At 55.3% G+C, this 96826-nt stretch carries 86 protein-coding genes, 1 pseudogene and 1 riboswitch (1 of these 88 only partly in view); of the genes and pseudogenes, 59 read left to right on the top strand and 28 right to left on the bottom strand.

Translation table 11 applies throughout. The annotated features are described in order from the left end of the window. The first annotated feature begins 205 nt into the window (after positions 1-205). Together CDO73_RS01420 and CDO73_RS01415 are read left to right on the top strand one after the other, a co-directional pair. On the top strand, positions 206-1210 hold the full coding sequence (locus CDO73_RS01420) for a Gfo/Idh/MocA family protein (RefSeq protein ID WP_088486693.1): 1005 nt from the start codon (positions 206-208) through the stop codon (positions 1208-1210). 149 nt (positions 1211-1359) lie between these two features. Continuing rightward, positions 1360-2469, top strand: a complete 1110-nt coding sequence (locus CDO73_RS01415; RefSeq protein WP_088486692.1) for a WG repeat-containing protein — start codon at positions 1360-1362, stop codon at positions 2467-2469. A gap of 105 nt (positions 2470-2574) precedes the next feature. Here the strand turns inward: CDO73_RS01415 and CDO73_RS01410 are convergent, their stop codons facing one another. Then, positions 2575-3432: a 3'-5' exonuclease gene (locus CDO73_RS01410; RefSeq protein ID WP_088486691.1), complete on the bottom strand. Its 858-nt coding sequence runs from the start codon at positions 3430-3432 to the stop codon at positions 2575-2577. A gap of 285 nt (positions 3433-3717) precedes the next feature. Here CDO73_RS01410 and CDO73_RS01405 point away from each other — a divergent pair, with 285 nt between their 5' ends. The 17 genes from CDO73_RS01405 (at position 3718) to CDO73_RS01335 (ending at position 21815) form a co-directional block, all read left to right on the top strand. Further along, positions 3718-5805, top strand: coding sequence for a methyl-accepting chemotaxis protein (locus CDO73_RS01405; protein WP_088486690.1), 2088 nt, complete (start codon positions 3718-3720; stop codon positions 5803-5805). Between the two features lie 94 nt (positions 5806-5899). Next, complete coding sequence (locus CDO73_RS01400) at positions 5900-6295, top strand: hypothetical protein (protein ID WP_088486689.1); 396 nt, start codon at positions 5900-5902, stop codon at positions 6293-6295. A gap of 261 nt (positions 6296-6556) precedes the next feature. Beyond that, positions 6557-7522: a hypothetical protein gene (locus tag CDO73_RS01395; protein WP_088486688.1), complete on the top strand. Its 966-nt coding sequence runs from the start codon at positions 6557-6559 to the stop codon at positions 7520-7522. 4 nt (positions 7523-7526) lie between these two features. After that, positions 7527-8849, top strand: a complete 1323-nt coding sequence (locus CDO73_RS01390) for a radical SAM/SPASM domain-containing protein (protein WP_088486687.1) — start codon at positions 7527-7529, stop codon at positions 8847-8849. Then, positions 8839-9924, top strand: a complete 1086-nt coding sequence (locus tag CDO73_RS01385) for a site-2 protease family protein (protein WP_088486686.1) — start codon at positions 8839-8841, stop codon at positions 9922-9924. The genes CDO73_RS01390 and CDO73_RS01385 overlap by 11 nt, the downstream gene beginning before the upstream one ends. Before the next feature lie 81 nt (positions 9925-10005). Continuing rightward, positions 10006-10128, top strand: a complete 123-nt coding sequence (locus tag CDO73_RS27055) for a hypothetical protein (RefSeq protein WP_256972506.1) — start codon at positions 10006-10008, stop codon at positions 10126-10128. 52 nt (positions 10129-10180) lie between these two features. After that, the gene (locus CDO73_RS27050) at positions 10181-10303 is read left to right on the top strand and encodes a hypothetical protein (RefSeq protein ID WP_256972505.1); all 123 of its coding nucleotides are present in this window, start codon (positions 10181-10183) and stop codon (positions 10301-10303) included. Positions 10304-10400: 97 nt separating this feature from the next. Further along, a complete protein-coding gene (locus CDO73_RS01380) occupies positions 10401-12311 on the top strand; it encodes an ABC transporter permease (RefSeq protein WP_088486685.1) in 1911 nt (636 codons plus the stop codon). Between the two features lie 59 nt (positions 12312-12370). Then, positions 12371-13099, top strand: coding sequence for an ABC transporter ATP-binding protein (locus CDO73_RS01375; protein ID WP_088486684.1), 729 nt, complete (start codon positions 12371-12373; stop codon positions 13097-13099). After that, a complete protein-coding gene (locus tag CDO73_RS01370) occupies positions 13092-13376 on the top strand; it encodes a phosphopantetheine-binding protein (RefSeq protein ID WP_088486683.1) in 285 nt (94 codons plus the stop codon). Before CDO73_RS01375 ends, CDO73_RS01370 begins: the two co-directional genes overlap by 8 nt. A 1-nt stretch (position 13377) precedes the next feature. Then, positions 13378-14619 carry a beta-ketoacyl-[acyl-carrier-protein] synthase family protein gene (locus CDO73_RS01365; RefSeq protein ID WP_088486682.1) on the top strand — a complete coding sequence of 414 codons (1242 nt, stop codon included), beginning with the start codon at positions 13378-13380 and terminating at the stop codon, positions 14617-14619. Further along, a complete protein-coding gene (locus CDO73_RS01360; RefSeq protein ID WP_088486681.1) occupies positions 14616-15095 on the top strand; it encodes an acyl-CoA thioesterase in 480 nt (159 codons plus the stop codon). The genes CDO73_RS01365 and CDO73_RS01360 overlap by 4 nt, the downstream gene beginning before the upstream one ends. Further along, positions 15083-16372 carry a beta-ketoacyl synthase N-terminal-like domain-containing protein gene (locus CDO73_RS01355; protein ID WP_088486680.1) on the top strand — a complete coding sequence of 430 codons (1290 nt, stop codon included), beginning with the start codon at positions 15083-15085 and terminating at the stop codon, positions 16370-16372. The genes CDO73_RS01360 and CDO73_RS01355 overlap by 13 nt, the downstream gene beginning before the upstream one ends. A gap of 21 nt (positions 16373-16393) precedes the next feature. Continuing rightward, entirely contained in the window at positions 16394-17125 is a 732-nt protein-coding gene (locus CDO73_RS01350; protein ID WP_088486679.1) for an SDR family oxidoreductase, read from the top strand. Continuing rightward, on the top strand, positions 17122-20523 hold the full coding sequence (locus CDO73_RS01345; RefSeq protein WP_088486678.1) for an amino acid adenylation domain-containing protein: 3402 nt from the start codon (positions 17122-17124) through the stop codon (positions 20521-20523). The genes CDO73_RS01350 and CDO73_RS01345 overlap by 4 nt, the downstream gene beginning before the upstream one ends. Beyond that, positions 20516-21118, top strand: coding sequence for a 3-hydroxyacyl-ACP dehydratase FabZ family protein (locus CDO73_RS01340; protein WP_088486677.1), 603 nt, complete (start codon positions 20516-20518; stop codon positions 21116-21118). Before CDO73_RS01345 ends, CDO73_RS01340 begins: the two co-directional genes overlap by 8 nt. A 49-nt stretch (positions 21119-21167) precedes the next feature. Then, positions 21168-21815 (top strand): 4'-phosphopantetheinyl transferase family protein, encoded by a 648-nt coding sequence (locus CDO73_RS01335; protein WP_088486676.1) that lies wholly within the window; start codon positions 21168-21170, stop codon positions 21813-21815. On the opposite strand, the gene CDO73_RS01330 is transcribed toward CDO73_RS01335, so the two are convergent. Then, positions 21744-22745: a helix-turn-helix transcriptional regulator gene (locus CDO73_RS01330; protein ID WP_088486675.1), complete on the bottom strand. Its 1002-nt coding sequence runs from the start codon at positions 22743-22745 to the stop codon at positions 21744-21746. The two genes, CDO73_RS01335 and CDO73_RS01330, sit on opposite strands and share 72 nt — an antisense overlap. 194 nt (positions 22746-22939) lie before the next feature. Between CDO73_RS01330 and CDO73_RS01325 the strand changes: the two genes are divergently transcribed. Continuing rightward, on the top strand, positions 22940-24934 hold the full coding sequence (locus CDO73_RS01325; RefSeq protein ID WP_088486674.1) for a glycoside hydrolase family 31 protein: 1995 nt from the start codon (positions 22940-22942) through the stop codon (positions 24932-24934). Between the two features lie 153 nt (positions 24935-25087). Then, positions 25088-25444, top strand: coding sequence for a hypothetical protein (locus tag CDO73_RS01320; protein WP_088486673.1), 357 nt, complete (start codon positions 25088-25090; stop codon positions 25442-25444). A gap of 89 nt (positions 25445-25533) precedes the next feature. Here the strand turns inward: CDO73_RS01320 and CDO73_RS01315 are convergent, their stop codons facing one another. Beyond that, on the bottom strand, positions 25534-26553 hold the full coding sequence (locus CDO73_RS01315; protein ID WP_179218446.1) for a 3-oxoacyl-ACP synthase III family protein: 1020 nt from the start codon (positions 26551-26553) through the stop codon (positions 25534-25536). Between the two features lie 257 nt (positions 26554-26810). Here CDO73_RS01315 and CDO73_RS01310 point away from each other — a divergent pair, with 257 nt between their 5' ends. After that, on the top strand, positions 26811-27785 hold the full coding sequence (locus CDO73_RS01310) for an aldo/keto reductase family protein (RefSeq protein ID WP_088486671.1): 975 nt from the start codon (positions 26811-26813) through the stop codon (positions 27783-27785). 140 nt (positions 27786-27925) lie between these two features. Here CDO73_RS01310 and CDO73_RS01305 read toward each other — a convergent pair whose 3' ends face one another. Further along, positions 27926-28201 carry a hypothetical protein gene (locus tag CDO73_RS01305; protein ID WP_088486670.1) on the bottom strand — a complete coding sequence of 92 codons (276 nt, stop codon included), beginning with the start codon at positions 28199-28201 and terminating at the stop codon, positions 27926-27928. Positions 28202-28431: 230 nt separating this feature from the next. Between CDO73_RS01305 and CDO73_RS01300 the strand changes: the two genes are divergently transcribed. Continuing rightward, a complete protein-coding gene (locus CDO73_RS01300; RefSeq protein WP_088486669.1) occupies positions 28432-29595 on the top strand; it encodes a phosphodiester glycosidase family protein in 1164 nt (387 codons plus the stop codon). Between the two features lie 102 nt (positions 29596-29697). Here CDO73_RS01300 and CDO73_RS01295 read toward each other — a convergent pair whose 3' ends face one another. From CDO73_RS01295 to CDO73_RS01280, 4 genes are all read right to left on the bottom strand, one after another. Beyond that, the gene (locus tag CDO73_RS01295) at positions 29698-30420 is read right to left on the bottom strand and encodes a hypothetical protein (RefSeq protein ID WP_088486668.1); all 723 of its coding nucleotides are present in this window, start codon (positions 30418-30420) and stop codon (positions 29698-29700) included. Between the two features lie 224 nt (positions 30421-30644). Then, positions 30645-31010, bottom strand: a complete 366-nt coding sequence (locus CDO73_RS01290; protein ID WP_179218444.1) for a DUF4181 domain-containing protein — start codon at positions 31008-31010, stop codon at positions 30645-30647. Positions 31011-31054: 44 nt separating this feature from the next. Next, positions 31055-31420, bottom strand: coding sequence for a DUF4181 domain-containing protein (locus CDO73_RS01285; protein WP_179218442.1), 366 nt, complete (start codon positions 31418-31420; stop codon positions 31055-31057). A 107-nt stretch (positions 31421-31527) separates the two neighbouring features. Further along, complete coding sequence (locus CDO73_RS01280) at positions 31528-31809, bottom strand: hypothetical protein (protein ID WP_088486665.1); 282 nt, start codon at positions 31807-31809, stop codon at positions 31528-31530. Positions 31810-32250: 441 nt separating this feature from the next. Here CDO73_RS01280 and CDO73_RS01275 point away from each other — a divergent pair, with 441 nt between their 5' ends. The 7 genes from CDO73_RS01275 (at position 32251) to CDO73_RS01245 (ending at position 41361) form a co-directional block, all read left to right on the top strand. Next, the gene (locus tag CDO73_RS01275) at positions 32251-34176 is read left to right on the top strand and encodes a 3'-5' exonuclease (RefSeq protein WP_088486664.1); all 1926 of its coding nucleotides are present in this window, start codon (positions 32251-32253) and stop codon (positions 34174-34176) included. A 96-nt stretch (positions 34177-34272) separates the two neighbouring features. Continuing rightward, positions 34273-34779, top strand: a complete 507-nt coding sequence (locus tag CDO73_RS01270; protein ID WP_143536046.1) for a hypothetical protein — start codon at positions 34273-34275, stop codon at positions 34777-34779. 106 nt (positions 34780-34885) lie between these two features. Then, complete coding sequence (locus tag CDO73_RS01265) at positions 34886-35941, top strand: DNA cytosine methyltransferase (protein ID WP_088486662.1); 1056 nt, start codon at positions 34886-34888, stop codon at positions 35939-35941. Then, complete coding sequence (locus CDO73_RS01260) at positions 35938-37917, top strand: hypothetical protein (RefSeq protein ID WP_088486661.1); 1980 nt, start codon at positions 35938-35940, stop codon at positions 37915-37917. The genes CDO73_RS01265 and CDO73_RS01260 overlap by 4 nt, the downstream gene beginning before the upstream one ends. After that, positions 37907-38773 (top strand): hypothetical protein, encoded by an 867-nt coding sequence (locus CDO73_RS01255; protein WP_088486660.1) that lies wholly within the window; start codon positions 37907-37909, stop codon positions 38771-38773. Before CDO73_RS01260 ends, CDO73_RS01255 begins: the two co-directional genes overlap by 11 nt. Before the next feature lie 2 nt (positions 38774-38775). Beyond that, the gene (locus CDO73_RS01250; RefSeq protein ID WP_088486659.1) at positions 38776-39519 is read left to right on the top strand and encodes a DUF6339 family protein; all 744 of its coding nucleotides are present in this window, start codon (positions 38776-38778) and stop codon (positions 39517-39519) included. A 165-nt stretch (positions 39520-39684) separates the two neighbouring features. After that, complete coding sequence (locus CDO73_RS01245) at positions 39685-41361, top strand: DNA cytosine methyltransferase (protein ID WP_088486658.1); 1677 nt, start codon at positions 39685-39687, stop codon at positions 41359-41361. Positions 41362-41378: 17 nt separating this feature from the next. Here CDO73_RS01245 and CDO73_RS01240 read toward each other — a convergent pair whose 3' ends face one another. Then, complete coding sequence (locus CDO73_RS01240; protein ID WP_088486657.1) at positions 41379-42050, bottom strand: HhH-GPD family protein; 672 nt, start codon at positions 42048-42050, stop codon at positions 41379-41381. Between the two features lie 318 nt (positions 42051-42368). Between CDO73_RS01240 and CDO73_RS01235 the strand changes: the two genes are divergently transcribed. The 8 genes from CDO73_RS01235 (at position 42369) to CDO73_RS01200 (ending at position 55205) form a co-directional block, all read left to right on the top strand. Continuing rightward, a complete protein-coding gene (locus tag CDO73_RS01235; protein ID WP_179218439.1) occupies positions 42369-45407 on the top strand; it encodes a UvrD-helicase domain-containing protein in 3039 nt (1012 codons plus the stop codon). 13 nt (positions 45408-45420) lie between these two features. After that, positions 45421-48033: a PD-(D/E)XK nuclease family protein gene (locus tag CDO73_RS01230; RefSeq protein WP_088486655.1), complete on the top strand. Its 2613-nt coding sequence runs from the start codon at positions 45421-45423 to the stop codon at positions 48031-48033. Further along, entirely contained in the window at positions 48033-48224 is a 192-nt protein-coding gene (locus tag CDO73_RS01225; RefSeq protein ID WP_088486654.1) for a hypothetical protein, read from the top strand. The genes CDO73_RS01230 and CDO73_RS01225 overlap by 1 nt, the downstream gene beginning before the upstream one ends. Next, a complete protein-coding gene (locus CDO73_RS01220; RefSeq protein ID WP_088486653.1) occupies positions 48225-49625 on the top strand; it encodes a 3'-5' exonuclease in 1401 nt (466 codons plus the stop codon). Between the two features lie 31 nt (positions 49626-49656). Then, the gene (locus tag CDO73_RS01215) at positions 49657-49983 is read left to right on the top strand and encodes a nucleoside triphosphate pyrophosphohydrolase (RefSeq protein ID WP_088486652.1); all 327 of its coding nucleotides are present in this window, start codon (positions 49657-49659) and stop codon (positions 49981-49983) included. Continuing rightward, the gene (locus CDO73_RS01210) at positions 49967-52408 is read left to right on the top strand and encodes a DEAD/DEAH box helicase family protein (protein WP_088486651.1); all 2442 of its coding nucleotides are present in this window, start codon (positions 49967-49969) and stop codon (positions 52406-52408) included. The genes CDO73_RS01215 and CDO73_RS01210 overlap by 17 nt, the downstream gene beginning before the upstream one ends. 751 nt (positions 52409-53159) lie before the next feature. After that, positions 53160-54272 carry a DNA cytosine methyltransferase gene (locus CDO73_RS01205; RefSeq protein ID WP_088486650.1) on the top strand — a complete coding sequence of 371 codons (1113 nt, stop codon included), beginning with the start codon at positions 53160-53162 and terminating at the stop codon, positions 54270-54272. After that, positions 54273-55205 (top strand): DUF4928 family protein, encoded by a 933-nt coding sequence (locus CDO73_RS01200; RefSeq protein WP_088486649.1) that lies wholly within the window; start codon positions 54273-54275, stop codon positions 55203-55205. It begins immediately after the preceding gene. An 89-nt stretch (positions 55206-55294) separates the two neighbouring features. On the opposite strand, the gene CDO73_RS01195 is transcribed toward CDO73_RS01200, so the two are convergent. Continuing rightward, on the bottom strand, positions 55295-55693 hold the full coding sequence (locus tag CDO73_RS01195; RefSeq protein ID WP_088486648.1) for a (deoxy)nucleoside triphosphate pyrophosphohydrolase: 399 nt from the start codon (positions 55691-55693) through the stop codon (positions 55295-55297). 65 nt (positions 55694-55758) lie between these two features. Continuing rightward, positions 55759-56037, bottom strand: coding sequence for a hypothetical protein (locus CDO73_RS01190; RefSeq protein WP_088486647.1), 279 nt, complete (start codon positions 56035-56037; stop codon positions 55759-55761). 333 nt (positions 56038-56370) lie between these two features. On the opposite strand from CDO73_RS01190, the gene CDO73_RS01185 reads away from it, so the two are divergent. From CDO73_RS01185 to CDO73_RS01170, 4 genes and pseudogenes are all read left to right on the top strand, one after another. Next, positions 56371-57525, top strand: a complete 1155-nt coding sequence (locus CDO73_RS01185; RefSeq protein ID WP_143536045.1) for a hypothetical protein — start codon at positions 56371-56373, stop codon at positions 57523-57525. Positions 57526-57537: 12 nt separating this feature from the next. Then, the gene (locus CDO73_RS01180; protein WP_088486645.1) at positions 57538-57975 is read left to right on the top strand and encodes a hypothetical protein; all 438 of its coding nucleotides are present in this window, start codon (positions 57538-57540) and stop codon (positions 57973-57975) included. A 179-nt stretch (positions 57976-58154) separates the two neighbouring features. Further along, positions 58155-59303 carry an NAD(P)/FAD-dependent oxidoreductase gene (locus CDO73_RS01175; RefSeq protein ID WP_088486644.1) on the top strand — a complete coding sequence of 383 codons (1149 nt, stop codon included), beginning with the start codon at positions 58155-58157 and terminating at the stop codon, positions 59301-59303. Positions 59304-59352: 49 nt separating this feature from the next. Further along, positions 59353-59646, top strand: a pseudogene (locus CDO73_RS01170) (Rpn family recombination-promoting nuclease/putative transposase); the annotation flags it as partial. A 56-nt stretch (positions 59647-59702) separates the two neighbouring features. Here CDO73_RS01170 and CDO73_RS01165 read toward each other — a convergent pair. From CDO73_RS01165 to CDO73_RS01145, 5 genes are all read right to left on the bottom strand, one after another. Then, positions 59703-60029, bottom strand: a complete 327-nt coding sequence (locus CDO73_RS01165; RefSeq protein ID WP_088486643.1) for a hypothetical protein — start codon at positions 60027-60029, stop codon at positions 59703-59705. Between the two features lie 45 nt (positions 60030-60074). Continuing rightward, positions 60075-60377 (bottom strand): hypothetical protein, encoded by a 303-nt coding sequence (locus CDO73_RS01160; protein ID WP_143536044.1) that lies wholly within the window; start codon positions 60375-60377, stop codon positions 60075-60077. Continuing rightward, on the bottom strand, positions 60370-61029 hold the full coding sequence (locus CDO73_RS01155; protein ID WP_088486641.1) for a hypothetical protein: 660 nt from the start codon (positions 61027-61029) through the stop codon (positions 60370-60372). Before CDO73_RS01155 ends, CDO73_RS01160 begins: the two co-directional genes overlap by 8 nt. A gap of 209 nt (positions 61030-61238) precedes the next feature. After that, complete coding sequence (locus tag CDO73_RS01150; RefSeq protein ID WP_143536043.1) at positions 61239-61715, bottom strand: MarR family winged helix-turn-helix transcriptional regulator; 477 nt, start codon at positions 61713-61715, stop codon at positions 61239-61241. 157 nt (positions 61716-61872) lie between these two features. Next, positions 61873-62808 (bottom strand): NADP-dependent oxidoreductase, encoded by a 936-nt coding sequence (locus CDO73_RS01145; protein WP_088486640.1) that lies wholly within the window; start codon positions 62806-62808, stop codon positions 61873-61875. A gap of 310 nt (positions 62809-63118) precedes the next feature. On the opposite strand from CDO73_RS01145, the gene CDO73_RS01140 reads away from it, so the two are divergent. Then, a complete protein-coding gene (locus CDO73_RS01140) occupies positions 63119-64174 on the top strand; it encodes a LacI family DNA-binding transcriptional regulator (RefSeq protein ID WP_256972503.1) in 1056 nt (351 codons plus the stop codon). A gap of 250 nt (positions 64175-64424) precedes the next feature. Here CDO73_RS01140 and CDO73_RS01135 read toward each other — a convergent pair whose 3' ends face one another. Further along, entirely contained in the window at positions 64425-65384 is a 960-nt protein-coding gene (locus CDO73_RS01135) for a sugar kinase (protein WP_088486639.1), read from the bottom strand. A gap of 184 nt (positions 65385-65568) precedes the next feature. On the opposite strand from CDO73_RS01135, the gene CDO73_RS01130 reads away from it, so the two are divergent. Beyond that, positions 65569-66210, top strand: a complete 642-nt coding sequence (locus CDO73_RS01130; RefSeq protein WP_088486638.1) for a bifunctional 2-keto-4-hydroxyglutarate aldolase/2-keto-3-deoxy-6-phosphogluconate aldolase — start codon at positions 65569-65571, stop codon at positions 66208-66210. 500 nt (positions 66211-66710) lie between these two features. Here CDO73_RS01130 and CDO73_RS01125 read toward each other — a convergent pair whose 3' ends face one another. From CDO73_RS01125 to CDO73_RS01115, 3 genes are read right to left on the bottom strand one after another with little or no spacing between them, the layout of a single operon-like run. Next, a complete protein-coding gene (locus CDO73_RS01125; protein ID WP_088486637.1) occupies positions 66711-68825 on the bottom strand; it encodes an McrB family protein in 2115 nt (704 codons plus the stop codon). A 1-nt stretch (position 68826) separates the two neighbouring features. Beyond that, a complete protein-coding gene (locus CDO73_RS01120) occupies positions 68827-69027 on the bottom strand; it encodes a hypothetical protein (RefSeq protein WP_088486636.1) in 201 nt (66 codons plus the stop codon). Beyond that, a complete protein-coding gene (locus tag CDO73_RS01115) occupies positions 69024-69548 on the bottom strand; it encodes a hypothetical protein (RefSeq protein ID WP_088486635.1) in 525 nt (174 codons plus the stop codon). Before CDO73_RS01115 ends, CDO73_RS01120 begins: the two co-directional genes overlap by 4 nt. 246 nt (positions 69549-69794) lie before the next feature. Here CDO73_RS01115 and CDO73_RS01110 point away from each other — a divergent pair, with 246 nt between their 5' ends. The 4 genes from CDO73_RS01110 to CDO73_RS01095 all read left to right on the top strand — a co-directional run bounded on the left by CDO73_RS01110 (position 69795) and on the right by CDO73_RS01095 (position 74413). Continuing rightward, positions 69795-70262, top strand: coding sequence for a GNAT family N-acetyltransferase (locus tag CDO73_RS01110; protein ID WP_088486634.1), 468 nt, complete (start codon positions 69795-69797; stop codon positions 70260-70262). Between the two features lie 226 nt (positions 70263-70488). Further along, entirely contained in the window at positions 70489-71832 is a 1344-nt protein-coding gene (locus tag CDO73_RS01105) for a cryptochrome/photolyase family protein (protein ID WP_088486633.1), read from the top strand. A gap of 20 nt (positions 71833-71852) precedes the next feature. Next, entirely contained in the window at positions 71853-73742 is a 1890-nt protein-coding gene (locus CDO73_RS01100) for a DUF2357 domain-containing protein (protein WP_088486632.1), read from the top strand. Between the two features lie 41 nt (positions 73743-73783). Further along, on the top strand, positions 73784-74413 hold the full coding sequence (locus CDO73_RS01095; RefSeq protein WP_179218437.1) for a DUF1269 domain-containing protein: 630 nt from the start codon (positions 73784-73786) through the stop codon (positions 74411-74413). 336 nt (positions 74414-74749) lie between these two features. Here CDO73_RS01095 and CDO73_RS01090 read toward each other — a convergent pair whose 3' ends face one another. Further along, complete coding sequence (locus CDO73_RS01090) at positions 74750-75055, bottom strand: hypothetical protein (RefSeq protein ID WP_088486630.1); 306 nt, start codon at positions 75053-75055, stop codon at positions 74750-74752. Positions 75056-75459: 404 nt separating this feature from the next. Here CDO73_RS01090 and CDO73_RS01085 point away from each other — a divergent pair, with 404 nt between their 5' ends. After that, positions 75460-75678 carry a hypothetical protein gene (locus tag CDO73_RS01085; RefSeq protein ID WP_143536042.1) on the top strand — a complete coding sequence of 73 codons (219 nt, stop codon included), beginning with the start codon at positions 75460-75462 and terminating at the stop codon, positions 75676-75678. 69 nt (positions 75679-75747) lie between these two features. Further along, a riboswitch (TPP riboswitch) is annotated at positions 75748-75852 on the top strand. 205 nt (positions 75853-76057) lie between these two features. After that, positions 76058-76723: a thiaminase II gene (gene tenA, locus CDO73_RS01080; protein WP_088486628.1), complete on the top strand. Its 666-nt coding sequence runs from the start codon at positions 76058-76060 to the stop codon at positions 76721-76723. Positions 76724-76924: 201 nt separating this feature from the next. Here the strand turns inward: tenA and CDO73_RS26620 are convergent, their stop codons facing one another. From CDO73_RS26620 to CDO73_RS01070, 3 genes are all read right to left on the bottom strand, one after another. Continuing rightward, complete coding sequence (locus tag CDO73_RS26620; RefSeq protein ID WP_179218435.1) at positions 76925-77071, bottom strand: hypothetical protein; 147 nt, start codon at positions 77069-77071, stop codon at positions 76925-76927. A gap of 240 nt (positions 77072-77311) precedes the next feature. Continuing rightward, a complete protein-coding gene (locus tag CDO73_RS01075) occupies positions 77312-78424 on the bottom strand; it encodes an ROK family protein (RefSeq protein ID WP_143536041.1) in 1113 nt (370 codons plus the stop codon). A gap of 83 nt (positions 78425-78507) precedes the next feature. Next, entirely contained in the window at positions 78508-79245 is a 738-nt protein-coding gene (locus CDO73_RS01070) for an N-acetylmannosamine-6-phosphate 2-epimerase (protein WP_088486626.1), read from the bottom strand. A 230-nt stretch (positions 79246-79475) separates the two neighbouring features. Between CDO73_RS01070 and CDO73_RS01065 the strand changes: the two genes are divergently transcribed. From CDO73_RS01065 to CDO73_RS01045, 5 genes are all read left to right on the top strand, one after another. Next, entirely contained in the window at positions 79476-80825 is a 1350-nt protein-coding gene (locus CDO73_RS01065; RefSeq protein WP_088486625.1) for an FAD-dependent oxidoreductase, read from the top strand. Between the two features lie 101 nt (positions 80826-80926). Further along, on the top strand, positions 80927-82222 hold the full coding sequence (locus tag CDO73_RS01060; RefSeq protein ID WP_088486624.1) for a citrate transporter: 1296 nt from the start codon (positions 80927-80929) through the stop codon (positions 82220-82222). Positions 82223-82237: 15 nt separating this feature from the next. Next, on the top strand, positions 82238-84382 hold the full coding sequence (locus CDO73_RS01055; protein ID WP_088486623.1) for a hydantoinase/oxoprolinase family protein: 2145 nt from the start codon (positions 82238-82240) through the stop codon (positions 84380-84382). Between the two features lie 37 nt (positions 84383-84419). Beyond that, positions 84420-85193 (top strand): hypothetical protein, encoded by a 774-nt coding sequence (locus CDO73_RS01050; protein ID WP_088486622.1) that lies wholly within the window; start codon positions 84420-84422, stop codon positions 85191-85193. 95 nt (positions 85194-85288) lie between these two features. Further along, positions 85289-86146: a MurR/RpiR family transcriptional regulator gene (locus CDO73_RS01045; protein WP_088486712.1), complete on the top strand. Its 858-nt coding sequence runs from the start codon at positions 85289-85291 to the stop codon at positions 86144-86146. Between the two features lie 76 nt (positions 86147-86222). Here CDO73_RS01045 and CDO73_RS01040 read toward each other — a convergent pair whose 3' ends face one another. After that, complete coding sequence (locus tag CDO73_RS01040) at positions 86223-87158, bottom strand: prenyltransferase (RefSeq protein WP_256972502.1); 936 nt, start codon at positions 87156-87158, stop codon at positions 86223-86225. 161 nt (positions 87159-87319) lie between these two features. On the opposite strand from CDO73_RS01040, the gene CDO73_RS01035 reads away from it, so the two are divergent. After that, positions 87320-88051 (top strand): metallophosphoesterase, encoded by a 732-nt coding sequence (locus CDO73_RS01035; RefSeq protein ID WP_088486710.1) that lies wholly within the window; start codon positions 87320-87322, stop codon positions 88049-88051. A gap of 151 nt (positions 88052-88202) precedes the next feature. On the opposite strand, the gene CDO73_RS01030 is transcribed toward CDO73_RS01035, so the two are convergent. The 3 genes from CDO73_RS01030 to CDO73_RS01020 all read right to left on the bottom strand — a co-directional run bounded on the left by CDO73_RS01030 (position 88203) and on the right by CDO73_RS01020 (position 90154). Continuing rightward, positions 88203-88973 (bottom strand): hypothetical protein, encoded by a 771-nt coding sequence (locus CDO73_RS01030; protein WP_088486621.1) that lies wholly within the window; start codon positions 88971-88973, stop codon positions 88203-88205. 188 nt (positions 88974-89161) lie between these two features. Beyond that, complete coding sequence (locus tag CDO73_RS01025) at positions 89162-89446, bottom strand: YkgJ family cysteine cluster protein (RefSeq protein ID WP_088486620.1); 285 nt, start codon at positions 89444-89446, stop codon at positions 89162-89164. After that, positions 89447-90154: a peptidylprolyl isomerase gene (locus CDO73_RS01020; protein ID WP_088486619.1), complete on the bottom strand. Its 708-nt coding sequence runs from the start codon at positions 90152-90154 to the stop codon at positions 89447-89449. 157 nt (positions 90155-90311) lie between these two features. Between CDO73_RS01020 and CDO73_RS01015 the strand changes: the two genes are divergently transcribed. The 3 genes from CDO73_RS01015 to CDO73_RS01005 form a co-directional block, all read left to right on the top strand. After that, positions 90312-90995 carry a TIGR00266 family protein gene (locus CDO73_RS01015; protein ID WP_088486618.1) on the top strand — a complete coding sequence of 228 codons (684 nt, stop codon included), beginning with the start codon at positions 90312-90314 and terminating at the stop codon, positions 90993-90995. Positions 90996-91213: 218 nt separating this feature from the next. Further along, positions 91214-93505 (top strand): YcdB/YcdC domain-containing protein, encoded by a 2292-nt coding sequence (locus CDO73_RS01010; RefSeq protein WP_179218430.1) that lies wholly within the window; start codon positions 91214-91216, stop codon positions 93503-93505. A gap of 544 nt (positions 93506-94049) precedes the next feature. After that, positions 94050-96826, top strand: the 5' portion of a protein-coding gene (locus CDO73_RS01005; RefSeq protein WP_088486616.1) for a S8 family serine peptidase. Its footprint extends 766 nt past the window's final position; the window shows 2777 of its 3543 coding nt (coding positions 1-2777); its start codon is at positions 94050-94052; its stop codon lies beyond the right edge, outside the window.

Genomic DNA, 96826 nt, shown 5'->3' with positions numbered 1-96826 from the left:
TCGCCGACCTTCTGGCGACGTCGCCGGACGAGCTTGCTACCTTTTCCCGATCCGATCTGGTAAAGTGTACAAGGAAAGGCTTTACATAACGGCGGAGCTTGCCCGGATCGCTTGGAGAAGCAAGGCGGCCAACGCAATCAGCCGTCATCCGCCATGTAAGCCGAAAACGATTTCTATCCCACGATTCGATCAAGGAGGATATACGATGAGCGAGGCAGCAAACGGCAAGATCAAATGGGGCATTCTCGGTACGGGTTGGATCGCCGAACAGTTCGCGTCCGATCTCAAGCACGCGTCGAACGGCGAATTGTACGCGATCGGTTCGCGTACATTGGAGAGCGCGAGCACATTCGCGGAAAAATTCGGCGCGCCGGTATCGCACGGCAGTTACGAAGAATTGGCCGCCGATCCGAACGTGGACGCGATCTATGTCGCGACCCCGCATCCTTTTCATAAAGAGAACGTGCTCACGGCGCTCGCCGGAGGCAAAGCGGTGCTCTGCGAGAAGCCGTTCACGGTCAGCGCGCACGAGCTCGAGACGTTGATCGAAGCGGCGCGCGACAAAAAGCTGTTCTTGATGGAAGCGATGTGGTCGCGCTTCTTGTCGCCGATCGTGCAGGTGCGTAAATGGCTCGAAGAAGAGAAGATCGGCGAAGTCCGCGTCGTCAAAGCCGAATTCGGCTTCGATGCCGGCTGGAATCCGGAAGGCCGCCTGCTGAACCCGGAATTGGGCGGAGGCGCGCTACTGGACGCGGGCATCTATCCGGTGTCGTTCGCTTCGATGGTGTTCGGCCCGAATCCGGAAAATATCTGGACGACCGCGCATATCGGCGAGACCGGCGTGGACGAACATTTTACGATCATGCTCGATTACGGCGACGGCAAGACGGCTTCGCTGCACGGCGGCGTGCGGCTCGAACTGCCTAACGACGCGTTTATCCACGGGACCAAAGGCTATATCCATATCCCGCAGTTCCTGTTCGCCAAGGAAGCGACGCTGCACGTCTCCGGCGAAGAACCGGTGCGGGTAACCGACGATCGCGAAGATCGCGGCATCAAAGGTTATGCTTACGAAGCCGAAGAAGTCGGCCGCGCGCTGGCGGAAGGCCGCCGCGAGAGCAGCGTCATCACGCTGGCCGAATCGATGGGCATCATGCGCCTGATGGACAACGTGCGCGGGCAGTGGGGCTTGAAATATCCGTTCGAATAATCTCGACGTCCGTACCGAATCAATCTTGCGGGCGCAGGAATTCGTTTCAACCGGGCATTCCTTCGGGAAACCCGGTTTTTCTGCTTCTTTTCCGGGTAAATAACTTCAGACAACAACTTCCATGTACATAACGGAGAGGGGAACTCGTTTTGAAAAAATGGACATCCGTCGCGCTGGCTTTGGCTTTGACGGTTACGATCGCGCCGGCGGCGCCGACGGCGCATGCGGCAGACAGCGCGGCAAGCATCGTCAGCGGAACGGCGAAATCGGTCAATTACGACGCGTTAGGCACGCTCAGCGAAGGCTTGGCTTCGTTCTGGAACGCCGGCAGCAAGCTGTACGGCTATACGGACACGAACGGCAAGACCGTCATCAAAGCTCAATATAATGAAGCGAAACCGTTCAGCCAAGGATTGGCGGCGGTACGCAAAGGCAATCTGTGGGGATTCGTCGACAAGACGGGCAAAGTCGTGATCAAGCCTCAATACGAGCGCGTCGTCGAAGGATTCAGCGAAGGCTTCGCGGCGGTCCGCAAGACCGGAGGCAAATGGACGTATATCGATAAGACGGGCAAAACGGCGTTTACCGCGCCTTACGACGAAGTACACGAGTTCAATAACGGCATGGCCGTCGTCTGGAAGAAAAAAGGCGCGGCGTATGTCGGAGGGTTTATCGACGCCAAAGGCAAAGAGGTCGTCAAGCCGCAGTACCCGATGGTCAACGTGTTCAGCGAAGGTCTCGCGCCGGTCATGCAAAGCGGCAAATGGGGCTTTATCGATAAAAAAGGCAAGATCGTCGTGAAACCGCAGTTCGAGGGGGCCGCGCCGTTCAGCGAAGGTCTGGCGATGGTACTTCAGAAAGGCAAATACGGATACATCAACAAGACCGGCAAGATGGTCGTCAAAGCGCAGTATACCGGCGGACAAGCCTTCAGCGAAGGCCGCGCGGCCGTCAAGATCGGCGGAACCGCAAACGATCGGGACGGCAAATGGGGCTATATCGGCGTGACCGGCCAGTTGGTGATTCCGGCGCAGTTCAGCGACGAAGGCGCGGAGATCGGGTCGTTCAAGGAAGGCACGGCTTTCGTGCAGCGGCAGGACGCCGGCAAAGTGTTGATCGACCGCTTCGGCAAAGTGCTGGTCGACCTCAAAAGCATCGACGTGACCGTCGGCGAATTCGACAGCGGCGCGGCGATCGTGCATACGTGGACGGAAGCGGACAATTATTATTTCATGAAGAACCCGCTGAAAAGCAAATAAAAGCAGACGGATGCGATCCGGGAAGCTGTTCGACAGTTCAAAAAAAGAAGCCGGCTCCGCTCGAAGTATCGAGCAGGAGACCGGCTTCTTTTTCGCTGCTTTCCTTTACGGCTGCGGGGATGCATCCGGCTTGGCCGTCTTGTCTTCGTCTCCGTGATTCGCCTCGGCCGAAGCTTCGTTCGCCGCGCCTTCCTCCGCCTTCGCGGGCATCGGGAATTCCGGCAGCGCGTCGAAATACGCGCGAAGCTCCGTTTCTTTGCGCGGGTCCGCGAAATCGATCTTGCCGCCGCCCAGATAATGCTTGACCGCCAATTCCCAAGTCGGGACGATCCGGCGGGAAGCGAGCGACTTGGCCGCGGAACGGACCAGACGACGTTCTTTGGAATTGGAGAAGGTGTCTTTGTATTCTTTGGCCAGCGTCAGGTCCAGCTTGTCGTAGACGGCGCGGAAGATATCGGCGGTCATCAAGGCGTCGTCGAGCGCGCGGTGCGCGGAACCCGACGCTTCGATTCCCAGCAGTTCGAGGGCGCCTTCGACGCTCACGTCGTTCTTGAGTCCCTGCGTCAGCAGGAAGCCTTTGAGCAGATCGAGCGAAGGCGTCTGCGTCCAGTACGTCTCTTCCAACTTATGCATGCGAACGTCCTGCACGATCCGCTTGATGTCTTCGCCGCCCCAGACCACGAAGGTGATCGGTCCCGGCGCGGCTTCGAGCCAACTGCGGAAATCGGCGATGACTTTGGGGAAGCGGGCCGCGGTGTCGATCGACTCCTGCGGAATGCCCGTTTTTTTCTTGATGAACGAATTGAGTTTGGCAAAATAGACGGGCTTGATGAACGCGGAAAACGTATCGGTATCGCGCAGCGATTCGTCCAACCGTACCGCTCCGATCTCGATGACTTCCATCGGGTGCGGGCTGGCGAACTTGCGGCCGTTAAATTCGATGTCCAGAACAATATAATTCAAAAGGTCTGCCTCCATGCTTATTCAGAAATGAAATACAAGCTTATCTACAGTTTAGCAAAAAAACGCCGATAAAGCGCGAAGGATTACGAATCGAACAGGAATCGAACGAACGAATCGGCCCGACCCGATACGCCGGCCGATAAGAAATGGGATTTGCAGCAGTCGAATGGAAAAAATCAGGAATTTGATACGAAAGTATGTAATTATTTTGTCGAAAAAAACCGATAAACGGCTCATAGGGATCTTGCGAGAGGGAAGACCCGTGATGAGAGGAGAAAGTCGAATATGAAGAAAAAAACGGATCATCAGACAGAAAAACAAAAATCCGTTACGAGCGGTTCCCGAAAAGGGGTGTCGCTGAGAATCAAACTTCCGCTCCTGATCAGTGCGTTAATCGTGGTGGTGCTGCTGGCGAGCAGCAGCGTAACCTATTTATACGGCTCGAAGTTGTTGACGCAAAAAAGCAGAGACGAAGTGAACGCCAATGCGGACCGGCTCAGCGAAGCTCTCTCGACGACGGTGGATCTGGAAGGACAGCTCGGTTACGCGATGGCGGTCTCTCCGACGCTGCGCGATCTGTTGATGCTGCGCGAGAGCGGTTCCATGACCGACGACCAGTTCTTCTCGCCGAGCAACGAGCTTCAGCAGAAGGCCAATCAAGTATTCCGCGAAACCAAAGAAGGCACGAACGGCATCGAATCCATGATGGTCACGGACAGCAAAGGGACGGTAGTCGCCGGCAATAATCCGGATTCCCTCAAGGGAGACCGTTCGGACCGCGAATATTTCCAACAAGTCATGAAGACCGGACAACCTGCCGTCAGCGACGCGATCGTCTCGAAAACGACCGGCAACCTGATCGTCGTATTCGCGCAGCCGGTCAAAGACAACAACGGCAAAGTGCTGGGCGTTCAAGTCAATACGATCGCGGCCGACTTCTTCGTCAGCAAACTGAAAGACGTCCATATCAACGCCGAAGGCTTCATCACCGTGACGAGCCGCGGCGGAACGGTGATCTACAGTTCCCGAGACGAATCGGCAATCGGCAAGCCTTACGAAGCCGCGGGCTTCGAGAAGCTGCTGGCAGCCGAAGTCAAAGGCGAGATTTTGCAGGGCAACGTGGAAAGCGACAATTCGTACATCCGTTACGCCAAGATCCCGGTCGCGGATTGGGTGATCATGGTGCAGGATTCGTACAGCGACATCAACCGTCCGCTCGGCGAGTTGATGCAAGCGATGGTGATCTCGTTGATCGCCGCTATTCTGCTGGCGGTTCTGGTAGGACTCCTCATCTCCCGCGGCATCACTTCCCCGATCGCCCGTCTGAGCGCTTTGTTCAAGCGTCTGGCCGAAGGCGATCTGACGGTACAAGCGGACGGCAAGTACCGGAGCGAATTCGCGGATCTGGCGGACAGCTTCAATACGATGGCCGACAGCAACAAGCAGTTGATCGGCCATATGAACCATTCGATCGAAGTGCTGAACGCCAACACGGGCGATCTGGAAAATACGTCGCAGATTACGGCGCGTTCGATCGGCGAGACTTCCGTGACGTCGATGGAAATCGCCAAGGCGATGGAGTCGCAGTCGCAAGATACGGAACGGATCGTCGGACGTTTCTACGGCATCGGAGAACGGATCGAATCGCTCGGCCGGAAGACCGACGTGATTCGCGGCAGCGCCGATTCGATCGGACGCGTATTCGAGAGCAGCAGCAGCGTCGTGAACAGCTTGATCGATATCAATGCCCGCAACGAAGCGGAGATTCAGAATATCTCGGGCACGACCGATCGTCTGGCCGAGAGCTCGCAGCGGATCGGCCAGATCACCGGCGCGATCAACCAGATCTCCACGCAGACGAACCTGCTGGCCCTGAACGCTTCGATCGAAGCGGCCAGAGCCGGCGAGCACGGACGCGGATTCGCGGTCGTAGCCGACGAGATTCGCAAACTGGCGCAGCAATCTTCCGATCAAGCGAACGAAATCGGCGATATTATTCGACAAACGCTGGAGCAGGTCGACAAAAGCAACGAGAGCGTCGGCGCGATTCGCTCCATCTCGTCGAGCCAGAACGAATACGTCGACCGGACCCGCGAAGCGTTCGAGGAGATTCTGTCCAGCGTAACGGCGATCACCGATCAGATCCGCGACATGGCTTCGGAATTCAAAGCGATGGAACGCGACAAGAACGAAGTGCTCGAAGCCGCGCAGAGCCTGTCCGCTTCGGGCGAACAAGTCTCCGCGTCGATCGAGGAAGTCACGGCCACCGTGCAGGAGCAGTCCGGCATGGTGCAGCATCTGGCCGAGATGGTGCAGAGTATCGAACGCTTGACCGGGCAGCTCGGCGAAGCCGCCGCCCGATTCAAGGTCTGAACGGACGCCCGAGCGGGAAAACGCGGGCTCCGTAACGAAATGTGCGCCCGTCCGGTCGGCCAAGCCTCGGGGCGGGCGATAAGGAGGAATCCGCATGCCTATCATGCCGATCGACAACGTCAGAAACGCTTCGCGCGTCTTGCCGGTTCAAGCGGTACAGCCCGTACAGCGTTCGCAGGCCGTCGGTCCGCGATTTCAGCTTCCGCTCGATAACGGGCGTCCCCGTCCGGACAATCGCCGCAAGCTGAGCGCCGGACGCAGCGTGGTCGTTCGCGAAGACGGCTTCGTCCGGCGCTACGGCGTGCTGCCCGACGGAACGCGCATCTTGATCTCCGAGGAAGCGGAGCACGAATCGCACCCGTTCCCGCTGCCGCATCACGAAGCGCCGCGCATCATCGAAGCGGACAGCGAGATCAAGCACGATCCGGAAGGCAGCTTGAAAGCCAGCGGCCGGAAATTGAAATCTTTGCTGAACGAAGGCCGATCTTAAGCGAGCTTTCACGCTTGATTGCAAATCGACACCGAATCGTCACCGGAAAACAGAGCGTTCTGAACGGATAGTAAATCCGTCAGAACGCTCTTTTTGCTATAAAAGCGAATTTTCGATGAACAATAACGACCGGATCGCTTAAATTTGGAAGGTTTCCGGGACTTTGGAACCATTGTATGGGATGGGAATAAATGAGATATTAACCGCGAAGAAGCAGTCGAGTTTAAGTTTTCTAACTTCGGGCGGAAAGGGCGTGATCGCGTGAATAGCTGCGACCTGCTCCTGTTGCGGGAGAAGGTGCAAGGGATCGGGGAAGACGACGCGGCGCTGTGCGCGGGACTCAATAACCAAATGTTCACCGGCCTCTATGCGGGCAAGCCGTTATACATGCTGCAAGGAAGAAAGGTCTTGTTCATCGACGAACTGCTGGAAGGTCTGGAAGCGGACTTCGACAAGCTTGATCCGGAAGACCTGTTGGACCTGCCGCCCGACCGCCGGGACCGGGTACTGATCGTGCTGCCTTACGTCGATTTCGACAAGATCGCCGGCTTGAAGGCGAATACGGTCCATTTTATGAGCGTGTATACGACTTATGCTCTGGAAGACATCGACCGGGGAGAGCTGGTGCTTCGAGGGCTGCACGAGAACGAATATATCCGTAAGCGCTTAAAAGTGAGTGACTTTTTTCACTTATCTTCTCTGAAAATCAAGCCGTTGATGGTGAATTACCGTATCCTGCATATCCGCTCGGAACGCGTAAGCGAAGACGCGATCCGCGCTTGCATCCGCCGCCGGATCGGCGAGCTGCGCGCGGACGAGCAGTATTTCGTCGAAGGCGAAGGCTGGGTCAAAGGCCGTTCGTTCTACGGCGAAGTCTCGCGCAAGCTGACGGAAGAATGGAACGAGAGCTTCAACCGCGTCGCCAAATTCGTGTTTTTCCAGAGCATGCTGAACGGCAGCTCGTTTTTCTACCGCCGCGAGTTCGCCGCCGCTCTGACCGGGCGAGGGGAATCGCCGGAAGCGGCCGAAGGCCTTTACCGCGCGGGCAATCTGTGGCGGAAGCTGGGCCGTTATCTCCAGCGGCTGATGATGGAGAACAAACCGCTCGACGAGAGCGTCGCGCGCGAGCTGATGATCGAGATCGAACGGACGGAAACGGCGGCGATCGCCGCGTTGGAACAGGAAACGGGCGGCTTGGCGCCGCTGCATTCGAGCGGAAGGACGTGACAAGATGCTGTTCGAAGTCAAAGAAGGAATCTGGTTCGACAATCTGAGTGCTGCGATTCACAAAGGCACGCCGGGAGCGCGCTCGTTGACGGGCGTTTCTTCGTCGGAAGAGATGGCGCAGCGGCGGGGACCGGGCTGGCGGCCGACGCTGATCTACTTGTCGGCGACCGATTGCAACCTGCGCTGCAAATATTGCTACGCCGACTGCGGCACGTACGGCATGAAATCGTCGAACAAAGTATTTTCGTTCGAAGACTACGTGGAGAGCTATGAACGGATGCGCGATATTTTCGGCGGCGTTTCGACGCTATCGTTCTTCGGCGGCGAACCGCTGCTCGGCTTCGCGGAGATCCGCCGGTTCGTGGAATACCTCCACGAACGTTATCCGCGCGAAGAACTGCCGGAACTGTCGATCAATACCAATTCGACCATCGCCGGCGGCGCGGTACTCGATTTCTTGCGGAAATACGATTTTATTATCGGAACCAGCATCGACGGGCCGCGCGACGTTCACGACGAGAACCGGATCGACGCGGCGGGCGGAGGCACGTACGATCGGGTGCTGCGCAACATCGACCGTTTTACCGACCGGGACATCCACGTGTTCGTGCAGTATACGTTCAACAAGTCGCATCTGGACCGGTACGAGCCGGGAAAAGGGATGGCCGCGCAGTGGTATCGCGAACTGGAGAGCCTGCCGATCGAGAATTACGACATGATCCCGGTCAGTTCGGAAGATCCGCGTTTCAAGCTGGATATGCACGACGAAGAATCGCTGGCGCGTTATCTGGCGTTCTGCGAAGAATCGGCCGACTACTATCTGGACCGGATGCGAGACGGCGATATATCCAAGCTGCCGCGCATGTTCGTGGGCCTGATGCTGCGGATCATGACGCGCACCTTGCACAAAGACTGTTCGGCCGGGTATTCGCTGTCGATCACGCCCGACCGCCAAGTGTTCCCGTGCCACGCGTTCGCTTCGGACGAGCGCTTCGCGGTAAGCCTGGACGAGCTTCGCGGCGAAGCAGACCTGCTGGCGAACCCGTGGTTCCGCAGCGTGCGCGAAGCCGACCGGCTCAAAGTGGAGAAATGCGAGAAATGCATCGCCCGGCGCGTCTGCGGCGTCTGGTGCAAAGCGCTGACGTTCGGGGAAAAAGGCAGTTTCGACGACGTGCTGGAAGAACGCTGCGTGCTGATGGACGTCTACACGCGCCGAATCGTCCGCTTTCTGGTCGAAGAATACCCGGCTCATCGCGAAGCGATCCGCGACAAGCTGCTGGCGTATAACCGCGTGCAGATGCAGATGAGGACCGCTTATGAAAGTTAGGCAGGACGTCGGCTACTGCCTCAACCGCACGCTGCTCGGCCGCAAGCTGATCGTCGGCGTGAAGGAAGAAAACAGCTTCGTCAGCTTCGGACGCGAGCATGCGGGCGGCGTAATGGCGTTTATCGACCGTTACCGGGAACGCGAGATCGAACCGGCGTCGCTGAACGCGTCGGAACAGAGCATTTGCGCCAATCTGGACAAACTGGGGTATCTGGATACCTCGGAAGCCCGGAGCCGGGAAACGTTCAACGAATTCGCGAAGATCGGGCGGGTATTTTTCCGGATCTCGCCGTCCCGCCAGACCCGGGGAATCGGGCGCGGGGCGGTCGGCACCGCGGCTTTCCTGCTGCTGCTGCTCGCCGCCGCGTTGTTCGCTTACGTACAGCGCGGCTATCTGCCGACGCAGATCGATTACGTTCATATGCGATTATGGGAAATCCTGTTCACCGTGTTGGTCTTTCCGCCCGCGATCCTGCTGCTGCACGAACTCGGGCATTGCTTGGCGGCTTGGTACGAAGGCGTACGCATCTCCAGCATCAGTCTGGGCTGGTTCTTCATCTATCCGATCGCGCTGGTGCAATACCGGGGGCTCAATCTGGAGTCGCAATCCCGCAAAGTGATCGTCATGGCCGGAGGCATCGCGATGAATCTGCTGCTGGCGACGCTCGGTCTCGCTCTGAAAGCTTACGGGCCGGCTGCTTGGCACGGAGCGGTCGTCGATATCTGGATCTCGGCGAACGTCAGCGCGATCTTGACCAATCTGGGTCTGTTTGGCATGACGGACGGCTACTTTATCTTCACCAGCCTGCTGGGCGTCATGAATATCCGGCTCAAAGGCTACCGGTACATCAACGCCAAACTGGGCCGAAAAACGGACAAGCTCGACGCCAGTTACCGGGTCAGCGGCCTGCTGCTGCTCGCCTTGTTCCTCAACGGCGTCGTCAACGCCTATATCCAGTTCCATTACCTGAGCGGCTTGTTCGATATCGCCGGCTGGATCGCCATGCTTGTTCTAACGCTGCTGCTGGTCTTCATGACGTTCAAGTTCGTCCGACGGATCCGGCTCGCGTTCTAACCTTGATAAAAGACGTCCGTTTCGGTCGTTTTTTATACATACTTAACGCTTGGCATGCCTGAGCGAAGGGAGGACACGTCTATGCGTAACGAATTCGAAAACAAAGAAGCGATGGAAGAAATGAGCTTCGAGGAAGAAATGTTCGAAGAGATCGAAGAAATCGTCACGGCCGGCTGGATGGGCTGCGCGAGCTGCTGCAACTAAGCCGCGTTTCGGCGGCGTTCCGCCGCGCAAACGGCTGAAAGGAGGAGAACGCTTGCGGGAAGAAAACGGCAAACACGAATCGCCGGAAGAACTTCGTTTCGAAGAGGAAATGTTCGAGGAGATCGAAGAGATCGTGACGGCGGGCTGGATGGGCTGCGCGAACTGCTGTAGTTAAAACGTTCGCCCATAGGCGGAGAAGAATGGAGCGCGGAGCCTCGGCAAAGAGGCGCCCGCCCATTCTTTTTCAGCATTAGGCAAAGGAAAGATGGCGTATGAATGCATTGATTTCCGGGCTGCGCCGAAGCAGCCGCAAGCAAAACCTGCTTTCCGTTCTGGCGTCCGCTTTGAATCTGACGGTCATCGGCGTATTCCTGATGCTCGTCGTCGAATTGATTCGGATCCGCGAACAAGCGCGGCTCGTTTCGCGCGACGAAGAACTGATGACTTATTTCACGACTTTGATCGCCGTATCCGTGCTGATCGTCTTGTTCTCGCTCTGGATCATTCGGATCGTGCATCTGAGTTTGTTCCAATCGCGCCGCAGCTTCAACATTCAGCTTCGTCTGGCGGGCATCTCGTCCGCGCGGCTCAGCCGCATCTATATGAACGAAGCCTGGCGTTCGCAGCTCGTATCGGTTCCGGTCGCTTTGCTCGCGGCCGAAGGGATCTATCATTTTATCGGCATCCGCAACGAAATCCCGAGCGTCTGGATAAGCCTCCCCGTGCTGCTGGCGGCCGCTGCGCTCCATCTGCTGACTCTGGCGTTCTGTTTGAATATGGTATTCCGCAAGATCGCGAGATTCGATCCGGTCGAAGAACTGCGCAGTCCCTACAAGTCGGAAAGCGCGCGCCGGCTCGGCAAAAGCGACTTCGTCAAAGGCGCGATCGGCCTGCTCGTCGCGGCCGCGGGCCTGCTGCTTCCCGCGGACGGCAACCCGCTGATCGGATTTCTGCCGCTCGTCGGATTTTTCCTGATGTTCGATCTGGTGCTGGTCGGCATCCAGCACGGCCTAAAATCGCTCGCCCGCCGTTTCCGCTGGCGCGCGCTCGGGCTGGGCCAAAGCCAGATGTTGGGTTATTACCGCCGCATCGACCCGATCTTCACCACGCTGATCGTCGGCGTGATGCTCAGCATGGGTCTCAGCGGCATGTTCGAGACGGCGCGGGTCATCTCGCGCGACACGATCGAACAGAATGTTTATTTTCAGGCGATGATCGTCAACGAGGAGGTACGGGAACCGAGAACGGAGCAGGACTACCGGGATCTCGTCGCCGGACTCGACCCGGACGCGCAAGCGGCGTACGGCATCAATCTGGAAGCGCAGGACCAAGACGGCGTCACCGATACGATCTTCGGCATCGACAGCGATTATTTGCGGTACGGCGAGAAAACGGTGCTGACGGACGGCCGCGACTTTTCGGCGAATTTGGACGATCCCGATTTCGCCGGCATCTACCTGCCGTCGTATTTCGTCTCGGAAGCGGACGTCGGCAGCGATTATCCGCTGGTGCTCAACGGCAACACGATCCGACTGACGATCGCGGGCCGCTTCGAAGCGAACGGCAGCCGGGGACGGTACGGATTCGTGTCCAAAGCGCATCTGCAGAAGATCATGGGTCAAGAAGGCGCGGCGAATTCCGTATACCTGGCGAAAGCCGACGAAGCCGTAATCGCCGGACTGACCTCCGACCCCAACGTCGTCAGCCAGACGGTGCTGCGCAAGTCGGATCTGGCTTCCGGCAGTTACAAGAACGCGATCAAAGGCACGGAGATTTTCGAGTTGGCGGCGCGCGCCGTCATCTTGGTATCGCTGCTGATGCTGGTACATTTCCTGTTCGCCTCGGCGGACCGCAATCGTTTCGATATCGGCCGGCTGCGGGCGGTCGGCGTGCCGAAGTCCCGTCTGGCCGCTTCCTATCTCATCCAGACGGGCGGCATCGTCACGCAGTCGTTCCTGATCGGCACGCTGCTCGCTTACGCGTTTATCCGCGCGGGCCTGCCGATGGTGCTCGACCATATCGACGTTCCGGTATCGGCGCAGATTCCGCTCGGCTCGATACTGATCGCTTACCTGTTCGTGCTGGTCGTCGGCCTGCTGTCTTCGTACTTCTCGATCCGTCCGGCTTTCGGGAACGATTATACCGAAAATCTGACCGTCGGCCCGATGCAGCATTCCGCTTGAGCGGCGTTTCGATACGGGCCAATTCCCCCATTTCGACAATGGAGTCTGGAGTGTAAACCATGAATCCTACCTATCCATCAGGCGGCATCGCCGCCGAAGGACTGATCTATACCGTGGAAGAAGGCGGCCGGAAACGCAATATTCTGGACGGCATAAGCTGCGATATTCCGGAAGGCGCGCTGACGACGATCGGCGGACCTTCCGGTTCGGGCAAAACGACCTTCATGTACGCGCTGGCCGGTCTGCTGCAGCTGTCCGGCGGCAGCGTCCGCTACGGGACGAACGTCTCGATCTACGACATGAAGCCCAAGCAGCGCGACGCGTTCCGGCTCGAACGGATCGGCTTCATCTATCAGCATTTGAATTTGTTCGGGTTTCTGAACGTGGAGGAGAACATCACCTTGAATTACGCGCTGCGCGGCAAGCCGGTCACGCCGGAAGTCGACGCGCGGATCGACGCTTATCTGGAAGTCATGAAGCTCGGTCCGATCCGCAAAAAGGAAATCGGCGCGCTGTCCGGCGGCGAAAAGCAGCGGGTGTCGATCATCCGCGCGTTTATCTCGGACGCTCCGTATATTTTCGCGGACGAACCGACGGGCAATCTGGACCGCGAGAACAGCGTGCTGTTCATGGACTGTCTCAAAGACATGATCGGCACCAACCGTTCGACCGTCGTCCTCGTGACGCACGAGAGCGAGATCAAAGCTTACGGAGACCGGCAGATCACGATCGTGGACGGTCGGATCGCCGAACAAACCATGGGAATCGGGAGGCGTCAAAATGGCTAACGAACAACGATGCGAAGAAGTGCGGGATATGCTGCTGGAAGAACTGGGACTCGACGACGTGGAGCCTGGCGGGGTCGATTACGACAGCCCGCTGTTCGCGGGGCAGGACGCGGAAGGCTCGGGTCTCGGTCTGGACTCGGTCGACGCGCTGGAAGTGGTCGTCGCGCTCAAGACGCGTTACGGCTTGACGCTCAAAGACGAAGACAAACCCGCGCTGCGCAGCATCGCGACGCTGGCCGCGTATATCGATGCCCGGCTGAGCGAAACGGTATCTTGAGATGGACGGACGGCGAAGAGTCGTCGTGACGGGGATCGCCATGATCACCGCCGCGGGGATGGACAAAGAAACGTTTATGAAGCATGCGGCCGAAGGACGGAGCGGGCTGCGCGGCACGCTGCTGTTCCCGACGGACAAGCTGCGCACCGATTATTTCGGCGAGACGCCCAAACGTTACGCCTACGAGATTCAAGCGGAAAGCGACGAATCCCGCACGGAACAGATCTTCGGCGATCTGGCGGAAGAACTGCTTCGCGACGCCGGCCTCGATGCCGCCCGATTGGCCGATCTGGACGAACGGGCGATCTTCTCGTTCGCGACGTCGGTGGGCACGAACGATTACATGACCGCCCACGTCAAACAAGTGCTGCCGGATTCCGTTTCGCGCGGCAATCTGCACAAACTGCCGCCGAAACTGGGCATCCGAGGAGCGACGTTCGTCAATACGTCCGCTTGTTCCGCCGGAACGACCGCGATCGGTACCGCTTTCTCGATGATCCGCGCAGGGCTGGCCGATCTGGCCGCGGCCGGCGGCGTCGATCCGCTGACGGAGTTCTCGACCTACGGCTTCCATTCGCTGCAAAACTTGAGCGCGCTGCCCTGCCGGCCGTTCGACCGTCGAAGAGACGGCATCACGCTCGGCGAAGGCGGCGCGCTGTTCATGCTCGAAGAACGGGAAGCCGCGCTGAGCCGGGGAGCCCGGATCTACGCCGAGGTGCTCGGTTACGGACTCGGCAACGACGCGTATCATCCGACCAGTCCCGATCCGACCGGCCAAGGCGCGTATAGGGTCATGCGGCAGGCCGTGCGTCAGGGCGGCATCGAAAGCGCCGAAGTCGATTACGTGAACGCGCACGGCACGGGAACGGTCATCAACGACGATATGGAAGCGAAAGCGATCGCGCTGCTGCGGCCGGACTGCCGCGTATCTTCGACCAAATCGCTGACCGGCCACTGCTTGGCCGCGGCCGGCGCGGTCGAAGCCGCCGCCACGGCGCTTGCGTTGAAGCACGGCAGCGTGCCTCCGACCGCCGGTCTGGACGAGCCGGATTTCGAAGACGCGCCGCTTCGGTTCGTGCGCGGCCGGGCGGAACCGGTCCGTCTGCGCTACGCGTTGTCGAATTCGTTCGCGTTCGGCGGCAACGCGGCGAGCCTGCTGCTCGGCGCGCATGTCGATAGAGACGAGGCATCGCCCGAACAACCGCGGTCGGGATTCGCCCGGCCGGAAAGCGCGCCGCGATGAGAGCGGAGAACGCGAACGGACGCGAATACGAAGGTCTTCGTTACGCGTGCGAGATCCGGCCGCGATTCGAGGACGCGGACGCGTACGGCGTGATCCATCACAGCAAATACCTGCTGTACGTCGAAGAAGCCAAGTTCGCGTTCATGCGCGATCCCGCCATGTTCGGCATGAACGCGGCGGGCGGAGCGTTCAAGTTCCCGGTGACGGAGATCGGGCTGCGCTACGCCCGGGCGGTGCGTTACGAACCGGGGATCGCGCTGAACGTGCGGCTGCGCTTCTCGATCCCGGACGGCGTGCGCGTCCGGTTCGATTACGAGATCTTCCACCCCGGCGGCCGGGTCTGCTGCCGGGGGTATGCCGTCCATGCGGCGACGGACGCGAACGATTCGCTGCTGTTGGCGCTGCCGGAAGCATTGACGAAGCGGTACGAAGAGATCAAGGCGGACAAGGAGGATCACCGCGTATGCGAATCGTAAAAACAGGTTGGATTACGCCGGCGGGCAACGACGAAGAAACGATATGGAACGCGCTTCGGATGACTCGTCCGAATCTTGCAGGCCCGCAGGCTTGTCAGGAGCCGGACGATCGGCAGGGAACTTGGGAGCCGGAGGGAAGCGGAAGCGGCAGCGGCAGAGGGCGCAAAAACGCGCTCGAAGGGCTGCCCAAAAAAGGGCGGCGGGCCAGCCGCTTCTCGCATCTGGGGCTGTGCGCGGCCCGATCGGCGATCCGTCCCGAATGGATCGGGGATCGGAAGGCGGAACGGATCGGCGCGGTATTCACGACCGCTTACGGGCCGCTGGAGACGAATATGGAGTTCGCGCGCCAGATGATCGGCGACGAGCCGGATCTGTGCAGCCCGAGCTTGTTCGCGAACACGGTACATAACGCGTGCCTCGGCACGATCTCGATGGATCTGGGCATCAAAGGTCCGAGCACGATGCTGCTCGGTTCCAATCATCTGCTGCTGACCCGGCTGCTGCTGGCCGAAGGCAAAGCCGATCTGATCTTGGCGGGCGCGATCGAGGAATACAACGAAGAGTTGGAACGATCGCTGCATATTCAAGGCATGGAAGCCCGGCGCGTCGACGAAGCGGCGGTCGTATTGGCTTTGGCAGCGGACGATGCCGCGCTGCCGGGACTGACGGCGGAAGACGCCGATATCCGGATCGGCGAGACGTTCTCGTTCGGACTGGGCATCGGCGCTTACGGTCTTCTTCCGTCAGGGCTGGCGGAAGAAACCGGACTGGTCGGACGAATCGAACGTTTTCTGCGCAAATACCGGCCGGACGCCGTATTGGGCCATGCGTCTTGGACGACGCTCGGGCAAGCGGAACGACGCGCGATCGAAACGTCCCGCGCTTGCGAAGACCATCCGGCGAAGGAGACTTCTTCGCCAATGCCGATCGCGGCGGGTTCTTATGCGGCGGAAGATCGCGTGCCGCAGCAGGTCTCGGCCGGCATGCGGACCGATCCTTCGGCAGAGCAATCCGGCGGCGCGCGGACGTCCGTCGATTCCGCGCTGTCCGAACCGGCGAATATGTCAGACGGTTTCTACGAAGTGTTCGGCCACTGTCTGGGCAGCGATCTGACGCTGAAAGCCGCGGCGGCCAAGCTGTGTCTGGAACGCGGGCAGATTCCGGCCGCGCTCGGCGGCAGCGCGAAAGCGCCGGAGCGGATCGCGGTGCTGTCGGCCGAAGCGACCGGCAATTATTCGATAGCGATCGTGGAGAAAAGGCCGGGAAAAGGCCGTTAAATCAGGGAACGGGGGCTGGGCATGGAACGAAATCGGGTAGTCGTGATCGGAGGGACCGGAGGCATCGGGCAGGCGATCGTTACGGAATTCGCGGCGAAAGGATGGGACGTCGCGTTCAGCTACCGCACTTCGGTCGCCGCGGCGGAAAAGCTGGCGCGTTCGCTTCGAAGCGGCGAATCGGAAGTGCTGACGCATCATATGGACGTGTCGGACCGCGAATCGATCCGGACTTTTGCGGAATTCGTATCCTCGTCTTGGGGCAAAGTGCAGGGCGTGGTCTACTGCGCGGGAATCGTGCGGGATCAGGTGATGCTGCTGATGGACGACGGCGATTTCGAAGACGTGCTGCGGACCAACCTGCACGGCTGCTTCTACTGCATGAAAGATCTGCTGCCCGCGATGGATACTCGCCGAGGAACCGGCGTCGTCATCGTCGGTTCCACCGGCGGCATTCGCCCGGACGGCGGCCAAACGAATTATGCGGCTTCCAAAGCCGGGCTGCTCGGCTTGACCGAGTCGATGGCGCGCGAATACGCGCGCAAAAAGATCCGGGTCAACGCGGTAGCGCCCGGATTTATCGAGACCGAGATGGTCGACTTGGACAACCGCAAGATTCGGGCGTCGATCGAACAGATTCCGATGAAACGGCTCGGCCGTCCCGAAGAAGTGGCCAAAGCCGTCTTGTTCCTCTGCGGGGAAGAAGCTTCCTACATTACGGCGCAGACGCTGATCGTGGACGGAGGCCGGTTATGACGGGGCCGGCCGAAACGAAGCGGGCGATCCGCGGGCCCGAACGCGAAGCCGCGGAATGGACGATTCCCGGCCGTTTCGAAGCGGCGGCGGCGCGGCACGCGGCACGCATCGCCGTCGTCGACGAAAGCGGAAGCTGGACTTATGATCAGCTTCGGCAAGCTTCGGCGCGGGCCGCGGCCAATATTCGCCGCCTCGTGCCGGGCACGGGCGGGGAACGGATCGCTTTGCTGACCGGACGGACCAAAGAATGCGTGGCGGCGATGCTCGGCGCGCTCGAAGCCGGTCATGCTTATCTGTGCATCGATCCGCTGTACCCGGCGGAGCGGATCGCTTACATGTTGAGCGACGCGCAGGTCGGCCTGCTGGTGCATGACGGGACGTATGCGCTGCCGCTGCCGGGCGAATGCCGAGCCGCCCATATCGAAGAATTGACGGCGAACCTGCCGCCGATTCGCGGCGCGAAAGATTCGGTCGGCGAACCCGGCCCGCCGTTTGCGGTCGAGCGGAGCGCCGGCGACGAATCCGACGCCGAAGCCGGAAGCGCAAGCGGCGCGGCCGAGCAACCGGACGCTTCGGTCGCGCAAAAGGCGACGGGCGAGCGGTCGGCGCGGCCGAACGATGCGGCCTATGCCATCTATACGTCGGGATCGACCGGCAAGCCGAAAGGATTGGAAGTCAGCCATTACAATCTGCTGCGTCTGCACGACGAGTGGGCGGAAGAAGCTTTCGGCCTGCCGGATCGGCAAGCGGCCGACACGGCCGTCGTCGCGCCGTTCGTGTTCGATATGAGCGCGGCCATGATCTTCTTCAGCCTGCTGCGCGGCGAACGGCTGCATCTGGTATCGGACGCGAGCAAGCGCAGCGGGCGGGAACTGGTCGAATATCTGAACCGGCACGCGATCGATCTGGTCGACGCGACGCCGAATTATCTGCGGCTGATCGACGAACATCTGGCGCTTCATCCGGAGCAGGAACTATGTGTCCGACGGATCTTCTGCATCGGCGACGTGCTGAGCGATTCGCTGGCGCGTCGTTTGATCCGGCGGGCGAATGCCGAAGATTTTCGGCTGTACAACACGTACGGGCCGGCGGAATGCACGGTGCTCGTGACTTCGGCTTGGCTGGACAAAGCCGGCGCGGCGTCCGGCGAGGCTCTGACGATCGGGCGCGCGGTAGGCTTCGCCGCGCTGGAAGCGGCGCGCGAAGACGGAAGCCGCTGCGCGGACGGCGAAGCCGGAGAACTGCTGATCCGAGGCGACTGCGTCGGATTGGGGTATATCGGATCGCCGCAAGGCGGGGCGGACGGACCGTTTTTCGTATCGGAATCGGGCGTCCGGGGCTACCGCACCGGCGATCTGGTCCGGCGGCTCGAAGACGGCCGTTACGTCTTCGTCGGCCGCAAAGACCGGCAGCGCAAGATCAACGGCTACCGCGTCGAGCTGGAAGAGATCGAACGGGCGGCGGAGCGGCTGGACGGCGTCCGCGAAGCGCGGGCGGTGGTCAGCCGCGACGGCACGTCGTTCGCGGGCATCGGGCTCTGCTACATCGGCGAGCGCGACTACGCGCCGCAGGACATGATCGGCAAGCTTCGCGCCGCGCTGCCGCATTATATGGTGCCGCAGCGGGTATGCCGCTGCGCGGAGCTGCCCGTGACGTTCAACGGCAAAGTGGATTACGCCGCGCTGCTGGACCTGCTGCGCTGCGCGCGGGAGATGCCGGCCGAGATCGGCGCTTACGCCGAAGCGGCGATCGGCCGGCTGCTCGGAACGGACCGCTTCGATCGCAAGCGGTCGCTGTTCGAACTCGGCGGCAGCTCGATCACGCTGCTGGCGCTGGCCGGCGAACTGCACGGCGCTTTCGGGCTTGGCGCCGGCTTGGCGCGGCTCTACGAAGCCGGCAGCGTCGAGCATCTGATCGCGGCGCTGCGGCAGGATCACGCCGCGGCGGAAGCTTCTCTCGGCGCTTCGCCGGCCGAAGAAGGACCGCAGGGCCTTGAGCTCCCGGTTACGGAGCCGCAGAAGAAACTGCTGGCGCAGGAGCAGCGCCTGCTGCGCGGCGGCGCGGACGAGCGCGAACGGCAGCGCTTCTCGCTGCTGCTGCGCCTTACGCTGCTGCGCCCCGTCGATCGGCCGCGCTTGGAACGCGCCGTCAACGAAGCGCTGGCGAGCCGCGATGTTTTCCGTCTGCGCCTGCTGCGCCGGCAGGGACGGAACCTGATGCGCGCGGAGCCGGAATATCGGCCGATCGCGCTCGGCGACAAGCCGTCCGGCACGCGCCTCGAAGACGCGCTGGCCGTGTGGCCGGCCGGCGTTCCCGTCCGTCCGGGCGAAGAACTTCCGCCGTTCGAGCCGTTGATCGAGCTGCTGCTCGAAGAGCCGGCGCAGAGCGATGCCGAAGCTCCGCCCGCTTCGGCTTACGGCTTCGCGCCGGAACTGCTGCCCGGCGCGCCCGAAGCAACCCGCGGATCGCGCGCGGCCGCGCCCGCCGGGCATCTCTACCTCCACGTCAAACACGCGATCTTGGATTATCTGTCGCTGCAATTTCTGCTGCAAGACATCTTGACCGTATACGAAGGGAGCGGGCCGCTGCCCGAGCGCGGCAGCTTTGCCGCTTCGGCGATGCGATCCGGCGGGGAGGAACATGAAGCGTATTGGCGGGAACGTCTGCGGAACCGCCCGCCGCTGACCCGCTTGATCCCGGATCAAGACGGCGAGCGCGGTTTCGCCGCCATAGCGCTGAGCGCGAATCCGGAGACCGTCCGGCTGCTGCGAAGCCGTGCCGCGAAGCTGTCGGTCTCGCCGTTCGTCTGGCTGCTGACGTTGTTCCTGCGCACGGTCTCGCAGTACAGCGGCCGCTCCGATCTGCGGATCGGCTGTTATTTCCCCGGCCGGGCCATCGGCGAAGAAGAACGCGCGCTCGGCATGTTCACCCGCGTGCTGCCGTTGATGCTGCATGCGGACGAACATGAATCTGCGGATCGGCTGGCGCGGCGCGCGGCCGACGAAGTCTCCGGTATTCTGCGGCATCAGGCGATCATGCCGGGGCGATTGTACAGGCTGCTGCCGCTCGAACAAGCGGCGGAAGGCGAATTGTTCGAGGTCTGTTTCAATTACCAGAACGGCTGGCCGGCGATGCCGGGTCAAGGCGATTGGTTCGGCGCCGTCGAGACGCTCAACCGCGACCCGGATATTACCGAACGGGATTTCTATTTCGGAGTGATCGAAGAAAACGAAGGGATGCGTTGGGAGATCAAGTTCAACCGGGGACTGTATTCGGAGCCGCTGGTTCGGGAATTCGCCGCTTCTTTGGAACGGCGGATCGTCGAAGAAGCGTGCGGCCCGAGTTTCGCCGAAACGATCGCCGCCGCATCCCGGGGAAGGGGAATCGCACATGACTGACCTTACAGAGACGCCGTCGACGCCGCCTGCCGCTCACGCGCCGTTTGCCGATCGGGCACAAGCTTTCGAACGCGCCGAACCGGCAGGCGAATCTTCCGAACCGTCTCGACTATCCGAACCGTCTCAACCATCCGCATCCGAACCGCCGGAATCCGCAGCGAGCTTCGACGTTTCGCGCATCCGGATCGACCAAGTGCTGCCGCATCGACCGCCGTTTCTGTTTCTCGACGGAATTCTGGAACTGCGGCCGGGCGAATACGCGCTCGGTTTCAAAACGATAGCGCCGGGCGACGTACAGCCGTCCGCGCGCGGCGAAGCCGGCACGTTCCCGAGCACGCTGTTGATCGAAGCGCTGGCGCAGCTCGCCGGCGTGATGTACGCCTATCGGCCGGACGAAGACACGCGCGGCCGGATCGGGTATCTGGCCGGCTTGAAGAAGCTGCGCGTCTATCGCGCGCCGAGCGTCGGCGAGCGGATCGTGCTGCGCGCCGAATGCCGCTTCCGCTGGCAGAATATCGTCGAAGCGCAGGTGTCCGCTTACAGCGGGGAAGAGCGGCTGCTCGAAGGCGTCTTGATCGTCACGTCCCGCGAATAACGCGAGAACTACGTTCCGCGTCTGTCCGCGACAGAAAGGAGAAGACGTTATGCAGGAACGAAGGATGCCGCGCGCCGCAGCGGCCGTGCGGCCGCTGCCCGAAGCACCGGACGGATCGGATGCGGCGACGTTGATCGTATCCGCTGAAACCGGACGCGCCGCCGAGGATTACGAAGCCATCAAGCGGGAGACCGTCGCCGCATGCTTGAATCTGGCGGGCGGCGCGGTACCACCGTTCGAATTCGCCCGTACGCCTTCGGGCAAGCCTTACGTGCGTTGGACCGAAAATGCTTTTGCTGCCGATCTTCCCGGCGCTCCGCATATCTCGATCAGCCATTCGGGCTCCCGCTGGGTGATGGCCGCGTCCGCGAACCCGGTCGGGATCGACGTCGAACAGAAGCGCGGCGGCCGCATGTACCAAGAAGGTCACGCGTCTTTTTTTCACCCGGAGGAACAGTCGTATCTGAGCCGCCGGCCTTGGGAATTGTCCCGGGTCTGGTCGGCCAAAGAAAGTTACCTCAAGCTGCTGGGCGTCGGCATATTCGGCGATACGGCGTTTTTTTCTGTGATCGAAAAGGAAGCGTTGGCGCCGAACGTCGGCGGCTATCCGCTCCGCAGCCTGCCTTTATTCGAAGAATGTCATCTCCTGCTCTGCGGCGGCGGCCCGCTGATTGACTTGAAGCGGATCGAAACTTGATTCCGCGTACCGGCTCGGCGACGTGCCTTTGAGTTTCTTGAACACGCGGGCGAAATAGCCGGCGTCTTCGTACCCTACCAACCGGGCGATCTCCTGCACGGAACGCCCGCCTCCGCGCAGCAGGCCTTCGGCTTCGTGCACGCGCAGCGTGTTGATGTATGCGCTGAGCGTTTTGCCGGTCGTGCGTTTGAACACATGGCAGAAATACGTCGGCGTCACGCAGCAGATCGCGGCGGCTTCCGCGATGCCGATCGGCTGACGGAAATGCTCGCTCAGATGCAGCAGCAGCGGATAGACCGCGCTTTGCGCGCGCCGTCCGTTTTTTGCCGCGTCTTCGTTCGGAGTTCCGCTCTGCCTGCACGCCAGCCCCAGCACGCCGAGCAGCCCCGATTTGACCAATAATTCGAATCCGGCTTCGCCGCCCCGGTATTCCGCCACGATCTCCAGCAGCCGTTTGCGAATCTCGCCGGCTTCTCGCGCTTCGTAGAACGACGCCAATCCGAGCCGGCCTTCCAGCAGCGGCCGCACGTAACGCGTCTCCGTATGGTCGAGCGCGTGGTTGCGCAGCAGCGCTTCGCCGAATACCAACGCGTAGAGCTCGCTGCCGTTTTCGAGCGGGAACGCGGAATGCAGTTCGGCCGTGTTGACGAACGCGCAGCCGCCTTCGCCCAATTCCCGGAATCCGGTCCCGATCTGCATGCTGAACCGGCCGCGCAGAACCACGATCCATTCCAGATGTTCATGCCAATGCGGCGGAATGCAGAGCATGTCGGGGTCCGTATCGCGAATATGAAAAACGTTCAGAGGGAACGTCAGATCCGGGATCACCGTATGCTCGCGCCGCCAAGAAGAAAGCTCGGGCGCGGCATCTTCTCGGTATGCCGGAGTATGGTCCGATTCGCCGCCCGGCGGCCGGCTGTTTTTTCTCATCGCAAGGTCCTTTCCGATAAACGTAATCTGGTCCTAGTATTGCGTATTCCACGCTCTGCCTTTATTCCCTGCTTGCGCTCTATAATAAAAGCAATATCGAAGAGAGCGCTTGCAGCCCGAGAAGCATCAAACGCAACCTTATCCCGATCTCGGGCAGCCGGGTAGATCTCGCGAATCAAGGAGGAATACGCATTATGTTGTACGCGAAGGACCAAGCTTTGATCTGGGAATACGACCACGAAGTGCTGCGCATCGAACCGTGGGGCGCGAACGCGTTTCGGGTGCGGGCGTCCAAAGACAAGCTGCACGACGACGATTGGGCGCTGCTTCCGGCCGATTCGTCTGCCGAAGAAGCGGCGGTCGCGGTCGCGGAAGACGGACGGAGCGCGTATATCGTCAACGGCAAGATTCGCGCGGACGTGGAACGAAGCGGGCGGATCACGTTTACCAACGACAAAGGCGAGGTGCTGCTCCGGGAAACGGAGAAGACCTACCAGCTCAAATCGGGCGGCCGCGATATCGTGCCGATTCCGGGCAGCCGCGATTATGCGGTCACGCTGCGTTTTCATGCCAAAGACGGCGAGAAGCTGTACGGAATGGGACAGTATCAGCAGTCGCTGCTCGATCTCAAAGGCTGCCGCCTCGAACTGAATCACCGCAACAGCCAGACCAGCGTACCGTTCGTGCTCTCGAACGCGGGCTACGGCATGCTGTGGCATAATCCCGCGATCGGGCAGGCCAGCTTCAATACGAACGTGACGGAATGGGCTGCCGCCTCGACCAAGCAGCTCGATTATTGGATCACGGCAGGCGATACGCCGGCGGAGATCGAAGAGTCGTACGCTCGCGCCACCGGCACGGTCCCGATGATGCCGGAGTTCGGGATGGGCTTCTGGCAGTGCAAGCTGCGCTACCGCGATCAAGAAGAACTGCTGCATGTGGCGCGCGAACATATTCGCCGGGGACTGCCGATCTCGGTGATCGTCATCGACTTTTTCCATTGGACGAATCAAGGCGACTGGAAGTTCGACGAGCGGTATTGGCCGGACCCGGAAGGCATGGTGCGGGAACTGCAAGAAATGGGCATCGAACTCATGGTATCCGTATGGCCGACCGTGCAGACGGAGAGCGAGAACTACGGCGAGATGGTCGAAAAAGGCTATCTGGTCCGCACCGATCGCGGCGTCCGCACGCAGTTCCAGTTTCTCGGGCAGAACGAGATCTTCGACGCGACCCATCCGGACGCGCGCCGTTATCTGTGGGAGAAGATCAAACGCAATTATTACGACAAAGGCATCCGGCTGTTCTGGCTGGACGAAGCCGAGCCGGAATTCGCCGTCTACGATCACGATATCTACCGCTACGACGCGGGACCTTCGCTGCAAGTCGGCAACTGGTATCCGAGCCAATACAGCCGCGCCTTCTATGAAGGGATGACGGGCGAAGGGCAGGAGAACGTAATCAATCTGGTGCGTTCGGCATGGGCCGGCAGCCAGCGTTACGGCGCGCTCGCTTGGTCCGGCGATATCGCGTCGAGCTTTGAAGTGTTGGGCCATCAGGTGCGCGCGGGACTGAATATGGCGATCGCCGGCATCCCGTGGTGGACGACGGATATCGGCGGTTTCCACGGCGGCAACCCGGACGATCCGGCGTTCCGCGAATGTATCGTGCGCTGGTTCCAATACAGCACTTTCTCTCCGGTGATGCGTCTCCACGGCGACCGCAGTCCGTATCAAGAGCCGCATACGGGTCTTCCGGGCGGCGGATTATGGGGCAGCGGCGCGGACAACGAAGTGTGGAGTTACGGGGAAGAAGCGTACGAGATTTTCGCGGATCATATGCGTCTGCGCGAGCGTCTGCGTCCTTATATCCGGGAACAGATGGCGGCCGCGCATGCAAAAGGCACCCCGCCGATGCGCCCGCTGTTCTACGATTTCCCGGGCGACGAAGCGTCGTGGGACGTGGACGATCAGTTCCTATTCGGGCCGGATCTGTTGATCGCGCCGATTCTCGAAGCAGGCGCGCGCGGGCGAAGCGTGTATCTTCCGGCCGGCGCGACATGGACGGACGCTTACAGCGGCGAGACGTACGGCGGCGGACAAACGATTCTGGCGGACGCTCCGCTGGAACGGATTCCCGTGTATCTGAAGAACGGGGCGAAACTGCCGATTCGGGCCGATCAGGCATAGCGTCCGAATCGCGAAGCAGGCGTCGAACCGCTAGATTCCGGCAGAAAACAAGGACGTCATGCCCTTTCTTCTCCCCCCGTTCATTGTTATACTAAAAAAGTTGAATATAACATGAATAAGAACGTTAATCGGGATGAGAGAGGGAGAGAGATCATGACGGAAAAATACAATGTCGAAGTCGATCGTGCCAAGAAACTGTTCATCGCGACCGTAGGCGGATTCTTCCAAATGAGCGACGCGGAAGGCTTTGCCCTGAAGTTCATGCAGGAAGGCAGCACGATCCAAGCGAGCGAATACACGCTGGTCGTGGACGCGTCCGGACTGGCTACCGTGAAGCAGGACCTGCTGGATATGCTCGAGCAAGCTTTCCAGATGTATATGACGCTCGGCTTCAAGAAGATCTACATGGTCGAATCGAAGTCGGCGATTACCAGTATTCAGATTCGCAAGATCGCGGAGAAGACCCACTTCAGCGGAGAACTCGTGAAGAGTCTGGACGACGTGAAGTAATCGAAACACCGCCATCCCCAAACGCTATCGAAAAAAGCTGCCCCGTTCGCGCATTCGCGTTCGAGGCAGCTTTTTTGCGAGCATGGAGATCAGAAGCGGTACAAGCACGCGCCCATGACGTAGCCTAATCCGACCGAGCAGATTACCAGCTTGTCGCCCGGCTTGATGCGTCCGGTCTGGAACGCTTCGTTCAGCGCGAAGATCGGCCCGGTGACGCCGGTATAGCCGTATTTGTCGCCGACGTAGATCTGTTTGCCCGGATCGACGCCGAGCAGGTTCAGCGTCTTCAGGTTCTCGGCCAGCGAGAGCTGCGAGAAGATAAAGTGGTCCACGTCGCCCGGCTCAAGGCCGTGTTTGGCCAGCAGTCCGGTGATCAGCCCTTGCCATTTGGCGGAGAAGAAGCTGACGTCGACTTCTTTGTGCCAGACCCGTTTCTCCGATTCGGGAATCGAAGCGTCGAGCATGCGCGAATGGCCGACGTTCGGATACATCGCGGTGTCCGTGATGATCGATTCCGTGTAAAAGTCCGCGTCCACGAAGCCCGTCTGTTCGTCGTCCGCTTCGGTCAGCTCCAGAATGATCGCGCCGCCGCCGTCCGCGAACGCGGAGAACATGATCGGTTCTTTGTCGCTGGCCGCTTTGCTGACGGAGACGCCGCCCGCGATCAGCGCGTATTTGATATTTTTGGCTTTCATCATGATCGACGCCTGATCCAGCGCCGAGATCGCGCCGATGCAGTTGGCGTTCATGTCGTACACCAGATGCGCGTTCGGCGTCTTCAGCCGCTCGTGCAGCAGCACGGCATTGGTCGGATACGTGTATTCCGGCGTGTCGGAGATGAACATGATCATCTGAAGATCCGACGGCTGGAGGCCCGAACGCTCCAGCGCCTGTTCGGCCGCGTATTGCGCCATCGTCAGCGAGTTCTCGTCGGGGTTGTTGCGGCTGAGGTAACGCGTTTCTTTGCCCAGATGTTCCAGCAGACGGGTGATATCGTTGTTGTCCCTTTTCATGAAGTAGTCGATAAAGTACGCATTGTCGAACCGTTCCTGCGGGTGATACATGCCCGTGCTTACGATCTTGACCGTCAATTGCGGCGTTTGCAGCATCGTCATCTTCTCCTTTATCCTTCTGTCTGTGGGCGGACCTGCGGCAGGCCTCCCGATTGCGCAAGCTCCGAATCGGCCGAGCCGCAAATCCAGCATTTCGATCAAGCAAGACACTATATTATCGGTTAAAAGATAGCGGAAATGAAGGAAAACGATCACGAGTCCGTTTATTTTGTGCAGAAAGCGATTGCATCTTTCGACTCAAATCGTTAGTATTTAATCGAATGATTAATGTATATGCGAAGGAGTGGCAATCGATGAAATACCGGAATCTGGGACATACGGGTCTTAAGGTCAGCGAGATCGGATTGGGAAGCTGGCTCACTTACGGAACGGCAGCCGAGCAGCAGGCGGCGGACGCCTGCATCGAAGCGGCGTTCGAGCAGGGGATCAACTTCTTCGATACGGCCAACGCGTACAACCGCGGCGAAGGGGAGAAAGCGATGGGGGCGGCGCTGCGCAAATACGAGCGTTCGAGCTACGTGCTGAGCACGAAAGTCTTCTTCCCGATGGGCGACGGCCCGAACGATCGCGGATTGTCGCGCAAGCATATCATGGAACAATGCGAAGCCAGCTTGAAGCGGCTCGGCACGGACTATATCGATGTCTATTTCTGCCATCGCTACGACGACGACACGCCGGTCGAAGAAACGCTGCGCGCGCTCGACGACCTGACGGCGCAGGGCAAGATCCTGTACGCCGGCGTCAGCGAATGGACCGCCGCACAGATCGCGAGCGCGGCCGCCGTAGCCGACCGCCGCAATCTGCGCCCGCTGGCTTCGAACCAGCCGATCTACAACCTGTTCGAACGGTATATCGAACAGGAAGTGCTGCCCGTCTCCGAAGCCGCCGGGCTGGGCCAAGTGGTCTTCTCCCCGCTGGCGCAGGGCATCCTGACCGGCAAATACAAACCGGGCCAGCAGCCCGCCGCAGGCACTCGCGGCGCCGACAGCTCCGTCAATCAGGTCATCGGCAGCTATCTGCGGGACGATGTCCTCACGGTGACGCAGGAGCTGAACGCGCTCGCCGAAGCGCAGGGGCTGAAGCTGTCCCAGCTCGCGCTGGCGTGGGTGCTCCGCCGGCAGGGCGTCAGCGCCGCGATCATCGGCGCGAGCCGTCCGGAACAGGTGCGCGAGAACGCCGCCGCTTCCGGCGTGTCCTTGAGCGACGAGACGCTGGCGAAGATCGACGCGATCATGGAGCCGGTGAAAGACTTCGCGCCGGCGCGGTAAATGGGCCGAAAGCGGCAAGCTGCGGCCGGGCACGGCCGGAACGACCGAGAGCGCACGGCCGAACAGCCGACGGCAAGATGCCGTCGGCTGTTTTCGTTCGCGCTTCCGCAAGAACCTTGCTTCTTTTCGCGCAGAGCGGCTTACTCCACCCATAAAGCGATAAAGATAAACGCGACATAAGAAGCGCCTACCGCGGCCGCCGCTCCCAACGGAACGGCCCACAGCAGAGGCGTGCGCAGCGGTTTCGTCGTTTCGACCAAGCGTTGTCTCCAAGGCAGAAGCTGCCGTCGATCGCGTTCCAGCATCCGGCGGACTTTGTCCGCGTCGGCCGTCTGCATGTCCGCCCAGAGCCGATCGTATTCGGCCCGGATCTCTTCCCGTTGCGGACTGTCCTGAACTTTATTGGATCTCTCCATGTTCGTCGATCTCCTTTCGTCGTGCAGGTCGTTTGATCGCGTTTCCGGTATTACTGGATGAACGAACGGACAGCAGGGGAAGTTTCTATCCGAAATCCTGCCGACAAAAAATCCGGGGAGGTTTTTTATGAAAAAGGGTTCATTCCTTCACGGCAAAAACAGATATATATAAAAGTGAAGAAACGAGCGAGCCGACACGAATCGCCGCATGAAAAGGAGACAGAATCGAAATGAAAAAAGGCTTGAAACTGCTGCTTGCCGCCGCGCTGCTCGCGGGAGCGGCGACTTCCGGCATCGCGCCGGGCACGACGGGGAAAGCGGCCGCCGCCGCTTCGGTCAAAACGTTCGGCTATTCCAACCCCGCAGCCGGACGCACGTACGTGCCGATCCGCGTGCTGAGCGATTTTTCGGGAGCGAAAGTGAACTGGAACGCCTCCTCCAAACGCATCGATCTGGTCAAAGGCGACAAAAAGATCATCCTGCACGCGGGCGTCAAAAAAGCGTATATCGACGGCAAAGCGGTCAAGCTCGACGCGGCGCCTTTTACCGATCGGAATGTGACGTACGTGCCGCTGGGACTGGCCGCCGAACAGCTCGGACTGAATCTCAAATGGGACCGTTCCACGTCTTCCATGCACATCGAGAGCGGCGGCAAAAAGATGGACCTGCCGGTCATCAAGCGAGGCTCTCTGAACAGCAAGCCGGTCCGTTACAAGCAGCAGGTGTTCTATATGGGGAACACGGCGCTGAGAGCGAACGTGATCACCGTACAGCTGATGCATCCGCGCGTGAAGCTGGACGCCGCGTTCGCCAATCACAAAGCCGGTTCCGTGCAGGAACTTCGCGGCATCGCGGCGCAGAACGGCGCTTACGCGGCGATCAACGCGACTTATTTCGACGCTTATACGTCGGCGACTTACAAAGCGCCTTACGGCTATCTGGTCAGCAACGGCCTGATGCGGTTCGTCAACGGCGGCACCGACCGGACGGTATTCGCTTACGACGATAACCAGTTGGCGCGGCTGATTCCGGGCCTCAAATTCGGCGCGGCTTACGAAGCCGGTCAGGTCGAAGGCGCGGTCCAAGCCGGTCCGCTGCTGCTGAAGAACGGCCAGCTCGCGATCAACGCCCGAGCGGAAGGCTTCCGCGATCCGCACGTCATCTCGGGCCGGGCGACGCGCAGCGCGATCGGCATTACCGCCAACCACGAGCTGATCATGCTCACCGTGCGCGGAGCGACCCTGACGCAGCTCGCGGGCATCATGAAGCGTGCCGGAGCGTATCAAGCGATGAACCTCGACGGCGGCGCTTCGAGCGGCCTGTACATCAACGGCCATTACGTGACCAAGCCCGGCCGCAAAGTCAGCAACGCGCTGCTGGTCAAGCTGAAGTAAACCGAGTCGAGCCTTTCGATAAAAGGAAACGTCAAAGCCCGCCCGCCGAAGATTTCGGCCGAGCGGGCTTTTAAGTATGCATTCATGCGTGATCGGCAGCCGTTACGTCAGCCGCTGCCCGATCGCCGTCAACAATCGGGCGGCCGAACGTTCCGAGCGATCCGCGCCGTAGACCGCCCGATGTTCGTCGCTTACCAGCGAGCGAATATCGAGGCACAGCAAATAAAGCAGATTCAGCGCTTCGAGCTGATACGCGTTCGGCACGAATCGCTGTTCCTTCCCGTTCGCCGCGCCGCTTGACGAAGCGGAAGCAGCGAGCCGGTTCCGCCCGTCCGCCGTCACGGACAACGCTTCGCCCGCGGGCAGCGCTTCGTAAGCCGCGATGCCGCGGAAGATCAGCAGCTGTTCGGGCACGGGCAGTTCGGCGCGTTCTTTGGCGCCGAGCAGCCGATAGAGCCGGCCGTAAGCTTCGGCCATGCGATGCTGCTCGCGTTCGATGTCGAGCGGAAACGACGCCGGATAACTTTCGCCCGTGACCGTCTCCGCGCTCTGCTCGATCAGCGAGACGATCGAATCGGCGGCAGCGGCCAGCCCGTCGGTCGTCTCGCCGCCGAGATACCGCCGCATGTCCCGCTGCTGCCGCATGGTTTTCATCGCGACGAGCAGCGTCGACGTGATCAGGAACGCCGCGGTTCCGGCGATCAGAACAATCTCGCCGACGTTCGGCCGGTTCTCGGACCGTTCGTCGGCGATTCGGCGTGTCCGCGTGCGCGGCAGAGACGACGTGATCGGACCCTGCGCTTGGATCGATTTCGGTAGGTTCATCGGAACTCTTCCTCCTTTGCCCCTTATCAGATTCGTAACTTCGGGGAGCCCGTTACGGTTGGTTTTTCTTTTTGCAAGATAGCCCTTAATGTCTTATCACCCGAAAAACGCTCAGGCAATCGGGTTGGAACTAAGCTCGGGCCCGACCGCATTCGCCGCATAGCAAAAGAAGGCGCTCCGCAGCGGGATCGGAGGCCTTCTTGGACGAGAAACAGGAAAAGCGGTCAAGCGATCGGCATCCAGAGATACACGCCGACGGCGACGACCGCGATCGCGGTGGTCAGCAGCGTAGCGAGATGCCGACGGGACTCGCGCATGTATTTCCATTCGAGAAACGCGTAATAACCGCCTGCCGCCAGCAGCACGCCGAGCAGAATCGGCCGGAGCGCCTGCATATCGAGATCGGCGTAACGCAGACCGAAGATCGTGCCGACCGTTACCACCGTGCCGAGCGCCGTCAGCAGGTAACCTTTTGCCGTATGATGCAGTCTGCGCGGATCTTGGCGATTCACGAACAGCCTGCCGAATAGCAGCCGAGCCAGCACGATCACCGCAATAAGCGACACGGCCGCGATACCTTCAGGGGTCATGTTCATTTCTCCTCTCTATTCATCCTTTATTCGGGCGGAAAACCTCAATACAAGAACGCCGACGCCGGCAGCATCGCGAATACGCCGATCGTGATCAGCGCCATGCATGCGACGAGCAGCGTCACGATATGCCGCCTCGTTTCGCGAATATACCGCCATTCTAAAAACGCATACACCCCGCTATATACCACCAGATAGCCGAGCAGCAGCCATAGAACCGTGCGGACGTCCGTTTCCGATATTCTCAAGTAGTAAACCAAGATCAAAAACCCAATATGGATAATCACCGAAGCCCAATACACCAGCGGTTTGTCGTGCAGCCGACGTTTGTCGTGCGGATTCACGATCAGGCGCGTTAGGCCGAAATGAGCAACCACGATCAGAACCATCAAGACCAAGATCAATGACACAGCCATCTCTCCTTCCGGGTTGGATGATCCGAAGCGTATACCCTATAAACGTTTCGAAACCCGGAAGCGTTACGGAAAAAAGGAAGAAAACTCGGATCACCAGCCGTTCAGCCGACCAGATACAGTCCGAGCGCGATCGCGGCGTGAATAGCGGCCATAATCCCGGATACGACATGTTCTCGGGTGCCGCGCACATATTTGTAATCGACCAGCGAATGCCCCAGATAGACCAGCGCCACGATACCCAGAGCGGCCGGCAGCGCGGTTCGTTCCGGCAGCAGATAGAGACAGAGCAGCAGCGGGACGAGCAGCACGGTGCTGAGTCCGGCCTGCGTCCAGACATAGCGCCGTTTGAGCTTTTTGTCCAGAAACTCCGCTTTGCCTTCCACGATAAAGACCCGGAGCAGCGATTGGAGCAGGATCAGCAGACTGACGAAAATAACGAATACGTTGGTACGGTCCAGAAGACTTCACGCTCCTTATACGGGATGGACGACGATTGCCGTCTACCGGATAGACGAATGAGAAGAGGCGGAAGTTACGTTTCTATGCACTTCGGCAGAATTCGAGATGAATTGAAATTAGCGAGATATTTTTCATTTTGGGAAAAGTTTGAGAAATTTCGGTAATATCATTCCCAATCCGGCCCAGAGAAAGTACAATGAGGGTAGCAAGCAACATCCAATGACCTAAGACACGGTTACCGAACGTCCTCTATTCTTCGCAAGATTATGCGCCGATCGTCCCGATTAGGGCGACGCGCCATCCCGACAGATTCCGGAAGCACCGGACCTTCCCACGGATCTGCCCTCATCAGGGAGTGACTACATATGGCTTATATGATCCCGGAGACCATCCCCAAGAAAGCTACCGCAGGCGAACGCCTGTTATTCCATACGCTCAGAGAGCATCTTCCCGACGATTATATCGTTTATTACGAGCCCCGGATCGCCGGCCGCCGCCCCGACTATGTGGTGATCGGACCGGATCTCGGGCTGCTGGTGCTGGAAGTGAAAGACTATACCGAAAGCACGCTGTACGAGTTGACCCCGGACAAATGGCGGATCATGAATACGGCCGGCGTGCTGGACACGGTAGACAACCCGCTGAGCCAAGCGTGCGATTACGCCTTCAAGATCGCGAACAAACTCAAGAAAGACAAGAGCCTTGTCCAGATCGGCGGCTCTTATCACGGCAAACTGAAGTTTCGCTACGGCTTCGGCGTCGTATTCACCCGGATGCGCGAGACGCATATCGTCAAACACCAACTGCATCGCGTGATCGATCCGCAGTTTCTGCTGACTCGGGACGATATCGATACGGAAGCCGACGGCTTCGACGGCACGGTGCTGCTGGAACGGATGCTGAATATGTTCAATGTTCCTTTTCACCGCAATCAACTGCTGAGCGAAGACGATGTCAAAGCGATCCGCTACCATCTGTTCCCCGAAGTGCGGATCAGCGCGGAGTTCAAACAGCCGGCCCATTACGACGATCAACTGCTGCTCTCGCTGCATAATCTTCAGGCGATGGATCTGCATCAGGAATCGCTCGCGCGCCAGATCGGCGACAAGAACCGCTTGATCCGCGGAGTCGCAGGCAGCGGCAAGACCTTGATCCTGTCCGCTCGCGCAAGACTGCTGGCCAAAGAACATCCCGAGTGGAAGATCCTCGTGCTCTGCTACGGCATCCCGCTCTCCCGCGTGCTCAAGTCCATGATCGAGAAGATGATGGAAGAGCCCGAGGACCTGTTCGATTTCGCGAATATGAGCGGAAGCCAAGAAGACGATTCTGTCGGGAAAAAGCACCACATCGAAACGGCGACGTTCCATGAATGGCTGTGGAACGCGCTGAAGATCCGGGACGACGGGATCGACAAGCTGCTGCCTAAGATCGACCGCGGCGAGACCATCCTGCCCAAATACGACGCGATCTTAATTGACGAAGGCCAAGATTTCGGACCGGAATGGCTGGAACTGCTCAGCAAAGTCTTGAATCCTGAGACCCAATCGCTGCTGCTTGTCGAGGACAAAGCGCAGAACATTTTCCGACGCAAAACGAGCTTGTCGTCCAGCACCGGACTCGATTTCCGTGGGCGCTCCAAGATCCTGAGCATCAACTACCGGAATACGTCGCAGATCGTGAACTTCGCTTGGGACTTCTACCGGACCCATTCGGCATTGAAGGACCGGGTCAAAGAAGGAACCAGCATCGAGGGTGTCGAGATCATCCCGCCCCAGAGCACCAAACGCAAAGGCCCCGAGCCGATCATCAAACAGTGCGGAAGCTTCAACGAAGAAGCCGCTTGGGTCGCCGCCGCGATTCGGAAGCTGCATGCGGAGAAGAAAGTGCCTTATTCCGATATCGCGATCCTGTACCGGGTGCGGAACAACTATTCGTATTCGTACGTGGACCGGCTGCGGAAAGAGTTGGAGCGTCTGGAGATCCCGCACGACTGGATCGCCGAGAACACCGCGTCCAAACGGGCTTACGATCGGAACGCCGAGACCGTAAAGCTCTCGACGATCGACAGCTCGAAAGGACTGGACTTCAAAGCGGTGTTTATCGTGAACGTGGAAAGCATGCCGTTTAAGCTGGAGGAGAACGTGGAACGGGAAGTTTCGCTGTTTTATATCGGGATGACTCGGGCGATGGATTGGTTGTTCCTTAGCTACAGTAAGGCGGAGGGGTTTGCTGGGTGGTTGGATGGGCTGAAAGAAAAGACGATTTTTATGAAGAAACTGCAGGAAAAATAAAATAATATTTTAGCTGTATCTGTGTGATTTTAGACTGCTTTCAGATAATCAAAGATGAGATATAAAATACTTAAATTCTAAGTTTAGGAGAAATGAATGATGTTAAGAAAAGCTGATTTTTTCTATGGAGCTTTACTATCTGACTTGACTAGTAAAAAGATAACACCAGTAATTCTTTCTTCAACTGACGTAAGAAGGATCTATTTGTTAGACAGCGATAAAGGAACTTTCAAAGTTTTTACCAAGTATGTTTCGAGTCCTACCAATAAAAATCAAGAAAATAAGAGGCTTTGGCAGTTTAACTTTAGCTCTGAAGAAATTAAGGAAATTCATAAACTAAAGGAATTTAATGAAAGCGTTAAGTTTGTTTTGATTTGTGCTCATAGTCAGCAATGGAACAAAAGTGAAATTGCTATACTGGACCTTGATCAAGTGATTAAATGTTTACATCTTGACTATGTAAGAGAAAATCACCATATTATGATCCGTTCTGAAAAAAGTGGACGTGGATTATGTGTATATGGAACAGGAGTTTCATCTGATAAGGCAATAAAAATTGAAAGAGATTACTCAAAACACTTTATTCAGAATTCTTTGTCTTAGGAATTACATTCTCTCAAGATCTCCTCTATTATTAGAGATAGTGGAATCTATGCGATAAAAATCTAGCATGGATTTTATGAATTTATAGATCTTGGAGTGGGCATTTTTGAATGTAAACGAGAACAAAACATACACCGTAGCCAGCCTTTTTGCAGGTATAGGGGGCTTCTGCCGAGCTTTTAAAAATGAAGGATTCAATGTAGTCTGGGCTAATGAAATGGACAGCTATGCAGCGAAAACGTACCGCCATAATTACCCGGAAACTAGGCTGATTGAGAAGTCTGTAGAAGATCTTTCGGTAAAAGCGGATGAGCTGGAACCGGTAGATATTCTGACAGCAGGCTTTCCGTGTCAGTCCTTTTCGCTTGCCGGAAATAAATTAGGCTTCGAAGATCCGCGAGGGCAGCTGTTTTTCGAAATCATTCGACTGCTTAAAGAATTCGGAGATAAGAAACCTAAAATTCTTGTTTTAGAGAATGTCAAAAATCTTATCTATCACGACAATAAAAATACAATCAATATCATCGAAGAGGAAATCAAGAGAGCGGGATATTGGTTCAGAGTGCCATTGGATCATAAAGGGAACCTTATCACTCAACGCAGTAATGCAGTGGTTTTGAATACAAAGGATCATACGGAAGTTCCGCAAAATAGAGAGCGATTGTACATGGTAGCTTTCTCTCAAGAGCATTTTCGTATGAACACTTTTAAATTTCCAGAAGCGGTTGAGTCGTTAGACGATGTAAAGCAATATTTGGATACGGAAAACAAAGCTGATGAAGAATATTACTTTGACGAAGAAAGCAAATACGGGAAAATGTTCGCTGACAAAATGGCCGAAGGAAGCGAAGAGTCGGTTTACCTGCTTAGACGCGCTTATGTACGAGAAAATAAGAACTCTACGGCATTTACCCTAACTGCCAATATGGGCGAGGGCGGTCATAACGTTCCTGTGATCAAAGACAATTGGGGAATACGTAAGCTGACACCGGTAGAATGTGCTCGGCTGCAGGGATTTAGAGACAGCTTTTTTTCTTTCCCTAAAGATATGCCGAAAGGCAAGCAGTATAAGCAGGTTGGGAATGCAGTGACTGTAGATCTTGTGCAGAAGCTTGCAGCGGAATGCAGAAGAAATTTAACTGAACAAGGAGCGCGAAAATGATTGGTTGGAATTTCCCTTCTAATAATTATGGACAAATTACTGGATTGAACGATGCGGGGATCGAGACCTTTAGAGGCAACCCATGGGATTCTCTTGCTCGAGAAATCAATCAGAATTCCTGCGATGCAAGAATACCTGACAGCATAGAGCCGGTTAGAGTCGAGTTTGAAGTAATGAATATTCCGTCTTCCGATTTTCCTGCCAAAGAAGCATACATAAAGATGCTGCAGGAAAGTTTGAAGTACTGGTCCGACAATGCTAAGACGGTAGCCTTCTTCAAAAATGCTGTTGATGTCATGAATGCGGAAGAGATTAAATTCCTGAAAATTAGCGACTACAATACAACAGGCCTGACAGGCGCTAATCAAGGTCGGCAGGGCGGATGGCATAACCTGATTAAGTCTGTAGGTTCCTCGAATAAAGATTCTAAAGCAGGCGGTTCGTTCGGTATCGGTAAACATGCACCGTTCGCATGCTCGGATCTGAGAACGGTATTTTACAGCACCATGGATACGGACGGAGTAGAAGCTTTCCAAGGCGTTGCTAAACTGGTAACTCACTCTAATGATCAGGGAGAACCTACTCAAGGGACCGGATATTATGGAGAAGCTATCCGCAATGAACCGATCTTGCAGCGCGATCGTATTAGTGAGATGTTCCGCCGAAATGAAGTAGGCACAGACGTATTTATTGCCGGTTTCCATGCAGAAGGGGACTGGGAAACTAAAGTTATTCGTTCCGTTCTTGAGAGTTTCTTGGTCGCTATATTGGATCAGAAGCTTATTGTAAAAGTCGGCAGCATCGAGATTAATGCAGAAACTCTGCCATCTATCTTAGAAAATTATACGAAGAACGAAGCCGAATGTTTATCCTACCCGTACTACGAAGCTTATACCTTGTCTAATGCATCGAAGTTTGTTCTTGAAAACTTTGAGGGCATGGGAGAAGTGCGTATGCATGTGCTGCCAGGCAAAGACGCTCCTAAGCGCGTAGCAATGGTTAGAAGTACAGGCATGAAAATTTACGACAAAGGCAGCTTTAGAACGCCTTTTAAATTTGCGGGAGTACTGATTGCCGAGGGCGACGAGATCAATAAGTTCCTGCGTCAGATTGAACCGCCTACGCATACAGCTTGGGAGGCGGACCGTCATGATGATCCGAAGTACGCAAAAGCCGTAATTAAAAAACTCTATGCTTGGATGAACGATAAAATTAGATCGATCACGCCTAGCGATTCTTCAGAAGAATTGGATGTAGAAGGATTGAGCGACTACCTTCCGGATCAGTTCGACGATTTCCAGCAGCCTATACCTTCCCTGTCAGAATCGGAGGGAGAAAAGGCAGCGCCTAAAGAAATTCAGATGCAGACAAATGATCGTAAGAGTAAGCCGAACACCCAACATATCATGAATGAAGGAGACTTTCCTTCGTACGAGCAGGATATGGAAGAAGAAGAGGAAGAGTATACATCACCTGGGCTTGAAGTCGAAGGGAAGCATACTGACGAAAATCCGGACTCTGAAGGAGATAAGGAGTCGGACGGAAGCGAAGAAGATGGAGATTCTTCATCTAATGACAATGAACCAGACAAAGGCGAAGAGGGTCCTGCTGATATAGAAGACAAAGCAGGTTCGCTTCAACCGGAGACAGAAAAGAAGCTAGAACCGAAAGCCGCTAAGAATCTTCGTATTACGCAATCCAGAATTTTCTGTATCGATCCAGCAGCCGGAAAATACAGAGTAACCATGCAGTCCAATGAGGATGGTTACGGGTATGTAGGTATCAATATTCTTGGCGAAGTCGGAGGCGAAAAAGCAAAAGTGCGCGCTGCCGAGCAGTTGGGAGAACCTATCGACATTGAAAACGAAATAAAGCTGGGTCCTGTACTTTTCGATAAAAAGGACCGGACAGTATTGACTATTACATTGAAAGATCCGCTTCGCTGCGCGTTGGAGGTAGCCGTCTATGCAAATTAGTTCTAGGCAGTATCCGCATCCTGTTCTTTCTTATTATTCAGATGATTTTCCGAATAGTGACTTTCAAGCGTCGCTCAAGAATTCCAAAACGCCAAACACATATCTGTTCGATGCAGAATGTGTCACCAGCAGCGATGGCATCCATCACTTGATCGAAGAAAGAAAGGCTAAATACGCTTTTCACTTTGAATGTCAGACCACTCGTTACCGCAGGATATTTTCGTCTTTCGACAGCAGCTTCAAGTTCCAACTGCCGGCGCAGGATGTGGAAGGAAGAGTGCAGATCTGCGCTTTCATTCTGGCAGTAGAAGATATAGAAGGATATGCCCTGAATGAATTTCATCCCGACTATGACGGATTCGGTTTCCAAATCAGAAAGGGAGATATTCTTGCTCTCGACATGGAACGTTCATTCTATGCCGAAAAAGAGATCGACCCTCTTCGAAGAATTCCGTCGATCTTCTCTATTCAACCTAACCGAAGCGAAGAAGCTCAAGCGATTGAAGTTGATTCTTCGGGAAACAAGATTATCATTAAGCTTGCTCCGGACAATTTTGAATACTACAAAACGATCTCGTTAAATTCCAGCCTGCAGCCGCTTCTATCTTCACTCATTGTTATTCCGGCGCTTGTTTCCATTTTAGAAATGTTAAAGCATGAACAGAACAATGAAGTAGACTATGAAGAATGCAGATGGTATCAAGTGATCTTAATGAGATTAAAAGATTTCGGGATTGAAATAGGCAGCCAAAGTTTTGAACAGGAATCGACAATTTCGATCGCTCAAAAACTGATTGGAGATCCGCTTACTCAATCGTTTGCCGCGCTTATGAACCTAGAAGATGAAGGTGAATAACTTTGAATTTAAATTACATCAGCGAAGATTCCTTGGATGATATTAAGTCGAATATCAAAAATAATATCTTAAAGTATACAGAAGATGAGCCTTGGTTGGCTGAATACTTCGGTACAGAAGGCTGGCACTTTCCTTCAAAAATTCGTATTGAAGAGATTGACCTTCATATGCCTGCCAGCAGCACGGTTCACTACGATCTGGAAAATACAAAGAAAGTATACGCCGCATTGAAAGATATGACACTAGCTCAGGCATGCGACGAAAGAATGTGGGTTTATCTATCGCATCAGACCTTTTGGAATTATATGCGCAAAAGATGGTCGGTAGAAACCTACCTGAAGAAAGACAAGCCAGAGGAAGCAATTAAAGAGCGTTATTTCTTTATGTCCAATAAAGGTCGGGCTTTAGTGCGTCATGGGATAGCGCGCCTTTGGTGGTACGGCCACGTATCATACGACGAGACTCGAACAGATCCTTTTGAATTAACTGCAGTACTCTTGTCGAAATTGGATATCGCGCAGAGTCTTCTGGAACGAGTGTTTTCAGGAAACCGAGATATTACAAGAGCCGTACTGGCTATTCTCTATCAGAAAGAGAAAGTAGAGCAAATTCCCGTTACTCGAAACGTATTCCGCAGTTTAATGATGTATATTAATCAGCTTGGCGGTGTAACGATTCTGGACGCACTGGATCGAGCGGAATTAGAAAAACTGATCGGTGCGAAGCTCAATGCTCTTCTTGCGTAGCTCCAATGCAAAAGAGTCTGCCTAATAGCAGACTCTTTTTTATCTGGCTTTCAAAAGAATTACCCTGTAAAATGGATTTCTCAAGCTTTTTATTGTGCCCGGCAGCAAAACATGTTAAGCTGCTTATATAAAGAACGTGTGTTCCCATAGAAGGAGGCGCTCGTAGTGGAGAGCGGTAAGTTAACAGCAGTTGATCTTTTTTCTGGAGCTGGCGGTCTTAGCTTAGGTTTTTTGCAGACAGGACAAGTAGAAATAGCGGCCGCAGTTGAAAATAACCCATCAGCTCAGCAGACTTATTTGGCTAATCATCCTGGAGTCAAAATGTATGGAGATATCCGAAGCGTTGATTACAATGAAATTTTAGAAGAATGCAGAGCAATAGGTCAAGGCAAAGTGAATATCGTGTTTGGAGGACCGCCATGCCAGGGGTTTTCTAATGCTAACCGACAGAAAGCAGCGTTAATCTCTGCGAATAATCAGCTTGTTAAAGAGTATGTAAAAGCGATCGAGCAGCTGAAGCCTGACGCGTTTGTGATGGAGAATGTTAAAGAGTTGAAGTCCAATAAGCATAAATTTTTTCTAACCGAGAAAGACAAAACTGAAGTAGAAACTCTTCAAATTATACCGACTAATGAGAAGGTTTCTTTAGGAGAAGCCAAAGCTCTGAATGAGGAACTAATTGTTTTCTTAAATGATCGTTTTAGAGCGGCTATGTCTGACTATGAAGTTCACGATCGTGTGCTGTTCTCCAAACTTAGTCACTTGAATCGCAAGAAGAAACAAGCAGCGTCATATCTACCCAAAACTCGTGCGGCTATTAAAGGATACCTTGCTAAATGGAATCAGCTGCACCATTACTATTGGAATCCAGCTTATCAAGAAAAGTGGAAGCTGCTGGGTAACCTGCTGGAAGATGAGACAAGTTCACTTGAAGAACTGTACCTCTGTTTAGATGAAGTCATTTCGATTCAACAGGTTATTATGCGCGTTGGGGAGATCGAAACCAATCAGCTCGAAGCAGGAGACTTTTATCCAGAAAACAATGAAGTTTTAGTTGAGCTGAAAACTTATATTGTGCTGGATTATCTGAAAGCAAAATTCAAAAGTTTAGGATATAAGTTGAACGAGCAAAATCTTATTTTGAATTCAGCAAATTTCGGAGCTCCTCAACAAAGAGAACGCCTCTTCCTTATGGGGATTCGCCAAGAATTAGCAGCAGAAGAAGTTAAGCTGCCAGAACCCATTATAGAAAATCCGGCTAACTTCTACACCGTCAAAGACGCGATCGAAGACTTAGAACATGTAACACCTCTAGTCTTAATGGAAGAAGATAAGCCTCTGCTCAAAACGAAGGTAGAACAGCCCAGTCGTCTTCTGACGTATCTTCAAGCTGGTACTCCTGATGTAAGTAATCATATTATGACGGATACTAGAGAAACCGCGATGCAAAGATTCATGATGCTTCAGCCTGGTCAAAATTTTCACCATCTAGATGAATCTTTCAAAAACACGTATTCAAACCCTAATCGTACTCAAAACACCGTATATTTGAGACTCAAGTATAATGCGCCTTCTGGGACTGTGTTGAATGCTCGTAAATCAATGTGGATTCATCCTATTCAGAACCGGGCGATCAGCATCAGAGAAGCCGCGAGGCTTCAAACATTTCCAGATGATTTTATATTCCGTGGAGCCAAAGACGCTCAATATCAGCAGGTAGGAAATGCGGTACCTCCGCTCCTGGGGAGAGCTGTAGCAGATCGACTCTTGATGTACTTAGATAGAGTTCCAACGCAGTCTTTAGAAAGCATCATCAAACCGCTTGAATTAGCTGATTTATAATGAAAAACCTCCGCTCTTTATGAGTCGGAGGTTTTTTTATTGTAATACGAGCAGTGTTTTTGAAGAGGACATTCAGGGCACTTAGGCTTGATCATTATGCATACTAGGCCAGCAAAGTCCAACACTGCCCAATTGGCAGTTCGATAATCAAAATCAAAAGCATATAAATTTTTGATTTGCTCAGCTAAGACTTTATCTGTTCTAGGTCGCGGTTTATCAGAAGACAAATCGAAATACCTTATGAAGAGCCTGATGACGTTCGTATCAATAGGAACGGTATTTTGATGATAACCATAGCACAAAACTGCATTTGCAATATAATCCCCGACACCTGAGAGTACCATCAAATCCTTGAATCGATCTGGTATTTTTCCGTTGTAGTCAAAATATACCTGGTTAGCAGTTGATTTAATCCGCTTAGCGCGGTAAATTAGACCAATAGGGCTAATTATGTCAATTAACCTTGATTCTGAAGCCTCACCTAACTCTTTTACATTCGGGAAGTGATTTAGCAGCGAAGTATAGACTTCCTCCACCTTTCGAACGTGTGTCTGCTGTAGGAGAAATTCTGCTATGAGTATATGATAAGGGTCTTTCGTATGGCGCCATGGATAATCTCTATGATTTTTATCAAACCATACATTTAAAGTATCCCAGAAGAACGCAGTTTTTACACTGAGAACATCCATATTTTTACCTCGGTTTAAATGTATTTTGTTTTATAATGAAAGATTAAACTAATGTCGATAAGTATAAGCAGAAGTTCAGTTAAAACATAATTTGAATAGAAAAAGCGTTATAGTGTAGAGAATCATGAAATGAGTCAATTTAGAAATCTGGATTCCTGATTTTTTCCTTCAAATGAAATATTAAAAAGATAATATCTAAATTAAGTTAATTGAACGCTGATTAGATTTTATAGTTGAAAGGACGCATAAACAACTACTCTATATAAGGTATCACTTTGACAATTTTATCATTAATAAATGTGTATGAGGGGTTTTAATATGTTTATACCTACTTTAAATACAACAATGCCAGGATTAGAGGCTGAACTTCTTGTTTGGAATTCTATAACCAATGCTTTTGAAGAGAAAAGAACATTAGCAATTCACCATTTTCCTATGTTTTTTTCTCAAAGATCCGGACGACGAGAAATTGACATGCTAATCATAAACGATAGTTTAGGCGTTTGTGTAATAGAAGTGAAAAGTTTGAATATAAATCAAATAAAAGAAATAAGAGCTCATGAATGGATTTACTCTAACTTTTACGAAGATAAAGGATTTCCTTATAAACAAGCAGAAAATCAACTTTATATGATTTGTGAGTATTTAAGTAAAGATCCGCTATTATATGGTCGTCTAAATAAGAGCGCGGTAGTAGCTCTGCCCTACATTAGCGAATCAGATTGGAAAAGTAGGGGTTTCGATAAAAGACTTGATGTTTCTAGGCCTATTTTTAAAGAAGACTTGCAAGATAAAAATCGATTAATTAAGAAATTAGAAAGTTATTCATTGAAAAAGGCAACAAAGAAGTTAAGTGATAATGAGTTAAGCAGAATTTCACGTCTATTAAATATAGAGTTGTCTTCTGAAAATAAACCTAAACTAGCGTCAAGTGCTGCTTTTTCTTATTTATATGTTATTCAAAGCAATGAAAATTTTCGTGTTCAAGAAAACAAAATTATTAATCAATTGCAGGCTGGTAGTAAGGTATATATTTTGACTTTTAATCCTTTGAAAATATCTAAAGATGTAAACTACGATCAATATATAAAAAAATTTCAATTAAATATTTACGAAGCAGCCGCAGATAAAGAAGAATTTTTAGAAGTTCATTGTTTTAAAAATGGTGAAAGCATAACAGAAGATTTCTTAGATATTCTTTCTGAAAAATTCCCGAAGTTCAACAAGGGGCAATTTAAAGCAATACATCTTCCCGTAGATACGAATCAAATAATTACAGCAGGAGCTGGGACAGGAAAGACGCATGTAATGATCGATAGAATAATATTTCTTTTGATGAGCGGACACGTCTCATTAAAACAGATAATAATGATTACTTTTACAAATGCTTCGACTAATGAAATGAAAAAGAGACTCGAAGAAAAGTTTCTTGATTTATTTAAACTAACCAATAAAAATGAATTTTTGAACTTTGCAGAAGAAGTTAGAGATGTTCAAATCAGCACAATTCATTCTTTTAGTTATTCTATTTTAAAAACATTAGCTCACGAAATGGGTTATGGTCGTGATATTCGCTTGAAAAGTTATGTTTATGAGAAAAAAAAGATTATAAGAAAGCTTTTAGATGAATTTTATAAAGGAGAAGCAGCAGAGTTTTTTTTAAAAACGGAAATTAGAGATTATGAATTTATTGATCTCGTTTTTGATATGTGGGAGGAGATGGATAGAAAGGGGTTAAATGCAGAGGAAATAACCAAAATTGATTGGGGTAGTGCTTTAAATAAAGAGTCTCAGCATTTACAAGAATGCTTGCATTACATTTTCGAACATTGCGAAGTGCATTTAGATAAATTAAAGCTTACTGACAATGCTGTTACAATGGGAGATTTGCTTAGAAAACTAAAGAAATTTTCTTCAAATGAAATCATTATGAAGCAATTATTAGAAAATAAATTCATGTTTGTTGATGAATTTCAAGATAGTGATAATGTTCAAATTGAGTTGTTGTCGAGCTTGCATCGATTTCTTAATTACAAGTTATTTGTAGTAGGAGACGTAAAGCAGGCTATATACAGATTTCGTGGAGCTGATTATAGGTCTTTTCAAGAGTTGGAAGAGTCAACTAAAGATACTCAATATGTACAAACTGAATTGCAACTTAATTATCGAACTTCAAAATCTCTTTTACAACATATGCACTTTGTTTTTGAAAAATGGAATCAGAAGGGCTGGCTAACTTATAGGAAATCGGATCAATTATTAAGTAATAAACCAACTGATTTTTCACAAACAAATTGGAACATTTCTTTCGATTATAAAGAGGACCTTACGAAAGCTTTACAAACCTTGCCTAAAAAAGAAGATAAAATTGCTCTTATTGTGAGAACAAATAAACAAGCTAAAAGACTAAAAGAGCACTGTCGCGCTCATAATATTCTAACAACAGAAAATTTGGACGGGACTTTTTTTACTAGCTTAGCTGTGCTGCATTTTAAGGCTCTGATAGAAGGATTATTATATGTAAATGAACCTAAGTTCTTAATAGGAGCACTCGAAACACCTTATTTCGGTTTTTCAATTCCATATCAAACTCTTATACCTTTTAATGGGCAAAAAAATCAAATAAATAAATTTATTCACACAAATACACATAATCAATTGAAAGAATATGCTCGTTGCTTAAGAACTTTAACTCCTATGACAGTGATACAAAACATTATCTTCAATAATCAATTGTTTTTGCGGCTGCCAAAGTATTTTGAAGAAAAATTGAAGGAAAGTAAGAGAGACGATACGACAACAATTTTGAAAGAAGTAGACGTAGAAACTATGCGCTATACAAAAAATTTACAACATCTAATGCTTTTAATAGAAAAGCAGTTTTCATCACAAACTGTTACGCTCCGATCTGTTCATAGTTGGTTGCAACTTCAAGTTAGTACGAACCGTTCTGAAAATGAACCTTTAATAGATCAACAAGTTGCACAAGTTGAAATTACTACTGTGCATCGTTCGAAAGGCCTTGAATACCATACAGTGTTTCTACCTATTACAGACAGTTCTTTTGATGCAGTAGAACAAAAATATGTATTAGAAGAGTCGTCGGAGGAAACAAGAATAAGATCTGCAAGAAAGTTTGGTTGGAAAATTAATGATAAGGGAATTCCAAATAGTTTCGGTAACGATTATTTTCTTGAGTTGAAAAAATATGAAGATAGAGAGCAGTTAAAAGAAGAAGCTAGGTTGTTATATGTAGCATTGACGAGAGCAAAGGAAAGAGTATTTATTACATTACCTAAGACAATAAAAAAAAATACTTGGGCTTATATTCTAAGAGATGGCGGAATTAACAAATGAGAGGAGAAAAAAGATGATTAGCGAAGTATACACTTATTCAGAGCCTAAGGATTGGAGAAATCATGTTCTATATCCGTCATTTACAGAAGCAATTCATATTTGTGCAACAAACAATCAGAAAAATGGAATAAGAGAATGTTATGAAGAATTAAAGCACGTCTACTCATTTCGTCAATTTATGAAAGCATTATATGTAGATTGGTACAAATCCGAAACTACCTTTCAGCAGTACTTACGACTATCAAAAATCATTTCTGAACTTGAGCATGTGAAGCTTAATTTAAAACATGCTTTTCATTCAAATACCATAAGCCTTCTTGAAAGTATCCGTTTTTTTGTAGAATCAGATGTTTCAATTAGCAGTTTAGAACAGGTATCAAAAGATAAAGCTATTACTGAAAAGGAAGAGTTATTCCTGAGGATTTGGCAAACATTTATTAACGGAGATACAGCGACTCAGCAACATCACAAAGCTCTTCAAAAAAAAATTCCTATAAACAAAATACAGACAGCTATTAGTAACTTATATGGTTCTGATGTGAGTTTAAAGAAGGAGCTGCATATTATATTACATGGGTTTTATTTTGTGACACCAGAGCAGCAAGTTTTTTTGTCTATTTTAAGAAGGTCGAACGTAAAAATCACCTTTTTCCATTATTATGATGGTCGCTATTCAGACACTTTTGACTTTATTAAAGCATTTGTTAATGAGCGATTCGGGTGGCCTTCTCCAGAAAATTGGGTATACGAATTTACAGAAAAGAGTTCTACTACTAAAAATGCACATAACTTTCTAGCAGCATATGATAGTTTTGCTCAGACAGAAGGCTTTGAGAAAATGGATATTAAATCATATAATTCGTTTTTTGATTTTTTACAAGATGTTGTTTTACCGGCATATCCAATTAACAGAGAAATGAAAAAAAATACTGATAAGACTCATGAAATTACATTAATATCGCCGAACGCAGACCAACTGAATGAGCTGCTTATTTCTTATTACCCTGAATTAAACAAAAAAAAGAGGAATTTTTTATCCTATCCAGTAGGTCGTTTCTTAGTGAATATAAACCAATTAAGCAATGGGAAATTGACTGAAGAAATAGTTTTAGAATTATTTTCTTCTGGATGGTTGGCAGATGAAAGTATGAAAGAGAATGCACAAGAATACACCTACGATTTGCGTCAAATACTCTCCTTCATGCAAGATTGCGAGACGATCGATAGTTGGATTCTTCGTTTAGATCAACTTATTGAGTATGGAAAGGTTTTGGAAAAAACTTTTCCAGTAGATGTAGAGAACCGTGTTATACGTAGTATGCGTAGTCCTTTCTCTAGAATTAGTCATTTTTCTATTCCTCTACACCGTGTCAAACAAATAAGAGTTTTTATTCAACATATTAAAGAAATAGCTGAAAAGTTATTTGCGAAATCAAGCTCAGGTACTATTAGCCTTCATTTCGAACAACTTAGAATTATCCTAGAGAGCAAAAAAAAGAATATTGAATTGATTGCTGAAGATGATGAGAGAAAGATAATTGAAGAATTAGAAGGAAAATTAAAACAAATTAATGATGATTCTGAGTTTTTATATGATGATCTACAAACTGCTCTGCACTTTTACTTAAGTGGCAAGTTAAATGAGGAGGATGAAAGTTACATCAGTGGCTTTATCGAAGTTGATGGAGAAATGTTTAAAACAAGCGAGCGAGATATTTATTTGACAGGTCTGGATGAGAATTCACTTCCATTAGGGGCGAAAGATGTTCCTTGGCCTTTACAGTTAGAAACTTTCGAAAAATTGTGTGAGTATAATCTTCCTTTACAACTTCAAGCCATACGGAATCGTTCAAATAAATTAATTTCACGTTACTTATTTTTTATAACATTGAACTTACCTTCTCAAACGTTGAACTTGTCTTGGATCAAAAATTTTCTGGAATTAACTGAGTTACAACCAGCGTTATACGTTAAACAAATGGGCCTAAATATAGTTGAATATAGCCCTTTTTCTAAGAAAGATAATCAAACCTATTTACCGTTTAAGTTTGAAATGAAGAATAGTTCAGCAGAAGAAATGGAATCCATTTACGATGACCTAACTTTTAAAGACTACTTAGTCGAGTATGAACTTTGTCCTAAGCGTTTTTACTATGGGTACGTAGTAGATGAATATTCAACTTTTTCAGAGGACTTTATGCATCAATTTTTATTTTCATTTATTGTTCAAGTAGCAAGAAATGCTTCTAAAGAAAGCTTCTCTACTGTTTTGAAAGAAGTAAGTCCTCTATTCCCTCAATGGAACGATTTTAAAAAGTACATCTCTGTAAAAAAAACTTTTGAATATAGGGCTACTAATTTAGAACCTTTAAGAAAAGTAAATGAGAATTATTATTATTCAAATACAAGAAAAAAGTTTCAATTTCCTGGATTGAAGAATCAAGATAGAGAAAATTTAATTAATAACGCTAATAATTCTTTTCGTGAAATCATTGAAGAAATAAAAACATCGGATTCACCTTCTATGGTTTCTAAGAGTGGATATAATTGTCGTTTTTGTCCACATGTAAATTACTGTATTGACGCTGTCTATGCTATTGATCTTGCTAAAGGAAGTGAACCGTAATGAACCTTAAGTTTTGGAACAAGATAAGTGCTGCTTGGTATTCCGTAAGGGAGGAAGTACAGCCTAAAGTAGATTTGAATTTAGTTAAAAGTGCAATGTTTCAAGATGTTCAGGAAGCTTCTAAGCATAAAGATCATATTGATAAGTCATTAGAACTTACAAATGATAATGACTTTTGGGGAGGATTATAAGTGGCAAAAAAAATCGTTTACTCTAATGAACAAAAAGAAATAATCAAGTATGAAGGGAGTCAATTGTTGATTCGTGGAATAGCAGGAAGTGGAAAGACATTAATGCTATTGGAGAAGGCTTGTGATGTTGCAACTAAGAATCCAAATGATTCAATTGCAATATTCACTTATGGAAAACCACTTTCTATCTTCTTAGAGAGCCAAATTAGAGAAAAAAAACTGGATAACATAATCATAAACACTTTTCATTCTTGGGCACTGAGAAACTATTATCTAACATTTGAAAAAAGGCCGCAGATTGAGCAAAAGCGAAGACATAAATTAGAAGAAGCTATTAAATTGATTGCTGAAAATAATAAAGGGCATCGATTTGTTGATAACAAGCACTTGATTGAGTTCATAGAAACGGAAATTGGATGGATAAAAGGATGTGATTTATGTGAGTTTAAAGATTACGATAAAGCTCCCAGAAAAGGGCGCGGAGGCAAAGTAAGGCTTTCTGCAATTGATAAAAAAGTTATGTTTCAGATTTTCGAAAAGTATCAAGAACTATTAGGCTCTAAACTCGATTATCATGATGTTGGACTTTTAATGTCACGCAATCTTGATAAAATTAAAGAGAAATCAAAGTTTGATCATATTTTTATCGATGAAGCTCAAGATTTAACTAAAGTTAATATTACTACTCTTTGTCATATTGCTCGTAAATCTTGTATAGTTGGAGCGGATAAAGGACAAAAAATTTTCACTACTTCATTTACTTGGGAAAGCGTTGGCTTGAATATTAAAGGTGGCCGTACTAAAGTACTGCGACAATCCTATCGTTCAACAAAACAAATTATGGAACTTGCATACAGCATTCAGGAAAAAGATGAGATTTCTAAAGATGAAGAATTTACTCGTCCTGCCTTGCCATCAAAAAATGGAGCAAAACCTAAAATCTTTTTTACTAAAAATGTAGAAGCTCACGATAAGGTATTAATCGAAACTGTTAAGTTGATTACTCAGTTTGACCCTAAAGCCACAATTGGAGTTTTATCGCGTTATAATAAAAAGCAAAGAAGGATCGAACGACTATTTAAAGATTTTGAAATAGGATACAAAGTTATTAATTCCTCAAACGAATCTGATAATACAAACATACATTCCGAACCAGGAATTAAGCTTACTACGTTGCATACTGCTAAAGGACTAGAATTCAAGTATGTTATTATTGCAAACGCTATTGATCCTGCAAGTGGGGAGCGTTTAGGAGATGACTTTGATTGGGATATAGAGCGGCGTTTGATTTATGTAGGTATGTCACGCGCAATGGAAGTGTTGACTGTACTTACTTACGGTGATCGTCACTTTTTAGTCGATGAATTAAATAAGAGTTGTTATGATCCAGTTGTAGTATAGTACTTTAAATGAATATCGAGAGGACTTTAGGATGCTTACCCACAACAAACTAATCCGCGACTTCATCCCTAATATCATCACATCCACCGGCAAATCCTCCAATACCCGCATCTTGGATGAAGCCGAATACGCAACCGAGCTCCGCACCAAACTCCGCGAGGAAGCCGACGAATACTTCGCCGCTTCCTCCGACGTGGACGCGCTGGAAGAACTCGCCGATATGCTCGAAGTGATCCGCGCGCTCGCGGTCACGCACGGCGCAGATCCCGAGAGACTGGAGCAGATCCGCGCCGACAAAGCCGCCAAGCGCGGCGGTTTCGACCAGCGGATTTACCTGATTGATGTCCACGAATCTTAACGTCAAGCTCATCACGCGCAATCTGGCGGATGAGCTGATTGCGGGGATGCAGAACGCGTCGGGGATCTACATCATGACGTCTTTTCTTATGCAGTCCGGCGTCAATCTGCTGGCTCCGCAACTGAAAAAGGCGCTGGATCGAGGGGCCGAGGTGAAGATGCTGGCGGGGGATTATCTGTACATCACTCAGCCGGAGGGACTGCGTAAGCTGCTGGCGATCGACCCTCGTTTGGAAGCGCGGTTGTGGCGGAGCATGGGGACGTCTTTTCATCCCAAAGCGTATCTGTTCGACTATGAAAACGGGGAAGGGCTGCTGATCGTCGGCTCTTCCAATTTTTCGTTTTCGGCACTGAAGACGGGGTATGAATGGAATCTGGCGATGAACGCGCAGGCGGAGCCGTATACATTCCAGAACGCGATGGATCAGTTCATGGAGAATCTGTATCATGAAGCGACGCTGCCGCTGACTGAGGATTCGATCGCGCTGTATGAGGAAGAATACCTGCTCAACCATCGCAAGAATCCGGAATTGCAGCGTCAGGTGATCGAGATGGAGCAGGCGGAGGTCGAAGTCGGGGAACCGGAAGTCGAAGCGGCTGCGGAAGAAGAGAAGAGCGACGCTGTTATCCAGCCGAGGCCGGCTCAAGAAATGGCTCTCGACGCGTTGGAAGCGACGATCGAGGAAGAGTATGACCGCGCGATGGTCGTCATGGCGACGGGACTCGGGAAGACGTATCTGGCTGCTTTTTTGGCAAGAAAGTATCAAAGAGTGCTGTTCGTCGCGCATCGCGAAGAGATTCTGCATCAGGCGGCGCGGTCGTTCCGGCATGTTCTTCCCGATCGCACTCACGGTCTCTATAACGGACAGATCAAAGACGCCGATGCGGACTGCGTGTTTGCTTCGATCTATACGCTGGGGATGAAAAAGCACCGCGAGCGCTTTGCACCGGATGCTTTCGACCTGATCGTTATCGACGAATTTCACCATGCGGCGGCGAGATCGTATCAGTCGGTGATCGAGTATTTCAGGCCGCAGTTTATGCTCGGAATCACAGCAACGCCGGATCGGATGGACGGCCAGGACGTGTATGCGCTGTGCGGCGGGAACGTGGCGTACCGGATTCATTTTATCGAGGCTATTCGGCGGGAATGGCTGGCGCCTTTCCAGTATTACGGAGTGCATGACGAGACGGACTATTCGGGCATACGCTGGCTCGGTGGGCATTACGACGAAGAGCAGCTGCTCGCGGCACAGCTACGGGAAGAGTACGCAGAACGTGTGTATGAGGCATGGACGGCGAGAAAACAGACGCGCACGCTCGCATTCTGTTCATCTATTCAGCAGACGGATTATCTGGCGAATTATTTCCGTGCTCGCGGCGTGTCGGCGCTTAGTCTGCATTCGCGTACTCGGGAAATGAGCCGGGAAGAAGCGATCCGCAGATTGGATGCAGCCGAGCTGGAGATTCTGTTTACCGTCGATCTGTTCAATGAAGGGACGGACATTCCGAGCGTGGATACGCTGCTGTTCGTGCGGCCGACGGATTCGCTGACCGTATTCACGCAGCAGGTGGGTCGTGGGCTTCGTCTGGCGGAAGGTAAGTCGCACTGCGTGATTATCGACCTGATCGGCAACTACCGGAATGCGGACGTGAAATTGAGTTTGTTTGTCGATCCGTTCGGTATGGGTGATGAGGGCGCGAAGAAGGAACGTTTGACCGCCATCGAGAATCTGCCCGATAGCTGCTCGATCCAATTGGAGACGGCGGTCGTCAACTTGCTCGAAGAGATGGGTCGCAAACGCGCGCCGCTTCGGGAGAAGCTGCATCGCGATTTCTTGGATCTGAAAAGCGAGCTTGGCCGTATTCCGACGTATCTTGAACTGCATTTGCAGGGACGGTCGATCAGCAAAGCTTACCGCGACGAATTCGGTTCGTATGTCGGTTTCTTGAGTTGGGCCGAGATGATGAGCGAGCGGGAACAGCAGGTGTACGAACGCTATGAAGCTTGGCTGCGAGATGTCGAGAAGACGGCTATGGCGAAGAGCTATAAGATGATCGTGCTGCTGTACATGCTGGAACGGGGCGCGGAGCATTGGAACGAGCCGGTGACAGCGGAGGAGACGGCAGCCTTTTTCCACAGCTATTTGACGGAAAAAGAGTACCGAAAGCGGATCGACTTCAGTGATAAGGAATCGAAGCGGTTATGGGATTGGAACGAGCAGACGCAGACGAAAGTGGCGAAACTGATCGCGGACATGCCGATGAGCAAGTGGGCTGGGGCGAAAGGCAGTCAGGTGGAATTTGCGGATGGAGAATTCCGATTGGCGTTCGATGTGGCAGAGGAAGACAAAGCGCTGTTATACCGATGGACGCGGGAGATCTGCGAGTATCGGCTGCATGTGCATTTCGAGCGGCGGGCGTAGACTAGATAATAACTAAAGAATAAATGCAGTTATATTCCGAACGTATATTGCATAACAAGGTATTTAAAGTTTTATAAACATTATTCACAATGATGCTGTCTTTCGAGTTCGTATCGCTTTGGCCAGATGTTTGATGGCAGAAATGGAATGAAACTCGAAGTGTGTCAACCATACTTCGAGTCGCTTTTCGGTCATAGATAACGTCTTACTCTTTAGTATACTGGAAATGCTGCAAGGCTCGGTAAATATCTTTCAGAGCTTCGTTTACGTTTAAAGCTCACAAGCTTTGCGTCATTCTTTATCGGTCAACTGTTTAGGTTAGACTATAAGTAGCCGAAGCGCATACGAGTTTCGTCATGGTTGTTTCGACCGAAATTCATTATTTTGCATGTTCGTTTCATGGAATTCGTGAGGAATTGGAACAGATGAAATCAATCCAGAACGCCTATCGCTTGCAAGCAAGCCTTTTGAATAACCTTGCTCGTCATGGTTGCTACAGCACTCATCAAACTGTAACGTCAAGAAATGACAGAAGGTTTTGTTGGAGTTAAGTATTACAGAACCTGCTTCCTAGTGTAACGATTTATTATTGTCGTTTTTATTAAGTCACATGTTTTTTGAAAAAAACAAGAATATGAGATTTTGACAAGACAAGGGGAGTTTGAATTAAGTCGATAATAATTGCTTTGAGAAAAAGAAACAAATGTTCTATAATGTACTTCAACATTGCTTTAATTTGGAGGGGTACTTAATGGAAAGCGTGTCTTCCACGCGACGAGCTCCGTATGAGTTTGTCGAGTTTTTTTCCGGCAGCGGTCTTGTATCGTATGCTCTAAGAGAACATTTTCAAGTTGTTTGGGCTAATGATAACAGCAAGAAAAAAGCAGAGGTATATACAGCGAATCATGGAATGGAAAGCTTCCATTTAAAAGATATTAATTTGGTTAAAGGTGGAGATATTCCAGAATCAAGCTTATCTTGGGCAAGCTTTCCTTGTCAAGATTTGTCATTGGCAGGTGCTTCCGGTGGTATTCATGCAGAGCGAAGCGGACTTGTTTGGCAATGGCTTAGAGTATTAGATGAAATGAAAGAAAAGCCTCCTATTTTGGTAGCAGAGAATGTAGTCGGTTTGGTCTCTGCCAAAGGAGGGACACATTATCAAGTATTGCATCGTGCTTTGGTAGAAAGAGGTTACAAAGCTGGCGCAATTTTGTTGGACGCAGTACAGTTTATTCCTCAGTCACGGCCAAGAATCTTTGTTATTGCTGTTCATGAAAGTGTGCCTGTTCCTTCCAAGCTTATTGGAGCAGGACCTAGTTGGTTGCACTCAAAAGCTGTCCAGTCAGCAGCCATCGGCCTAGAGAATTGGATTTGGTGGCATTTGCCGATTCCTGAAATTCGCGAGCAAACGTTAGAAGATCTTGTAGAGTGGGATGCTCCTTGTGATGATGAAGAAAAAACAGCCAAAAACTTGGCGCTTATTCCCGAAAGACACTTGAATAGACTGCTGAACGAAGACATTAATGTCGCTCCGGGTTATAAAAGAACCAGAAACGGAAAACAAACCTTGGAATTAAGATTTGATAATATCGCAGGGTGTCTGCGTACACCTCAAGGTGGAAGCAGTCGACAATTGCTTGTTTTGAAGAAAGATGGAAAGCTATCTACAAGACTTCTGACCGCTCGAGAAATCGCTCGCTTGATGGGAGCGCCGGATGAATATAAACTTCCAGGATCATATAACGATGGCTACAAAGCAATGGGCGATGCAGTAGCAGTGCCAGTGGCGGAATATCTGGCGAATCAATTGCTTTCTCCCCTTATGAATGCTTGCTTGAATCGTATGAGTAGGAGTGTTGTTTGAATGCATGATGCATTGGATGAGAAGCTGGTCGCTTATCAAATTAAACATAAGCTGACCAGTAAGGGAAAGCTTGCTGCAATTCTCTATATAACGCGCGTTGCTAAAGAAAAGGGACTTCCGCTCGATCCTTCCGTACTGATTACAGATAGTAGGGGGCAAGTACAGGGATTAGGAAAATCAGCTGTGCAGTCGATCTTGGCTGAATACAATATTGTTAGGATTCTTGCCGAAGAAGGCGGTCGCACGAGTCGTGGAAGTTTGGGAAGCATGCAGGACTACGCAGACTTTCTTAACGAATTAAATCATCATGGGATTGCCGACATGAGTTATATCGAACAATGGTGGATTGAAAGAATCAAAGATTTTTTCTCCTCTCAGCCGTTTAACTTGAGATACGACACAAGCAAATCTTTGAGAGCCATTATACGAGACTTAATGGAGCAAGCTTACAAACGTCAAAAGGAAAATCCGGGCACAATGTACGCTGGTGCAGTTTTACAGCATTTGGTGGGTGCAAAATTGACGTTGGCATTGCCTGAGGCTGAGATAGTCAGCAACGGCTCTGCGGTAGCTGATCAAGTTAGCGGACGAGATGGCGATTTTCATGTTGGAGAAGTTATTATTCATGTCACAACTTCTCCGGGAGAGGCTTTAATGCGCAAATGTAAAAGAAATTTAGAATCGGGATATAGACCTATGATTATTACTACCTATGCTAGTATGCCTGCTGCAGAAGCTTTAGCGAACATTCAAGAAATTGGGGGCAGAATTGACATCCTTGAAGCCGAGCAATTTATTGCAACCAATGTTTATGAGATAAGTAAGTTCAAGCCAGATTTTCGAAAAGTAACAATCGAGCGTTTGCTTGTCGAATATAATAAGATTATTGAAAAAGTTGAAAGTGATTTAAGCTTGAAAATTTCAATGGGATAGCAAAAAACCAAGCGTTGCAAATCGACGCTTGGTTTTTTCATTATGGGAGTTCCCTTTCAAAGAATCGATGAAGGAATGATTTTAGTCTATCAGGGCCTCACCCGCTCCTTAATTTTTCCCACCGCAGGCACGTCGGCCGGAGCCCAATCCAACTTCCCGAGTTCCTCGGCTGCCAACCAGCGGATTGCCGCGTGTTCCGTCAGCATCGGTCGTCCTTCGATCAACGTGCAGTAGAACGTCGTCAGATGCACGATCCCGAAGTCGTATTCGTACACCGTCGTTTCGATCCGCTCCCCAACTTCCACGTTGCAGTTCATTTCTTCTTGAATTTCCCGCTTCAGCGCTTCCTGAGGCGTCTCGCCTTCTTCGATCTTGCCGCCGGGGAATTCCCATTTATAAGGCTGGGCTTTCGTATTCCCGCGCTGCGCGCAAAGAACTTTTCCGTTTTCCGTGATGACCGCGCCGACGACGTGGATATGTTTTTTCATAAGCTCCTCCGTTTGCCTCGTGATTCCTTTTATTTTACCACGGCCTGCCGTCGTCCGACCGCCCGTTAAGAAACCTCGCTCTTCTTCGTCCCAGATAAACGCTGCGCCAGCAGAGCGACCGCGGCGTAAGCGAGTCCGTAGATAATCCACGCGTCCCAATTGCTCGTCAGCGTAGCCAAGTCCTGCGCGATAAACAGCAGCGGAATCAGCAGGCTGAAGGCAGCCGACCATAGAATGTTTCGATGTGATCTTCGCCCGATGAAGCCCGCCGCAGCCGCCAGCAGGGGACCGATCACCAGAATCGCAAGCATCGGATTCAACTGCGGAAATAAATGATAAAGCATATAACCCTCCTTGAATAACGAACCTTTTTCATTCCAAAACAACTCTGATCTATAAACGCTTGCCGAGGTCGGTTCGTTTGCTTCCCGCTATGTAGCCCAGATCGGAAACTGAAAAAACCTGCCCAAAACCAACTTTTTACGGAAATCGAACGTCCACTTAGGAAAGGGTACGAAAAACCGCTTCGTGCATAGAGAATCCGCGAACGGGGTTTCGAGTGCTTTTCCCGGGAAGGAGGAACGGCAGGCAAACAGACATTACCGATAAAAAAGGAGCTGATTCCGATTTTTTGGCGTAAAGTAACTGTTTCTTGTGCCGCCCCGCTGTTGATCGGTTTGACTTTACTGGTAGGATCGTCGTCCGTATCCGCCGAAGGAACGAACGTTTCGGACGAAACGGCGCGCCGGGCGGTAGAAGCGGATCTGGCGGCGATGAATCCGGAGCATGAGTATTACGGACGCTGGCAGAGCGCGGAAGCGACCTATGTCCAAGAACTGTACGATCTCGAAGATCGGGTGATCGGATATTATTTCGTGTTGAAGTCCGGCGGTCAGCCGGTCGGCTATTACGTGACGTCGGCCCGTACCGATCTGCCGCCGATTCTGGAATACGGCGCGGATCCGTCCAAGCCGGAATTCGAAGCGGCGGCCGAAGGCGAGCGTATCTATTACTTCGGCGGCCGAGGCGCGATTACAGGTCAAGACGGCGCGCAGGCGACGGCCGAAATCCGGGAGCGCGTAGAAGCGCAAAACGAAGCGGCAGCCGAGGCGAAGAAAGTGCCGGCCGCGAACTTGCGGCAGTCGGAAGAAGAGCCGGCCGCGCCGCCGGAAAATGCCGAAGACGTGATCGCGAGCCTGACGCTTGCGCCCCATCCCGACGCGGCCGCGGAATGGGAACGTGTCGCGAATCCGCCGAGAGGCGCCGTGGCGGCGGCTTTGCCGGATACGTATAAGCTGGACGTGCCGTTCATTTACCAGCGGACGGCCGGCATCGACGGACCGGGCAGCGCCTGCGGACCGACGACGCTTGCCATGATCCTGCAATATCTGGGCAAACAAGGACTCGACGTGGAAGATGCCCGCTACTACAACAATTCGGTCGTCGGACTGGTCAACGGCAACCGGAATATCATGTCGACGGGCGCGTTCGGCACGACGGCCGGCAATATGGTGTTCGGTTTGCAGAATACGCTTCGGCCCAGACCGGGCTGGACCTTTGCGCAGATCGACGCGGCTTCCTCGGGCGCGATCGAGAAATACAAAAGCCGGATCGCCAGCGGACGTCCTCCGGCATTAATGTGGGACAAGCTGGTCTTGTTCCCGTGGACGGACGCCGAGCTGAAATGGCATTGGCAGGCGGGATCGGCTTATACGTACAGCGGCGGCAATTTCATGTTCGGCGTGAAAGACCCCGACCGCGATTCGACGACTCGGTATTATAACTGGACCAGCAACCAGAGCGGATTTTTGTTTGTCTCCTATGCCAAATAACAGGGTGATCTTATGACCAAACGCAGCAGACTGCCGATGCTCGCAGCCGTATGGATCGGGCTGTGCGTCGCTCTAAGCGCTTGCGTGCCTCCGGGCGCGGAAACGTATTACCGTTCGCAGTACGAAGGCGCGTCGGACAGTTTCGAGATCGAGCTCAAAACGATTGAATCGGCCAAGCCCGCGCCGGAAGGCTCTACGCTGCGCATCGCGGCCAAAGACGGGCAGGGCGGCCAAGAAGGCAGTCCGGCCAAGCTCTACTTCGAAGGTTCCGACCGTCCTCTGGAAGGGAAGATCGGACAGGAGAGCGAGATCGAGGTCGGCGATATTCCGAAAGAAGCGTTGAACGGTCTGGATTTCGAAGCGACGATCGAGACGGATGCGGGCCGGGAAACGGTGACGTTCAAACGCGAGCGCGAAGAACGCAAAGAATTCTATCCGGAGCGGCCTTGAGCCGATTCGAAAACAGCGAACGAAGGCGTCCGAGTCGACCGCGGTCGAGCCGGACGCCTTTTTGAGTTGCGTTTCGGTGCGGTGCGATCGAGCGTCTGCGGCGGTTAACCGGTATAATAGGGATGAAGGCTGCATGAACGGGCCGTGTTCGCATTTTATGCCAGAAAGGAATTCGATTCATGAAAAAAATCATCGTCGTCGGAGCCGGGATTCTCGGGTCTTCGGCGGCTTATCATCTGACGAAATACGCGGCGGCCGGCGAGGTCGAAGTGACGCTGGTGGACGCCCGTCATCCGGGGCGGGCCACGGACGCGGCAGCGGGGATCATCTGCCCGTGGCTGTCGCAGCGGCGCAATCAGACGTGGTACCGTTTGGCCAAAGCGGGAGCGCGTTATTATCCGCAGTTGACGGAGATGCTGCATAAGGACGGAGAAAGCGAGACCAGTTACGCCCGAGTGGGAGCGATTAACCTGCATACGGATGCCGGCAAGATCGAGCAGATGCGCGAACGCGCAGAGAAACGCAAAGCGGACGCGCCGGAGATCGGGGATATCGAAGTATTGGAGGAGGAGCAGGTCAGAGCGTTGTTCCCGCTGCTCGGCGAAGGCTATCGGGCGGTGCGCGTCAGCGGAGCGGCTCGGGTAGACGGCGCGGCGCTGCGGGACGCGATGGTCGCGGCGGCTGTGCGAAGCGGCGCGATTCTGCACGAAGGCGAAGCGGTGCTGCTGAGCGAAAACGGCCGGGTAACCGGCGTAACGGTAGACGGCGAGACGCTGCGCGGCGACGAGGTCATCCTCTGCGCGGGCGCATGGGCGGGCAAGCTGCTGGAGCCGCTGGGACTGAATTTTCGGGTCACGTATCAGAAAGGACAGATTCTGCATCTGCAATCGCCCGATCGGCCGGACAGCGGAACTTGGCCGGTCGTGATCCCGCCGACGGATCAATACCTGCTGGCCTTCGATAACGGGAAGATGGTCGCCGGCGCGACGCACGAGAACGGCGTGGAACGAAGCGATATTCGCGTCACGGCGGGCGGCGTGCATGAGGTGTTGAGCAAAGGACTGGAACTTGCACCGGGACTTGCGGATTGCGAGTTGGAAGAAGTGCGAGTCGGGTTCCGGCCTTTTACGCCGGGTTTTCTGCCGGTGATCGGGCGGGTGCCGGGCTGGAAAGGCCTGATCGCCGCCAACGGCTTAGGTGCGTCGGGTCTGACGATGGGACCGTTCCTCGGCAGCCAATTGGCAAAGCTGGCGCTGGGGCAGGAGCCGGATGTGCCTTTGGAGGATTATCATTTGAGTGACGCAATTACGAAATCTTTAATAACGTAATTGCGTAATTATATGGTATAATAATAGAAAAAAACGGGGTTGATCGACTTTGACCATGAACGAACCCGAACTGAAAAAAGCGATGACCACTTTGGAATTTCTGAGTCAGGATCGCGAAGCGAGAATGCAATACGAAGCCAGACAGAAATATCTGCATGATGAAGCTTCTCTGCTGGAGGCGGCTGAAAATGCGAAAGTTTACGGCTTCAAAACGGGAATGGAGCAAGCCAAAAAAGAAATGGCGCTGAAATTATTGGCACTCGGCATAGACACATCCGCAATCATCAAAGCAACGGGTTTATCGTCGGAGGAAATTCAGCAGTTGAACAACGAGTCGAAGTAAGAAAAAGACCGCTTTTACCTGACAGGCCGCATGGCCGCAGGTAGTTAGCGGTCTTTTTATTGCCCCGATCCCAACGGAAGGATCTCCTTCGGGGTGTAGCGATAATAAGGATGAACATAACCGGTCGAAGACGACTGAAGCTCTTGAGCGGAAAATTCGATCCCGCTATAGCCGTTTTCGCCTTGGAAATGGCGGCCGCTGTGCGAGGTCTGGCTGGAACGGAACACGTAAGGAATGCCGCGATCGGTAATGGCGCCGACCGCCGGTTCAGGTTCTGCCCGAGCCTGCCGTACCGCGTATTCCGGAGCCGAAGCCGGCTCGGCGAACAGCGCGATCGACAGCGCGGAAGCGGCGAACAGCAAGGCATGCTGTTTTTTTCTCATCGCGAAGCCTCCTTGAATATTAGATTCGATCTCCATCCTCTATAATCATACCCCGAATAACCCTACCGCCAACGGCGTCAAGATCAGCAGATGCAGCACCAGCGCGAACCAAGCCGATCCGGCGGCGACTCGGCATAACGTCGTCCGTTCGCGGGCGGTCAGCAGCATCGGCGTTCCAATGGCCGCGGCCAGAAGCGCGAGCAGAAATCCGGGCAGCCACGCGGAACCGTAGAGAAGAATGCCCGGCATAAAAAACAGATATAGCAGCGAAGCTGCCGACAACAGCAGAACGAGCACCGCTGTCAAGCGGCGTCGCAAGGTCATAGGAGGACGGGGAACGTCATTCATCGGCGGTTTCTCCTTTCAACGAATACACGCCTCCGACGTTCCGCTCGCCCGAAGCCGTCTCGACGGTCAGATAACCGCCGCGCGCCAGATCTCCTGCGACGATCACGTAGGCCCAGAGCTTGTCGTCCGGTTTCAGTCCCAGTTTCCGGCGGATATCGGGATGGTCGGCGGCATATTGATACGTATGAATCGTTTGGTTATACAAAAGGGCTGGATCGACGTTCTGCGCGGCCCAATAGTCCCGATAAGGAGCGGAAGGGGCCGTGTCGGCGGTCAGAACGTAAGAATCCGGATCTTGCACAGGCTGAATATCGGCGAATCCGTAAGCCTCCAGATAAGCCGTGTCCCGCATAAGCGACCTCTTCGGTTCCAGCGGATCGTCGGTATAGAGCATCTGCGGCGGACGGCTGTCGATCAGAACAAAATGGCCTTTGCGCTGTTCGTCCGGCTTAAACAAATACCCGCGCTGCGGTTCCTGCGACAGCTTGACGATGACCGGATAAGTCGGCAGATGGGACCAATGGGCTTCGATGCTGACGATCTCTTCGTCGGCGACGCCGCGTTCGAGCAGATAGACCCGCATATCGCGTTCGAAGCCTTTTAGTTTAAGTTGAAGCGCGATGTACGAAGCGGCGATGACCAGCAGAATCACGGCGAGCGTCAGCAGCCATTTTCGGTGTGTTTTCCAAGCAGTCGCGATCGCGAGCCCTCCTTCCTTATATGAAGAAGAACGCCGCCGATCGCGAAGCCGTTATTCTTTTTTAGAAAAAAATCGGCCTGCTTAAAACGAATAACCCGAACAGCCCGCTTCTTCGCGAAGCGGGCTGTTCGGGCGTGCAGCGGGTCGGCGGCGCAATCGCGCTACTTGAGATGGCGATCCGCGTTGGCGGCCGCCCGAAGCGCCAGACGGGTCAGCGTCGACAATTCTTCTTCGGTAAAACCTTCGGTCGTCGCCTGTTCCACGCTGCGCCAGACGTCGGTGACGCGCTGTTCCAGCGCGCGTCCGGCATCCGTCAGCGACACGAGCGTCACCCGGCCGTCTTCGGGCGAGCGAGAGCGGGTGACGAGCCCGGCTTCTTCAAGCCTTTTGACGGACTTGGCGACGGTCGAATGGTCCAGCCGCAGCGCGCGGCCGATACTGTTCTGGGATTGTCCGTCCCGGTCCCAGAGTTGGAACAGCAGAATCTCTTGTCCGGCGAACAAACCGATCTCTCGCAGCATCTGAGCGGCCAGCGCGCGATGCGAACGGCCGAGCGCGAACACGGCGAAGCTGACGGGATACCGTTCGCCGACGCTGAATTCGCCGGCGGCGGACGGATCGACAGGTTGATGGGTCATCGCATATTCCTCGTTTCTGCCGCATCGTCCGCGCCGCCGTCCGGAGAACCGGCGACGGTCGCTTGCGTGCGGCTTGGCTGTTTCTATCATACCGCCTCAACCGGAAGCGTTCCAGTTCCGATATCGGGCGCAGCCGATCGGCGGCGTAATCGCGAGGTTATTCCTGCGGAGCGAGCAGGATGCGGCCGCGGCCCCGGCGCTGCTCGCTGAAACGATGAGCTTCGCGCACCTCGCTCAGCGGATAGACGCGTCCCGTTTCGATCTTGAGCGCGCCTTCCGCGATCAGGTCGACGATCTGAAGCAGATGTTCGCGTTCGGCGAACCGGGTATTGAATTTGGCCGTCACGCCGTGAGCGGCCGCCTGCTCCGCGTCGGGATCGCCGACCAGCGAGACGAGGATTCCGCCGCGCTTGAGCACGCCCCAAGAACGCAGCTCCGTATCGCCGCCGACGGTATCGACGACCAGATCGACGCCGCTTGCGGACTGCGCGAAATCTTCGCTGCGATAATCGATGACCTTATCCGCGCCGAGCGAGCGAACGAATTCCAGATTGTCCGCCGAGGCGGTCGCGATCACGGTCGCACCGGCTCTTTTGGCGAGCTGCACGGCGACTTGGCCGACTCCGCCGGCAGCAGCGTGGATCAGGACGGTCTGTCCGGCTTGCAGGTCGCCTTCGAGGAAGAGCGCTTTCCAAGCGGAATCGGCTCCGGCTTTGATCGCGGCGGCCGTTTCCAGCGAAACGGAATCCGGCAGCTTGACCAGCGCTTCGGCCGGGACGGCCGCATACTGCGCGTAGGCTCCCCGAACATCGCCGAATACCCGATCGCCGACATGAAGATCCGCGACGCCTTCGCCGACCGATTCGACCGTGCCGGAAGCGTAGAAGCCCGGAACGTAAGGCAGAACGAGCGGGAAGACCTGCTGCAGCCAACCGCGGCGGACTTTCCAATCCAACGGAATCATCGAAGCATAACGGATACGGACGAGCACTTCGCCCGGCTGCGGCAGCGGTCGAGCCACTTCTTGCACGTTCAGAACGTCGGCGTCTCCATAACGATCGACAAGCACGGCTTGCATAGCGGAAGTATTCATGAATAAAGTCTCCTTTGGATGAACCTCGATTTTGTGAATCAATTAATGTTGCCGGCCACATAAATATAATTCAAATTTAAGTGGTTGGCAACATATTTTTTTAGAAAAATAAAAAAAGTATCAAAAAGGAGCTTGTTCGGCAGAAACGGCAGAGCGGAAAAAGCTTCTTTTTGCCGGAAGTCCGTTTCCGAAGCCGTCCGCAGCGCGTAGAAAAATCGGCGATTATAAGCTATGCTTGATTTGCAGCCGTTCCCGGCGGACTGACTGCGGTCGAGTCCATACTACGGAGAAAAGTAAAGAGCGGAGTCTGATGATGAAAAAGCTGACCATTGACGATGTCGCGCGCAGAGCGCGCGTCTCGAAAAGCACGGTATCCCAATATTTGAACCAACGTTATCAATATATGAGCGAAGCGACCCGGCAGCGGATCGCGGACGTGATCGCGGAACTGGAATATCGGCCGAACGGGCTGGCGCGCAGCCTGAAGCAGAACCGGACCCATCTGGTCGGGGTCATCGTGGCCGATATCGATTACAATCTGTCGATCCGCTGCGTTCGCGCGATCGAAAGCGAACTGCAAAGCCGCGGCATTCAGATGCTGATCTGCAACGCCGACGAAGATCCCGGCAAAGAGCAAGGACATATCGACACGCTGCTGGCCCGTCAGGTGGACGGACTGATCGTGTTCCCGACGGCGCATGAAGCTTCGATCTACAAAAAGCTGCACGAGCACCGCACGCCGTACGTGTTTATCGACCGGCTGGTAGACGGAGTGAGCACGCAGAGTCTGCTGCTGGACAACGAAGCGGCCGTCAAGACGGGCGTGGCCGAACTGGTCGCCAAAGGCCATTCTCGGATCGGCCTGATGACGCTGCCGCTGGGCGCGCAGCCGATCACGCCGCGCAAAGAGCGGCTGGCCGCTTTTCGCCGGGCGGTCGAAGAAGCCGGACTCCCGCTGCGCGAAGAATACATGGTCAGCGCGGCGGCGGAAGATCTCGCGGAGGAGCTGGCGAAGCTGCTGGCGCTGCCGGAGCCGCCGACCGCGGTAATTGCCGCTAACGATATCGTATTGGCCGAGCTGCTCAAAGCTTCGAACCGGCAGGGCATCGAGATTCCCGAGCGATTGTCGGTGATCGGGATCGACGATGCCGAATTCGCGCAGATCTATAACCCGGCCGTCACGACGCTGTCGCAGCCGGCCCGCGAGATGGGCGCGCAGGCGGCCAAGATCATCGTGGCGGGCATCGAAAACAAGGACGATCAGCCGGTGCCGATCACGTACCGCTTCGCGCCGTCGCTGCGAGCCGGAGCTTCGGTCAAAGATCTTCGGGCGGTCGAAGAGGCTGTCGACGGGCAGGCGGAGTGAGCGTTCGAATGCGAGCGACGGCGGAGAACGGAGAACTCTGAACGACAAAGAATGAGCAGGAACGGTTCGTAAGAGCGCCGAGCTTGACATGACCGCAATTGGCAAAGCGCGAATTCTGATCACAAAAGCAACATTTCGACCAACCATAGACAGCGAAAAGCCGAGCTTTCGAATTCGAAGGCTCGGCTTTTTTTACACATCCTAAATATCCTAAACATCCAACACAAAACCCAGCGTGCGGCCTAGCGAACTAGCCCGCGCTGACGGCGGACGCGAGAAACGCCTCGAGCTGTTCGCGCGTCGGCAGGCCGTCCATATCGCCCGGCGACATCACGGCCAGCGCACCGAGCGCGTTGCCGCGCATGACCGCGGAGCGAACGTCGGCTTGTTCGAGCAGCGCGCTGATCACGCCCGCCGCGAAACCGTCTCCGGCGCCGACCGTGTCGACGACTTCTTCGACCTTATAGCCCGCAGCGAAATCCGCGCCGCCGGCGTTTTTGTAGAATGCGCCTTCGGGCCCCATTTTGATGACCACCAGCGAGACGCCTTTGTCCAGATAGAAATCGGCGATCTCTTCCGGTTCTTGCAGTCCCGTAAGCAGGCGGGCTTCGCCGATGCCGGGGAAGAACCAATCGCTGCGCGCGGCCAGTTCGTTGATCGTGGCGATCATCGTCTCCTGATCCTGCCACAGCACCGGCCGCAGATTGGGGTCGAACGAGACGGTGCGTCCGAGCTGCTTCATATAGCCCATCGCATGGCGGGAGAACTCCAGCATGGACGGAGAAAGCGCTGCCGAAATTCCCGTCACGTGCAGATGGCCGGCCGAAGCGAAATAATCTGCGTCGAAATCGGCGACCGAGAGGGTAGAGGCGGCGGACTGTTTGCGGAAATATTCGACTTTCGGATCGCCGCTCGTCACTTTCGATTTCAGCAGCATGCCGGTCGGCCGTTCCTTGCTGAAGGTAACGGAGGACGTGTCGATGCCTTCCTGCTGCTGCGCCTGAAGAATGAATCGGCCGAAACTGTCTTCGCCGAGCTTGGTGACGTACCCCGTCTTGTGACCCAATCGGCAGAGCCCGGTCGCGACGTTGCTTTCGGCTCCGGCCAGCGCTTTGGAAAACGAACGGGCTTCGTGCAGTTCTCCGGCCTCTTCGGCGCGGAACATGGCCATCGGTTCGCCGAACGTGACGGCCGCCAATGAATAGGACATGCGAGTTTCCTCCTCGAGCTTCGTTTTTTTAAAAGTAGCACATAAACCGGTTTTGTACAATTACGCTTTCCGTTTATTCGATGGAAATGCCTATTGACGAAGCATCCTTTTGAATTTAGTATTCGGGGTAGAGACGGTTTTCTGAGATTTGATAAAAAAGTTTATCTAAAAGGAGAACGACGGGATGAAAAAACTGAAAGTATTGGGCAGTCTGCAAACTTGCGGAGTGGTCGCGGTGATTCGGGCCGATAACGCGGAGGATGCCCGCAAAATGTCCGCTGCCTGCATCGAAGGCGGTCTGACGAATATCGAAGTCACGTTTACGACGCCGGGCGCGGAACATGCGATCCGCGAGTTGGCTGCCGAATACGGCGATCGGGCGGTGATCGGAGCGGGAACGGTGCTGGACCCGATTACGGCCCGGATCGCGATTCTGGCGGGAGCGGAATTCGTGGTCAGCCCGTCGTTCGAAAAAGACACGGCGGAGATCTGCAACCTGTACGGAATTCCGTACATGCCGGGCGTGTTGACGCTGGGCGAGATCAAAGAAGCGCTGAAGATGGGCGTCGACGTGCTGAAGCTGTTCCCGGGCAGCGCGTTCGGAGCGGACTTCGTCAAAGCGGTCAAAGGCCCGATGCCGCATATCAGCATCATGCCGACCGGCGGCGTCGATCTCGACAATATGGAAAAATGGCTGAACGCGGGCTGTATCGCGGTAGGGATCGGCGGCAACCTGACGGCTCCGGCCAAGCAAGGGCGGTACGAACAGATCACGGAGTTGGCGGCGGCTTATGTGGCGAAGTATCGCGAGCTGCGTCCGAACTGAGCGGAAAACGAACGAAACTGAACGAAACGGCAGCGGTTTGAGCATGAGAGGGGTTTGATTATCGTCCATGCAAAGAGGCAGGAACGTGAAGGTTCGACTGTATATTTTTCCGCGGGAAAGCGCCGATAGATCTGCACTCGGAGGTTACGTTGACGATTTGGCAACGTAGAGCAACTTGCCGGTTGGGGTTTGGAAGTTACGTTGACGAAAAAGCAACGTAGATGCCGAAATCGGGGCCGATTTGGCAGATTGGCGTTTCTAGATTGCCTTTTAAGCAACGTAAAGCAGTCGGTGGGCAAAAAAGGATGCTCTACGTTGTTTTTTCGGCAACGTAGGGCATTCTTGCCGACTAGAGTTCGGCGGCTGCGTTGACCAAGAAGTCGCAAAGACGTCGAAATCGAGAAAGATCGGGCTGCCGGCATCGGGATAAGCAGTAGATATTCGTAACTCGGTACAAAAAAAGGCTTGCCTATTCCGGAGACGGAATAGGCAAGCCTTTATCAGTTCAGCCAATACGACGTAAACCCGTCTTCGTCCAGACGGCGAAGCATATACGCGAGTTTGCGCGCGCTTTGCGGATAACGCGCCGCGGCCAAGCTTTCCCGGCTGCGGCGTCCGGAATAAGCGGCTTCGGCCGAGTCTTCCAGCTCGCGCCAATCGAAAGCTTTGGCCGCTTCGCTGCCCAGACAGTGGCGCAACAGATCGAGCAGCACTTTCTTGACGGAATGGCGGCTTCCTTGGATGCGGGGCAGAATCTTCTGCATCAACTGGGCGTCGAATGCTTCCGCGCGGGTCATCAGGCCGAAACGCTGATTGTAGATCAGATAGAAGCAGATCGCGTCGCGGACGCGGAAACCGACATGGGCTTGAATCTCTTCGAGCATGGCGTTGATCGCCGTCAGTTCTTCCGCCGTTCGCTCGATCAGCTTGGCGTGATCCTGCATGGCATCGACCAGTTGAAGATAATCGCCGCCCAGAAAATGCCGATCCGCCGCCAGCGTGTCCGCTTCTTCTTCGGCTTCGGCCCGAAGCTGCGGAAGCTGCATCAGATCGATATGGTTGAATTCGATGGTGCCCGCGCGGTCGAGCACTTTTTTGCTAAACGGATACGTCGTCTCGTCCATATTCACCGTGCCGATCACGTAGACGTTGGCGGGAATCGACAGATTGCCGTATGCGGCGCGATCTTCTTCGTGTTCGAACATCGAATCCGGCAGCAGCGGCTGCGTGAGAATCTCGCCGATCGGCGCAGCGGCGATTTCCGATCTTTCCGTTGGGCTGAAACTTTTCGCTGCTCCGGCGTCCTGCGTGCCGATCGAACGCCGACGGGTCTCCATCAGGCTGAGCACGTCGCTGAAGTAATGCTCGACGCGCGCCAGATTCATCTCGTCCAGCACGATGAAATGCGGTTTGTCCGCTCGCTGCGGACGCGAAGCGGTCTGAAGCGCAAGCGCGAGCGGGCCGGGCTTGAAGCGGCCGGACAGGTCTTTGTAGCCGATCAGGTCGGCGGGATCGTTCCAATCGGGCCGCACGGGGATCAGCGTGAACTGCCCGTTATCCGGCGTCGCGCCGAGCGCTTCGGCGAACAGCCGCGCAAGCTGCGTCTTGCCCGTGCCGGAGATGCCGGCCAGAATGACGAACGGCCGGGTCTTGAGCGAGAGATAGAGATGCTCGACCATTCCGGCAGGGAACGAGAATCCGCGCTGCCGGATATAGCCCGCGACGCCGTCGATCGCGGCACGGATCTCGTCGTCTCGCAGACGCGGCGGAGGCGGACCGGCCGACGCGTCCGCGGCGTCGCCCGGCCCGCGCGGGTCTTCCGCCGCAGGCGCGACGAGATATTCGGCGCCGGTCTCCGCGATATAGAAATGCGCGGGGCGGAGTTCTTGGCCGCCGAGCGGGCGCAGTTCGAGCCGGTACGTGAACGGCGTGTCCGTCCGGTACAGGTAGAGGTATTCGGCGCGCTCTTCGCGCGGCAGATACGCGTCCGGCGTATCGAACGGGCTGCGCACCGCGCCTTTGTCCGCCGCTTCGCCGCGCGGCGGAATGCGGCGGCTGCCCGAAGCCGCTTCCCGGGCGGGAGCCGTTCGGCGCGCTTCCAGCGCGGCGGCATACACGCCGGCCGGGCCGTATTCGCGGCCCTGCACCTGCGGGCCGTCGGCGCTGCCGCCCGGCGAATCGGCGAGCCGGGCCGTCCATTCTTCCACCTCCAGATAGGTGGAAGAAAAAGCGGACAGCAGGAATTGCTTCAACTCCTTGTTGGAGTCGTAGCGGATCTCGAGCGATGATTTGCCGCTGGGCACGGCGATGCGCCAGTGTTCCAAGCGGGCTTCGTACGTGGCGTATACGCCGCCTTGTTCGTGCAGCAGGCGGATCGGCCGACTCTCGCCGATCGCGGGCAGCGAGCCGCCGCCCGCTTCCGCGAAGTCCGGATAGAAGTCGGGCGGGATCTCGAATCCGTGCCCGAACAAGAATCCGTCGACCTGCTTGCGCGCGATCAAGCCGGGGATACGGTCGTCTTTCCACCAGCTTCCGTTTTGTTTGATCATCATGTCCTCCGGTCTTCCGTTTCCGTCTGCGCCCGCGAAGATGCCGCGCGGCGTTCGTAATTCCATTTTACCCGTTCGCCCGCCGAATCAAAAGGGCAAGCGGATTGCCTGCCGTGGGAAGCGAACGGCCGATCAGGTCGCGAATGCCTAAAAAGCCGACGCTCCCCGCACGGGAGATCGGCTTTTTCTTTTGTTCATATTCATGGATCCGCTCGCCGTCATGACCGGCAAGGACCGCGAAGTTCGAAAGGCTGCCGCTTTCGATCAACCGGCGGTCAGATTTACCGTCATGATGCCCGGCATGCCGGAGCCTGAAGGAACGATCCAGATCGCGCCTTGTCCGACGGAAGCCCCGTCCTGATTGACGAACAGATCGTCGAACTTCGTTTCGGCAAGCGTTTGTTTCACGTCCTTCGTGAAGATCCGGTCGTAATTTTTCATCAACTGCGCTTTGCTCTTGATGACCATCGTGCGATCGCCGCCGTAGACGCCGAGCGGGTAATGGACGCGAGCCGCGACGCCGGCTTTGTCACCTTTGGCGACGGCGCGCTGAAGATTGGCGTAATACGCGCGGACGTTCGCCGCGCTTTTGAATCCGGCGACTTTGACCAGTCGATTTTCCACGCTCGAAGCCGCGGTCGTCGACGAAGCGGCAATCTTCGAAGCCTGATCGACAGGCGCGGGAGCCGCGGAAGCCGGAAGAGCCAGCGCCGCGGTCAACACCGCCGCGGACGCGAACAGGGTTGCTTTTTTCAGGATAAAGTTTCTCGAATGCTTCTGGTTAGTCATGTGGATAACCTCCGATATGGAATAGTCGCGTCATCCGAAGATCACGCGCTTGCAGGAGCGGCGGTTACAGTATGACTTTGGACGAATCGAGCCCCTATGAATCATCTTGAAGACGCGCAGGACGGCGATGAACGGATGAAGCGTACCCGGAAGGAAGAACGATTCCGCTATAAATATTGTTGTATGTACAACAATAACGAATTCGGATATACTGAAGGCTATGAATTTCGAAAGGATGGAATGCAAATGGAGACTACCAAACGGATCGAGACGGCGGAAGAATTGGAACAGGCTTTCGCGATTCGCCGAAACGTGTTCGTCGAAGAACAGGGCGTGCCGCTGCAAGACGAATTCGACGAGTTCGACCGACTGGACGACCGCTGCGGCCATCTTCTGATCGAACGCGGCGGCCTTCCGGTCGGAACGGGCCGCTTGCGCGCCGTCGACGGATTCGGCAAGCTGGAACGGATCTGCATTCTGGAACCGTATCGCAAGTTCGGCATCGGGCGGCAGATCGTCGCGGGTCTGGAAGCGATCGCGGCGGAGCAAGGACTGCGCAAAGTCAAACTGCACGGACAGACGCAGGCGAGAGGTTTTTACGAAAAGCTCGGCTATTCGGCCGCGTCGGACGAATTCATGGAAGACGGCATTCCGCATCTGCTGATGGTCAAGACGCTGCATGATCCCGAAGTCGCTTCGGCTGACGCGGAATAAAAGACGTCGATGTCTGGCAATACGCGAGCCTTCGCGCCGATCAAAAGGCCGGTCTTCTTCATGAAGATCGGCTATTCGCGTTTTGCACGCTTGTCGTCGTAACCTCGATCGGCTTACCGGACAGAGGCACGACTTTTCTGCGCGGCCGCGCGTTCCGTTTCGCCCCGAACTCGGTTAATATGTAGGGAAATGCCATCTACGGAATCCCGGAAGGAGAACGTCACCCTTGAAATTGTTCATTCATCGCAAAGACCTGCGCACCGAAGACCTTGCCGCCTTCGATTACCTTCGAGAGACCGGCGAGCCGGTGCTGCATCTGCTGATCCTCGATTCCTTTCTGCTCAAAAAAGGGCGCGAACAAGAGCACAGCGGCGTCAACTTCCTGCGTCACGTCTCGCGTCTTCGCAAGCTGTACGACAAAGCCGGACGCCGCCTGCATCTCGCTTACGGGGAACCGGAAGAAGTGCTGTCGCATCTGCTGAAATCGTTCGAAGGCGGCGAATCGGAGATCGACGAGGTGGTCGTGCACCGGGACTTCACGCCGTACGCGCGCGAGCGTGACCGCAAATTAAAAAAAGCGGCGCAGGATCGCGGAGCCGCGTTTACGCCGCTGCTGGATACGCTGATGGTCGATCCGGAAGCGTTCGCCGAGTTTACGGGCAAAGACGGGTACTACAAGATCTTCGCGCCTTTTCACAAAAAATGGCTGGACTATCTGGCCCAAGCGCCGAACGAGCCGTCTTCCACCTCGCTTAAAGACCTGCAAGCCGCCGAAGTCGATCCCGATTGGCCGAAACGGTTCGACCCGCCGTTCGATCTGGACGATTACGAGCCGGCGGACGAATGGGAAGACAAGCTTAAGCCTTTTCTGGAAGACGGCATCGCGGAATACGGGGATAAACGCGACTACTATCCCGAGCTGCCCGCGAGCGGCGTCAATCCGCATGTCAACGCGGGAGCGGTGTCGATCCGCGAGCTCTATGCCCGGGCGATCCGCCGCGACGGAAGCGACGAATGGGTGCGCCAACTCGCTTTCCGCGATTTCTATCTGTATCTGGCGATCTACGACGAAGACTATTTCGCTTATGAGAAAAAATACGATCTGTCCGCGCTGACCGACGAACATTACGAACGCTGGGCCAAAGGCGAAACCGGGATTCCCGTGATCGACGCGGCGATGCGCGAATTGAACGAAACAGGCTTGATGCCGAACCGGCTGCGAATCTTGTGCGCGATGTTCTTGACCAAAAATCTGCAATGCCCGTTCACGCTCGGGGAAAATTATTTCCGCCGCAAGCTGCTCGATTACGACAATGTCCAGAATCGCGGCAACTGGCTCTGGTGCGCGTCGCTCGGCGCGAATTCGGCTCCGTATTTCCGCGTCGTCAATCCGGTGACCCAATCGGAGAAATACGACCCGAACGGCGAGCATATTCGTCAGTGGCTGCCGGAGCTCAAAAACGAAGACGCCAAAACGGTTCATAAACCCCGTAAGGACGCGATCGTCGACCTGAAAGCTTCGCGGGCGGCAGCGATCGAGACGTACAAGTCGATCGTGAACGGAAACTGATACGGATACGGAGGACTTCCATGATGCCATCCCTGCCGCCGACGCTGCCCGATTCCGGCACCGAACTGCTGCGGATCGACAGCCGACTGTTCGAATTCCATATCGCCGGAGAGCCGATCCACGAGACGGCCGAGCGGCTTGCGCTGCATCGCGATTCGTCTGGCGGGCAGCGGATCGAAGCCCGATTCGACGTCCGCGGCCGCCCGGGACGAACGGAAGACCTTCGCGTGCGGCTGTTCTCGCCGCAGACCGGTCAAGCGGAAGAGTGGCAGCCGGGCATGCCGGCTTATCCTTGCTTCTACGAGACCAAGTCGTACGAGCTGACGCTGATCAAGGCCGACCCGGCTCTCGATCTGACGTTCCATCACGAGAACGTCAATCTGCGGCGGCGGATCAGGCCGCGGGGAAGCCGCGTGCTGTCCGGCACGCTGGACTTCGGCAGCGAGATCGGCGAGACGGAGCTTCAGATTCGGCTCGGCGGACAGACGGTGCTGTCCGTCGTGATCGAGATCTTCCCGGCGAAGCTCGATTATCGGCGCGACTATGCGCGCCTGATGGAAGAAGTGGACGAGGAGGCTTACGACCTCTCGTTCGATTTCCTGCGCCGGACGTATCGGACGGCGGAGAGCGCGGAGACGCCGCGGCAGAGCTTGGCGGAGTTCAACGCCGTCTTGCGGGAAGTGTTCGGGCGCATGGAGAGCGCCATGCTGCGGATCGGGGCGCATCCGCATCATCGGCTGGAGAGCGAGCGGCATCTGGTCGAGAGCGGCCGCGCCAAACGGACGGACAGGTCGACGCTGGACGATCTGCGCCGGCATCCGCAGCGTTTGCAGACGGATGCGCAAGGCGGCTTGGAGATCGCCGGCAAGCGGTATGCGCCTTCCCGGCTGCTGGAGCCGCGCCGGAAGATTTCGACCGATACGGACGAAAACCGGTTCCTGCGCTGGATGCTGGAGCGCACGGCGGCGCGGATCGACGATCTGCGCCGCGAGCTGCGGGACAGCCGCGCCGGGCGCGACCCGCTGCCGGAACAGGAACTTGCCTTGATCCGGCGGAGGATCGGCGCCATGTTGAATCTGGACTTCCTGCAAAGCGTCGGGCCGATGCGGCGAATTAACGTCAGCCTGGTGCTTCAGATGGCGCCGGGTTACCGGGAGATGTATAAGCTGCATCTGCTTCTGCTGCGGGGACTGTCGATCCGCGAAGGATTGATGCGGTTGTCGCTCAAAGACATGGCGCAGCTCTACGAATATTGGTGTTTCCTCAAGCTGCATCGCCTGCTGCTGCGCCGCTGCCGGATGATCCGCCGCGGCGGTCTCGGCATCGACCGAAGCGGGCTGTTTCCTTCCTTGATCCGCGGCGGCGCTTCGCGTATCGAATACGAACACCTTGAGAGCGGCGCCCGGCTCTCGCTGCTCTATAACCCGTCGATGCTCGGACGCAGCCGGCCGACGACGGAGCAGAAGCCGGATCTGCTGCTGACGCTGCGTCGGCCGGAGCCGGAACGCGGCAGCGGCGGACCCGGCGGGTACGGCGAGCGGCGGTTCGTGCTCGACGCCAAATATCGGCTGGACCCGGCCGTTCCGGGCAGCCGCTACGATTCACTGTACGGCGCGCCGGGCCCGCTGGAAGAAGATATCAACGTCATGCACCGTTACCGCGATGCCATCGTCCGGCGCAGCCGGCCGGACGGCGGCTACGAACGCAGCATCTCTTCCGCCTGCGTCTTGTTCCCTTACGCGAACGAAACGGAATATGCGGAGCATCATTTCTGCCGTAGTCTCGAGAAGGTAGGCGTCGGCGCGCTGCCGTTCCTGCCGGGAGCGACTCGATTGGCGGAGAAATGGCTCGACGCGCTGCTGATGCCGGACGAGGACGGCGAGGGTAATAAGGAAGGGGGCAGCCGTTGATCCGGCCGCCGATCTTGAGAAGAAGAGAGGAAGTGTTTTCTTTGGAAAATGTCATCGTCGTCTTTTTCAATGAAGAGAGTAAAGCCTACCAAGCCTTGTCCGAACTCAAAAGCCGTTCCGTCGCGCCGGATTATACGGTGAGCGAAGCGGCCGTGGTGAAAAAAGAACACGGACGCATCGTGTTCAAAGACGGCTACAACTTCGATACCGGGTTCGGCGGCCGATTGCTGGCGGGCAGCTTGATCGGTTCGTTCGTCGGCATTCTCGGCGGCCCGTTCGGCGTGCTGCTGGGCGGAAGTATCGGTTCGCTGATCGGCGCTTCGCTTGCCGGCAGCAAAGCCGAAGAGAAAGCCGGCATCCTCGAACTGACGGCCGATTCGCTGGCCGAAGGCGAGAGCGGACTGGTCGCGTTGGCCCAAGAAGAACGGATCGATTCGCTGAACGCTTATTTCCGTTCGCTCGATTCCCGCCTGGTGCTGCGCCGCGACGTGGAAGACGTCGAAGACGAGCTGGTGCAGGCGCGCGAAGCGGAAGAAGAGATGGCGAAAGAAGCGCGCCAGAAGCTGCGGGACAAACGGCAGAACGAGCTGCGCGATCGGGCGGAGAATTTCCGCGACCGGATTCGCGAAGAGTTCGAGCAGTTCCGCGAACGGTTCAAAGGCGATCGGTGAACCCGAAGCGCCAAGCCTGACGAACCACTGGCGCTGCCGGACATCCCGCTCGCAGAAACTTGATTTCCGAGCAGCCCGACAATCGAAAAAACGGACAGTCGAAAGCCGATGCAGCCGCAGGATATCCCGCGACCGCATCGGCTTTTCGGCCGATCGCCCGATGCTTCGGCACCCGAGCGCGCGCCGCGGCACGCGGAATTCCGAAAAAGCGAAAAGCCCCGAATCCGGACGTCCGGCATTCGAGGCTTGGCGAAATTGGCGTCATCGTCGGGAAAAGGGCCGTGCGCGCTTCGCAAAACCGGCGTCGAAACAAAGCGAAGGGCGGGCCGGTGCCGGTCAACCTACGGCCGGAAACGGGTTGTGCTTCAGACAGACGAGCGTCACATAACCTTCGTGCACGGATACGACCGCTCGCGTGGTGCGCACGCCGTAAAGAATATACGAACAGCCGTTGTTGCGGCGGCCTTCGTACTTGTCGATTCGACGGGGCGAGCGGAGGAACTCACTCAGCATCTCTTCGTCGAAATGAGCGCGTTCCATGTCCCGTTCCGCACGTTCGGTAAGCAGCAGCCGGTCTTGCTCCAGCGCCTCTCTCAAATGTGCCGTAATCACTTCCGAGTCCACTTCGGGGGATTTGATCATCAGTAAGCCTCCTCCTGCTTTTCTGCTTTTTCGCTGTTGTGCTTTAATGAGTGAATGAATGTGGCTTAGACTCTATTTTGCACAAAAATGTTTGTTTCGTAAAGAAGTTTAATAAACCGGTTGTCAAATCTTCGGCTTGCCTATATGAATAATAGTTCCACATTTAACCATAAAGCTAGGAGGAAAGTCATAGAATTTTGATTTTGAAAGCGCTTCAAAAAAGACGCGAAAAGCTTCTCCGTCGAGAGTAATAAGGACGATCGACCCTTTCTTCGGAAATTAACAATATTTTTACTTCTTGCCCAAACGATTGTGCTATCCTCTGTGGCAGGGAGGTGTTCAAGCTGAGCGGCATCGTTTTTCTGTCAGTCTCGACGTTTATCATCTTGATGGGCGCTTCATACTTGATCTACAAAAAATATCCTTATCGGCAGCAATTGACGTATATCCCGTCGGGAACGGCGTTACTGGCGAGTTTTCTGATGATCTTCGCGAGCTTCGATCTGTCCCGCTTCAGCGGGCTGAATATGAGCGTCATGAGCGTGGCGGTAGGCACGGCGAGCCTCGCGGCTTTTATGTGTTCTCCGCTGATCGACTACTTTCTTCGCTATCGGCAGCATTGACAGAAGCATGGGGCAGAGGATACAGTAGACGAAGCAATTTTACCCGCTTGCCGGGCACAATATCATCGCGTTTTCCACTAGGGGGGCCGCTCGGCGGCTGAGACAAGAACGATTCTTGGACCCTTCGAACCTGATCCGGCTCGTACCGGCGTAGGGAAGTGGAGCCGGTCCTTCTCGTCATTTTTCGCATCGCGCATCGTCCGCGAGTCCCGCTTCCTGCGCTTCTGCCCGTTATTGGGCTTGCCGGGAAAACGGCCGCCGATCTTGAGCGCCGCGTCTTGAGAAAACCGCTCCATTGCCGGAGCGGTTTTTTGTCGTTCGCCTCGATGCGGATACAGGCAGCGCGGCGGGAATTCCATTATCGGAGGTTATTTGATCCATGTCATTTACCGAACAATTGCGCAAGGAAGCAGACCCGATCTACGAAGCAATCTTCCGGCATCCGTTCGTGCGCGGCATCGCGGACGGCAGCTTGGCGAAGGAACAATTGATCCATTACATCAAGCAGGATTTCGAGTATCTGAACACGTACATGCGCATCTACGGAATCGCGATCTCCCGGTGCGAGACGCGCGAGCAGATCGCTTTGTTCAACGAGCAGATCTCGTTCATTCTCCATAGCGAGATCCATCCGCATCGGAATTTCTGCGAACGCGCGGGCGTCGCGTACGAAGAACTGCAAGGCTACCCGCTCGCGCCGTCCGCGCATCATTACACCCGGCATATGCTGAACGCGGCTCACGAAGGTTCGCTCGAAGACATTCTGGCCGCGCTGCTGCCTTGCCCGTGGACGTACGCGGAGATCGGACGGCGGCTGCTCGAAGAAGTGCGGCCGACGCCGGATCACCCTTTTTACGAATGGATGCATTTCTACGGCAGCCGGGAAAGCGGAGTGACGGACAAGATGCGAAGTCTGCTCGACGAATGGGCGGAAGGACTGAGCGAGGCGCGCCGGCGCAAGCTCAAAGAGCTGTTCGACGCCAGCTGCAAGCTGGAGTACATGTTCTGGGACATGGCGTATAAACTGGAGGAATGGCCGGTCTAACAAAAAGGCGCCCCTGAGGGCGCGACAAGTTCCCCGTAAAGCCGAGCAGGCGGGGCGTTATGGGTATGTCTGCTGCGTATCGTTTCTCGGACCGAACGCGCGGCCCTTCCGGAACGGATTATGTATGCGGGGAACAAACTGCGATCGTAGCGCGGCTGCGGTTCCGGCTTGCCGAACGAACCGGTCGTTCGTTGTGCGGGATCAATCGCGGAACGTCAAGATCGACGACGGCGACGCGGGCGCGTTGACGGCCATCGAAGCGGTCTCGTGGCTCCAAGTCCAGGCGCTTGTAATCAAAAGCCCGGCGGCCAAAAGAACCAGCCATCTGTTTTTGTTGCGGTTCGGCATGGGGACCTCCTTTTCGTTCGGAATAGTGTCGTGCATATTAGTTTAATTTTTTTCTATTTTAAAACAGGTTGGCGGTTAAAGCTATGATTTCCTTCTCTTTTTTGCCGAAAAGCGGCGAAGTTTGTCTTTTTCGCTCGTGACGGCGCATCAATAAAGCCTATTTTCTGCTATCGGAACTTCCGCAGAAAATAGGCTTTTTTCATGGATATTCGCGTTTGCGCCGGGCGGGGCGCGCCGGAATCAGACACGCCGCAGCAGCGCGCAGGCCGCGCCGACCACGCCCGCTTGTTCGCCGAGCGAAGCGGCGTGCAGCCGTATGCCCGCTCCCCGGTACACGGGCATGATTCGCCGCTCCGTATGTTCGGCGATCCGGCTCAGCAGGAACTCGCCTTGAGCGGCGATCGCTCCGCCGATCACGAAATCGCCGGCATTGAGCGTATGCACCAGATTGACCAGACCGACCGCGACGCGCGAAGCGTATTCGTCGACGATCTTCAGCGCGGCCGGATGTCCGGCCCTCGCGGCGGCGAACAGCCGGCGGGGATCGTAAGCGTCCGAAACGTCGGCGATCCCGCCGAGGCTTCCCGGCGTATCGGTCGGGCGTGCATCGATCGGAAGCGGGCTGCCGGAGCCGGAATCGACGTCTTCAGCCCGCGCGCCGTCGCTTACGGCTTCCGGCGCGTCTGCTCCGCCGGAGCGCGCTGCGTCTGCCGGGAATCCTCCCGGCATCCGTTCGGCGATCAGCCGCTTCAACGCGTTGACCGACGCGTAGCTCTCCCAACAGCCGGACAAGCCGCAGCCGCAAGGAATCCCGCCGTCTTGCATCACGATCTGATGCCCGAAGCCCCCGGCGTGGCCGTCCCGCCCGCCGAAGACCGCGCCGCCTTGAATCAGGCAGCCGCCGATGCCGGTGCCGAGCGCCACGCAGACGAAATTTTGCAGGCCCAGCGAAGCGGGCGCGCCGAGCCAAGCTTCTCCCAGCGCCATCGCGTGCACGTCGTTCAGCGCGGCGGCCGGAAGCCCGGAAGCGGCTTCCAGTTCCCGCCGCAGTTCCGTGCCGGTCCAACCCGGCAGATTCTCCGTCGCGTAAGCGACGCGCCCTTCGGCGTCGACGAATCCGGCCGTGCCGATCCCGACGCCGATCAGGCGCAAACCGTGACCGGCGGCTTCGGTTTCCGCCGCGGCGCAGGCCTGCCGCAGCGTCGCAAGCAGATGCTCGCGCCCTTCGGCGCTGCCGGTCGGCACGGAGCGGAAAGCATGAACGCGTCCGCTTCGCTCCACCAGCCCCATCTTGATCCGCGTTCCTCCCAGATCGAACCCGAGGACGACTTCCTGCGCGGTACCTTTTCCCATGAACGTTCCTCCTTTGCGCGATTTCGCCGCCAAGCCGGCTTCAAGCCGCCCGTCCGCCGCTTCGAAGCCAGCGGCCCGGCGAATCAATCTTGCCGGGCGTGCGCTCCGAGCGCGTCCGCGAACCGCCGCGTCAAGGTATGCGGGCGCGTAATTGCCGTGCCGACCACCACCGCATGCGCGCCGCGCCCGAGCGCCGCCGCGGCCAGTTCCGGCGTATCGTAACGGCCTTCCGCGATCACGGGGATTCCGCAGGTTGCAGCCAACCGTTCGACCAATTCCAGATCCGGTCCGGCGTCCTGCCGGCTGTAAGGCGTATAGCCCGAGAGCGTGGTGGACAGCAGGTCGAAGCCCAGCGCTTCGGCCGCGATTCCTTCTTCGAACGTCGACACGTCGGCCATCAGCAGCGTTCGCGTTCCTGCGTTCGTGTCGGGTTCGGCCCGCGCGCGCAGTTCTTGCAGCGTTCGTATCTCTTCCAGCATCGCCGCCGGCGTTCTCCCGCCGGGGCGGAGCCGCGAAGTCGCGTCCAACGCGACGATCTCCGCGCCCGCCGAGATCAGCGCGAAGGCGTCGGACGCTTCCGGCGTGATATAGACTTCGGAATCGGGCGCGTTCTTTTTCCAGATGCCGATCACCGGAAGTCCGCAGACCTCGCGGATCGCGGCGACGTCCTGCGGCGAATTCGCCCGGATCGCGATCGCTCCGCCGTCCGCGGCGGCTTGCGCCATCGAGGCCATATGATGGCTTCCGTACAAGGCTTCGCCCGGATAAGCTTGGCACGAGACGATCAGGCCGCCCCGCATGTTCTCCAGCAGTTGATGCATAGCGTTTTCCTCCTCGGATTGCTTTTTCGCGGCGCTTCGGTTTCGTGTTCAGTATAATTTTCACCGATCTAACATGTAAAGAAAAATATTTTCTAAAAAACCGGACAAAAAGAAAAAAATAAACAAAAAGCGTTTACAAGCCGCAAACGCTCTGCTAATTTAGAGGCATGGATGTTCCGAATCCTGAAGCAGGCAAGGCGAATGCGACTTACCGAAGGAGGGAAACGCGAATGAAATCGTACGACGTAATCGTGATGGGCGGAGGCGTGTCGGGCGCGATGGCGGCCTGCGCGGCGGCAAGAAGCGGGGCGAAGACGCTGATCGTGGAATCGCAAGGGTATCTGGGCGGCACGCTGACCGCGAACGGAGTAGGCCCGATGATGACGTTTCACGCGGGGGACAAGCAGGCGGTGCAAGGAGTGACGGACGAGTTGATCGAACGGCTCAAAGCCGTAGGCAAATCGCCGGGGCATATTTTCGATACGGTGGGTTACACGTATTCCGTGACGCCGTTCGACGCCGAAGCGATGAAGGTGGAACTGGAGTCGATGGTGCTGGAGAGCGGCGGGGAGATTCTGTACCATACGATGCTGGCGGAATCGAACGTCGAGAACGGCAGGGTCACTTCGGTGACGGTCTGCAACAAATCGGGCATCGGGCGGCTCGAAGCGAAAGTGTTTATCGACGCGACCGGAGACGGCGATCTGTCGGTGCGTTCGGGCGCGGAATTCACGAAGGGGCGCGAATCGGACGGGGCGGCGCAGCCGATGACGCTCAAGATGAAGATGATCGGCGTCGATATCGGCAAAGTCAAAGCTTACATTCATGCGCATCCCGAAGATTTTCCCGCGTACAAAGGCGACACGTCGATCATCGAACGCGCGCCGCGACTGTCGACCGCCGGCTTCGTCGGACCGTTCAAAGCGGCCAAAGCGCGGGGAGAACTGCATATTCCGCGCGAAGACGTGCTCTTTTTCGAGACGAACACGCCGGGCGAAGTCATCTTCAACACGACGCGAATCTTGGGCCACGACGGAACCGACGCTTGGAGCTTGAGCAAGGCGGAGACGGAAGGCCGCAAACAGTGCCGGGAGCTGGAGCTGTTCGTCAAAAAATATATTCCGGGCTTCGAAAACGCGGTAGTGACGTCGACCGGTCCTTCGATCGGGGTTCGCGGGTCGCGGCAGATCAAAGGGCTGTACACGCTGGACGCCGACGACATCCTGAACCAGACGAAATTCGAAGACACGATCGCGCATTCCGGTTATCCGATCGATATCCACAGTCCGGACGGCGAAGGCACGAACAGCCGCAAGCTGGAATGGGGCGGCATGTACAGCATTCCTTACCGCTCGCTCGTGACGGAGAAGCTGTCCAATCTGATCGTGATCGGGCGCTGCTTGTCCGCCACGTTCGAAGCGCAGGCGGCCGTGCGCACCACGCCGACGACCGGCGCGATCGGCCATGCCGGCGGCGTGGCGGCCGCGCAGGCGGCGCTCGGCGACGGCGATGTGCGAAGCGTGGACGTCAAGCGCGTGCAGCAGCAGCTCAAAGAGCAGGGCGCTTATCTGGAAGTATAGAACGAAGCGGCGCGGCGGCCGCTCGCCGGACCAGATATGCGGTTCGGAAGGCGGCCGCGTCGGGCAGGCCGTTTACCTGAACATAAAAGGGGAACGATTCGATGACGACATGGATGTGGGTACAGGCTATCGGGATTTTGCTGGTCTTCGTGATATTCGTCGGCTTGATGATGGCGCGCAAAATGCCGACCATTCTGGCGCTGCCGAGCATGGCGATCCTGTTCGCGCTGATCGCGGGCGTGCCGTGGACCTCGGCCGATCCGGAAGCCGCGACGATCAGCGGCACGGTGCTGGCTCAAGGCGCGATGCGGCTGTCCACGGCGATCGCCGGGCTGATCTTCGGCGCTTGGTTCGGCCAGATTCTCAATAAAGTCGGCATTACCAAAGCGATTATCCGCAAAGCGGCCGAATTGGCCGGCGACAAACCGATCTTGATCGCGCTGCTTTTCTTTATTACCGCTTCGATCATTTTCTCCGCGGCCAACGGTCTCGGCATGGTCATTCTGGTCGGTACGATCGTGATTCCGATCATGCTGACCGCGGGCATCTCGCAGTTCGTCGCGTCGATCGTCGTGCTGTCGGCGGTGGGCATCGGCGCTTTGTTCAACGTCTCGACTTGGGCCGTCTACGTCGACGTGCTGGGACTGCCGGTCTCGACGATCGCCGATTATACGCTGATCGCGGCCGCGCCGCTGTTCGTCGTCTGCATCGCGATGATCGTGTTCTATGTCAAACGCGGCGGACAAGGACGACGGGCTTGGGCGATGCCGAACGGCTCGGCTTCGGGCGACGGGCGCAAAGTGCCGACGATCGCGCTGATCAGTCCGATCGTGCCGGTGCTGATGGTGTTCATTTTCAAAATGGATATCGTGCCCGCCGTCATCATCGGAGCGCTCGCCACGTTGATCTTGTCGCTGCCGAAACGTCCGGTACATATTCTGTCCAGCGCGCTCGTCGAAGGCATTCAAGACGTCGCCGGCGCGCTCGGTCTGATGATCGGCATCGGCATCCTGCTGAATTCGGTCATGGCGCCGCAGGTCACCGCCGTGATCTCTCCGCTGATCGAGAGCGTGCTGCCGGGCAGCCCGTGGACTTACATCCTGTTCTTCACGATCTTGTCGCCGCTCGCGATCTACCGCGGACCGCTCAACGTCTGGGGGCTCGGCAGCGGCATCGCCGCCTTGTTCGTGGGCGCGGGCATGACGCCGGTCGCCGCGATGCTCGCGCTGCGGGTCGTCAGCAACGTGCAGGCCGTATCCGATCCGACCAACTCGCATAACGTCTGGGTCGCCGATTTCACCAAAAGCGATATCAACGACATTCTCCGCAAAACGCTGCCGTGGATGATGGCGTCCGTGCTGATCTCCATGCTGTGGGGCGCGTTCGTCGTATTTTAGAAAGGAGGGGACCTCATGTCCCGGAAAGTCAGGGTCGGCATCGACGTCGGCGGCACCTTCACCGATGCCGTCGTGCTCGATAACGAAACGTTCGAAATCTTGGAACAGATGAAGATCCCGACCACCCACCACGAAGAAGAAGGCGTGGCGCGCGGGATCGTGGATATTTTGCAGGCGGTGCTTCGGAAGTGCGGCGCTTCGCCAGAAGACGTGGCGTTTATCGCCCACGGTACGACGCAGGCGACCAACGCGCTTCTGGAAGGCGACGTGGCGCCGGTCGGCGTCGTCGGCATGGGCACGGGCATGGACGGACTCGGCGCGCGCGGCGAATCCAATCCCGGGCAGATCGAACTTGCGCCCGGCAAGCTGTTGGAGACCCGCCATACGTATCTGGATTCGAAAAATCTGACGAACGAACGCGCGGAAAGCGCCGTGGACGAGCTGCTGTCGCAAGGAGCGGAAGTGATCGTCGCGTCCGAAGCGTACGGCGTCGACGATCCGACGGCGGAACTCGCGGTAATCGAGGCGGCCAACCGCAAAGGCGCGTTCGCCACGGGCGGACACGAGATCTCGCAGCTCTACGGCCTCAAGACGCGTACCCGCACGGCCGTCGTCAATGCCAGTTTGATTCCCAAGATGATGGAAACGGCCAATATGACGGAAAAGTCGGTCAAAGACGCGAATATCGCGTCGCAGCTGATGATCATGCGCTGCGACGGCGGCGTGATGAGCATCGAAGAAGTCCGCAAACGCCCGATCTTGACCATGCTGTCGGGCCTTGCGGCCGGCGTCGCCGGAGCGCTGATGTACGAGAAGATCTCGGACGGCATCTTTTTCGAAGTCGGAGGAACCAGCGTCGACATCTCGGTGATCAAGAACGGCAAAGTCATGATCCAGAACGCGCAGGTCGGCGGCCACCGGACATATCTGCAATCGCTCGACGTGCGCACGCTCGGCATCGCCGGAGGCAGCATGATCCGCGTGCAGGGCCAAGAGATCGTGGACGTCGGTCCGCGCAGCGCGCATATCGCCGGACTGGCGTACGAATGTTTCGCCGAACCGTCGGCGCTTGCCGGCGCTTCCGTCTCGTTCGTCAGCCCGCGTCCGGGCGACCCGCAGGAATACGCGATCGCGGTCATGCCGGACGGCTCGTCGTATTCGTATACGCTCGCTGGCGCGGCGAACCTGCTCGGTTACGTGCCGGAAGGCGATTACGCGTATGCCGGCCGAGAAAGCGCGGCTCTGGCTTGGGAAGCGCTCGGGACGTATCTCGGCGTAAGCCAAGAAGAAGCGGCGCGCCGGGTACTGGATCTGGCGATCGCCAAAACGATGAAAACGGTCAACGAGATGATCGCGGATTACGAGCTGGACCGCTCGTTCATCACGCTGGTCGGCGGCGGAGGCAGCGGTTCGGTGCTCGTGCCGGCGATGGCGGAGAAAGAAAATTTGAAATGGAAAATCGCGGATAACGCGCCGTACATCTCCACGATCGGGGTCGCGCTCGCGATGGTCAAAGAGCAGATCGAGCGCACGGTGATCAATCCCACCGAAGAAGACATCAAGCGGATTCGGGGCGATATTCTCGACAAGATCGTGCGTTCCGGAGCCAACGAAGAAACGGTCGAGGTCTCGATCGAGATCGACGCGCAGAAAAACGTGCTGCGCGCGATCGCGACCGGTTCGACGGAGCTGCGTTCCAAAGACTTGGCGCAGGCGGAACTCAGCGAAGCGGAGATGCTCGGCATCGCCGCCGCGTCCGTGGACGCCGTGCCGGAGCAGACCAAGCTGAACGCGCGGACCGGCAGATGGAACTTATTCGTGGCCGAAGAAGTCCGCAAAAGCTTTTTCGGACTGCTGAAGAAACGCCGCACTTCGGTCAGCGTGCTCGACCGAGAAGGCGTCGTCCGTTTCAAGCAGGGCAGCGCGCAGTACGGGCTGTTCCGCAAGAAGGAAAAAGACGGCATGTTCGCCGAATTCCTCGACGACAGCACCATCTATTCCGACGCGAACGCCACGATCCCGAAAGTCTTTTTGTTCTACCGCGAGAAGATGCTCGATCTCACCGGCATGCAGACCAAAGAACAGCTGATGTCGATGATCGAATTGGAGACCGAAAGGCTCGAAGCCGAAGAAGAATGGATCGCGGTCGCTTATCATTAAATATCGGACATCCGAACGATCGAAGGAGGCCGCGGCGATGGGCAAAGCGATAAACGAGTCGAAAACGAAACCGTACGGGCAGGCGACCGCGTTCGAAGATACGGCAGGCGGACGGACAGGCCGCGGCTTATTGAACATGAACAGTCTGCCGAACCGGGAAGATTCCGATCTGACGCTCGGCTTGATGGAGCTGCGCCGCGATCCGATGTACCGGAGGATTCCCGAAGAACGCCGCGTCCGGTATGCGGAGCGCTCGCTGAACGACGGGTACGAAGCGGCGGAAGCAGCGGAGCGGCTCGCGATCGGGGAACTGCTGGAACGCGCCGGCATCGCCGTGCGGTTCGACGGGGCTTCTGGCGGCTTGTTCGGATCGGCGCTGCGGGCGCAGATCGATTGGACGGGCAAAGTGCCGCGCATCGTCGTGTACCGCGAATCGATGCGCCAGCTTGCCGAAGCGGCATCCGCTTTTCCCGGGACGTTCGGCGAACTGACGGCCGAAGCGGCGGCGGATATTCATCTGGCGCACGAATATTACCACTGGCTGGAGTATACGCGCGGCGTCTTTACCGCCGAACGGCTCGATCCTGTCGAGATCCGTTTCGGCCCGTGGAAACGCCGGGCGTCGGTACGCCAATGCGGAGAGATCGCGGCCCACGCGTTCGCGAAGCGGCTGCTGAAGCTCACGCATCTGCCGAACCTGCTCGATTATTTGTATTTGATGCATATCGGAGAACTAAATAAAGAAGCTTTTGACGAGGAAATGGAAAAATGCAGGGAGGCATCGGGCAGCGGACGGCGGCATATGGTATAATGGGGCAATCGTTGATGTCGCAAGCGCGATTCGCGGCCGGTCCGATCGTAAACCGGCAGGCAGCGGGCGCTTCGCGCTGTGCAGGAGGACAAAACATGGCTCAAGAAGTACCGGCTGTCATCGCGAAGATCGTGTCGCAGCAGCAGAAATTCACGTACGGCGAAAACCAGATCGCCAACTTCGTTATCGAACATTCCGATTTTATCACTCGCCACACGATCACGGCTTTGGCGAACGAGATCGGCGTATCCGAGACGAGCATCAACCGTTTTTGCAAAAAGATCGGGTTCAAAGGGTTTAACGATTTCAAGATCGCCGTAGCCCAAGACTCGTTCTATCGGGAGATGCAGACGCGCAAAAAAGAACGCCGGGAAGTCAACTTGGTCGACGGCCTGGCGCTGGATTACAACGAACTGATCGTGAGCACGTCGGCGATGGTGGAAGAAGCCGAGCTGCTTCGGTTGGCGGAACTGCTGCGCAGCGCCCGGCGGGTGCATATTTTCGGCATCTTCGATTCGTTCTTGGCGGCGACGGCGCTCAAGAACCGGCTGCTGCTGCTCGGCATCCACGCCGAAGCGGCGAACGACAGCCGCGCGATGAAGATCGCGGCGTCGCAGTGTACCGAAGAAGACGCGGTGATCGCGTTTACCCGTTCGGGCACGACGGTGGAGATCGTCGAAGCGATCGGGACCGCGCGCGCCAATCACGCGCATACGGCGGCCATCACCTGCTACCATTCTTCGCCGGTGACCGAATCGGCGGCGATCAGCGTCATCGTGCCGGACAAGAAATCGGTCAGCAGCAGCGCGATGATGTCCAACCATATTACGTTTTTGTTCGTGGTGGACGCCGTGATCAGCCTGCTCATTTCTTCGGACAAGACCTATTTGAAAAAGAAGCTCGACAGCGAAGGGTTGATCGCCAACCGTCCGCGTCTGAGCGACTATTATTAAGCCGGCGCATGCCGGCTTTTTTCATGCGCGCAAAAGGTTAGGACGTCCGGCGAAGGATGGTCTGAGGCCGTCTTCATCAGGCTCCCGCCAAGCCTTGAACGGCCAACGCCGCGATCAGGATGGCTCCGCAGCGCACCGTCATGGTCATGGACATCGCCATGAGCGACTGATGCTGCCGCAGGCTGCGCTCGCCGCGCATCTGGCGGTACATCCGAACGAGCGGCCAAGCGGTGATCAGAGCAAGCAGCGCATAAGCCGGCAGGGCGCCGGTCAGCACGCAAACGACCACGCTTAAGCAGACGAGCAGCAGCAGGAGCGGGGATAAACGGAACGAACGATTCGTGCCAAGCGAGACCACCAGCGTACGTTTGCCCGCCGATTCGTCCGACTGCCAGTGCAGGAAATGATGATTGAAGAACACGAGCGTCGTCAACAGCCCGATCGGCAGCGACAGCGGCAGCAGCCGCCAGTCGAAATGCGAGGTCTGGACATAATAAGCGCCCATGACCGGCAGCAGGCCGAAGCAGATCACGTGCGCGAGTTCGCTGGTGCCTCTGCCCCAATAGCCGAACCGAACGGGAGGCGCGACGTAGAAAAAGGCCAGCAGTCCGCCGATGACGCACAAAGGCACGACGCCCCAGCCGCTGGTCAGCAGCAGGATCAGCCCGCATAGGCACGCGATGCCGCCCATCAGCAGCGTGACGATCAGGAAGACGGGCAGGCTCCAGATTTTTTGCGTGAGGACGCCCGAGTCGGTCGAAGCGGTGTCTTCGCGTTCGTAAGCCGCTTTGTCCGCGCCGCTGAGATAGTCCCAGAAGTCGTTGAACATGGTGGAGAACAGATGGGCGGCGCAGGAGCCGACCAGCGTCAGCAGGAACAGGATCGGATGGAATTCGCCGTTCCATACGTAAGCGGCAAGCGTGCCGAGCGCGACGCAGATGAGCATGATCGGCAGAAATAACATGCGGGAAGCCCGGGCGAACTCGCGGAGCCGCAGGATGAGGGTGGACAAAGCGTCGCCTTCTTTCGATTTGGTTTTCGTTCGCATAAAATTTTAATATCTTAATCTTAAACTTACCGCGAGAACGGCAAACATCGGGCACGCTTCGAAGCAGGACGGCCGGTGATCGGATATACTGGTATAAACTCATGTTATTGGATGTGAATTCGACCATGTCTCAGAAAACAGAAGGACGCAAGCTGTTCGTAACGGATATTCACGGCGAATACCGCGGATTGATCGAACTGCTGCGCGAGATGGATTACGACGCTTTTACGGACCGCTTGATCGTCGGCGGCGATCTGATCGACCGAGGGCCGGACAGCGCGCTGGTGGTGCGGTATTTGCGGACGCTTCAGCGGATGCACCCGCAGCGGGTTACGGTGGTGACGGGCAATCACGAGGAGATGCTGCGCTGGTATCTCGAAGACCGCTCGAACATGTGGCTGCTGCACGGAGGAGCGGAAGCGCTGGCGAGTTTCGATCGCACGTTCGAAGACGAGACGGAGAGCCGCGAACATCTGGATTGGCTGTTGACGCTGCCGATGGTGGCCGAAGACGACGAGTTCGTCTATACGCACGCGGGATTCGTGCCGGGCGATCCGCTTCACGAGCAAAGCCGGGATATTCTGTGGCTGCCGGAAAGGGAATTCTATGCGTATGACCGGGGAACGATTCTGGAAGCGACAGGCGGCCGTCCGGTCGTACACGGGCATACGCCGTGCGAATTCGTCTGCTTCGACGGCGCGCGGTTGAACTGCGATCTGGGTTCGCATACTTACGGGATCGAGGAGCTGCGCGCTTTGGCGCTCGTCGACCTGACGGGCGGGGAATACGCCGTCTACTTCTGCGGAAGCGGGCGCGTCGAGCGGCGGCGAATGCCGGAGATCGGGGGCAAAGCTTGAAGTCTGCGAAGTCTGAAGCTTGAGAAGCTTGAAGCGAAACGGAAGACGCACGGGTGCCGTCGGAGAAAGTCTTAGCCCGTATTGGGTTCAAATCGCAAAAAAGACCTCGAATTCCGCCGGAACGCGGAAATCGGGGTCTTTTTCGGGTCGCTCAAGCTTGCTTCGTCGGCAGTTCCGCCGAAGCCTTTTTTTCGGAAGCTTTCTTTTTGCGTTTGCGGCGCAGGATCAAGAAAACGATCAAAGCGATCGCTGCGAGCAATACGGCGGAAGCCGCGTAGACGATGTTCCTGATATTCGGAACGTTCAGAGCCAGTTCGATTCGATTCTCGCGGGTCGCCGCCAGATGCCAAGTCAATGTTCGGCCGTCGGCCGATACTTCGTCGGCGTTGTTCTCGCCGGGCTTGATCGGCAGCGTTAATTTGAAGTCGAAATCGAATTCTTTTTCGACCAGGCCGCCGAGCAGGAGGGAACCGAGGTAGCCGCTGATCGACGAGCTTTGGTTCGGGATCAGATCGGGCGAATCGGCCGTGACGACGAAGCTGCGCTTCGTGAAGAACAGACCCGGGTCCGCGCTGCTCTCGACGGTGACGCCCGGGATATCGGGAATCTTGCGGTCGGCATCCAGCTTGACGTTGCGGGAAGCGCGAATGCCCGATTGGTCGCCTTCCCGGGTCGCTTCGGCGTCGAAGCCTTGATCGCGCAATCCGGAAGCGATCTTCTCCGGAAGGTCGCTCTGGCGCAGCGTGTCGAGCGCGGAATCGTCGACGAGAGCATTAAGGGCGATATCGGCCGTGCCGTCGGTCTTGATCTTCACGTCCAATTCGCCTTTGGCGCAGGCGCTCAGCATCAGGCAGAGCGCGATCAGCGGCACCCAAACAAGCAGGCGCGAAACGGCGGGGCGTACGGTTTTTCGGTTAAGCATAAAGGCCTCCTTTCCGGGTTGGCTGCATGATTCAACTATACCCCATTTTGCCTGCTTGATCACGCGCGGAGGGAGAACGGCGGAAGCCGCGAATCGCGCCGCGGCGAAGAAGCGCATGGACAGCAGGCTGCCGAAAGCCGAAAAAACGCCGATCGCGTCAAGGCGATCGGCGTTCGGAAATCGAAGATTCAGCGCTTCGCTTCGGGACTCGGAGCGGTCTCGCGTTCCAGCCATTCGAGATAAGCGAACGCTTCCTCGGCGGACGAACCGCACATCTCGAGCGAAGGCGGCAGGCCGCCGCAGACCGCCGGGCGTTCGGGCCGGCCGAACAACCGGCAGCGCTTGCGTTCGTCGAGCTGCACGCAGGGCACGCCCGCGGGCTTGCCTTGCGGCATGCCCGGAATCGGCGAAGCGATCGAGACGGCGGTGCAGCACGCCCCGCAATCGGGACGGCATTGAAATTCGGCGGTCATTTATTGGACCTTCTCCGGTTCCGGATATTCGACGCCGCGCGTATCGACGGTTACTTTCTTCATCGTGGCGCCTTCGTTCGAACCCGGCTTGCCGTTCGCGTCCGTCGGCAGAGCGGCGATCGCGTTCACGACCTCCATGCCTTCGAGCACTTTGCCGAACGTCGCGTATTGGCCGTCAAGGCTTGGCTGGTCGGCCAGCATGATGAAGAACTGCGAACCCGCGGAATCCGGGTCGCCCGTCCGCGCCATCGACAGTACGCCCGTCGTATGCTTGAGCGTGTTGTTGACGCCGTTTTCGGTAAATTCGCCTTTGATCGCGTAACCCGGGCCGCCGGCTCCGGTTCCGTCCGGATCTCCGCCTTGAATCACGAATCCCGGCACGATGCGGTGGAACGTCAATCCGTCGTAGAATCCCGATTTGACCAGCGAAACGAAGTTGTTCACCGTATTCGGCGCGACGTCCGGATACAATTCCAGCTTGATGATGCCGCCGTTGTCCATTTCGATCGTGACGATCGGGTTCTTGTCTCCGGCTTCGGTCGTGTCCGCCGCTGCCGGCGTTTCGGCCTGCGTGGACGCCGGGGTGTCGGTTCCGGCCGTCGAAGCCGGCTGCGGAGCGCTTTTGCCGCACGCTGACAGCAGGATCAGCATGAGCATAAGGAGCGCGGCCAAAGCCGTCCGGCTGCCGGCTCTTTTGTTTCGGTACATGGTGTTGCCCCCTTGATTAGGTAGTAGGATGATCGAACTGCAATTGATTATAGCACAACTGCCGCAATTTGACGGAAGCGGTCGCGGCAATCTTCGTTGCGCGGCCGCGCAAATCTCATTAAGATGAAAGAGATCGAGAGAGAGGAGGCAAACAGGCATGCAATATCAGATTTTGTATCAAGGCGCCTTCCCGCTGCTTCAGGTGCAGCTTGACGGCGGAGAAAGCATCAAAGCCGAGTCGGGCGCGATGGTGTCCATGTCGCCGAACATCGAGCTGAGAGGCACGATGGACGGAGGAATCATGCGAGGCTTGGGACGGATGCTCAGCGGAGAATCGTTCTTCTTCCAAGAACTGCTGTCGGTAGGACGCTCCGGCGAAGCGACGCTCGCTCCGGCGACGCCCGGCGCGATCGAAGCGGTCGAGCTGGACGGATCGTATCGCCTGATGGTGCAGAAAGACGGATTCTTGGCGGCCACGGCGGGAATCGAAGTCAGCACGAAGATGCAGAACTTGGGCAAAGGCCTGCTGTCCGGCGAAGGGTTTTTCATCGTCGAGATCAGCGGACGCGGCACCGTGTTCTTGTCTTCGTACGGCGGCATCCATGCCATCAATCTTCAACAAGGCCAAGAAGTCGTCGTCGATAACGGGCATTTGGTCGCTTGGCCGGATTACATGCGTTACGATCTGGAGAAAGCGTCCAAAGGCTGGGTATCGAGCTTCACGAGCGGCGAAGGCATCGTCTGCCGATTCCGCGGCGAAGGCGTGGTGCTGATTCAGACGCGCAGTCCGAAATCGTTCGGCGAATGGATCAGACCGTTTATTCCGGGCGGAAGAAGTTAACGAAAAAACGGATTCGCAGATCCACTTTCGAACGATCGGAACTTCCGATCCCGAGGGTGGATTTTTTATCGAAATTGTTCCCTGTAACCGCTCTCTTTGTCATTTTTTCGTATCCGCTTCGTAGCCGTAAAGTAACCTCTGCATTCGGTGCCGGTGATAAGATGATGGCGGGGATCATCAACGGACAAGAACGGATCGAACGAAAGGAGAATCGAATGATGAAAAGAATCAAAGCAAGCATTCCGGCTTCGAGGAGGGCGGCAGCCGCCGTATTGGCGACCGTCGTTCTGTGCTCGCCGGCATTGGCGAATCAAGCTTCGGCGGCGCCGGCCGAAAACGGGGAATCGGTCGAATTTTCGACTTCCGCGCTGACCGGCTCCATTCCGGAAGGCGCGAAAGTCTCGTCTTCGGCCGCCGCGGCGGCCGTACAGAAACTTTTCCCGGAATTGAAGCCTTCCGACGTTTCTTCGGCCGATTACAGCGCTTATTACGGAACCGGCGACGCGAATCAAACTTGGAGACTTACATACGCTCTGCCGGGCCAAAACGGCAACAGCGCTTCCGTCGGCGTCGATGCCGTCAAAGGAAACGTGGTCGACGCTTACGTGCCTTCGGATAATCAAGCGGATGCCAAATTGACGCGCGAACAAGCTTCCGAGCGCGCGATGCAGTTCCTGCTGCGCGCGATGCCGAACAACAAATCGACCGATTTCGTGCAGGACGATACGACCTATTCCGACGGAAGTTCGGTTTCCCCGCTGCTGGGCGGCGCAAGCTATACGTTCAGCTATCGTATGAAAGTCAACGGCGTCCCTTCGCAGCCGGAAACGGCGGTCGTATCGCTCGACCGGAGCGGCGCGGTAAGCAGCTACTCGCGCAGCGTCAACAACCTGACCTATCCGTCGGCGTCGCCGAAAGTATCGGCCGAAGCGGCGCGCAAGATCTACGAGTCGGGTTTCGACGTCAAACTGACGTATATTCCGAACGACGAACAAACGGGCGCTTCTTCGACGTATTATCTGGGGTATGTGCCTTTCGATTCGGCAGCCGAACCGATCGACGCGGTCAGCGGCGAACGTTTGGACTCGATCACCGGCCTGCCTTACCCGCAGTCGGTCGCGATCGGTCAAGACGGCGAAGCGCTTCAAGCGGGAGGGTTCGTGTCCGCTCCGCTCAAGACCGAGAACGCGGCGCAGGAGCAGCTCAAGAAGCTCGGCTTGTTCCCGGAAGGCTATAAGGTGAACGGTCAGCAGACGTACACGCAGGACTATCCGAAGAAAAATACCAAAGTGTGGGTGATCGATCTCGCTCAAGTCGCCAAAGGCCGCACAAGCAGCGTCAACGTGCAGTTGAACGCGGAAACCGGTCAAATCTACAATTATTACTTCTACGATTCCGAGGCTTCGTCCGGCGCGAGCGTTCAGCCGACGGCGAAGAACAAGGAACAGGCGATCGCTTGGGCGTCCAAACTGCTTCCGAACGCGCAGCAATGGCGTCTGATCTCGACTCCGAAAAAAGGGGACTGGAGCCTGGCTTACAGCTTCCAACGTTACGAATCCGGCATCGCGGTTCAAGGCGATACGGCGAGCGTAACGATCGGCGCGAACGGGCAGCTGAACGAATTCTATGCGGTGCAGCCGTCGATCTCCGCGACCGGAACGTTCCCGGCCGCTTCTTCGGTCAAAGTCGCGCCTGCCGAAGCGAAAGCCAAATTCCTGAAAGACTCCGAACTACAGCTGTATTACAGCCAGTTCAGCCGTTACGCGACCGATCCTACCGAGCAAAGCCAGACCGAGATCAAGCTCACGTACGTGCCGATGCTGGGAACGAACGAACCGTTGGGCGCTTTCAACGCGCTGGACGCTTCCGACGGTCAATGGAAAACGACTTACGGATCGGACGACCCGGGCAAGCCTTCCGCCGGAGCGAGCGATATCGCGGGGCATGCCGAGCAATCGGCGCTCGAAGCGATGATCGACCACGGAATTCTGGTGCCGGACGATAAAGGCAAGGTCGATCCCGATGCCAAGCTGACTCGCGGAGAATGGGCGGATATGCTGGCGCGCGCGCTGCAGCCGAACTATTCGGCGTACAACGATTACCCGGGTACGGATTTGTTCCGCGACGTCAACGCCGACAGTCCTTATCAATCGGCGATCGGCGCGTTGGCGGGCCAAGGCTGGTTGACTCCGGACAAGACGGCGGATTTCCGGCCGAATGCCGAGCTGAACCGGGACGATCTGGCGCATCTGTTAATGGGCGTGCTGAACTACGATAAGCTCGCTTCTTACTACAACTCGACCGTCGATCTTCCGGGCATTGCCGATGCCGCAGGCGTGACGAACAAAGGGGATGCCGCGCTGGCGATCAAGCTGGGACTGCTCCCGGCCGTCAACGGAAACTTCCTGCCTCGGCAGGTCGTGACGAAAGCCGACGCATCCGCGGTGCTGATGCGCTTGGCCGATCTTCAAGGGAAAACGGATACCTTTATGAATTGGAACTCTTGGTAAGCGGAAGACAGAAGTGTATGCTGCATTCCGGATCAGATAAAAAAGAACCTGCGGATCGTCCGCAGGTTCTTTTTTCTATTCGCTGCCGATCGCCGATTCAAGCTTTGTTTTACTTTTTGCAGCCCGAAAGACGCTGCGAGCTGCACTTAGAAAGCCGCGAACGACAGAAAAATCCGATTTGTCGAAAAATTAAGTCTTTGTACCCTCAAGCGAGTCGCCGATAGCAACCAAAAGAATCAGTTCGAACGAATGAACCCTTTCATCCCTATGACATTACTGAGACTTTTGCTTGCTGCACGGGATCGGAGATTCGAAACAGAGCGGTAAGTCCCAATAAAAATTCGACAAAATTCGTTGCAAGGCCTAATTGAAACGGTTCGTCCGAAAAATTTACAAGTGGTCAACTCTTGATACCGGTGCTAACATAGGGGCCAAGCTTTTTGACAACCGCATGAGAGGAGGCAGACTTTCGGATCGATCCCGAGCCGTGTGAAGCTTCAGCAACGCTGTATCCATTCCATACAACGAGAGAGGGGAAGTTGCATTGAAGAAAGATTTGTTCCGTAAGTTGTCGGGCGCGTCATTGAGCCTGGCGTTGGCGCTGGGGGCGCTCCCGGCGGCCGCTTCCGCTCAGCCGGCATCCAAGCCGACGGACAAGCTGGTTCCGTATAAGCTGTCCGAATCCTCATTGAACGGCGGATCGGCAGAAGGCCGGGCAAGCGCTTTTGCCGTGCAGACCCGCGACGTCGCTTCCATCATTTCGCCCAAGCTGGACACCAAGTCCCTACATAAAGTGCGAGCGATCGTGCAGTTGAGCCGCGAGCCGGTCGCTGCGGCCGCCGCCGAATCTTCGTCGGGCGATGTCAATCTGAGAAGTTTCTCGGCACTCTCGGCCGAACAGTCGGTCGATACGGAGCAGTCGAACTTCTTGAGCCAAGCGGCAGCGCTCGGCATCGATCTTCAAGTCAATTATCAATACAACACCGTCTTGAACGGGTTCGAGGTCACGGTATCGGCGAACCAATTGACGGCATTGGCTTCGATTCCGAGCGTCGTCTCCATCGACGAGAACCAGACCTATTACGAGATTCCGGTCGACGAGAAAGAAGCCTCGGCGGGCAGCAACTTCGAGATTCAGCCTCTGAAGCAGATGGGCGTGGACGAAGCTTGGGCCGAAGGACTGACAGGCAAAGGCCTCAAAGTCGGCGTCATCGACACCGGGGTCGATTATCTCCACCCGGATCTCAAAGATGCCTACAAAGGCGGTTACGACTCGTTCGAGAAAGATAACGATCCGTACGAAGAACCGCCGGCTGAGATCAACGGAACGTCTTATGAAGGAACCAGCCACGGTACGCACGTCTCGGGCACGATCGTGGGACGCGGAACCAACCCGACTTCGGATCTGGTGCAAAAAGGCGTAGCCTACGATGCCGACCTGTACGTCTATAAAGTGCTCGGCCGCAACATCCAGACGGGCCGCGCTTCGGGCTCGTCGGCGCAGGTCATCGACGGCATCGAACATGCGGTCAAAGACGGCATGGACGTGATCAACTTGTCGCTGGGTTCCGATTCGAACAAAGATCCGAATTCCCCGGACGCCGTGGCGATCAATAACGCGGTATTGTCGGGCGTGACGGCGGTTGTCGCCAACGGCAACGCCGCCGACGAAGGTCCTTATTATTATTCGATGGGTTCGCCGGCTTCTTCGCAGCTCGCGATCTCCGTAGGAGCCGTAACGAGCGAAAGCAACCATTACGAAGGAACCTTCTCGGCATCCGTCGGAGAACCGGCGACGGAAGAACCGCCGGTCGAAGAAGAGAAGGCTCCGGAAGCGCCTGCCGCTTCCGATGCTTCGCAAGAAGACGCGAAAGCGGCGGAAGAATCGTCTGCCGATCAACCGGCGACGGAGACTCCGGCATCCGAGCAATCCGAATCGGAGCAGCCGAGCGCAGAAACGCCTTCGACAGAAGCGCCTGCCGAGGAACAACCGGCGGCGGAAGCTCCGTCGACCGAACAGCCTGCCGCAGAGCAGCCGGCAGCCCAGAAGCCTGCCGCCGACCAAGCGGAAGCTTCTCGCGCGGCTGTCGCGGAGTCGGTGTACGGCCCGTATAACACGGACGTATTGGCTTGGAAAACGGGCCAAGAAAACTTCGCTTCGCTGCTCGGCACGGAGCCGAACGCGGCCGTCTACGCGAACCTCGGTACCGACGCGGACTATGACGCGCTGGCGGAGCAAGGCGTCGACGTGACGGGCAAAGTGGTCGTGGTCTCCCGCGGCAACCTGACGTTCGACGCGAAAGTTCGCGGCGCCGCGGCGCACGGCGCCAAAGCGATCGTGATCTTCAACGGCAACGTCAAGTCGAGCAATCCGAACGAAGCGGACCTGTCCGAATCGGTTCCGGGCCGCGACGAGCCGGTCGGAACGCTCGCGTTCTTGGGCGACAGCTTCGATTACGTGCCTTACTTCGACATGAGCGGCACGGAAGGCCGCGCATTGGCGAGAGAAGCGCTGAAGCAGGACAAGCCGGAATTCGAGATCACTTTCGGAAGCGACTATCCGAAGACGGTCGTGGAAGGCGACAAGATGGCTTCGTTCAGCTCCCGCGGACCGAACTCGGACGATAGCCTGAGCATCAAGCCGGACGTGGTGGCACCGGGCGTCAACCTGCTGTCCACCTTCCCGGAATACGGCAAATTCGATCCGAACGTCAGCTATGACGAAGCGTATGCGCGGTTGAGCGGCACGAGCATGGCGACGCCTCACGTAGCCGGCCTCGCGCTGCTGCTGAAACAGAAATATCCGGGGTGGTCGCCTTACGACGTACGCGCGGCATTGGCCAATACCGCCGATACCATCTCGGACGAATCGGGCACGCCGTACGACGTATATTCGCAAGGCGCAGGACGCGCTTACGTGGCGGACGCTCTCGATACGCCTGCCCTGCTGCAGGCCGTGGAAGAGATTCATATTCTGAACCCCGACCTCGTGTCGGTACCGGTGACCAACTACGCGCCTTCGACCGCGTTCGGTCTGCTGGACGGCAGCAGCGAAGCGGTCAGCCGCAAGCTGCAGTTGAAGAGCGTAACCGGCGCGCCTGTCTCTTATACGGCAAGCGTGGTGTGGCATGAAGACGTGACTTCCGATCCGACGAATCCGATCGCGACGCCGGATACGAGCAAGATCTCGGCTTCCCTGAACGGTCTGGGCAGCGGCAATACGGTCAGCGCGGCAGCCGGAACACCGGGCGAATTCGAACTGACGATCGATCCGGCATCGGATGCGGCGAAAGGCGTCTACGAAGGCGAAGTGCGCCTGCA

The sequence above is a fragment of the Saccharibacillus sp. O23 genome (assembly GCF_002205895.1).
In the GTDB taxonomy this organism is placed as follows: domain Bacteria; phylum Bacillota; class Bacilli; order Paenibacillales; family Paenibacillaceae; genus Saccharibacillus.
This window is presented reverse-complemented; position numbering and strand designations above follow the sequence as displayed.

Coding starts and splice junctions, on each gene's coding strand:
- CDO73_RS01420 (WP_088486693.1), top strand. CDS start 206: ATGAGCGAGGCAGCAAACGGCAAGATCAAATGGGGCATTCTCGGTACG.
- CDO73_RS01405 (WP_088486690.1), top strand. CDS start 3,718: ATGAAGAAAAAAACGGATCATCAGACAGAAAAACAAAAATCCGTTACG.
- CDO73_RS01400 (WP_088486689.1), top strand. CDS start 5,900: ATGCCTATCATGCCGATCGACAACGTCAGAAACGCTTCGCGCGTCTTG.
- CDO73_RS01390 (WP_088486687.1), top strand. CDS start 7,527: ATGCTGTTCGAAGTCAAAGAAGGAATCTGGTTCGACAATCTGAGTGCT.
- CDO73_RS01385 (WP_088486686.1), top strand. CDS start 8,839: ATGAAAGTTAGGCAGGACGTCGGCTACTGCCTCAACCGCACGCTGCTC.
- CDO73_RS27055 (WP_256972506.1), top strand. CDS start 10,006: ATGCGTAACGAATTCGAAAACAAAGAAGCGATGGAAGAAATGAGCTTC.
- CDO73_RS01380 (WP_088486685.1), top strand. CDS start 10,401: ATGAATGCATTGATTTCCGGGCTGCGCCGAAGCAGCCGCAAGCAAAAC.
- CDO73_RS01375 (WP_088486684.1), top strand. CDS start 12,371: ATGAATCCTACCTATCCATCAGGCGGCATCGCCGCCGAAGGACTGATC.
- CDO73_RS01370 (WP_088486683.1), top strand. CDS start 13,092: ATGGCTAACGAACAACGATGCGAAGAAGTGCGGGATATGCTGCTGGAA.
- CDO73_RS01365 (WP_088486682.1), top strand. CDS start 13,378: ATGGACGGACGGCGAAGAGTCGTCGTGACGGGGATCGCCATGATCACC.
- CDO73_RS01360 (WP_088486681.1), top strand. CDS start 14,616: ATGAGAGCGGAGAACGCGAACGGACGCGAATACGAAGGTCTTCGTTAC.
- CDO73_RS01355 (WP_088486680.1), top strand. CDS start 15,083: ATGCGAATCGTAAAAACAGGTTGGATTACGCCGGCGGGCAACGACGAA.
- CDO73_RS01350 (WP_088486679.1), top strand. CDS start 16,394: ATGGAACGAAATCGGGTAGTCGTGATCGGAGGGACCGGAGGCATCGGG.
- CDO73_RS01345 (WP_088486678.1), top strand. CDS start 17,122: ATGACGGGGCCGGCCGAAACGAAGCGGGCGATCCGCGGGCCCGAACGC.
- CDO73_RS01340 (WP_088486677.1), top strand. CDS start 20,516: ATGACTGACCTTACAGAGACGCCGTCGACGCCGCCTGCCGCTCACGCG.
- CDO73_RS01335 (WP_088486676.1), top strand. CDS start 21,168: ATGCAGGAACGAAGGATGCCGCGCGCCGCAGCGGCCGTGCGGCCGCTG.
- CDO73_RS01330 (WP_088486675.1), bottom strand. CDS start 22,745: ATGAGAAAAAACAGCCGGCCGCCGGGCGGCGAATCGGACCATACTCCG.
- CDO73_RS01325 (WP_088486674.1), top strand. CDS start 22,940: ATGTTGTACGCGAAGGACCAAGCTTTGATCTGGGAATACGACCACGAA.
- CDO73_RS01320 (WP_088486673.1), top strand. CDS start 25,088: ATGACGGAAAAATACAATGTCGAAGTCGATCGTGCCAAGAAACTGTTC.
- CDO73_RS01315 (WP_179218446.1), bottom strand. CDS start 26,553: ATGCTGCAAACGCCGCAATTGACGGTCAAGATCGTAAGCACGGGCATG.
- CDO73_RS01310 (WP_088486671.1), top strand. CDS start 26,811: ATGAAATACCGGAATCTGGGACATACGGGTCTTAAGGTCAGCGAGATC.
- CDO73_RS01305 (WP_088486670.1), bottom strand. CDS start 28,201: ATGGAGAGATCCAATAAAGTTCAGGACAGTCCGCAACGGGAAGAGATC.
- CDO73_RS01300 (WP_088486669.1), top strand. CDS start 28,432: ATGAAAAAAGGCTTGAAACTGCTGCTTGCCGCCGCGCTGCTCGCGGGA.
- CDO73_RS01295 (WP_088486668.1), bottom strand. CDS start 30,420: ATGAACCTACCGAAATCGATCCAAGCGCAGGGTCCGATCACGTCGTCT.
- CDO73_RS01290 (WP_179218444.1), bottom strand. CDS start 31,010: ATGACCCCTGAAGGTATCGCGGCCGTGTCGCTTATTGCGGTGATCGTG.
- CDO73_RS01275 (WP_088486664.1), top strand. CDS start 32,251: ATGGCTTATATGATCCCGGAGACCATCCCCAAGAAAGCTACCGCAGGC.
- CDO73_RS01270 (WP_143536046.1), top strand. CDS start 34,273: ATGATGTTAAGAAAAGCTGATTTTTTCTATGGAGCTTTACTATCTGAC.
- CDO73_RS01260 (WP_088486661.1), top strand. CDS start 35,938: ATGATTGGTTGGAATTTCCCTTCTAATAATTATGGACAAATTACTGGA.
- CDO73_RS01255 (WP_088486660.1), top strand. CDS start 37,907: ATGCAAATTAGTTCTAGGCAGTATCCGCATCCTGTTCTTTCTTATTAT.
- CDO73_RS01240 (WP_088486657.1), bottom strand. CDS start 42,050: ATGGATGTTCTCAGTGTAAAAACTGCGTTCTTCTGGGATACTTTAAAT.
- CDO73_RS01235 (WP_179218439.1), top strand. CDS start 42,369: ATGTTTATACCTACTTTAAATACAACAATGCCAGGATTAGAGGCTGAA.
- CDO73_RS01230 (WP_088486655.1), top strand. CDS start 45,421: ATGATTAGCGAAGTATACACTTATTCAGAGCCTAAGGATTGGAGAAAT.
- CDO73_RS01225 (WP_088486654.1), top strand. CDS start 48,033: ATGAACCTTAAGTTTTGGAACAAGATAAGTGCTGCTTGGTATTCCGTA.
- CDO73_RS01215 (WP_088486652.1), top strand. CDS start 49,657: ATGCTTACCCACAACAAACTAATCCGCGACTTCATCCCTAATATCATC.
- CDO73_RS01210 (WP_088486651.1), top strand. CDS start 49,967: ATGTCCACGAATCTTAACGTCAAGCTCATCACGCGCAATCTGGCGGAT.
- CDO73_RS01205 (WP_088486650.1), top strand. CDS start 53,160: ATGGAAAGCGTGTCTTCCACGCGACGAGCTCCGTATGAGTTTGTCGAG.
- CDO73_RS01200 (WP_088486649.1), top strand. CDS start 54,273: ATGCATGATGCATTGGATGAGAAGCTGGTCGCTTATCAAATTAAACAT.
- CDO73_RS01195 (WP_088486648.1), bottom strand. CDS start 55,693: ATGAAAAAACATATCCACGTCGTCGGCGCGGTCATCACGGAAAACGGA.
- CDO73_RS01190 (WP_088486647.1), bottom strand. CDS start 56,037: ATGCTTTATCATTTATTTCCGCAGTTGAATCCGATGCTTGCGATTCTG.
- CDO73_RS01180 (WP_088486645.1), top strand. CDS start 57,538: ATGACCAAACGCAGCAGACTGCCGATGCTCGCAGCCGTATGGATCGGG.
- CDO73_RS01175 (WP_088486644.1), top strand. CDS start 58,155: ATGAAAAAAATCATCGTCGTCGGAGCCGGGATTCTCGGGTCTTCGGCG.
- CDO73_RS01165 (WP_088486643.1), bottom strand. CDS start 60,029: ATGAGAAAAAAACAGCATGCCTTGCTGTTCGCCGCTTCCGCGCTGTCG.
- CDO73_RS01160 (WP_143536044.1), bottom strand. CDS start 60,377: ATGAATGACGTTCCCCGTCCTCCTATGACCTTGCGACGCCGCTTGACA.
- CDO73_RS01150 (WP_143536043.1), bottom strand. CDS start 61,715: ATGACCCATCAACCTGTCGATCCGTCCGCCGCCGGCGAATTCAGCGTC.
- CDO73_RS01145 (WP_088486640.1), bottom strand. CDS start 62,808: ATGAATACTTCCGCTATGCAAGCCGTGCTTGTCGATCGTTATGGAGAC.
- CDO73_RS01140 (WP_256972503.1), top strand. CDS start 63,119: ATGATGAAAAAGCTGACCATTGACGATGTCGCGCGCAGAGCGCGCGTC.
- CDO73_RS01135 (WP_088486639.1), bottom strand. CDS start 65,384: ATGTCCTATTCATTGGCGGCCGTCACGTTCGGCGAACCGATGGCCATG.
- CDO73_RS01130 (WP_088486638.1), top strand. CDS start 65,569: ATGAAAAAACTGAAAGTATTGGGCAGTCTGCAAACTTGCGGAGTGGTC.
- CDO73_RS01125 (WP_088486637.1), bottom strand. CDS start 68,825: ATGGAATTACGAACGCCGCGCGGCATCTTCGCGGGCGCAGACGGAAAC.
- CDO73_RS01115 (WP_088486635.1), bottom strand. CDS start 69,548: ATGACTAACCAGAAGCATTCGAGAAACTTTATCCTGAAAAAAGCAACC.
- CDO73_RS01110 (WP_088486634.1), top strand. CDS start 69,795: ATGGAGACTACCAAACGGATCGAGACGGCGGAAGAATTGGAACAGGCT.
- CDO73_RS01100 (WP_088486632.1), top strand. CDS start 71,853: ATGATGCCATCCCTGCCGCCGACGCTGCCCGATTCCGGCACCGAACTG.
- CDO73_RS01090 (WP_088486630.1), bottom strand. CDS start 75,055: ATGATCAAATCCCCCGAAGTGGACTCGGAAGTGATTACGGCACATTTG.
- tenA (WP_088486628.1), top strand. CDS start 76,058: ATGTCATTTACCGAACAATTGCGCAAGGAAGCAGACCCGATCTACGAA.
- CDO73_RS26620 (WP_179218435.1), bottom strand. CDS start 77,071: ATGCCGAACCGCAACAAAAACAGATGGCTGGTTCTTTTGGCCGCCGGG.
- CDO73_RS01075 (WP_143536041.1), bottom strand. CDS start 78,424: ATGGGAAAAGGTACCGCGCAGGAAGTCGTCCTCGGGTTCGATCTGGGA.
- CDO73_RS01070 (WP_088486626.1), bottom strand. CDS start 79,245: ATGCATCAACTGCTGGAGAACATGCGGGGCGGCCTGATCGTCTCGTGC.
- CDO73_RS01065 (WP_088486625.1), top strand. CDS start 79,476: ATGAAATCGTACGACGTAATCGTGATGGGCGGAGGCGTGTCGGGCGCG.
- CDO73_RS01060 (WP_088486624.1), top strand. CDS start 80,927: ATGACGACATGGATGTGGGTACAGGCTATCGGGATTTTGCTGGTCTTC.
- CDO73_RS01055 (WP_088486623.1), top strand. CDS start 82,238: ATGTCCCGGAAAGTCAGGGTCGGCATCGACGTCGGCGGCACCTTCACC.
- CDO73_RS01050 (WP_088486622.1), top strand. CDS start 84,420: ATGGGCAAAGCGATAAACGAGTCGAAAACGAAACCGTACGGGCAGGCG.
- CDO73_RS01045 (WP_088486712.1), top strand. CDS start 85,289: ATGGCTCAAGAAGTACCGGCTGTCATCGCGAAGATCGTGTCGCAGCAG.
- CDO73_RS01035 (WP_088486710.1), top strand. CDS start 87,320: ATGTCTCAGAAAACAGAAGGACGCAAGCTGTTCGTAACGGATATTCAC.
- CDO73_RS01030 (WP_088486621.1), bottom strand. CDS start 88,973: ATGCTTAACCGAAAAACCGTACGCCCCGCCGTTTCGCGCCTGCTTGTT.
- CDO73_RS01025 (WP_088486620.1), bottom strand. CDS start 89,446: ATGACCGCCGAATTTCAATGCCGTCCCGATTGCGGGGCGTGCTGCACC.
- CDO73_RS01020 (WP_088486619.1), bottom strand. CDS start 90,154: ATGTACCGAAACAAAAGAGCCGGCAGCCGGACGGCTTTGGCCGCGCTC.
- CDO73_RS01015 (WP_088486618.1), top strand. CDS start 90,312: ATGCAATATCAGATTTTGTATCAAGGCGCCTTCCCGCTGCTTCAGGTG.
- CDO73_RS01010 (WP_179218430.1), top strand. CDS start 91,214: ATGAAAAGAATCAAAGCAAGCATTCCGGCTTCGAGGAGGGCGGCAGCC.